At 37.9% G+C, this 115,343-nt stretch carries 113 protein-coding genes, 3 tRNA genes, 8 pseudogenes and 2 riboswitches (1 of these 126 running past the window's edge); of the genes and pseudogenes, 39 read left to right on the plus strand and 85 right to left on the minus strand.

Annotation, left to right across the window (positions count from 1 at the left end; genetic code table 11):
• Window positions 1-125: 125 nt before the first annotated feature.
• The 5 genes from J3U91_RS06070 to J3U91_RS06090 all read left to right on the plus strand — a co-directional run bounded on the left by J3U91_RS06070 (window position 126) and on the right by J3U91_RS06090 (window position 2,704).
• Window positions 126-452 (plus strand): DUF3892 domain-containing protein, encoded by a 327-nt coding sequence (locus J3U91_RS06070; protein ID WP_002823723.1) that lies wholly within the window; start codon window positions 126-128, stop codon window positions 450-452.
• Between the two features lie 266 nt (window positions 453-718).
• On the plus strand, window positions 719-1,042 hold the full coding sequence (locus tag J3U91_RS06075) for a hypothetical protein (protein ID WP_002818780.1): 324 nt from the start codon (window positions 719-721) through the stop codon (window positions 1,040-1,042).
• Between the two features lie 195 nt (window positions 1,043-1,237).
• A complete protein-coding gene (locus J3U91_RS06080; RefSeq protein ID WP_002818778.1) occupies window positions 1,238-1,411 on the plus strand; it encodes a zinc ribbon-containing protein in 174 nt (57 codons plus the stop codon).
• 738 nt (window positions 1,412-2,149) lie between these two features.
• Window positions 2,150-2,365, plus strand: a complete 216-nt coding sequence (locus tag J3U91_RS06085) for a helix-turn-helix domain-containing protein (RefSeq protein ID WP_002818776.1) — start codon at window positions 2,150-2,152, stop codon at window positions 2,363-2,365.
• Window positions 2,366-2,419: 54 nt separating this feature from the next.
• Window positions 2,420-2,704: a hypothetical protein gene (locus J3U91_RS06090; RefSeq protein ID WP_002818775.1), complete on the plus strand. Its 285-nt coding sequence runs from the start codon at window positions 2,420-2,422 to the stop codon at window positions 2,702-2,704.
• Between the two features lie 581 nt (window positions 2,705-3,285).
• On the opposite strand, the gene J3U91_RS06095 is transcribed toward J3U91_RS06090, so the two are convergent.
• Window positions 3,286-3,369 (minus strand) — tRNA-Leu (locus J3U91_RS06095).
• Window positions 3,370-3,473: 104 nt separating this feature from the next.
• Between J3U91_RS06095 and mscL the strand changes: the two genes are divergently transcribed.
• The gene (mscL, locus tag J3U91_RS06100) at window positions 3,474-3,863 is read left to right on the plus strand and encodes a large-conductance mechanosensitive channel protein MscL (RefSeq protein WP_002816455.1); all 390 of its coding nucleotides are present in this window, start codon (window positions 3,474-3,476) and stop codon (window positions 3,861-3,863) included.
• A 154-nt stretch (window positions 3,864-4,017) separates the two neighbouring features.
• The gene (locus J3U91_RS06105; protein ID WP_002826451.1) at window positions 4,018-4,677 is read left to right on the plus strand and encodes a deoxynucleoside kinase; all 660 of its coding nucleotides are present in this window, start codon (window positions 4,018-4,020) and stop codon (window positions 4,675-4,677) included.
• A 48-nt stretch (window positions 4,678-4,725) separates the two neighbouring features.
• Here J3U91_RS06105 and J3U91_RS06110 read toward each other — a convergent pair whose 3' ends face one another.
• The 12 genes from J3U91_RS06110 to metK form a co-directional block, all read right to left on the minus strand.
• Window positions 4,726-5,562 (minus strand): undecaprenyl-diphosphate phosphatase, encoded by an 837-nt coding sequence (locus J3U91_RS06110; protein WP_002818771.1) that lies wholly within the window; start codon window positions 5,560-5,562, stop codon window positions 4,726-4,728.
• Between the two features lie 10 nt (window positions 5,563-5,572).
• Window positions 5,573-6,994: a dipeptidase PepV gene (pepV, locus tag J3U91_RS06115; protein ID WP_002818768.1), complete on the minus strand. Its 1,422-nt coding sequence runs from the start codon at window positions 6,992-6,994 to the stop codon at window positions 5,573-5,575.
• Window positions 6,991-8,655, minus strand: a complete 1,665-nt coding sequence (locus J3U91_RS06120) for a putative polysaccharide biosynthesis protein (protein ID WP_002818766.1) — start codon at window positions 8,653-8,655, stop codon at window positions 6,991-6,993. Before J3U91_RS06120 ends, pepV begins: the two co-directional genes overlap by 4 nt.
• 48 nt (window positions 8,656-8,703) lie before the next feature.
• Window positions 8,704-9,624, minus strand: coding sequence for an ABC transporter ATP-binding protein (locus J3U91_RS06125; protein WP_002818764.1), 921 nt, complete (start codon window positions 9,622-9,624; stop codon window positions 8,704-8,706).
• Window positions 9,621-10,775, minus strand: coding sequence for an ABC transporter ATP-binding protein (locus J3U91_RS06130; RefSeq protein WP_002818762.1), 1,155 nt, complete (start codon window positions 10,773-10,775; stop codon window positions 9,621-9,623). The genes J3U91_RS06125 and J3U91_RS06130 overlap by 4 nt, the downstream gene beginning before the upstream one ends.
• Before the next feature lie 2 nt (window positions 10,776-10,777).
• Window positions 10,778-11,791: an ABC transporter permease gene (locus J3U91_RS06135; protein WP_002818760.1), complete on the minus strand. Its 1,014-nt coding sequence runs from the start codon at window positions 11,789-11,791 to the stop codon at window positions 10,778-10,780.
• Window positions 11,791-12,714, minus strand: a complete 924-nt coding sequence (locus J3U91_RS06140) for an ABC transporter permease (RefSeq protein WP_002816403.1) — start codon at window positions 12,712-12,714, stop codon at window positions 11,791-11,793. Before J3U91_RS06140 ends, J3U91_RS06135 begins: the two co-directional genes overlap by 1 nt.
• Before the next feature lie 74 nt (window positions 12,715-12,788).
• Window positions 12,789-14,453, minus strand: coding sequence for a peptide ABC transporter substrate-binding protein (locus tag J3U91_RS06145; protein WP_002820931.1), 1,665 nt, complete (start codon window positions 14,451-14,453; stop codon window positions 12,789-12,791).
• 97 nt (window positions 14,454-14,550) lie between these two features.
• The gene (locus J3U91_RS06150; RefSeq protein WP_002820931.1) at window positions 14,551-16,215 is read right to left on the minus strand and encodes a peptide ABC transporter substrate-binding protein; all 1,665 of its coding nucleotides are present in this window, start codon (window positions 16,213-16,215) and stop codon (window positions 14,551-14,553) included.
• Window positions 16,216-16,355: 140 nt separating this feature from the next.
• Window positions 16,356-18,023: a peptide ABC transporter substrate-binding protein gene (locus J3U91_RS06155; protein ID WP_002820578.1), complete on the minus strand. Its 1,668-nt coding sequence runs from the start codon at window positions 18,021-18,023 to the stop codon at window positions 16,356-16,358.
• A gap of 267 nt (window positions 18,024-18,290) precedes the next feature.
• On the minus strand, window positions 18,291-20,723 hold the full coding sequence (leuS, locus tag J3U91_RS06160; protein WP_002818743.1) for a leucine--tRNA ligase: 2,433 nt from the start codon (window positions 20,721-20,723) through the stop codon (window positions 18,291-18,293).
• A 225-nt stretch (window positions 20,724-20,948) separates the two neighbouring features.
• Window positions 20,949-22,115, minus strand: a complete 1,167-nt coding sequence (gene metK / locus J3U91_RS06165; protein WP_002816583.1) for a methionine adenosyltransferase — start codon at window positions 22,113-22,115, stop codon at window positions 20,949-20,951.
• A gap of 198 nt (window positions 22,116-22,313) precedes the next feature.
• Here metK and J3U91_RS06170 point away from each other — a divergent pair, with 198 nt between their 5' ends.
• The gene (locus J3U91_RS06170) at window positions 22,314-22,940 is read left to right on the plus strand and encodes a hypothetical protein (protein WP_002818742.1); all 627 of its coding nucleotides are present in this window, start codon (window positions 22,314-22,316) and stop codon (window positions 22,938-22,940) included.
• Window positions 22,941-23,059: 119 nt separating this feature from the next.
• On the opposite strand, the gene J3U91_RS06175 is transcribed toward J3U91_RS06170, so the two are convergent.
• The 3 genes from J3U91_RS06175 to J3U91_RS06185 form a co-directional block, all read right to left on the minus strand.
• Entirely contained in the window at window positions 23,060-23,881 is an 822-nt protein-coding gene (locus J3U91_RS06175; protein ID WP_002818741.1) for an HAD-IIB family hydrolase, read from the minus strand.
• Window positions 23,882-23,975: 94 nt separating this feature from the next.
• Window positions 23,976-24,929: a DMT family transporter gene (locus tag J3U91_RS06180; RefSeq protein ID WP_002818740.1), complete on the minus strand. Its 954-nt coding sequence runs from the start codon at window positions 24,927-24,929 to the stop codon at window positions 23,976-23,978.
• Window positions 24,930-25,057: 128 nt separating this feature from the next.
• A complete protein-coding gene (locus tag J3U91_RS06185) occupies window positions 25,058-25,618 on the minus strand; it encodes a GNAT family N-acetyltransferase (RefSeq protein WP_002818739.1) in 561 nt (186 codons plus the stop codon).
• A gap of 355 nt (window positions 25,619-25,973) precedes the next feature.
• Between J3U91_RS06185 and J3U91_RS06190 the strand changes: the two genes are divergently transcribed.
• From J3U91_RS06190 to J3U91_RS06215, 6 genes are all read left to right on the plus strand, one after another.
• Window positions 25,974-26,384: a hypothetical protein gene (locus tag J3U91_RS06190; RefSeq protein WP_002818735.1), complete on the plus strand. Its 411-nt coding sequence runs from the start codon at window positions 25,974-25,976 to the stop codon at window positions 26,382-26,384.
• 66 nt (window positions 26,385-26,450) lie between these two features.
• Entirely contained in the window at window positions 26,451-27,050 is a 600-nt protein-coding gene (locus J3U91_RS06195) for an ECF transporter S component (RefSeq protein ID WP_002818733.1), read from the plus strand.
• A gap of 37 nt (window positions 27,051-27,087) precedes the next feature.
• On the plus strand, window positions 27,088-27,930 hold the full coding sequence (locus J3U91_RS06200) for an energy-coupling factor transporter ATPase (RefSeq protein ID WP_002818729.1): 843 nt from the start codon (window positions 27,088-27,090) through the stop codon (window positions 27,928-27,930).
• Entirely contained in the window at window positions 27,906-28,784 is an 879-nt protein-coding gene (locus J3U91_RS06205) for an energy-coupling factor transporter ATPase (protein WP_002818728.1), read from the plus strand. Before J3U91_RS06200 ends, J3U91_RS06205 begins: the two co-directional genes overlap by 25 nt.
• A 20-nt stretch (window positions 28,785-28,804) precedes the next feature.
• Complete coding sequence (locus tag J3U91_RS06210) at window positions 28,805-29,572, plus strand: energy-coupling factor transporter transmembrane component T family protein (RefSeq protein ID WP_002818726.1); 768 nt, start codon at window positions 28,805-28,807, stop codon at window positions 29,570-29,572.
• A 146-nt stretch (window positions 29,573-29,718) separates the two neighbouring features.
• A complete protein-coding gene (locus J3U91_RS06215; protein WP_002818725.1) occupies window positions 29,719-31,014 on the plus strand; it encodes an NRAMP family divalent metal transporter in 1,296 nt (431 codons plus the stop codon).
• A gap of 63 nt (window positions 31,015-31,077) precedes the next feature.
• On the opposite strand, the gene J3U91_RS06220 is transcribed toward J3U91_RS06215, so the two are convergent.
• The 3 genes from J3U91_RS06220 to J3U91_RS06230 all read right to left on the minus strand — a co-directional run bounded on the left by J3U91_RS06220 (window position 31,078) and on the right by J3U91_RS06230 (window position 33,755).
• A complete protein-coding gene (locus J3U91_RS06220; protein WP_002818724.1) occupies window positions 31,078-31,929 on the minus strand; it encodes an aldo/keto reductase in 852 nt (283 codons plus the stop codon).
• Window positions 31,930-32,122: 193 nt separating this feature from the next.
• On the minus strand, window positions 32,123-32,797 hold the full coding sequence (locus J3U91_RS06225; RefSeq protein WP_002818723.1) for a hypothetical protein: 675 nt from the start codon (window positions 32,795-32,797) through the stop codon (window positions 32,123-32,125).
• A gap of 160 nt (window positions 32,798-32,957) precedes the next feature.
• A complete protein-coding gene (locus tag J3U91_RS06230) occupies window positions 32,958-33,755 on the minus strand; it encodes a DUF4111 domain-containing protein (protein ID WP_002818722.1) in 798 nt (265 codons plus the stop codon).
• A gap of 257 nt (window positions 33,756-34,012) precedes the next feature.
• Here J3U91_RS06230 and J3U91_RS06235 point away from each other — a divergent pair, with 257 nt between their 5' ends.
• Together J3U91_RS06235 and J3U91_RS06240 are read left to right on the plus strand one after the other, a co-directional pair.
• Window positions 34,013-34,558, plus strand: a complete 546-nt coding sequence (locus tag J3U91_RS06235; RefSeq protein WP_002818721.1) for a hypothetical protein — start codon at window positions 34,013-34,015, stop codon at window positions 34,556-34,558.
• Between the two features lie 144 nt (window positions 34,559-34,702).
• Complete coding sequence (locus J3U91_RS06240; RefSeq protein ID WP_002818719.1) at window positions 34,703-34,978, plus strand: hypothetical protein; 276 nt, start codon at window positions 34,703-34,705, stop codon at window positions 34,976-34,978.
• Between the two features lie 323 nt (window positions 34,979-35,301).
• Here J3U91_RS06240 and J3U91_RS06245 read toward each other — a convergent pair whose 3' ends face one another.
• Together J3U91_RS06245 and J3U91_RS06250 are read right to left on the minus strand one after the other, a co-directional pair.
• Entirely contained in the window at window positions 35,302-35,673 is a 372-nt protein-coding gene (locus tag J3U91_RS06245) for a hypothetical protein (protein WP_002822886.1), read from the minus strand.
• Window positions 35,674-35,728: 55 nt separating this feature from the next.
• Complete coding sequence (locus tag J3U91_RS06250; RefSeq protein ID WP_002818715.1) at window positions 35,729-36,913, minus strand: NupC/NupG family nucleoside CNT transporter; 1,185 nt, start codon at window positions 36,911-36,913, stop codon at window positions 35,729-35,731.
• Window positions 36,914-37,448: 535 nt separating this feature from the next.
• Between J3U91_RS06250 and J3U91_RS06255 the strand changes: the two genes are divergently transcribed.
• Window positions 37,449-38,636, plus strand: a complete 1,188-nt coding sequence (locus J3U91_RS06255) for an MFS transporter (RefSeq protein WP_002818714.1) — start codon at window positions 37,449-37,451, stop codon at window positions 38,634-38,636.
• Window positions 38,637-38,698: 62 nt separating this feature from the next.
• Window positions 38,699-39,016: a MazG nucleotide pyrophosphohydrolase domain-containing protein gene (locus tag J3U91_RS06260; RefSeq protein WP_002818713.1), complete on the plus strand. Its 318-nt coding sequence runs from the start codon at window positions 38,699-38,701 to the stop codon at window positions 39,014-39,016.
• Between the two features lie 114 nt (window positions 39,017-39,130).
• Here the strand turns inward: J3U91_RS06260 and J3U91_RS09945 are convergent, their stop codons facing one another.
• The 3 genes from J3U91_RS09945 to J3U91_RS06275 form a co-directional block, all read right to left on the minus strand.
• On the minus strand, window positions 39,131-39,223 hold the full coding sequence (locus tag J3U91_RS09945) for a helix-turn-helix domain-containing protein (RefSeq protein WP_228751186.1): 93 nt from the start codon (window positions 39,221-39,223) through the stop codon (window positions 39,131-39,133).
• Window positions 39,224-39,230: 7 nt separating this feature from the next.
• Window positions 39,231-39,494 (minus strand): helix-turn-helix domain-containing protein, encoded by a 264-nt coding sequence (locus J3U91_RS06270; protein ID WP_226490002.1) that lies wholly within the window; start codon window positions 39,492-39,494, stop codon window positions 39,231-39,233.
• A 273-nt stretch (window positions 39,495-39,767) separates the two neighbouring features.
• A tRNA-Cys gene (locus J3U91_RS06275) sits at window positions 39,768-39,838 on the minus strand.
• Between the two features lie 67 nt (window positions 39,839-39,905).
• Here J3U91_RS06275 and J3U91_RS06280 point away from each other — a divergent pair.
• On the plus strand, window positions 39,906-40,730 hold the full coding sequence (locus J3U91_RS06280) for an HAD-IIB family hydrolase (RefSeq protein ID WP_002816602.1): 825 nt from the start codon (window positions 39,906-39,908) through the stop codon (window positions 40,728-40,730).
• Window positions 40,731-40,871: 141 nt separating this feature from the next.
• On the opposite strand, the gene J3U91_RS06285 is transcribed toward J3U91_RS06280, so the two are convergent.
• From J3U91_RS06285 to typA, 9 genes and pseudogenes are all read right to left on the minus strand, one after another.
• On the minus strand, window positions 40,872-42,479 hold the full coding sequence (locus J3U91_RS06285) for a glycoside hydrolase family 31 protein (protein WP_002818710.1): 1,608 nt from the start codon (window positions 42,477-42,479) through the stop codon (window positions 40,872-40,874).
• A gap of 32 nt (window positions 42,480-42,511) precedes the next feature.
• On the minus strand, window positions 42,512-43,258 hold the full coding sequence (locus tag J3U91_RS06290) for an alpha-glucosidase domain-containing protein (protein WP_002818709.1): 747 nt from the start codon (window positions 43,256-43,258) through the stop codon (window positions 42,512-42,514).
• A 238-nt stretch (window positions 43,259-43,496) separates the two neighbouring features.
• Window positions 43,497-44,371: pseudogene (locus J3U91_RS06295) on the minus strand (carbohydrate ABC transporter permease).
• Window positions 44,371-45,267 (minus strand): carbohydrate ABC transporter permease, encoded by an 897-nt coding sequence (locus J3U91_RS06305; RefSeq protein WP_002818706.1) that lies wholly within the window; start codon window positions 45,265-45,267, stop codon window positions 44,371-44,373. Before J3U91_RS06305 ends, J3U91_RS06295 begins: the two are co-directional and overlap by 1 nt.
• Window positions 45,251-45,730 carry a type 2 periplasmic-binding domain-containing protein gene (locus J3U91_RS06310; protein WP_002818705.1) on the minus strand — a complete coding sequence of 160 codons (480 nt, stop codon included), beginning with the start codon at window positions 45,728-45,730 and terminating at the stop codon, window positions 45,251-45,253. Before J3U91_RS06310 ends, J3U91_RS06305 begins: the two co-directional genes overlap by 17 nt.
• Window positions 45,731-45,763: 33 nt before the next feature.
• On the minus strand, window positions 45,764-46,009 hold the full coding sequence (locus J3U91_RS06315; RefSeq protein ID WP_002818704.1) for a hypothetical protein: 246 nt from the start codon (window positions 46,007-46,009) through the stop codon (window positions 45,764-45,766).
• Window positions 46,010-46,015: 6 nt separating this feature from the next.
• Window positions 46,016-46,522 carry an ABC transporter substrate-binding protein gene (locus J3U91_RS06320; protein WP_002818703.1) on the minus strand — a complete coding sequence of 169 codons (507 nt, stop codon included), beginning with the start codon at window positions 46,520-46,522 and terminating at the stop codon, window positions 46,016-46,018.
• 771 nt (window positions 46,523-47,293) lie between these two features.
• Window positions 47,294-48,325 (minus strand): LacI family DNA-binding transcriptional regulator, encoded by a 1,032-nt coding sequence (locus tag J3U91_RS06325; RefSeq protein ID WP_002818699.1) that lies wholly within the window; start codon window positions 48,323-48,325, stop codon window positions 47,294-47,296.
• 167 nt (window positions 48,326-48,492) lie between these two features.
• Entirely contained in the window at window positions 48,493-50,328 is a 1,836-nt protein-coding gene (gene typA / locus J3U91_RS06330; RefSeq protein WP_002818698.1) for a translational GTPase TypA, read from the minus strand.
• 108 nt (window positions 50,329-50,436) lie between these two features.
• Between typA and def the strand changes: the two genes are divergently transcribed.
• Window positions 50,437-50,994 (plus strand): peptide deformylase, encoded by a 558-nt coding sequence (gene def, locus J3U91_RS06335; RefSeq protein WP_002818697.1) that lies wholly within the window; start codon window positions 50,437-50,439, stop codon window positions 50,992-50,994.
• Window positions 50,995-51,068: 74 nt separating this feature from the next.
• On the opposite strand, the gene J3U91_RS06340 is transcribed toward def, so the two are convergent.
• The 11 genes from J3U91_RS06340 to J3U91_RS06390 form a co-directional block, all read right to left on the minus strand.
• A complete protein-coding gene (locus tag J3U91_RS06340) occupies window positions 51,069-52,217 on the minus strand; it encodes a LysM peptidoglycan-binding domain-containing C40 family peptidase (protein ID WP_002818696.1) in 1,149 nt (382 codons plus the stop codon).
• Window positions 52,218-52,442: 225 nt separating this feature from the next.
• Entirely contained in the window at window positions 52,443-52,628 is a 186-nt protein-coding gene (locus J3U91_RS06345; protein ID WP_002818695.1) for a 2-hydroxymuconate tautomerase, read from the minus strand.
• Window positions 52,609-52,761: a DUF2179 domain-containing protein gene (locus tag J3U91_RS06350; RefSeq protein ID WP_018025281.1), complete on the minus strand. Its 153-nt coding sequence runs from the start codon at window positions 52,759-52,761 to the stop codon at window positions 52,609-52,611. The genes J3U91_RS06345 and J3U91_RS06350 overlap by 20 nt, the downstream gene beginning before the upstream one ends.
• Window positions 52,736-53,155 carry a YitT family protein gene (locus J3U91_RS06355; protein WP_407719241.1) on the minus strand — a complete coding sequence of 140 codons (420 nt, stop codon included), beginning with the start codon at window positions 53,153-53,155 and terminating at the stop codon, window positions 52,736-52,738. Before J3U91_RS06355 ends, J3U91_RS06350 begins: the two co-directional genes overlap by 26 nt.
• Window positions 53,046-53,531, minus strand: a complete 486-nt coding sequence (locus J3U91_RS10005) for a YitT family protein (protein ID WP_407719240.1) — start codon at window positions 53,529-53,531, stop codon at window positions 53,046-53,048. The genes J3U91_RS06355 and J3U91_RS10005 overlap by 110 nt, the downstream gene beginning before the upstream one ends.
• Window positions 53,532-53,582: 51 nt before the next feature.
• Window positions 53,583-53,969, minus strand: coding sequence for a 50S ribosomal protein L19 (rplS, locus tag J3U91_RS06365; protein ID WP_002818691.1), 387 nt, complete (start codon window positions 53,967-53,969; stop codon window positions 53,583-53,585).
• A gap of 98 nt (window positions 53,970-54,067) precedes the next feature.
• A complete protein-coding gene (gene trmD, locus J3U91_RS06370) occupies window positions 54,068-54,817 on the minus strand; it encodes a tRNA (guanosine(37)-N1)-methyltransferase TrmD (protein WP_002818687.1) in 750 nt (249 codons plus the stop codon).
• Entirely contained in the window at window positions 54,807-55,307 is a 501-nt protein-coding gene (rimM, locus tag J3U91_RS06375) for a ribosome maturation factor RimM (RefSeq protein WP_002818686.1), read from the minus strand. The genes trmD and rimM overlap by 11 nt, the downstream gene beginning before the upstream one ends.
• On the minus strand, window positions 55,304-55,807 hold the full coding sequence (locus J3U91_RS06380; protein ID WP_002818684.1) for a methylated-DNA--[protein]-cysteine S-methyltransferase: 504 nt from the start codon (window positions 55,805-55,807) through the stop codon (window positions 55,304-55,306). The genes rimM and J3U91_RS06380 overlap by 4 nt, the downstream gene beginning before the upstream one ends.
• 40 nt (window positions 55,808-55,847) lie before the next feature.
• On the minus strand, window positions 55,848-56,138 hold the full coding sequence (gene rpsP, locus J3U91_RS06385; protein ID WP_002818683.1) for a 30S ribosomal protein S16: 291 nt from the start codon (window positions 56,136-56,138) through the stop codon (window positions 55,848-55,850).
• Between the two features lie 64 nt (window positions 56,139-56,202).
• Entirely contained in the window at window positions 56,203-57,120 is a 918-nt protein-coding gene (locus J3U91_RS06390; RefSeq protein WP_002818681.1) for a DUF3114 domain-containing protein, read from the minus strand.
• 39 nt (window positions 57,121-57,159) lie between these two features.
• Between J3U91_RS06390 and J3U91_RS06395 the strand changes: the two are divergent.
• Window positions 57,160-57,348, plus strand: a pseudogene (locus tag J3U91_RS06395) (prepilin peptidase); the annotation flags it as partial.
• A gap of 63 nt (window positions 57,349-57,411) precedes the next feature.
• Here J3U91_RS06395 and J3U91_RS06400 read toward each other — a convergent pair.
• From J3U91_RS06400 to J3U91_RS06460, 13 genes are all read right to left on the minus strand, one after another.
• Window positions 57,412-57,591, minus strand: a complete 180-nt coding sequence (locus J3U91_RS06400) for a hypothetical protein (protein WP_002818680.1) — start codon at window positions 57,589-57,591, stop codon at window positions 57,412-57,414.
• A 214-nt stretch (window positions 57,592-57,805) separates the two neighbouring features.
• Complete coding sequence (locus tag J3U91_RS06405; protein ID WP_002818676.1) at window positions 57,806-58,183, minus strand: hypothetical protein; 378 nt, start codon at window positions 58,181-58,183, stop codon at window positions 57,806-57,808.
• Window positions 58,176-59,471: a Y-family DNA polymerase gene (locus tag J3U91_RS06410; RefSeq protein WP_002818675.1), complete on the minus strand. Its 1,296-nt coding sequence runs from the start codon at window positions 59,469-59,471 to the stop codon at window positions 58,176-58,178. Before J3U91_RS06410 ends, J3U91_RS06405 begins: the two co-directional genes overlap by 8 nt.
• A 77-nt stretch (window positions 59,472-59,548) precedes the next feature.
• Window positions 59,549-60,397, minus strand: coding sequence for a helix-turn-helix domain-containing protein (locus J3U91_RS06415; RefSeq protein ID WP_002818674.1), 849 nt, complete (start codon window positions 60,395-60,397; stop codon window positions 59,549-59,551).
• Window positions 60,398-60,528: 131 nt separating this feature from the next.
• On the minus strand, window positions 60,529-61,719 hold the full coding sequence (gene tuf / locus J3U91_RS06420) for an elongation factor Tu (RefSeq protein WP_002818673.1): 1,191 nt from the start codon (window positions 61,717-61,719) through the stop codon (window positions 60,529-60,531).
• 158 nt (window positions 61,720-61,877) lie between these two features.
• Complete coding sequence (locus J3U91_RS06425) at window positions 61,878-62,540, minus strand: thiamine diphosphokinase (protein WP_002818672.1); 663 nt, start codon at window positions 62,538-62,540, stop codon at window positions 61,878-61,880.
• Entirely contained in the window at window positions 62,527-63,198 is a 672-nt protein-coding gene (gene rpe, locus J3U91_RS06430; protein WP_002817337.1) for a ribulose-phosphate 3-epimerase, read from the minus strand. Before rpe ends, J3U91_RS06425 begins: the two co-directional genes overlap by 14 nt.
• Before the next feature lie 47 nt (window positions 63,199-63,245).
• Entirely contained in the window at window positions 63,246-65,090 is a 1,845-nt protein-coding gene (gene pknB / locus J3U91_RS06435) for a Stk1 family PASTA domain-containing Ser/Thr kinase (protein ID WP_002818671.1), read from the minus strand.
• Window positions 65,090-65,833, minus strand: coding sequence for a protein phosphatase 2C domain-containing protein (locus J3U91_RS06440; RefSeq protein WP_002818670.1), 744 nt, complete (start codon window positions 65,831-65,833; stop codon window positions 65,090-65,092). The genes pknB and J3U91_RS06440 overlap by 1 nt, the downstream gene beginning before the upstream one ends.
• A gap of 26 nt (window positions 65,834-65,859) precedes the next feature.
• Window positions 65,860-66,810: a methionyl-tRNA formyltransferase gene (gene fmt, locus J3U91_RS06445; protein ID WP_002818668.1), complete on the minus strand. Its 951-nt coding sequence runs from the start codon at window positions 66,808-66,810 to the stop codon at window positions 65,860-65,862.
• Window positions 66,810-69,221: a primosomal protein N' gene (gene priA / locus J3U91_RS06450; RefSeq protein WP_002818667.1), complete on the minus strand. Its 2,412-nt coding sequence runs from the start codon at window positions 69,219-69,221 to the stop codon at window positions 66,810-66,812. The genes fmt and priA overlap by 1 nt, the downstream gene beginning before the upstream one ends.
• Window positions 69,218-70,561, minus strand: coding sequence for a bifunctional metallophosphatase/5'-nucleotidase (locus tag J3U91_RS06455; protein WP_002817341.1), 1,344 nt, complete (start codon window positions 70,559-70,561; stop codon window positions 69,218-69,220). Before J3U91_RS06455 ends, priA begins: the two co-directional genes overlap by 4 nt.
• A 5-nt stretch (window positions 70,562-70,566) precedes the next feature.
• Entirely contained in the window at window positions 70,567-71,181 is a 615-nt protein-coding gene (locus tag J3U91_RS06460; protein WP_002820598.1) for a metallophosphoesterase, read from the minus strand.
• 114 nt (window positions 71,182-71,295) lie between these two features.
• Here J3U91_RS06460 and J3U91_RS06465 point away from each other — a divergent pair, with 114 nt between their 5' ends.
• From J3U91_RS06465 to J3U91_RS06480, 4 genes are all read left to right on the plus strand, one after another.
• The gene (locus tag J3U91_RS06465) at window positions 71,296-72,591 is read left to right on the plus strand and encodes an NCS2 family permease (protein WP_002818664.1); all 1,296 of its coding nucleotides are present in this window, start codon (window positions 71,296-71,298) and stop codon (window positions 72,589-72,591) included.
• Between the two features lie 130 nt (window positions 72,592-72,721).
• A complete protein-coding gene (locus J3U91_RS06470) occupies window positions 72,722-73,681 on the plus strand; it encodes a thymidylate synthase (protein ID WP_002818663.1) in 960 nt (319 codons plus the stop codon).
• Between the two features lie 34 nt (window positions 73,682-73,715).
• Window positions 73,716-73,787, plus strand: a tRNA-Gly gene (locus J3U91_RS06475).
• 26 nt (window positions 73,788-73,813) lie between these two features.
• Window positions 73,814-74,695 carry a YitT family protein gene (locus J3U91_RS06480; RefSeq protein ID WP_002818662.1) on the plus strand — a complete coding sequence of 294 codons (882 nt, stop codon included), beginning with the start codon at window positions 73,814-73,816 and terminating at the stop codon, window positions 74,693-74,695.
• On the opposite strand, the gene J3U91_RS06485 is transcribed toward J3U91_RS06480, so the two are convergent.
• From J3U91_RS06485 to lysA, 9 genes are all read right to left on the minus strand, one after another.
• Entirely contained in the window at window positions 74,678-75,226 is a 549-nt protein-coding gene (locus J3U91_RS06485) for a 5-formyltetrahydrofolate cyclo-ligase (protein ID WP_002817346.1), read from the minus strand. The two genes, J3U91_RS06480 and J3U91_RS06485, sit on opposite strands and share 18 nt — an antisense overlap.
• Before the next feature lie 13 nt (window positions 75,227-75,239).
• Window positions 75,240-76,484 (minus strand): serine hydroxymethyltransferase, encoded by a 1,245-nt coding sequence (gene glyA, locus J3U91_RS06490; RefSeq protein WP_002818655.1) that lies wholly within the window; start codon window positions 76,482-76,484, stop codon window positions 75,240-75,242.
• 104 nt (window positions 76,485-76,588) lie between these two features.
• Complete coding sequence (locus tag J3U91_RS06495) at window positions 76,589-77,761, minus strand: aminotransferase class I/II-fold pyridoxal phosphate-dependent enzyme (RefSeq protein WP_002818654.1); 1,173 nt, start codon at window positions 77,759-77,761, stop codon at window positions 76,589-76,591.
• Entirely contained in the window at window positions 77,761-78,861 is a 1,101-nt protein-coding gene (locus tag J3U91_RS06500; protein WP_002817349.1) for an aspartate-semialdehyde dehydrogenase, read from the minus strand. Before J3U91_RS06500 ends, J3U91_RS06495 begins: the two co-directional genes overlap by 1 nt.
• 5 nt (window positions 78,862-78,866) lie before the next feature.
• Window positions 78,867-79,625, minus strand: coding sequence for a 4-hydroxy-tetrahydrodipicolinate reductase (gene dapB, locus J3U91_RS06505; RefSeq protein ID WP_002818653.1), 759 nt, complete (start codon window positions 79,623-79,625; stop codon window positions 78,867-78,869).
• Entirely contained in the window at window positions 79,622-80,500 is an 879-nt protein-coding gene (gene dapA, locus J3U91_RS06510) for a 4-hydroxy-tetrahydrodipicolinate synthase (RefSeq protein ID WP_002817351.1), read from the minus strand. The genes dapB and dapA overlap by 4 nt, the downstream gene beginning before the upstream one ends.
• Window positions 80,497-81,645, minus strand: coding sequence for an N-acetyldiaminopimelate deacetylase (locus tag J3U91_RS06515; RefSeq protein ID WP_002818652.1), 1,149 nt, complete (start codon window positions 81,643-81,645; stop codon window positions 80,497-80,499). The genes dapA and J3U91_RS06515 overlap by 4 nt, the downstream gene beginning before the upstream one ends.
• On the minus strand, window positions 81,645-82,346 hold the full coding sequence (dapD, locus tag J3U91_RS06520; protein ID WP_002817353.1) for a 2,3,4,5-tetrahydropyridine-2,6-dicarboxylate N-acetyltransferase: 702 nt from the start codon (window positions 82,344-82,346) through the stop codon (window positions 81,645-81,647). Before dapD ends, J3U91_RS06515 begins: the two co-directional genes overlap by 1 nt.
• The gene (lysA, locus tag J3U91_RS06525; RefSeq protein ID WP_002818650.1) at window positions 82,339-83,622 is read right to left on the minus strand and encodes a diaminopimelate decarboxylase; all 1,284 of its coding nucleotides are present in this window, start codon (window positions 83,620-83,622) and stop codon (window positions 82,339-82,341) included. The genes dapD and lysA overlap by 8 nt, the downstream gene beginning before the upstream one ends.
• A 55-nt stretch (window positions 83,623-83,677) precedes the next feature.
• Window positions 83,678-83,849: riboswitch (Lysine riboswitch) on the minus strand.
• A 119-nt stretch (window positions 83,850-83,968) separates the two neighbouring features.
• Between lysA and rpmF the strand changes: the two genes are divergently transcribed.
• Window positions 83,969-84,151, plus strand: a complete 183-nt coding sequence (gene rpmF, locus J3U91_RS06530) for a 50S ribosomal protein L32 (protein ID WP_002817356.1) — start codon at window positions 83,969-83,971, stop codon at window positions 84,149-84,151.
• A gap of 63 nt (window positions 84,152-84,214) precedes the next feature.
• On the opposite strand, the gene J3U91_RS06535 is transcribed toward rpmF, so the two are convergent.
• The 10 genes and pseudogenes from J3U91_RS06535 to J3U91_RS06580 all read right to left on the minus strand — a co-directional run bounded on the left by J3U91_RS06535 (window position 84,215) and on the right by J3U91_RS06580 (window position 94,279).
• Window positions 84,215-85,876, minus strand: coding sequence for a formate--tetrahydrofolate ligase (locus J3U91_RS06535; protein ID WP_002817357.1), 1,662 nt, complete (start codon window positions 85,874-85,876; stop codon window positions 84,215-84,217).
• An 83-nt stretch (window positions 85,877-85,959) separates the two neighbouring features.
• The gene (locus J3U91_RS06540; RefSeq protein WP_002818648.1) at window positions 85,960-86,682 is read right to left on the minus strand and encodes a YebC/PmpR family DNA-binding transcriptional regulator; all 723 of its coding nucleotides are present in this window, start codon (window positions 86,680-86,682) and stop codon (window positions 85,960-85,962) included.
• 93 nt (window positions 86,683-86,775) lie between these two features.
• Window positions 86,776-87,588: a homoserine O-succinyltransferase gene (locus J3U91_RS06545; protein ID WP_002818647.1), complete on the minus strand. Its 813-nt coding sequence runs from the start codon at window positions 87,586-87,588 to the stop codon at window positions 86,776-86,778.
• Window position 87,589: 1 nt separating this feature from the next.
• Window positions 87,590-88,726 carry a trans-sulfuration enzyme family protein gene (locus J3U91_RS06550; RefSeq protein ID WP_002818646.1) on the minus strand — a complete coding sequence of 379 codons (1,137 nt, stop codon included), beginning with the start codon at window positions 88,724-88,726 and terminating at the stop codon, window positions 87,590-87,592.
• Window positions 88,723-89,832: pseudogene (locus J3U91_RS06555) on the minus strand (trans-sulfuration enzyme family protein). Before J3U91_RS06555 ends, J3U91_RS06550 begins: the two are co-directional and overlap by 4 nt.
• Before the next feature lie 3 nt (window positions 89,833-89,835).
• Window positions 89,836-90,959, minus strand: a pseudogene (locus tag J3U91_RS06560) (5-methyltetrahydropteroyltriglutamate--homocysteine S-methyltransferase).
• 383 nt (window positions 90,960-91,342) lie between these two features.
• Window positions 91,343-91,952, minus strand: a pseudogene (locus J3U91_RS06565) (response regulator transcription factor).
• The gene (locus J3U91_RS06570) at window positions 91,952-92,401 is read right to left on the minus strand and encodes an ABC transporter permease (RefSeq protein ID WP_002818637.1); all 450 of its coding nucleotides are present in this window, start codon (window positions 92,399-92,401) and stop codon (window positions 91,952-91,954) included. The pseudogene J3U91_RS06565 and the gene J3U91_RS06570 overlap by 1 nt, the downstream one beginning before the upstream one ends.
• A gap of 34 nt (window positions 92,402-92,435) precedes the next feature.
• Entirely contained in the window at window positions 92,436-92,621 is a 186-nt protein-coding gene (locus tag J3U91_RS06575) for a hypothetical protein (protein WP_002818635.1), read from the minus strand.
• Window positions 92,615-94,279 (minus strand): DHA2 family efflux MFS transporter permease subunit, encoded by a 1,665-nt coding sequence (locus tag J3U91_RS06580; protein ID WP_002820606.1) that lies wholly within the window; start codon window positions 94,277-94,279, stop codon window positions 92,615-92,617. Before J3U91_RS06580 ends, J3U91_RS06575 begins: the two co-directional genes overlap by 7 nt.
• A gap of 161 nt (window positions 94,280-94,440) precedes the next feature.
• Here J3U91_RS06580 and J3U91_RS06585 point away from each other — a divergent pair, with 161 nt between their 5' ends.
• Window positions 94,441-95,022 (plus strand): TetR/AcrR family transcriptional regulator, encoded by a 582-nt coding sequence (locus J3U91_RS06585; RefSeq protein ID WP_002818632.1) that lies wholly within the window; start codon window positions 94,441-94,443, stop codon window positions 95,020-95,022.
• Window positions 95,023-95,134: 112 nt separating this feature from the next.
• On the opposite strand, the gene J3U91_RS06590 is transcribed toward J3U91_RS06585, so the two are convergent.
• The 3 genes from J3U91_RS06590 to J3U91_RS06600 all read right to left on the minus strand — a co-directional run bounded on the left by J3U91_RS06590 (window position 95,135) and on the right by J3U91_RS06600 (window position 98,101).
• Complete coding sequence (locus J3U91_RS06590) at window positions 95,135-95,983, minus strand: oxidoreductase (RefSeq protein WP_002818630.1); 849 nt, start codon at window positions 95,981-95,983, stop codon at window positions 95,135-95,137.
• A gap of 236 nt (window positions 95,984-96,219) precedes the next feature.
• Window positions 96,220-97,215 (minus strand): YeiH family protein, encoded by a 996-nt coding sequence (locus J3U91_RS06595; protein WP_002818628.1) that lies wholly within the window; start codon window positions 97,213-97,215, stop codon window positions 96,220-96,222.
• 148 nt (window positions 97,216-97,363) lie between these two features.
• Complete coding sequence (locus J3U91_RS06600; protein WP_002817368.1) at window positions 97,364-98,101, minus strand: nitroreductase family protein; 738 nt, start codon at window positions 98,099-98,101, stop codon at window positions 97,364-97,366.
• Window positions 98,102-98,280: 179 nt separating this feature from the next.
• On the opposite strand from J3U91_RS06600, the gene J3U91_RS06605 reads away from it, so the two are divergent.
• Window positions 98,281-99,378 (plus strand): helix-turn-helix domain-containing protein, encoded by a 1,098-nt coding sequence (locus tag J3U91_RS06605; RefSeq protein WP_002817371.1) that lies wholly within the window; start codon window positions 98,281-98,283, stop codon window positions 99,376-99,378.
• Between the two features lie 2 nt (window positions 99,379-99,380).
• Here J3U91_RS06605 and J3U91_RS06610 read toward each other — a convergent pair whose 3' ends face one another.
• Window positions 99,381-100,277, minus strand: a complete 897-nt coding sequence (locus J3U91_RS06610) for a YczE/YyaS/YitT family protein (protein WP_071444257.1) — start codon at window positions 100,275-100,277, stop codon at window positions 99,381-99,383.
• 206 nt (window positions 100,278-100,483) lie between these two features.
• Between J3U91_RS06610 and J3U91_RS06615 the strand changes: the two are divergent.
• From J3U91_RS06615 to J3U91_RS06640, 6 genes and pseudogenes are all read left to right on the plus strand, one after another.
• Window positions 100,484-101,443: pseudogene (locus tag J3U91_RS06615) on the plus strand (ketopantoate reductase family protein).
• A gap of 88 nt (window positions 101,444-101,531) precedes the next feature.
• A riboswitch (Lysine riboswitch) is annotated at window positions 101,532-101,701 on the plus strand.
• 105 nt (window positions 101,702-101,806) lie between these two features.
• Window positions 101,807-103,414 (plus strand): ABC transporter substrate-binding protein/permease, encoded by a 1,608-nt coding sequence (locus J3U91_RS06620; RefSeq protein ID WP_226489927.1) that lies wholly within the window; start codon window positions 101,807-101,809, stop codon window positions 103,412-103,414.
• Entirely contained in the window at window positions 103,411-104,157 is a 747-nt protein-coding gene (locus tag J3U91_RS06625; RefSeq protein ID WP_002818620.1) for an amino acid ABC transporter ATP-binding protein, read from the plus strand. Before J3U91_RS06620 ends, J3U91_RS06625 begins: the two co-directional genes overlap by 4 nt.
• Window positions 104,158-104,293: 136 nt before the next feature.
• On the plus strand, window positions 104,294-104,950 hold the full coding sequence (locus tag J3U91_RS06630; protein WP_002818618.1) for an NAD(P)-dependent oxidoreductase: 657 nt from the start codon (window positions 104,294-104,296) through the stop codon (window positions 104,948-104,950).
• 350 nt (window positions 104,951-105,300) lie between these two features.
• A protein-coding gene (locus tag J3U91_RS06635) for an IS5 family transposase (RefSeq protein ID WP_094515910.1) occupies window positions 105,301-106,088 on the plus strand; the annotation gives its coding sequence in 2 pieces (ribosomal slippage) (window positions 105,301-105,568 and window positions 105,568-106,088; 789 coding nt in all).
• Between the two features lie 127 nt (window positions 106,089-106,215).
• The gene (locus tag J3U91_RS06640; RefSeq protein ID WP_002817376.1) at window positions 106,216-107,298 is read left to right on the plus strand and encodes an alcohol dehydrogenase catalytic domain-containing protein; all 1,083 of its coding nucleotides are present in this window, start codon (window positions 106,216-106,218) and stop codon (window positions 107,296-107,298) included.
• 117 nt (window positions 107,299-107,415) lie between these two features.
• On the opposite strand, the pseudogene J3U91_RS06645 reads toward J3U91_RS06640, so the two are convergent.
• A pseudogene (locus J3U91_RS06645) lies at window positions 107,416-107,709 on the minus strand (transposase); the annotation flags it as partial.
• 237 nt (window positions 107,710-107,946) lie between these two features.
• Window positions 107,947-108,734, minus strand: a protein-coding gene (locus J3U91_RS06650; protein WP_100067454.1) for an IS5 family transposase whose coding sequence is annotated in 2 segments (ribosomal slippage) — window positions 107,947-108,467 and window positions 108,467-108,734 — 789 coding nt in all. Because the reading frame shifts where the segments join, the coding sequence is not laid out codon by codon here.
• A gap of 84 nt (window positions 108,735-108,818) precedes the next feature.
• On the opposite strand from J3U91_RS06650, the gene J3U91_RS06655 reads away from it, so the two are divergent.
• Window positions 108,819-110,042 carry a hypothetical protein gene (locus J3U91_RS06655; RefSeq protein ID WP_002818595.1) on the plus strand — a complete coding sequence of 408 codons (1,224 nt, stop codon included), beginning with the start codon at window positions 108,819-108,821 and terminating at the stop codon, window positions 110,040-110,042.
• A gap of 174 nt (window positions 110,043-110,216) precedes the next feature.
• Window positions 110,217-110,950, plus strand: a pseudogene (gene pnuC / locus J3U91_RS06660) (nicotinamide riboside transporter PnuC).
• A gap of 168 nt (window positions 110,951-111,118) precedes the next feature.
• On the opposite strand, the gene J3U91_RS06665 reads toward pnuC, so the two are convergent.
• A complete protein-coding gene (locus J3U91_RS06665) occupies window positions 111,119-111,796 on the minus strand; it encodes an MgtC/SapB family protein (protein WP_002818592.1) in 678 nt (225 codons plus the stop codon).
• A 197-nt stretch (window positions 111,797-111,993) separates the two neighbouring features.
• A complete protein-coding gene (locus J3U91_RS06670) occupies window positions 111,994-112,506 on the minus strand; it encodes a 2'-5' RNA ligase family protein (RefSeq protein WP_002820279.1) in 513 nt (170 codons plus the stop codon).
• Between the two features lie 275 nt (window positions 112,507-112,781).
• Here J3U91_RS06670 and J3U91_RS06675 point away from each other — a divergent pair, with 275 nt between their 5' ends.
• From J3U91_RS06675 to J3U91_RS06685, 3 genes are read left to right on the plus strand one after another with little or no spacing between them, the layout of a single operon-like run.
• On the plus strand, window positions 112,782-113,519 hold the full coding sequence (locus tag J3U91_RS06675; protein WP_002818590.1) for an ABC transporter ATP-binding protein: 738 nt from the start codon (window positions 112,782-112,784) through the stop codon (window positions 113,517-113,519).
• Window positions 113,497-114,642 (plus strand): ABC transporter permease, encoded by a 1,146-nt coding sequence (locus tag J3U91_RS06680; RefSeq protein ID WP_002818589.1) that lies wholly within the window; start codon window positions 113,497-113,499, stop codon window positions 114,640-114,642. The genes J3U91_RS06675 and J3U91_RS06680 overlap by 23 nt, the downstream gene beginning before the upstream one ends.
• Before the next feature lies 1 nt (window position 114,643).
• Window positions 114,644-115,303 (plus strand): TetR/AcrR family transcriptional regulator, encoded by a 660-nt coding sequence (locus J3U91_RS06685; RefSeq protein ID WP_002817381.1) that lies wholly within the window; start codon window positions 114,644-114,646, stop codon window positions 115,301-115,303.
• Window positions 115,304-115,319: 16 nt separating this feature from the next.
• Here J3U91_RS06685 and J3U91_RS06690 read toward each other — a convergent pair whose 3' ends face one another.
• On the minus strand, window positions 115,320-115,343 hold the 3' end of the coding sequence (locus tag J3U91_RS06690; protein WP_002817382.1) for an ABC transporter ATP-binding protein. Its footprint extends 651 nt past the window's final position; only the last 24 of its 675 coding nucleotides appear in the window; the start codon falls outside the window, past its right edge; it ends in the stop codon at window positions 115,320-115,322.

The following is a 115,343-nucleotide window of genomic DNA, read 5'->3' on the forward strand; positions in this document are numbered from 1 at the left end:
TTTTTATATATTTTTTAATGTTTTTTGGGAAATTAATTTCCTGCCCCTTTAAGAGAATAAAATACAATAATTAATACAGTAAATATATGCATGTTTACTCCAATAAAACTTTGTAAAATTAGAGTATGGCAAAGAAGAAAGCAAAATTTAAAAGAGAAATAGTGGCAGTTAAATTGTTTGTGGATCCTAAAGGAAACAAAAGAGTTGTTGCAGTGAAACTTGCCAGTCCAAGAGTAACAAAGGATTATAGAATAAGTTATCGCGCAAGTGCCCATGATATGGACCAGGAAATAAAGAGTGATATTAGTTATTTTTATATCAATCCTTCCAACCGAAAGAAGGCAAATAAAGTTAAGGTCGTTAGCAAGAAAAATCCGAAGAAAAGTTATGTATTAACCAAAGATAGTGATTCGGAGATCGATAATCTTTTAAAACTACCACATTTCCAATAATAGAAGCAATTTTGATCGGTGATTTTGAAACGTTAATTTCCCAGTCAGGCCACGATATAAATTATTTAAACTCAATGATTCTCATATAAAAAAGAAATCGTTGTTTAGTTTTATTTTTGTGCGTTTTTGTCATAAATATTGAAAATATCAGCAACAGATTCGATAACTTAAAAATTTTTTTAAAAATATTTTCGATACTTTCAACTATTAATACTGTTTCCTTAATTGCATAACCTTTTTCTAATTTATTGATAGATAATTATTATATGAATGTTGATGAAAGCGAATATAAGATTCTAATGGCCCTCTATCGTTCCAACAACCCGATGGCAATTGACAAATCTGAAGCTTTAAATTTCTTGATCGAAGAAAGATACGTTAAAGAAGTACGAAACCACGGCGATTATGATGAAAATTATACCAATGGCTATGAGGATCAATACACTCTAACAAATCGGGGAAGAAACTTTTTATTAACACAGTTGGATCCACAAGCCTATGCCCGCAAGAAAGTTCAAAAAGCCTATTTACTCAGCTACTTTGCGATCGGAATTTCGATAATCGCATTAGTTCGTTCCCTCTTCTTCTAAAAGAGAACGATAAATTGTTATATCGTATTTGAATTATCAAACTAGATATTATTCTAGATTGTGAGTTCTCTGTTTCAGCGAATTTGGGTAGTTAAACAGTTTTTATTTCACTTCTTGGTTAAATAATGTGTAAGCGCTACCTTTTTGTACTAAAATAAAATTAAATTTATTTTTCAAGGAAAGAGACAGGGGTTAATGTTTAAGAGTGGTGATAAACCGGGTGCTGGACGTTATAAGTGTCTGACTTGCGGGGAAATAATTTATTTGTTTAAAAATTCGGATGTTCTGCCATCTTGCCCAGAATGTAAGGCTGCAAACTGGGTTAAATTCAAGCATGCTTTAAGTCAAAATTCAATTCTTCATTTGTAAATATTTATCAATATTTCTGATTGCTAATAATTACACTCACAATTTTGTTGAGCAATTTATAAATGAATTTTTTTGGTCTTTTTTAAGATTTCTCCCAATACCGATATTGGTTCGCTTTGGGAAAAAATATTATTAGACGAGGAACTCCTGCTTAATGCTTCAAGAAGGAACATAACGATTTTAAAAAGCCAAGATTAAAGCATTTCTTTCATAGTTTCCTGCAAGTAAACCCATCTGCCTATTTTTTACTAAATCAATTTGTCTCTTCGATTTAAACGGAATACAGTTGCATAAGAAAACTCGCAGTATCTTTATTCAATTTAAAGTAGGTATAATAAAGATTTTATATATACCGTGGAAAATAAAAACCGACGAAAATGACGAATATTTATGTTCATTTATTGAATTCAAGTTTTGTGTGGAATTTTTATAGTAAAACGTTTCTCTAATAAAAAACTATTTTATAAAAATACGTTCGCCGTCACGTTAATCCGTTTGGAAGAGATAGAGAATCTGGTTATTATTTTTGTTAATTTTAATAGTATTGTGTGCAAATTTTTTTATTAAAGCGCTTCCCTACTTGCTGATTATTATCGCTTTGACTTATGCTTTTATTTATTGGCGGCTATTGTTAATCGTTGCAATATTTATAGGAATTTATTTTTTTAACAAGCGCACCAAGAAAGAATAATTATAGCCAGTTAATCCTGGTGTATATAAATACTACGGAGGGGATAAATGGAAGATTCAAACAAGGCTGAATATTTTGCTAACAAATTGTGTTTAGCAATAGGCCAATCAAATCTATCAATCAGTGAAATAGCAAAAAGATCAGGATTACCTACAAACATAATCATCAATTGGCAGCAGGGAAAAGTTTTTCCAAAATTATCCAGCTTGGTTAAACTAGCCAAAGTGTTTAATAAAAACGTGAGTTGGTTTATAAACGAATAAAGTTTACGTGCAACAACCTTATTCACGTTAAAAGATGGGATACATTATAGAGAAATGAGAGTTAATTTAAAAAATCCCGTAACGAAGCAACTTAAACGGACTAAAGTAGGTTTTTCATGGACAGTATTCTTCTTTGGGTTCTTTCCAGCTTTGTTTAGAGGAGATTGGCTATGGTTTCTAATCATTATTATTGCTGATAGTGTTATCTTCGGAGTAGCTAGTATTGTATTTGCATTCATTTATAATCGTCTTTTTATAAATGAATTACTTTCTAAAGGTTATGAAGGTGCAGATCAATCATCTAAAGATATCCTTATTTCAAAAAATTTTACCATTTAAAAAAATTCAGTAGTGTAATTATGTTTTTAGTCACCCGATCGTGGCGTACATAAGTAACCAAATTATGTTAAGTTTTCATCAACGCAGAAAAGCTTGGGTCGCTGACGTTTCCTAATAAAAAAAAACACACCTAATGCAATGCTTACCAGCTTTACAAGAAAAAACTTTCAGAATTTTATCAATTCCTTTGAAAAAACAGGTCTAAGCAGACAGTAGTTAAAAGAAAAGTAGATATCCATCAGGCACATTAAGAGAAGCTCATGCCAATTATTTGATTAATAAAAGTCCAACCCAACGTTTAAATATTGTATATACAAAAGTAGCAAAAGATTCTGATCTCAAATTATTAGAAAAAAAGAAGATATAACTTAAATACTAGCTGAAACATCAAAAAAATCTAACTCTGACCAATTTTTTATCACAACTATTCTAAAATTTATGGCCCATTCGTGGCCATAACGTTGAAAAACATGTAAAAACAGGTGGAACAAATAAATGTGTGTAATGCCCACCCCCTTGTGGGAGTATGAAAAATCCCGATATATCAACTATGACGATATATCGGGAAATCTATTAAATAATGCCCCAAACAGGAGTCGAACCTGCACGAGATTGCTCTCACAGCGACCTGAACGCTGCGCGTCTGCCAATTCCGCCATTGGGGCTTAAATAAATACGACTAGTCTATTATCGCAAAAAAGTAGTCATTTTTTCAAATTTTTTGCTATCATTTTCAAGAAAGTTTTTTTATTTAGAGGAAGAAAATTAAATGTTAAATGAATTTAAGCAGTTTATTATGCGTGGAAACGCAATAGATTTAGCTGTTGGAGTTGTTATGGGGGCTGCCTTTACAAGCATTGTTAAATCTATTGTTACAAACTTGATCGGTCCAATAATTGGCATATTCGCCGGTGCAGTGGATTTATCGTCGCTTAAATTCTCGATTGGTCCAGCTGTTTTTAAATATGGGGCCGTTTTAAATCAGGTAATCAACTTTATTATCGTTGGTTTTATAATATTCTTGATTATAAAGGCTATCAATAAATTCTTTAAAAAGAATGAGAAAAAAGAAGATGCCGAAGCCGAATCAGAAGTTAAATTATTAACTGATATTAGAGCGGAACTAAAGAAATCCAATCAATCCACGAACAAAGCCTAAAGATCGTATAATTCTTATAATATTTTAAAGCGCCGTAAAGACGCTTTTTGTATACAACAAGTTTATTTTAATTGAAAATCCACAGACTTATCCACCCATTTTTGTTCGCCTAGATGCTAAATTATCTAAAGACAAACTGTGAAAGCGGGGAAATATGGTGATAATAACAGCAGGAATGATCGGTGTAGGAAAAACAACATTAACAAAATTAATTTCCGAGCACTTGGGCACAGAGCCATTTTATGAGCCGGTGGCGGATAATCCAGTTTTGCCTCTATATTATTCGAATCCCAAACAATATGGCTTCTTACTCCAAATTTATTTCCTAAATCGACGTTTTAGCATGATCAAGGCAGCTTTGGCCGACGATAACAATGTTTTAGACCGCTCAATATACGAAGATGCCCTTTTTACAGAGCAAAATCACTTAGATGGGAACATTTCCGATCAAGAAATGAATGTTTACAATGAGCTTTTAAATAATATGATGTCCGAATTAAAAGGCCTAAAGAAAAAGGCCCCTGACCTAATGATTTATGCAGATACCGATTTCGAGACAATTTTGTATCGGATAAAAAAACGAGCGCGTCCTTATGAGCAATTTGATAATAATCCGAGTCTTCGCGATTACTATCATAAAATGTGGGCTGCTTACAAACAATGGTACGAAGAATACGACAAATCTCCTAAAATAAAAATTGATTTACAACATTGGAATTTGGAGGATCCAGAAAACCAAAAAGTCGTTCTTTCGATGATTGACGATAAACTTGCTGATCTGCGTGGAAAATCTTTTAGGATGAGAATTGCCTAATCAGTTTAAGAGATAAAAAAAGAGCTTGTCGACCAAACTCTTTTTAATTTAATCAATTATGCCAATCGCACCTAAAGCAATAACTAGAACACCAAGAATGATACGGTACCAGCCAAAAGCTTTGAAATCATGGGTCTGAATGAATCTTAGCAACCATTTAATAACCACATAAGCAACTACGAAGGAAACAAACATGCCGACTAACAATATAACGATCTGTTCTCCACTGAACATTCCATGAGAGTGAAGATAACTCCCAATTTTTAGAACCGAGACACCGAGCATCGTAGGAATCGATAGAAAGAAAGAAAATTCAGCTGCGGCTTCACGACTAACGCCAATTGAGATTCCGCCAAGAATAGTTGCACCAGAACGGGAAGTCCCTGGGACGATACTTAAAACTTGAAAAAAACCAATTTTTAAAACATCAGCAAGAGTCAAATGATTAATTGTTCTAACTCTTGGCCGCCTATTCTTTTGATAATTTTCAATGAAAATAAAAGCAATTCCATAAACAATCAAAGCAATCGAAACAACCAACCAATTCATTAAATGCTTGTCCATCCAGTCGTTGAGAAGAAATCCTATGATAACCGAAGGTATAACCCCAACTACAACTTTTACCCAAGTTGCCCAAATATTAAAACGTTGTTTTTCTGTTTTGCCGCCTCCAAAGGGCCACAATCTTTTCCAATAAAGCAGGACAACGGCAATTATCGCTCCTAATTGGATAACATATTCAAAAGTTGTCGTGAAAGCTTTATTGGAAGATATTTTGACAAACTGATCGACAATAATTAAATGACCAGTCGAAGAAATCGGTAGAAATTCGGTAATTCCTTCAACGATTCCTAAAATAATTGCTTTTAAAATTCCAAAAAACATAATTTCCCCTTTAGTCTAAGTTTGCTATTTCGTAAATCGCTTGAGCATAAATCGAGGTCGCTCGTTCCAAGTCGGCAATACGGAAATTTTCATTCGCTTGATGCATTGTCGCTTCGGCATCAGGAAATAAAGCTCCATAGCCAACTCCCCTTTTCATTAAACGACCAAAGGTGCCGCCACCAATTACTTTATCATAGGCCGCTTCACCAGTCTGCTTTTGATAAATATCCAAGAGTGTCCTAATAAGAGGATCATCTGGAGCGACATAATGTGGTTCTTGTACAAGCCCTTTATTAACAAAGGGTTCTTTCATGGCTTTTGGCTTGCTCGAATTGAGCCCTTCTAAAATTTGCTTATTATTCGTACTTTTTGGAAAACGAATATTGAGATTTATAAAACTGTCTTCCTGATCGATAAAATGCATAATACCAACATTCATCGATAAGTTGCCCATAACTTTATCAGTTGAAGCAATGCCGAGTTTTTCGCCCTTTGGATCTTGATGAGCAACCGTACCTAAGTAATTCAAAAAATCCTTGGCATTCTCAGAAAAAGCAAAATCCTTCAAAAACTCAGCAAGATAAGTGCCGGCATTTTTTCCCTGTTCCGGCCATGCTCCATGAGCTTGTTTGCCCTCAAGAGTGATTGTTAATCGATCTTTTTCTAAAGATGCAGTTCCGGATAATACAGTCTTACCAGAAAGATAATTTTTGAATTCACCAATGAAGGTATCAAGATCATTACCCTGAATAATAGCGACAGCTTTGCCAGGAACCATATTGGTCCGATAGCCAGATTGAAAGTTCAATAATTTCAGGCGGCCACTATTACGACCGGCAAAATGAAGCTCATACTGTGCCAGACCCTTTTCGCCATTAATGATCGGAAAATCGGCATCCGGCGAAAATCCTAATAGCGGTTGGGGCTGATTTTTAAAATAATAATTAACTCCCGTCCAATCATTTTCTTCATCACTTCCGAGAATAAAGCGGACCCGATGTTTTAATGGCAAATTAAGATCTCTAACAATTTTGAGACCATAATAAGCAGCTAAGCCCGGTCCCTTGTCGTCAGCTGTTCCTCTACCGAATATCTTGCCGGAACGTTCAACAGCCTTAAAAGGGTCCGTTTCCCAACCATCGCCGGCCGGCATGACATCAACATGTGCAAGAATTGCCACATATTGATCATCGGCGCCTTTCGGTGCATACTCCAAGTAGCCAACAACATTTTTTAAAATTTTTAACTGAAATTTATCACGTCCAGTCATCTCGGAAAATTTATATAATCCATCGCGTGGTCCCGGTCCCAAGGGCGCATCGTCGCTGCTGTTAAGATCATCACGAACAGACTTTACAGCAACAAGTGATTTTAAATCTTTTAATAATTGTTTTTGAACCTTACTTGATTCACTTTTCCAATCAATTGTCATTTTCGTTGAACTCCCTTAAAAAATCTTGCCGGTATAAAACGTCTAAGAAGCTCATCGGCAACATTAAATCTAATCAGTAGCAATATACCAACGATTCCACCAAAGAATACTGCTACAAGAAGAACGATAATTTGTGCAAAACGCGTTAACGGAAAGACTAATTCAAGCAGTTTAACAACTATCGAAGCAGATATCAAAACAGAAATTCCAATTACAATAGTTTTGAATAAATCGGCACTAGTATCAAGAATACTGACTTGATAATTCTTTTTAATCTCATTTAACAAATAACAGCTGCTAAAAACGAAACCAATTAGAGTGCTTAGCATCGCACCAGTTGCCTGTAACATATAAATCATCGGCACCTGGAAAACCATTTTCAAAAGAATTCCATAAATCAGAGCCTTCATCGCGGTCCGAGCGTGACCGAGTCCTTGAATGATAAAAGATAAAATAGTGAAGTAACCAAAAAAAATGGCAACAATCGCACTAACTTTTAGCAGCTGAACTCCAGCAAGCAAATCCGGATCGCTGGTTCCGTAAAAGACCGTGTACATCGGCAAGGCCACAGCATAAAGGCCAAACGCACTCAAAAGCATAGCAACATAAAAAAGACGATAAATATTCTTGATCTGTTTTTTAATACTTTCCCAATTATGATTGGAATAGGCATTGGAAAGCATCGGCAAACTCGTCTCTGCAATTGCAATTGCAAACGGGACAATAATCAACACCAATTTATTTGCATTGGCATTGAAACGAGCAAATTGAATGATCAACTGTTGATCAGAAAAATCAAAAAAACGGTTCATCGAAGCAAAGTAAGTAAATTGATCAATTAATTGATAAAAAGTCACAGCAGAAGCGACAACAACAAAAGGAACTGCTTGTTTTAGAATTCCAAAAATCAGTTCCTTGGCATCGACACGTTCTTTTCTATATGAATTTCTAGCTGCATCGACAAAACGCTCGCGGTGATTTGCAAAGGCATAAAGCAGGTAAAACATTCCCAACAAAGCGCCAATAAAGGCAGCAAAAGTCGACTGGACAACCGCTCCCTGCCAATTTAAAGGGTTTGATCTCATCACAATAAAAGTCCCGGCAAGCATGTAAATGACACGGGCAACCTGTTCGAAAATCTGACTAATAGCGGACTCTTTCATCATTTGGTTACCTTGAAATAAACCCCGAAACATCGACATAAAAGGAAAAATAAACACAGACGGCGCCAAAGACCAAAGCACTGGCGTTAAAAAGCGGTGTCCGGCTGCCAGAATAGGCGCTGACAATCCTAAAATCAAGGCTGAAGCCAAACCGGTCAATAAAGCAATTTTTAAACCCTGCCAAAATAATTTCATTGAAGTCTGGGCTTCGTTAATTGCGTTATAGTGGGCAACCAAGTTACTTATCGCCGTGGGAATTCCAGCTGTCGCAATCATTAAAAACAGAGCATATATGGAATATCCCATATTAAAAAGGCCATTCGCTTCAGTCGAATATCTGCCGATAATGATTGTCCAAGGAATGATATAAAGTGCACCAAGAATTCGGGAAAAAAAGTTTCCAAAAGTAAGCCAAACTGAGCCACTAACTAACTGGTTTTCAATGCTTTCTGTTTTCTGGACATAGCTATCCTCGGATTGTTTATGAATATTCGTCAAAAGAAATACTGTTTACATTCTACTAAATTAAAGCAATAAAAAAAGCAGTTAGCCTCTTGCGAATTCTGCTGCTTCTTCATCGGTCGAAAAAACAAAATGACCGGGTGTAATTTCATGCATCTCGCGTTTTTTGCCATCAGTTTCGCTGGTAGGATCATACTCAATTGGTTTTCGGGAAAGTTCTTCTTGAGGATCCGGGATCGGAATGGCGCTTAAAAGGCTCTTAGTATAAGGGTGGATTGGATTTCCATAAACCTCGTCGGAGGTTCCGATTTCCAATATTTTGCCCCAATGCATCACTCCAATCCGGTCGGAAATGTACTTAACCATCGACAAATCATGAGCAATGAACAAATAAGTTAACTTTTCCTGTTTTTGAAGCTGCTTCATCAAATTAACGACTTGGGCCTGGATAGAAACATCCAAAGCCGAGATCGGCTCATCGGCAATAATAAATTTTGGCCGAACAGCCAGTGCTCGGGCAATACCAATACGTTGTCTTTGACCACCTGAAAACTCGTAAGGATAACGACTGGAATGATCTTTATTCAAACCAACCAATTCGAGTAAATGCTCAACTTGATTATCTCGATCTTCCTTATTTTTTGCCAAATGGTGGATATCGATTCCTTCAGCAATAATATCCTTAACTTTCATTCGACCATTAAGACTTGCTTGGGGATCCTGAAAAATCATTTGAGCATCTTTACGAAAAGATCTTAATTCTACAGATTTCATTTTCAAAACATCTTTGCCTTCGAAATGAATTTCCCCTGATTGTGGTTCATAAAGTTTCAGAATTGTACGACCAATCGTTGTTTTTCCAGAACCGGATTCACCAACTAATCCAAAAACCTCACCTTCGTAAATATCGAAGCTGACATTATCGATAGCCTTGACTTCGTTTGCATTTCCGGGATTAAAAGCCAGATTAAGATTTTTAACCTCAAGTAATTTCTTATCTGTCATATATTGTCCTTTCCAGTTACTTCAGCTCCGCTTTTTGGAACAGCAGTTTCTTTGGCCGTCTTCTTTTTTTCGGCAACACCAAACTTTGAAATTTTTGGCAGAGCACTTTTGCTCCCAAATTTCTTCCATTTGTCCCAACGCTTCAAGATTTCTTTTGGAGGAGTTATTTTAGGTGCGCGTTTATCTAAAAGCCAGGTAGCTGCATAATGCGTATCACTCAATTGGAAAAATGGTGGCTCTTCTTCATAGTCAATATCCAAAGCATAGCGATTTCTGGGAGCAAAAGGGTCGCCTTTTGGCAAATTAAGTAAATCCGGTGGCGTACCGGGGATCGAAGAAAGTTCATCCGTATCAATATCGGTAGTCGGCATTGAATTTAAAAGACCCCAAGTGTAAGGATGTTGAGGATTATAAAAAATTTCTTCCGTCGTGCCGTACTCGACAATTTGACCAGCATACATAACAGCCACTTTATCAGCCATGCCGGCGACAACACCAAGATCATGAGTAATAAAAATAATCGAAGAATCAATTTCGGATTGAATTTCTTTCATTAAATGAAGAATTTGAGCTTGAATAGTAACATCTAGAGCAGTCGTTGGCTCATCGGCAATCAAAATATCCGGATTTCCTGCCAAGGCAACAGCGATAACAGCACGTTGGCGCATACCACCGGACCATTGGTGCGGATAATCCTGAAAATGTTCTTCGGCATTTGGAATACCAACTTGTTTCATTAATTCCAATGCCTTTGCAGCAGCCTGCTCTTTTTCAATATCTTCATCATGAAGGAGAATGACTTCCATAATCTGTTTTCCGATCTTCATGGTCGGATCAAGACTCGTCATTGGATCCTGAAAAATCATCGCAACTTCGCCGCCGCGAAGTTCCTCGAATTCTTCTTCGCTGAACTTCAGTAAATCTTTTCCTTTATAGAAAATGTGGCCGGCGGAAATTGTCGCATTACTTGCATTTAAGCCCATTAAAGTATGTGTTGTAACGGATTTGCCGGAGCCTGATTCGCCAACAATTGCCAAGGTCTCGCCTTTGTTAAGTTCAAAGGAAACGTTTCTAATTGCTTTGATTGTACCGGCGTAGGTATGAAATTCTACTGATAAATTTTTAACTTGTAAAACTGGTTTTTCCGTCATGATTAGTCTCCACTATCGCCGCTTTTTGGATCAAATGCATCTCTAAGGCCATCGCCAAATAGGTAGAAAGCCAAAGAAATCAATACCAGAAAAGTACCTGGAATCAAAACCAAATATGGATAGTATTGTATCTCGTCACGTGCATCATTGATCATTGAACCTAGAGAAGAGGTTGGTGGCTGAACACCTAAACCAAGAGCAGAAAGAATAGCTTCAGAAGTGATTGCTTGTGGAATTGTCATCATTAACTGAACAATAATAGTTGAACTTATGTTAGGAATGATGTGTTTCATAGCAATTTTTAAAGGTCTTTCCCCTAAAACAGTTGCCGCCAAAACATAATCCTGCTCTTTAACCGAAAGTGTTTGTGCACGAATCTGTCGGGCCATGTTAATCCAACCGGTTAGAATCAAAGAGATTATAACCGACCAAATTCCGGCTCCAAGCAACAAAGTAAATAAAGTAACGATGACAATAAAGGGAACTGAACTTAAAATTTCAATAAAACGTTGGAGAATCAAATCGATCCAGCCACCCTTCCAGGCGGAGAAAACACCGAAACTAACACCAATAATCAAATCTCCAAGAGAAGCGACAATCGCAATTGTCAAAGAAATTCTTATTCCGACAATAACTCTTTTAGCAACTGAACGACCGGTATCATCGGTTCCTAAAATAAAATTCTTGCCAGCCGGGACATTCTGATCTGAATAAAGATCATCGCCATCATGCTTACCTTCCCAACCAGGAATTGGCAGGCCAGACTTTGGTGGCAAATCTTTATAAGTCGCTATCTCGTTTGGATTAAACTTATTTGCCTGCTGTTGACTCAAAAATGGGACCATAACAATTGTGAAAACAGATATTGCAATTAAAAACCACATTGAAACTACGGCAACTTTATTTAATTTTAAACGGCGCCATGCATCCTGCCAGAAAGTTAACGATGGTTTTTGAATTTTTTCATTATCGGAACTTGACTCGATTCCAACAACTTGAAAGGTCTTTTCAGCCATTAGTCTTTACCCCCTAAACGAATTCTTGGATCCGCTATCGCTGTGGCAATATCGCCAAGTAGAATCATAACCTGTAATAAAATCGTATACACGATTGTTGTTCCCATGATAACTGGATAGTCTTTTGAAGAAATCGAGGAGACAAATTGGTTCCCTATTCCAGGAATTGAAAAAATCGTTTCAATCAGCGCAGAACCTGTCAATAACCCGGCCGTCAAAGGTCCAAGCAAAGTCAAAACAGGAATCAAAGAATTTCGAACGGCATGTTTCATAATAACTTGGCCTTCATCAAGGCCCTTAGCGTAAGCTAATTGAATCTGATCAGAGTCCAAAGTTTCCAAAGTCTGCGACCTTGTAAAACGAGCAACAAAGGCAATGACACCCATTCCCAAAGCCAAAGTTGGCAATACACTGGACATCCAGGAATTCCAACCAGTTATCGGAAAAATCGGCATATCAATCGCAAAGAAAAGCATTAACAACATTCCCAACAAAAAGTCCGGCAAGGCAGTGAAGAAGAGAGTGATAATACTCAAACTATAATCGCGCGCCGTGTTCTTTCTCATCGCTTGGTAAGTACCGATATACATTCCTAAAGGAACACCGAGTATCAGAGCCTGAATACCTAATTCCATCGAAACAGGCAAGCGTTGGCTTATCATCAAGCTGACACTTTGACCGGTGTTAATGTATGAAGTCCCAAAATTAAAGTGAGCTGCATTGACCAAATAATTAAGAAACTGTTGCCAAATCGGTTTGCTCAAACCATATTGCTTACTCAATTGAGCAATTTGCGATGCGGAGAGTTTCGGGTTATTGAAGGGTGAACCCGGCATCCATTGCATCATCACGAATGTAAGTGCGGTAACAATAAAGACCGTAAGAACCATCATGAGTATTCTTTTTAAGATGTATTTTGCCATATTCCTTCACTTTTCTATAAGTTTCATATGTACGAGAAAACCGGAATTAACCGGATTTCCTAAAAAATATTTATTTACTTCTTTGAACGATAAGCGTTCCAGAAGTAATAAGGAGCACCAGATGAGAAGTATTGAACACCCTTAACTTTTGAATTCGAAAGTGTCGCTGCATTTACCCAGAAAACAGGATTAACACCTGCATTTTGATAAAGAACTTTTTCGGCTTTGATTTCGTCAGCAGTACGCTTGGTATCACTCAAAGCATTTTTATCGGAAGCGCTCTTAATAAGTGCATCGTATTCCTTGTTCGACCAGCTTCCATCATTGTTAGAACCACCAGTAACGAACATATTCAAGAATGTTAATGGTTCAGAATAATCAGCACTCCAAGCTGCTAGAACAACGTCGAAATTATGATTTTCCTGATCAAGCAAACGTTGTTTGAATGGAACCAACTTCTCTTTAACTGTCAAACCAGGTAATTCTGACCATGACTGTTGCAGGGTATCAAGCGTCGACTTAGTTACTGTCGAATCCGATGATCCTTCAATTGTCAAAGTCAACTTCTTCAAGCCAACTTCTTTCATGCCTTCGGCAAACAGTTTCTTCGCTTTTTTAATGTTGTAGGCATAAGCGGTTGCTTTGGCTGCGGCTTTAGCAAAGTCGCCACCAGTGGCAGTTTTAGCCAAACCGGCTGGAGTAATCCCAGTAGCCGCTGAATCAAGACCTTCGGAAACCGAATTAGCAATGGTCTTTCGATCAGTTGCCAAGTTTAAAGCCTCACGAATCTTAGCATTGGTTAGGCCTTTGACCTTGCCAGTCTGGTTGTACTCAAGATAATCTGTTTGAGATTGATTATAAATCTTAAAATTCTTAGAATTCTTATATTTCTTGATCTGCTGTGGCGTAGACAAAGTTACCTGATCAAGTTCGCCCTTGTTGTAAAGAGCCAGAGCAGCCGTTGTATCAGTCACAACTTGGAAATTAACACCTTTGTTTTTAACTGCCTTGGCATCCCAATAGTTCTTGTTTGGAACCAACTTAAATTTCTTATTGGAACCGTTCCAACCGACAAATTTATAAGGACCACTGTAAACCTGTTTGGAAGAACTTGTACCAACCTTGCTTCCCAAACTCGACTCAAACTTCTTGTCTTGTGCGAAGAAGACTGGAAAGGCCATTAAGTTCTGGAACTGAGGCATTGGGTGTTCTAGGGTGACAACCAAAGTTGTTTTGTTCTTTGCTTTGATTCCCAAAGAACTCAAGTCCTTATTCTTGCCGGAATTAATCGCATCAGCGTTTTTAATTCCGGAATAAATATAAGCATACTGACTTGCCGTCTTTGGATTAACCGTTCTTTGCCAGGCATACACGAAATCCGATGCAGTTAGTGGATCTCCGTTTGACCATTTCAAGCCCTTGCGCAAATGGAAAGTCCAAGTTAAACCATCTTTGGAATGTGACCAGCTTTTAGCGAGACCGGCTTTCGGTGCGCCGCTGGATGTCCGGGAAAGTAGTCCCTGTTGGACATTGGCTGCAACTTCAAATGCATAGCTATCAGTCATCTGTGACAAATCCTGAGTTGTCATATCAACCGGTAAATACTCATTCAAAACATTGGAAGTGGTCGACTTCTTGCCTAAAGTTGCATATCCCGCAACTCCGCCAATAACAATCACGGCCGCTAAAGCGGTAATACCGACTTTTTTGCCCGTTGACATCTTTTTCTTTCTTGCCATTAATTTTTTCTCTCCTTCGACTCTTCATTCATTTCATCATTCCCATTTCTTGCTTCGCCTCAAATTAAAGGAGCAAGTATTTCATCATCTGAATCCTTTACTTCTTTGAACGATAAGCGTTCCAGAAGTAATAAGGAGCACCAGATGAGAAGTATTGAACACCCTTAACTTTTGAATTCGAAAGTGTCGCTGCATTTACCCAGAAAACAGGATTAACACCTGCATTTTGATAAAGAACTTTTTCGGCTTTGATTTCGTCAGCAGTACGCTTGGTATCACTCAAAGCATTTTTATCGGAAGCGCTCTTAATAAGTGCATCGTATTCCTTGTTCGACCAGCTTCCATCATTGTTAGAACCACCAGTAACGAACATATTCAAGAATGTTAATGGTTCAGAATAATCAGCACTCCAAGCTGCTAGAACAACGTCGAAATTATGATTTTCCTGATCAAGCAAACGTTGTTTGAATGGAACCAACTTCTCTTTAACTGTCAAACCAGGTAATTCTGACCATGACTGTTGCAGGGTATCAAGCGTCGACTTAGTTACTGTCGAATCCGATGATCCTTCAATTGTCAAAGTCAACTTCTTCAAGCCAACTTCTTTCATGCCTTCGGCAAACAGTTTCTTCGCTTTTTTAATGTTGTAGGCATAAGCGGTTGCTTTGGCTGCGGCTTTAGCAAAGTCGCCACCAGTGGCAGTTTTAGCCAAACCGGCTGGAGTAATCCCAGTAGCCGCTGAATCAAGACCTTCGGAAACCGAATTAGCAATGGTCTTTCGATCAGTTGCCAAGTTTAAAGCCTCACGAATCTTAGCATTGGTTAGGCCTTTGACCTTGCCAGTCTGGTTGTACTCAAGATAATCTGTTTGAGATTGATTATAAATCTTAAAATTCTTAGAATTCTTATATTTCTTGATCTGCTGTGGCGTAGACAAAGTTACCTGATCAAGTTCGCCCTTGTTGTAAAGAGCCAGAGCAGCCGTTGTATCAGTCACAACTTGGAAATTAACACCTTTGTTTTTAACTGCCTTGGCATCCCAATAGTTCTTGTTTGGAACCAACTTAAATTTCTTATTGGAACCGTTCCAACCGACAAATTTATAAGGACCACTGTAAACCTGTTTGGAAGAACTTGTACCAACCTTGCTTCCCAAACTCGACTCAAACTTCTTGTCTTGTGCGAAGAAGACTGGAAAGGCCATTAAGTTCTGGAACTGAGGCATTGGGTGTTCTAGGGTGACAACCAAAGTTGTTTTGTTCTTTGCTTTGATTCCCAAAGAACTCAAGTCCTTATTCTTGCCGGAATTAATCGCATCAGCGTTTTTAATTCCGGAATAAATATAAGCATACTGACTTGCCGTCTTTGGATTAACCGTTCTTTGCCAGGCATACACGAAATCCGATGCAGTTAGTGGATCTCCGTTTGACCATTTCAAGCCCTTGCGCAAATGGAAAGTCCAAGTTAAACCATCTTTGGAATGTGACCAGCTTTTAGCGAGACCGGCTTTCGGTGCGCCGCTGGATGTCCGGGAAAGTAGTCCCTGTTGGACATTGGCTGCAACTTCAAATGCATAGCTATCAGTCATCTGTGACAAATCCTGAGTTGTCATATCAACCGGTAAATACTCATTCAAAACATTGGAAGTGGTCGACTTCTTGCCTAAAGTTGCATATCCCGCAACTCCGCCAATAACAATCACGGCCGCTAAAGCGGTAATACCGACTTTTTTGCCCGTTGACATCTTTTTCTTTCTTGCCATTAGTAAATTATCCTCCCGTCTCATTAATTAATTAAATGAGAATAAAACTGAATTATTATATGCGCTAATCTTTTCGGAAATCAAGCAAGATGTTAGTTTTTTTGACAACAATCTTCGGATTTTCCGATCAATTTCTCAATCTATTTCTTTGAAATATAGGCATGCATGTAATAACTGCCCGCGCCAGAAGAGAAATTGAGGATGCCTTTGACTTTCGGATTCGTCAGAACCGGTGAGTTAACCCAATAAACAGGATTAACAGCGGAATTCTGATAGAGAATCTTTTCTGCCCTAACTTCATCGGCAATTCTCGCCTTGCTATTCAAAGCGTCTTTGCTCTCTGCAGCATTAATTGCTTGGTCATATTCTTTACTAACCCATTTGCCGTCATTATTAGGCGAATCAGAAGTGAACAAACCGAGAAAAGTAGTAGCTTCGGCGTAATCAGCAATCCAATCAGTCAATATAACTTGAAAATTGCCATTAGCCGCATCTTGCAAACGTTGTTTAAAGGGAACAAATTTCTCTTTTACTGTTAAACCGGGTAATTGTTCCCAAGTTTGCTGAATTGTATCCAAAGTAGATTTCGAAGTAGTTGAATCCGAGGTGCCTTCAACCGTCAAAGTCATTTTCTTCAAGCCGGCTTCTTTCATGCCTTCGGCAAACAGTTTCTTCGCTTTTTTAATGTTGTAGGCATAAGCGGTTGCTTTGGCTGCGGCTTTGGCAAAGTCGCCACCAGTTGAAGTAAGTGCCAAACCGGCTGGAGTAATCCCAGTAGCCGCTGAATCAAGACCTTCGGAAACTGACTTTGCAATTCCTTTACGATCAGTTGCCAAGTTTAAAGCCTCACGAATCTTAGCATTGGTTAGGCCTTTGACCTTGCCAGTCTGGTTGTATTCCATGTATAAGGTTTCCGACGAGTTGTAAATTTTCAAATCTTTAGAACTCTTATATTTTTTGATTTGTTCAGGAGTGGTTAAAGAAACCGAATCCAATTGATCCTTTTTATACGTTGCCAGGGTAGCAGTTGGATCGGTAATAACCTGAAAATCGACACCCTTGTTTTTGACTGCCTTAGCATTCCAATAGTTCTTGTTTGGAACCAATTTGAACTTTTTGTTGGAACCATTCCAACCAACAAATTTGTAGGGACCATCGTAAACCTGTTTGGAAGAACTCGTGCCAACTTTCTTACCGAGACCCTTCTCAAATTTTTCATCTTGAGCGAAGAAAACTGGAAAAGCCATTAAATTTTCAAATTGAGGCATTGGATGCGACAATGTCACCACAAGAGTGTTTTCCCCTTTTGCTTTGATTCCCAAAGAACTTAAGTCCTTATCCTTGCCGGAATTAATTGCGTCGGCATTTTTAATTCCAGAGTAGATGTAAGCGTACTGACTTGCGGTCTTTGGGTTAACTGTTCTTTGCCAGGCATAAACAAAATCAGAAGCCGTTAGTTTATCGCCATTCGACCACTTCAATCCTTTACGCAAATGAAAAGTCCAAGTCAATCCATCTTTGGAATGTGACCAACTTTTAGCAAGACCAGCTTTTGGCGAACCATTGCTCTTTCGAGAAAGCAATCCTTCCTGAGAATTGGCTGCAACCAAAAATGCATAACTGTCCGTCATCTGTGACAAATCCTGAGTCGTCATATCTTCCCCAAGATATTCATTCAACACATTTGTATTAGATGAACTGTTCTTGAGCAGCGCACTAGATCCAAAAATGCCACCGACAACTATCACAAGCGCTAAAGCCGCGATAGCAACTTTTTTGCTAGTAGACATTTTTTTCTTTCTTGCCATTAATAAAACTCCTTCTCCTTCCTTTTCACCAAATAATTAAATGAAAATAAAATTGCGTTATTATATGCTCTATTTGACTTTAAAATCAAGCTATATGTTAGCTTTATTGACAAGAATATTCGGATTTTAGACTTAAAAATGAAATAAAAAAGCCGGTATAATCGGCTTTTTTGTAGTTCTAAGCACTTTTATTACAATTTTAAATAAAAAATATAATCATTTTAAAAAATAAAAAAATAACAATTTTATTTGTAATATTTTAAAAAATTATTTGACAACTATATTAATAATTTTCCCAGGAATTGCAATGATTTTAACAATGTTTTTATCGGCAACTTGTTTTTTAACATCTGGATTATCTGTTGCCATTTTTGCCAACTCATCACGAGAGATATCAACAGGTGTATTGATCTTTGCCCTAACTTTCCCATTGATCTGAACAGCCATTTCAATCTGTTTTTCAATAATTTGACTTTCATCGTAAGTTGGCCAGGTAGCATAAGCAATTGTTTCCTGGTGACCCATTCGCTGCCAAAGTTCTTCGGTTATATGCGGAGCAACCGGATTAAGCAGTTGCAAAAAGGCATTCATATATTTTTTTGGTAGTTTTTCAGCCTTAAAAGTTTCATTGATGAAAACCATCATCTGCGAAATAGCTGTATTAAAGCGCATTGCTGCATAATCCTCGGTTACCTTTTTAACAGTTTGATTGAAAATTTTGTCAAGCTTATGATCGTTCTCGCTAACAATTATCGGATTAATACCATCACCGTCACTGGTGAAGATTCGCCATACACGGTCCAAATAACGCCTTATACCAGCTAAACTTTCGGTACTCCAAGGTTTTGACTGGGTTAGAGGTCCCATAAACATTTCATAAACACGCAAAGCATCAGCACCATAAGAGTCGACTATTTCATCTGGATTAACGACATTGCCCTTTGATTTAGACATTTTTTCATGGTTGGTTCCGAGAATCATCCCCTGATTAACAAGCTTTTGAAAAGGCTCTTTAGTCGGTACAATACCTAGATCATATAAGAATTTATGCCAAAAACGAGCATAAAGCAGATGCAAAACGGCGTGTTCCGCTCCGCCAACATATAGATCGACATTCATCCAATACTTTAATTTTTCTGGATCGGCGAGAACTTTATCATTATGTGGATCGATATATCTTAAGAAATACCAGGAAGAACCGGCCCACTGGGGCATTGTATTTGTCTCACGACGACCCTTTACTCCATCTTGGCGAGTAACTTCCAGCCAGCTCTTAGCATTAGCCAGCGGTGATTCGCCGGTACCGGATGGTTTCATTTGATCTTGGTTTAAATGTGGCAGCCGTAAGGGCAGCTCGCTTTCCGGAACCAGTGTTTGCTTGCCATCTTCCCAATGGATAACAGGAATTGGTTCGCCCCAGTAACGTTGACGGGAAAATATCCAGTCGCGAAGTTTGTAATTAACCTGTTTATGGCCGGCATCGTGTTCTTCTAGCCAATCAATAATCTTTTCAATCGCTTGTTTTTTATCCAAGACATCCAAAAAAGCGGAATTTATATGAGTACCGTCGCCAGTAAAGGCTTCTTTGGAAATGTCGCCACCCTTGATCACCTGCCTAATCGGTAAATCAAATTTTTTAGCAAATTCATAATCACGCGTATCATGAGCTGGAACAGCCATTATCGCCCCGGTCCCATAACTTGATAGGACATAATCAGCAATCCAAATCGGTATTTTTTCCCCATTAACCGGATTAATTCCATAGGCGCCGGTAAAGGCGCCGGTTTTTTCCCGATTAAGATCAGTTCGCTCCAAATCGGATTTGGAAGCAATTTTAGCTTTATAAGCGTCAACATCCGCCCTGCATTCGCTAGTTGTAATCTTGTCAACTAAATCGTGTTCAGGCGCCAAAACCATATAAGAGGCTCCAAATAAGGTATCTGGGCGAGTAGTATAGACCTCTACTTGATAATCACTTTTTCCATCAACTTTAAAAAATACCGCTGCACCGGTTGATTTTCCTATCCAATTCCGCTGCTGCTCTTTAATTGCTTCCGGCCAATCAAGATCATCCAAATCGGAAAGCAGACGCTCGGCATATTTAGTAATTCTTAAAACCCACTGTTTCATCGGAACACGATATACCGGATAACTGCCACGTTCGGTTTTGCCGTCAATAACTTCTTCATTGGCGACAACTATTCCACCACCAGGGAAATCAGGCGCCCAATTGACCATAATTTCATCTTCGTAAGCAAGGCCTTTTTTATAAAGTTGTTCGAAAATCCACTGAGTCCATTTGTAATATTCTGGATCGGTCGTATTTATTTCCCGGTCCCAGTCATAAGAAAAACCAAGTGATTTAACCTGCTTTTTAAAATGCTTAATATTTTCATTTGTAAAATCAGCCGGATTGTGGCCGGTTTTAATCGCGTATTGTTCGGCAGGAAGGCCAAAGGCATCCCAACCCATAGGCTGTAAAACATTGAAACCACGCATCCGGTTAAAACGAGCCATAATATCGGTGGCTGTGTAGGATTCAGGATGGCCAACATGTAGACCTTGTCCCGATGGGTAGGGAAACATATTCATGACGTAATATTTTGGTTTTCCGGAAGTTTCCGGAGCCGTTTTGAATGTTTTGTGTTCATCCCAATAGGTTTGCCATCTTTTTTCAATTGCTTTGTGATCGTAACTCATAAAATCTCCCATTTTATTTCTAAGTTGATGGACAAAAAAATCCGCCTGTAAAAACAACAGGACGGATTTCCGCGGTACCACCTGAATTCGCTAAAGCGCACTCAATATAGATTAATTAATTAAAATTATCAGCCGAGTTCGAATCAAGATTTTGCAAACTCGCATCAAACGTTTGCTTTCTGTAAAAACCTTATATCTACTACTACTAATTGTGTTTATTATAACTTAATTTGCCAAAAGAGCTTTAATTTTTTCAACTTGATCGAGCTTCTCCCAAGGAAGATCCAAATCGGACCTGCCAAAATGACCAAAAGCAGCTGTTTGCAAGTAAATAGGACGCCGTAAATCAAGCTGATTAATAATTGATAAAGGCCGAAAATCAAAAACCTGATCGACAATAGAATAAATTTTATCAATTGATACTTTCTCTGTTCCGAAAGTATCTAAATCAATCGAAACCGGCCGAGCGACACCGATTGCATAGCCTACCTGAATTTCCAGTTTATCGGCTAAACCGGCTGCCACCAGGTTCTTAGCAACGTAACGCGCGTAATAGGCACCTGAGCGGTCGACCTTTGTAGCATCTTTACCGGAAAAAGCTCCGCCGCCATGATGGGCAGCACCACCGTATGTATCAACAATTATTTTTCTGCCGGTTAAACCAGAATCGGCTTGTGGACCGCCCAAGGACCATAATCCAGACGGATTAATGAAAAATTTTGTATTTTCATCGACCAATTCTGTCGGCAATACAGGAGCAATAATATCTTCGCTGATGCGGGCCCGCAAATCTTCCAATTCGATTCCTTCGATGTGCTGTGCAGAAAGAACAACTGCCGAAATACGTTTTGGACGATTATCGTCCCCATATTCAACAGAAACCTCTCCTTTTCCATCGGGACGCAAGTAGCTGTTCGAGTCACCCGCCTCACGGACGGTTTTAAGCTGTTTCATCAACTTGTGAGAAAGCTGCAGCGCCAAGGGAATATAGTCGCTGGTCTCGTTATTTGCATAACCATAGATAATTCCCTGATCACCAGCTCCGATTTGATCAGGGTCGTCTTCTGCTTGGTCGACAGCACTTGAAATCTCTGCTGACTGCTCGACAATTTTATTAGAAACATTTACAGAATCATAGGTAAAACCCAATTTTGGTTCAATGTAACCGATTTTTTTAATTGTATCAGTGGCAACATCCCTAACGTTGACATAAGCTTTCGTTGATAATTCACCAAAGATAGAAACATCTCCGGTCGAGACGGTAACTTCAATCGCACTTCTCGCTAGAGGGTCCTGTTTTAGAACCTCATCTAAAATGGCGTCCGCAATCTGATCAGCAATTTTGTCTGGATGACCAATCGCGACCGACTCACTCGTAAAAAACTTTTTCATAAATCAAAATTCACTTTCTAACAAAAACAGGCCGATAGGAGTCTGTTTAGGCTTAGACCCATCGCTTACCACTGGGGCACCTTGCAAAAAAGCAGGTTGCCGGTAGCTCATCGGGTGGTATCCCTCACTACGCTCTGAATAGGTTTTAACTGCAATTGTTAATTAAATTGTAGCGAATCTATTTTATAATTGCAGAATATGAATGATATTCCTGTAAAAAAGACAAGCGATCGATCTTTTTTGATAGTTTCAATTTCCCTAACAACCGCTATTTTCAACTTCATTTGGTGGCTTTATTTAAATATCAATGGCAATCTAGAAAATTTATTTAGTCAAGGACAACAAAGCGAATTAAGTTTGTTATATACAATAAGCCTATCAGTAAGCATTTTTATCGGATTAAACAAAATTATTTCAACTCATTGGCAATTAATTCCAATTTCCGTCGCTTTAGCTGTCGCCTACTACATTGGCAACCAGCAAAATTGGAAGATCATGCTTTTGTTGTTATTATTTCCGGTTTTTTTAATTCTACTGCCCTTGAAAAAATTACATTTAATATCTATTTACGGCCTGCTGGATATTAGTTTTATGGCTGGTTTTGTTCTGCCATCAGTACTTCTCTACCTACAAAAAGGTCGGCTGACAAAGGATTTTCTGAACAGCCTGCTTTTGTTGACCTTGACATTCACTTTTTTTCTGGCCGGAATTTTTATTTCATCAAAAATCCAAAAATTCTTGATCGGTTTGGTCAGTGGCACTGCCTTAATAGTCATTTGCTCTATAAACGACCACAATCTTTGGTTTTTGGGAACATTATTCTAATCGTATTAACCTGGTTATTTTTAAATAAATTGACTCTTCGCCAAAAATATCGATTACCTTTTTTCTCGTTGATAATGTTGTTCTCAATTTGCCTGGCAATGTTTCAAATAAATGCTTAACTAATTTTCCTTTAATAAACTATCAATCACGTCCAAAACACCATCATGGTTATTATCAAGTCTGGTTTTTAATTTTATTTTTGTTTGCATTGAAATATCCGAATTGATCATCAAATAACTTTTCGGATATTTTTTTAACATTTCCAAATCGTTCTCATTATCACCAAATGTAACAATTTGTTGGTCGGTTGCCATCCAACGCTTTTGAAGAAACTTTAAGCCGGTTGCTTTATTGGCATCAGCCGCCAAGACGTCGACATTGCCAAAACCAGAACCAGTAGAATGGACTTCGTCTCCAAAAACCCGCCGCAAACGGTCGACCTGCTTGGCGACATCGACATTTTTCCAAAGAAAAGTAACTTCAAGAATTTTTTCTTTGCTTTCCATTAATTTATCAATCTGTTCGATGTCGTGATACCATTCAGAAATTTCTTTTATTAATTCTGGCGTTGCATGATTAGAAACATAAGATTTCTTCAGTCCGGTCAAGATAACGAAATTATTATCGGAGTCAGGATTCTCAGCATTCCAATCAATCACTTTTTGAATCTGTTGATCGGAAAGAAAAGCCGCATGCACCAATTTATCATAATCATAGGAAGCGGCGCCATTTGAAGCAACATAGCTAATTTTTAGGCCTTTTTTTAAAACAGGCGCAAAAATCTTTTTCAAATGTGAAATTTTATTTCCGGAAGCAGCTACGAATTTTATATTGCGATGGTTCATTTCTGCTAACTGCTCGGAAAAACGATCGACATTATAGCTTTTGTCGTCACGTAGAAAAGTGCCATCCATATCACTTGCAATTACTTTTAGATCCATGTCAGCCCTCCAGAAAATTACCTCGAACAATTTTAACATACGTCTAAATAAAGACTTAAGACGAATAGAAAACGATTAACTCCCACACAAGAAATTAAAATAGTTTAATTAAGACAATTCCGATAACCATTAAAATAATTCCAAGAACCTGAAGAGGAACGATCGGATTCCGTTTAGCAGCAAACCAACCAAACTGATCAACCAGCATACTGCCGGTAATCTGGCCAAGCAGGACAATAACGACCGTAAAACCAGTGCCGATCAATGGAACCAAGTATGCGTTTCCGAGAACAAAAAGTGCACCAATTAAACCACCAATCCAGATCCACCAAGGGAATTTCCGATTAAAAGCCGGTGCAAAATGATAACCATGTTCAACAACCGCGACAATTATCCAAAGAGCAATCGATCCAATCAAAAAAGAAACAAAAGCAGCTTTAACCGCTGAATTCAAGACAGTTCCCAAATGACCATTAATAGCCGTTTGCGATGCACTGAACATCCCGGTAACAATGCCGCCTATTCTCCAAAACCATTGAGAATTTCGGTTGGAATTCTGCAAAAGAGAATTATCAGAAATTATTTCTTTACGGGCGGAAAATAACTTTTGAGCAGAGATAGCCAAAAAAACGCCAAGTAAAACCAAAAGAGCTCCTAAAATACGGATTATATTGAGAGCGTGGGTTGGTGAATAGAACCAACCAAAATTATCAATCAACATGCTCATAATAATTTGACCGACAATTGGCATAATAACAGTCTGAACCCCACCAAGGTGCGGAAAAAGAAGGATATTTCCAGTCAGATAAATAACGCCAAGTAAACCGCCAACCCAAATCCACCAAGGCTGATTTTTAATCAGATCAACACCAATTTCCAGCGAATGAGTAATTAATAAGGCAACAAGTGCCAAGAAAATAGTCCCAATCGTAAATGAAGTCATCGATGAAAGCAACGGTGAAGAAAAAGCGTTACGCAAACGGGAATTAATCGCCGTTTGCATTGGCAGGCCGATCCCAATAGACAAACCAATAATAACTGCAAACAATTTATGTACTCCTAATCTTTAATGCTTACTTTTCAAAAGGGAAAGCTTCTGTCATTCTAGCATTGATTAAAAAGACGGTGCATATCTTAACGAGAAAATATTAAAATAACCCGATGCCATAAAAGAATTTACGTCAATTGAAACTGCATGTGATGATATTTGTGTTCGGAAATCATAAGATCGCTGATTATCCTAAAACCAAAAGACCGATAAAGTTTTAGAGCCCTGGTATTTCTAAAATCGACATTTAATCCCAAAAGCAGTTCCCCTTCTTGAATCGCCGTTTTTCGTGCCGCTTTTAAAAGTTCTGTTCCGATTCCCAAACCGCGAAAATCTTCAACAACGGAAATAGAATCGATATACCATTCATTATCAAAACTTTCTCGGTCGGGGAAAACTATTCTATTTTGTTTATACTTCTTAGCAAGAATTTTTTGTAAAGTATGATCAAAAGTAAACTCGTCTTTTCCCGGATAACCAAAAAGAACTCCAACGACTTTTTGATTATCGCGAGCAACCAGAGCTTTTGAAAAATGATAGCGGGTGTGGCGATCCTCTTGGGAGGCCAAATAATAAGCCTCAAGCAGTTGGAATTCATCTAATAACTTAATTTCCATATCATGAAATATCCGTCCCTCCAAATTAAGTATTTTTAGCTGGTCAGTTTGATTAGCTTTTTCAATTAGCAAAGATTATTTCCTCTTTTTAGACAATTATTGGAAATTGTCAAATTATTTTTTACTTATTTTTAAATATAATATTAACAAAGGCCCCGAAACAGATGATTTGGTCAAAATAAAAACGCCTTTGGGGTGGCGTTTTTTGGGATTAATTATTATGAAGAGAGTTTTTAATTTATTTGGAAGGAATATTTTATTATTGGAGAGTTGTTCGTCGGGATTTGTTTTTAACAACTTGTCCTTTGGAACAGTTTTAATTATTCAATTGACAGATTAAAAGAAAATAAAGAGAGATAAAACGAAGATAAAGTTAATTTATGTATAAAAAGAAAAAGAAAGAGGATTTTTTAGGATAATAAAAGATATGTATGATGGAAAACCTTTTTTGCAATTGTTTTTGCTTATCAAGAAAGGATTAATCGCAACAATTGCAATGATAATTACGATGGTCTTGATGCTTGACGACATTGAAAACTACCCCATTTCGAAAATGGATGGAAATATGTTGATGATATCGATATACGGATCGATTACGGTTGCTTTACTGAATGTTTTTCAAGCAATTTGTTTATTTGTTTATTTAAATAATACTTTTCGATCGATTTACGTGATAAGCAGTTACATAAGTAACACTATATTGGTAATTATTTGTACAAGTCGCGTTAATGATTATTCATTTATGTATCTGGGCATTTTTTCCGGCCTGTTGGGAATATTTTTACTAACTTATCAAATATGGTGTGGACGCCGCTATCATCTTGTCAATCATCCTTAAAATTTTGGCCAAAAATACTGAACCACATTCGTACGATAAGATACTTTTTAAAAAGAGAGTTTAATTATGATACATAAAACAAAGGCATTTCGAATATCAATCCTGGCACTCTTTATTGCATTTATCATTATTCAGAATTTTGTGCCCCTACTCGGCTACATACCGGTCGGTCCCTTAAGCTTAACGACTATTCAGATTACAGTTATCATAGCTGCAGTCGTCTTCGGACCGGTCGATGGAGGAATAGTCGGCGCGGTCTGGGGAATTCTTTCCTGCATCAAAGCTTTTACCGCACCATCCAGTCCAGTTGAACCTTTGATCTTTACAAACCCTTTAATAGCAATTATTCCGAGAATTATAGTCGGAATAATTGCCGGCTATTTGTTTATCGTTTTAAATAAATTAAAATTAAAAAAAACGATTGCCATGTTTCTCTCGGGATTGATTGGAGCACTCACGAATACCATATTAGTTCTTGGACTAATTTACATTTTTTACCGTACTCCTGCAGTTGCACACGCCTACGGTGTTTCGGACCCAAAATATTTAGGCGGCCTTTTATTGTTGGTCATTGCTACAAACGGTATCCCAGAAGCGATTTTATCTTCGATTATTACACCGATTATTTCTCTTCCTTTGGAACGCTACCTCAATAAAGACGAATAAACAAATTTCAAAAAATTTAATCTTAGTGGAGGATTTTTTGTCAAATAAAGCTCTTGAAATAAAAAACTTATCTTTTAAATACCGCCATAATTCAAAGGAAACGTTAAAAAAGATTAATTTGTCCGTTGAAAAAGGAAAATGGCTCTCGATTCTTAGCCGTAACGGAAGTGGCAAAACGACTTTAATTAAATTAGCTGCAGGTCTCTTGGAGAATAGTTCCAAAGGTTCAATTAAAATATTCGATCAAGAAGTAAACCAAGAAAACTTCGCTTCGATCAAAGAACATATTGGAATGGTTTTCCAAAATCCGGACAATCAATTTGTCGGTCCGACAGTTCAAGACGATGTGGCTTTTGGCCTAGAAAATAAATCCATTGAACGAAATGAAATGATTGAAAGAGTCGATTCGGCATTAAAAGACGTTGAAATGATTGAATTCGCTAATCGCGAACCGAATAGCTTATCAGGAGGACAAAAACAACGCGTTGCTCTTGCAAGTGTACTTGCATTGCAACCGGACATCATTATTTTGGATGAAGCAACAAGTATGCTCGACCCAAAAGGCCGAAAAAGTCTACTAAAATTGGTTCAAAAATTACGTTCTCAATACAAAATTACCGTGATAGCAATCACTCACGACATTCAAGAAATCGAACAGTCGGATCAAGTCATAATAATAGACGGCGGCAAAAAGAAATTGGAGGGAAAACCTGCGAAAATTCTGATCGAAGATGAAAAACTCGAGTCTTTTGGACTTGAAGTCCCTTTTACAAAGAGGGTCAGAAAAAGACTTTTCGAATTAGGAATAATTTTGCCAAACGATTATGAATCAAAGGAAATGGTAGCCAATAAAATATGGAAATATTATTCAAAAATGTAGATTATATTTACCAGCCGAACTCACCTTTTCAATTCAAGGCACTGACAGATGTCAATTTAAAAATCGAGAGTGGCTCTTTTACGGCTATAATCGGAAAAACCGGTAGCGGAAAATCAACTTTGATACGACATTTAAATGGTTTATTAAAACCAAGTTCCGGCGAAGTAAAAATTGGCAACCTTACAATCACTTCGTCAATCAAAGAAAGTCAGTTAAGTGATCTGAGAAGAAAAGTCGGAATGCTTTTTCAATTTCCCGAGCAACAATTATTCGCTGATACAGTTGAACACGATATTGAGTTTGGACCAATAAATTTTGGAACAACTAAAGAAAAAGCAAAAAAAATTGCTAGAGAAAGCTTGAAAAAAGTTGGCTTAAATGACGAATTCTTAAATCGTTCACCTCTAGAATTATCCGGCGGGCAGATGCGCAGAGTCGCTTTAGCTGGCGTCTTGGCAGTTAAACCGGATATCTTAGTACTTGATGAACCGACTGCCGGCTTGGATTTCATCGGAAAAAAAGAAATAACGAAACTAATCAAAAAACTTCAATTAGAAGAGCACACAACGATTATTTTAGTTAGCAATTCAATGGAGGACGTTGCCGATTACGCAGAAGAGGTCATTCTTCTAAGCAAAGGAAAAGTAATCAAACAGGCTTCTCCAAACAAAATTTTCTCGAATAAAGAAATAACCAGTGCTTTAGGAATTGAGACTCCGCAAACAACGGTTCTTGCGGAATTTTTACTTGAGAGAGGTGTAGATTTCAAAGGTTCTTTGCCGATTAATGAAAAGAGTTTCAATAATTTCCTTAAAAAAATTTTTGAGGAAAAGAAAAAAACGAGAATTTTATAAATATGATATTTGGAAGATATGTGTCCGGCGACTCATTTATACATAAACTCGATCCAAGAGATAAACTGATTTCTGCGACTTTAATAATAATTATTAGTTTTTTGGCAAACGAACCTTTGTCCGCTTTGATTCTCGGATTGATATGCTTGCTGATTTTATTGGTATCTAAAATTAAACTACTCTTTTTCTTTCGCGGAATAAGATTTTTTTTAATCATGATTGCTTTCACGGCAATACTTCAATTGCTGTTTGCAAATAATGGCGAAGAGCTCTTTTCAGTTGGTCCAATTAGAATCACTTCCTTTGGAGCCAAAATCGCTTCATTGACTTTTTTTCGCTTTTCGCTGGCAATTATAATTGCAACACTTTTCACTCTCACAACTTCAATGATTCAAATTTCCGATGCAGTCGGATATTTAATTCGACCATTAAAAATATTTAAATTACCGGTTGACGACATCGTGCTGACTCTTTCAATAGCATTGAGATTTATTCCAACAATGCTTCAGGAAATTTCAACTATCAGTGATGCCCAAAAAGCACGTGGATCCTCGCTAAACAGCAGATCGATCGCTAAAAAAATCAAAGCAATTGTCCCAATTTTGATGCCGCTTTTTATCGCATCGGTTAGACGTGCAGAGGATTTGGCAACCGCCATGATCATGCGTGGATACAGCGATGGAAAAAATAGGACAAAATTTAGAATAATGAAATGGAAGAATAGAGATACCTTGATTATCCTGTTTCTCTTGTTTCTGTTAATTTTCTTCGGAATAACAAAAAAATAAGCCAATGGTTTGTTACAAGGAGATTGTGATTTATATATGTAATTATGGATATTTAATCAATGTTAAGATTATAGATCTTGTTTTTTTAAATCGACACTATAATTGTTTTCTACAGACTTTCGTAAAGGACAAGAAAAACAAAAATAATGGATTTAAAAAGCAAGCCTTTAACAAAAACAAGAATCAATCTCGGCGCAAAAACAAAGGGTGGAAAAAGAGAACTTAAAAAGGGTGGTTTCTTAAAAGTCTGGGGTCCCGGCTTAATTGTTATGCTAGCCGACACAGACGCCGGCTGTTTAATAACAGCAGCCCAATCGGGAGCACAATGGGGCTATACAATGGTGCTGCCCCAATTGCTTTTAATTCCAATTTTGTATATGGCCCAAGAAATGACGGTCCGCCTTGGAATCGTTACAGGAAAAGGTCATGGGGAACTGATTCGGGAAAATTTTGGTTTTGGTTGGGCTTGTTTATCAGCTGGTACTCTAGCGCTTTCGGTAGTCGGTGCCCTTTTAACCGAATTCGTCGGTGTGGCAGGCGTTGGTGAATTATTTGGTATATCGAAATGGATTACGATCCCGATAGCGACAATAATTCTTGTTGGAATCGCTTTTAGCGGAAGTTACAGAAGAGTTGAAAAAGTCGGTATCATCGTTGGCTTGGCAGAACTGGCCTTTGTTGTTGCAATGGTAATGGTTCATCCCCAGATGAACGAACTTTTGTCAGGTTTGACTTCAATTCCATTAGGAGAACCATCTTACATATATTTAGTTGCGGCAAATGTGGGCGAAGTGATCATACCCTGGATGATCTTTTATCAGCAGGGAGCAGTTGTTGATAAAGGTTTGAGCAAAAAGACAATAAAAAAGGAGCGCCATGATACAGCTGTCGGAACTTTAATCACTCAAGGAATCATGATTGTCGTCGTAGTCACTTTTGCGGCGACTATCGGTCGGCTGGGTAAGCATCCCTCACTTAACACAGTTGGAGAAATTGTTCATGCCCTGGTACCCTTCATCGGTTCCTGGCAGGCTAAAACTTTAATCGGTGCAAGTATGCTAGGCGGATCTTTGGTCGCAGCTCTCGTGGTCGCTTTAGCAGGTACTTGGGGAATAACCGAGGTTCTTGGATGGAAACACAGCCTTAACGAACATTTGAATAAGAAAAATTTTGGCTTCTATGCAATTTATGCTCTCGCTCACATAATCGGAGCAGTTTTGGTCCTAGCAAATGTCGGTCTTGTTTCTTTAGCAATAACTGTCGAAGTGATGAACGCTCTTTTATTACCAATTGTCCTTGGTCTTTTATTGGCATTAGAAGCAAAGGCACTTCCAGACAAATATCGTATGCACGGCTTTTACAAGTGGCTCGTTACGATTCTTTGCCTTTTAGTAATGATTTTTGGCTTATATATGATTGGCCCAGCAACCAATCTTTGGTAATAAAAACCCGGCATAAAAATGCTGGGTTTATTTTACTAGGATGTGTAAAAGTAAAAACGAATACTAATCAAACTCTTCGTAAGTATTAGGATCTTGTCCATCAACACGGCCATCAGAACGGTTCAAAGCATTGATTTGCTCTATTTCGGATGAGGTTAGAGAAAAATCAAAAATATCAATATTGCTGCGTTGATGAATTAGACTACTAGCTTTCGGCAAGGGTATAATTCCCCGCTGGGTATGCCAACGAAGAATAATTTGGCCAGTATTTTTACCGTATTTATCAGCCAAATTTTTAATAATATCTTCTTTAAGAGCTGCACTGCCCCTTCCAAGTGGGCTCCAAGCTTCGCTGACAATGCCGCGTGATTTATTAGCAGCAAGCATATCTTCCTGAACCCAATAAGGATGAACTTCAATTTGATTGACAGCCGGAGTAACGCCGCTTTCATTGATAATACGGTCTAGATGTTCAGGAAGAAAATTAGAAACACCAATCGAACGGATCAAACCGAGTTTCTGGGCATCAACCAAAGCCTTCCAAGCTTCGACATAATGGTCCCGTTTCGGCAAGGGCCAATGAATTAGGTAAAGATCCAGATAATCTATTCCCATCCGAAAAATAGATTCCTGAATCATCATCAGAGCATCTTGATAATGATGATATTTTCCAGGTAGCTTAGAAGTAACTATAAATTCGGAACGAGGAATACCCGAACGACGAATGGCCTCGCCAACAGCTCCTTCGCTATCATAATTGGTCGATGTATCAATCAAACGATAGCCGTCTTCAATAGCAGACAAAATTTGATCGACCCCTTGGCCGCCTCTGACTAAATAAGTCCCCAAACCGATTGCCGGCAATGAATGGCCATCATTTAAAACAATATTTGGAACGGAACGCGATAATACCATATAAACTTTCTCCTCTCTTTTACAACTTTATAAACTAATTTTAATTCTTTGAATAAATTAATAAATGAAATAAAAAAATATTTTTATTAAAAAGAATTTAAAATTAAGTTTAAATTTGTAATTTACTTACTATTAATAATAAACGCGTTTAATTTTAACACCAAAAAATAAAATAAGAAAATTACATAAAAAATCAATGAAGCTTTTGGTATTCTTCATTGATATTCGTCTTTAAATAATCAACCCTTTCAGTCCACTCGGAAAAACTTCTGTTCGGCTTAGTAGAGAGCTTATATAGTTCGCTCGCCTGATCAACAATTTTTTTTGTCGAAGCATATTTATTAGTGATATATGAAATGCGGCTAAACTTTTCATGCAATTTTTTTAAAAGAAACAATTTGTGCTGTGCATCAACCAAGTTGGCCTGAGCCAAAGTAATGTTTCTGATCTGTGATTTCATCGCACTGTTGACCAAGCTGCTTATCTGATTATTATCGCTGTTTCCATTAGGAAAATTCTGCCAACTTTGATAGATTGCCCTGCTTGCTTTTCCTGATCCCTGCGTTGATTCGTACGCACTTTCAACGGCCATTTTTTGATATGTTACAGCCAAAGATTTAGCTGTTGATACTTTTTCCTTTCGATCCTTTTTTTTCTCAATTAAGCGTTCTTTATGTAGCTCGTTTTTAAATCCAATCGTACTGAATGTCAAAGCAACGGCGGAAAATAAAAAAAGGATCGACGAAAAAAGCAATGTTATATAAATAACTTTGCTCTTTTTTTTAAGCATTAGCATTGTCGTACTGACTGCTAAAACTATCAAAAAAAATAACGATAAAACAAGTGTTAAAACAAATACTTTTTCCATTTTTTGCTTAAACGATATTAAAAATAAAGTTTAAAAAACCAAATCCTTCTATATTTTTCAGCCAATTGCAAATCCCTTCCAGAATTGGAATGACTAAGTTCATTATAAGGTTTAAAGTGAATCAATTCAGATATTTACTAAGTGATTATTAAAAAGATCACTATTGATTGTTATCAATCCTTTTCAACATGTAAACAGCAAATTCCTCAAGTTCTGCCTGTCCATATTTCCGACCGACAAAAATCGGATTTTGGCTACGGTACTCGCTAAGGGATCGTTGGATAAGCCTAGAAAATCTTTTTGGAATCTTTTCTAAAGCCCATAATCCTCCGGACAGTTTCGAGGTTATCAAATGGTCTTTTTTATACGCCAAGGCCCGACAAAGATTGAGAATTACATACATCGGTTGACTGATTATTTCAGTTCTGGCCGAATCGACATCGTAAAGTATGCTCTGCCAATATATTTCGCTTGGAACCCGGCTAAACACATTTTTAATTTTACTGCCGCTTAAGACTTGGCCAAAATTATTAATGACCATAATATGAGCGGCCAAATCGGGATCTTTTCCTCGCATTCGCTTAATATAACTTTTGCCGTCCCTCAAATACTCGTCATAATGCATTTTAGAAAAATGGAAATCAAATGCCAATGGCTGTTTAAAATTTAATGTGTCCCTTAAAAGCAATACATGAAATTCAAGCCCTTTTTCTGGTGATAAAGGCCATAAATAATCAAGAGTGTATTCCATTAATCGTTTTTCGCTATCAAAGGATAAGGCTTCTTTAACAACAATTATATAATCAAGATCACTGATTCTTTCGTTGTAACAGCCAAAAACGTAAGAACCGTGCAAATAAATCCCAATTAAATTTCCTGCCAGGATCTTTTCATAACCGACCTTCAGCAAAGATAATAGTTCGTCAGTTCTTGCCATTAAAAAAATAATATCAAACATTTTGAATCATAAATATAAACTGATCAAATAGAAAAAAATCTACTATCTTCCTTTTGGAATATACTTTGAATTACTAGCAAAAGTTAGAAGATTATTTTTATGAAAAATAAGCAAATTATTGGCGGAATAAAGTTAAATTTAACGAAAATTAGTTAAAAGGAAGCGTTTTCTAGCAATTAAAAACGATTTCTTTATTTTTTTAGAGATAAATCAAAGAGTCTTCCATTTATAATTATTTCAGGGAGAGTCGATAAAACATGTCTTTACTGGGGTTTTCTGCTTTAACTATTGCGATTTTTTCTTTTCTGTTCTATTTAAGTTGCGTATTACTGAAAAAGAACAAAAAATACAAGTTAATTGCTTTGACTATTATTCCAATAAGCATCCTGCTAGTAATAATTTCAGGATTAGTTGGAAATGGACAAAGCAAATTTGCAGGAGTAAATTTTAACAAAGAAAAAATAGTAACAATAAACGAAATTATCAAAAGAGAGAGAATTTTATCAGATGATATCGTTAATTCAGATGATGGTAACGAAAAGTATCAGAACAAAATTAATCTTGATGAAAAAGCTTTAAATTCATCCTGTAGAGAAATGTCAGGTCGAAATTTATGTGGTGAACAAGCAAATGATTTTTTATCGGTTCAAGGACTAAGGACCAGGTACGAAAAAATTTGTATGATGAGGTACTTCATAAGTGACGAAATCAATAAATCAATAGCTTTTTCAATGAAAAATATTTCAAGAAGACAAGCTGAAGAGATAAGTGCGACAATGACTCATGGAGTTTTCGGATACTAAATGTTATCTTTGGACAATTGAATAAGATTCTGTAATATCAATAATGATGGCAATTTAACAATTATTGAAGTAAAGTAGCCTTGTATTCAGATTCTAATAAGATTGATTTAAAATTAAGAAAATAAGATTTTGAGGATCGCAATAATGGAAAAGACTGATTTTAACAAATTCATGGAAGAAGTTAGCAAATTGAACGATGATCAAGACAAGATTTTTTTGGCTTCAGATTTGAGAAAACTTGAAAGTTCCGGTGAAAGTGAAGAAACACTGATAAAAAATCTGAAACATGCAATTGACGAAAACTTAATTGCAGTTGTTGAAAAACAAAAAAACTGGCATCCGGAAGATTATCTCGAAAAATATGACATCAAGATCACAAAATCCGGTCAAAATTTTATTAATTCAATTAGCAGTAATTAAAAAGCTTTAATAAGATGAATCTTTTAAGTGACTTGCTAGGCGCTATAGAAGACTTCTCTTTTGAAAACACCGGCAAAAACAGCAATAGTTCTTCTTTTTCTGCTTAATAAACATTATATGTAAAGATATTAAAAAACTCCGTTTGCTTGTAAAACGGAGTTTTTATTTAGTCTGAAATAAAAAACAATTTTATGCACTAGTGAGTATCGAATATTCAGTTTACCTTAAAAAGCAGTAATAACTGATTATCAGTCGAGGTAAAAGTGAGGAACCGATCACGATCCGTCCGGGCTTCCAATCCAAAACAAGTTTCGAAAAAAACATTATTTTTTCGCTGTAATCGTGGAGCTGAGATACATATCCGATTTAAATTTTCGTGCAGCTTTTGAAATAAGAATATTAATAATAAAACCAATCAAACTCATGCCAACAACAATCCAAACATTAATACCGGAAATTTTTGTCGCGGCAAGCGCGATATTGCTGATAAAACCTATGGCATAAACAATGTTCACGAAATCCATAAATGAAACTGCAAATCTTTTAGAGGTTAATAAACGAATCAATGCCCAAGAATACAAGAAGACGACAAATAATGATGTTCTAAAAACAATTCCAAAATTCGGATGATCTTTGTGAAAAAGGAAAATAAACGAGTTACTGGAAATAAAAAGTATCACCGTCAAAAAAATCATTGAAATCAGTTTTTTTCTGCTATTTATAACGTCAACTCCTTTTCATTGAAAATATTTAGAAATAAAAACCAACGATCGTTCCAGTCAAAATAGATGCCAATGTCGCACCAGCCAATAATCTAATCGAAAACTTAGCCACGTAGCTGCCCTGTTTAGCACTAATCGATTTAATCGACCCGGTAATAATACCAATTGTCCCAAAATTTGCAAATGAAACCAAGTAGGCCGAAATAATCGCATTCGCTTTCGTACTTAAGGTCCCCGCAATTCCATGCAAAGTTCCCATGGCTACAAATTCATTAGTAATTAGTTTGGTAGCCATCAAACTGCCGACTTTTAATATATCGCTTGTAGGTACGCCCATTAAAAAAGCGATTGGCGCGAAAATATATCCGATTAAACTAGTGAAACTAATATTAATTACGGCCAAAAAACTATTGTTTAAAAAAGTGACCAATGCGACAAAACCAATCAACATTGCAGCGACGGTAATTGCAAGTTGGAAACCATCAACGATATAATTTCCCAAGACTTGGAAGAAAGGTTCGGCGTTACCTTTGGAAATTTCAACTAATTTATCCTCTTTTTCAGGAATATAAGGATTAACGATAGAGGAAATAATCAAGGCAGACAAAATATTCAAAAAGACAGCTACCACAACGAATTTCCCAGGAACCAGCTTCATATAAGAGGCAAGCATAGCCGCTGAAACCGCGCTCATTGCCGAGGCAGAGATTGTATAGAGACGCTGTTCCGTCAACTTAGGAATTTGATCTTTAACGGTTAAGAAAACTTCGGGCTGGCCTAAAACAGAGGTGGAAACGGCAAAATAGCTTTCCAGTTCTCCCATCCCGGAAATTTTGTTTAATCCCCAACCAGCCCATTTAATAATAAATGGTAAAACTTTAATATAATTCAAAATTCCAACTAGAGCGGAAATAAAAACAATCGGCATCAAAACACTCAAGAAGAAAACCGAACTACCGGCTTTGATCACAAAACCGCCAAAAACGAAATCAACACCCCCGGCAGCTTGTTTCATTAACCAATTAAAGAACAAGGAGATCTGCTTTAAAGTATTGACTCCTCCTGATGTGTGCAAACAAATAAACGAAATTATTATTTGAAGCATAAATAGCCTTCCAATTGTACCGAAACGGATGTGCTTTCGGTCACTGCTGATTAGCCATCCAATTACAAATACCAATAAAATTCCTGTTACCAGAAAAACAAAATTCATATTTCACTCCCTACTGTTCAATTATTCCCCAAATTCATCAAGAAATAAAAGAATTATTCTCAGATCTAATTTAATCAAATACATGTTGTCTGCAAAAAATATAAGGGCAACAGAAAAACGCTGCGACGATTAGTAAAACTTTTTCTGGACTTTAATACTAATATGCCGCTGGTTTCCGAGCATATATTTTTTTATTAATAAAATTTTGCTTCTTCACAGTACAACGTTCTGAAAGCGCTGTCAATTTTAACGTAATATAACTTCCTTTATTTTGGCTTTGTTTTTTTGTAAATTAAAACGAAGAAAACTTTACCGATAAATTTAGTCGATTAAAGTTATCAAAACAGCAAGATCAGGCTCTTTTTAAGTTTCGTTTGATTCTCTGTTAAGGAAAATGCTATAATTCCTGTAGTAATTTTCTGATAGCGAATCAAAGATTCGTCATGTAACTAGAGAAGATCTCATCTAGGCAAGAAAGACTTGTTTGGATGGGATCTTTTTCTGTTTAAGGAAAAATTCGGAAAGGAATTTCATTGTGAAAAAAAGACAACCATTTTTCAATTTTTCTTGGGAAATCTTTCTGATTGCCGGTAATCTGCGTTTGACAATAATAGTAATCCCGCCAATCAGCAGCTATATTATGCAAAGTTTTGATCTGGATCAGACCAAAATTGGTCTTTTGACCAGTATTCCTTTGATTTGCTTTGGTCTATTATCAGTTCTTGCACCACTAGTCATTCGGAAATTAGGCAGCTATAGAACCATGATCACAGCCTTGGGAATACTCATTATTGCAAATTTTTTTCGTGTCCTCTCAGCGCCTTGGTTGTTTGTCGGCAGTTTCTTCACCGGGGCGGCAATCACGATATTGAACATTTTGACTCCAACCGTTATTGTCGAACGAGCCCCGAAGCACGCCAATGTTTTAAATGGGCTCTATACCGCGACACTCAACTTATGGGCGGCGGGAATTGGGTATTTAGTCGCACCTTTGGCCAAACAAATCGGTTGGCAAGCAGTTGTTCAATTGACATCAATATTACCGATTATTACATTGGCCGGCTGGTTTTTAATAAAAAACAAAACTAGCAATAATGATTTAGAAAAAAATACCGTTTCCAATCAACAAAAAATCAAATTGATTGAGATCATAAATCACCCAAAGATTTGGCTTTTAGCTATTTTTATGGGCCTGCAGTCATTTATATATTACGGTCTGATTGCCTGGCTGCCAAGTATTCTGAATCATTTAAAGCTGTCCCTTTTGGCAACAGGGAGTCTCTTCGCTCTTTTTCAATTCATCGGAATTCCAATATCGTATATAATTCCGCGAATCAGTGCTGGAAAAAACGCCTTTAAATGGGTTTTAGGAGGATTATTCGTCGGTTATGTCAGCGGATTGAGCTTATTAAATTTAAAAAGCCCCACTTTACCTGTGATCACAATTGCCATTATTGCTTTAGGCCTGACAACCGCGGCCATCTTTTCCCTGGCTTTGGGTTTAATAACAACTCTTTCGGATTCGGCCAGGGAGATAAGCGTTATCGGAGGTGTTGTTCAATCGCTTGGTTATTTATTAGCCTGCATCAGTCCGACCTTATTAGGGAAACTTAATAGCAGTTTCGGAAATTGGAATTTGCCGATCACTTTGTTATTAAGTTTGTCGATAATTACAATTCTAGTGGGTTGGCTTTTTTTAAGAGAAAACACATTTACAAATTAAAAAGGATAATGGAAATAGCTTTAAGGACTAATAACACTATCCGTTTTCCAAGGGGACAAAAAATGAATTTAACAGAACATGAAAAATGGTTGATAAATTTTTATAAACAAAGGAATTGGTATCAATATTCACCTTTTATTCGACTGAACTATTTAAGCGAAGAAACAGGCGAACTTTCCAGAGCGATTCGTGCCATTGAAATTGGTCGTGATCATCCAGGAGATAAGCAATTATCAAGTATTAAAAAAAGAGATAATCTGCAAGAAGAATTAGCCGATATTTTAGACCAACTATTAATATTTTGCAGTAAATACAATATAGATCCTAATTGCCTGCTTTCTGCTAGCGAAAACAAACTAAAGAAAAGATTTCCCGAATAATTATTACTCGTTTGTGACAGATATCGTTGATCGTAATTCTTGTTGATCGAATCCGGTGAATCAATTTGTCCCACCACTTTTATTTCCTGCTTTTTGTGGTCCTGCTCTATCTTTTTAGTTATTTAACTTTCTTTCAAATTCTTTTTTCCATTGATATATTTTAGACAAACTGATACCGAGATAATTGGCAATCGTTGTGTAGGACATTCCTTTTTCAACTAGACGGAAAGCTTTTTTCTTTCTTCTTATAAATACTAAGAAATTTAACTGATTTTTTCGGTCCGATTTCAAGATTGGATGTTTTGTTGTCGGGTATTTGTTCCCACAACTTACGAACTTTCTTTGCTAAATCTCCATAACCATGTTCAATCGAAAACCTCATTGACTCCTCTATCTGATTGTGTCCTGTTTTCGTATTAAAACCATCGCGTTCCTGTAAATCGATTAATTGACCGGCTAATTCAGCTAAATTTTTCATATCAAATTTTCTTCTTTCTTTAACATGACTAATTTGACTTGATTGTTGTTGATTAACAATCATAAATTTCTGTCACACAAACAATGAAGATTTTAGTAAGTGAGTATTAAACGAAAATTAGTAAATTCTTTTTTTGTTTTTTAATTCATATGAATAATTTATAAAAATTTGTCACCATATTTTAAGATCCAAAGAACAAAATGTTGGAATTTTATAGGATAATAAAAAAACGCCATAGCCAATGGTTCAGAGAAATCACTGATGACGCGGTTCAGGTGGTAACGGGAATCGAACCCGTGATAACGGTTTTGCAGACCATCGCCTTACCGCTTGGCTATACCACCAAAAAAGTCACCTATAAAATCATAGCAAAAAGAAAGAGAAAAAGATGAAAGACTTTATAATTTAACTATGAACCCAATAAAATTATTTGCCAGCGACATCGACGGAACATTCGTTAATGATAAGAAAACATTTAATCAAAAACTTTTTCAGGCGACTCTGGACGAAATGAATTTCAATCATCAATTCTTTGTAGCTGCTTCTGGAAGATCATACAATGGCATTGCTCAAGTTTTTAAAAATTATATGCATAAATACAATATAAGCTTTGTTTCACAAAATGGTGCTTCGGTGTATGTCGATGGCAAAAATATTTTTCGTTCTTCAATTGACCCGGAACTTCTGGAAAAAGTGTTTTATATTCTTCCCGAACTAAGTATCAAACCCGACCGAATCATTTTCGAGGGGGATTTAAGTACTTATGCCCCCGATTATCAACAAAAATCAAAACTAAATAAAATGAATACTTATAATCCCAAGTTGGAAATAATTCATAATTTTTCAGAAATAAAAGAACCAATTGAGAAAATTGCTCTTTTTTGGAAAGGCATCGACCAAAAACTGATGGCCGAAGAATTGATTTCTAAAACAAAAATCAAAGGAGTTCGTGCCACTTCGTCCGGATATGGTGCAATAGACATTATTAATCGAGGCATTTCAAAAGCTATTGGTCTTCAAAAGCTTGGAGCTTATTTAGGTCTTCATCATGATCAAATGGCCGCTTTTGGTGATGGCGAAAATGATCTGGAAATGCTTTATTATGTGGCACATCCCTTTGTTATGCCCAACGCACCTGACTTTATAAAAAGAGAATTTTCCGGCGAACAAATTGCCTTATCGGATAACAATCATGATGGAGTTCTAAAAACGATTGACAAATTAATTACCAAATAATCAGTCACAACTAATTTAATCCATTTTTGTGAATACCAGACTATTTCAAACGATCATTTTTTAAAAGTAAATAATCATAAATTAAAAACACCTGGAATTGCTGAGAAAATCCAGGTGTTTTAATATTATTGAAAAATTTCATTAAAATTTGAGATCGATTTTCTTCGCCGTGTTTGAAACAGTGAAAGAAAATTGGTCATCATCATTCTCAATTTTTCCTGTTTGACCATCAACTAAAAATTCCAAAGGCTTAATACCGTTAATAATGAATTTAAAACTCTGATACTTTTCACCATAAGCCTCTCTCGTTTTTGAAATATTAATTTCAATAAGATTGCCGCTTCTCTTCAAAATAAAATCGTAAAGATTATAGCTTCCGGAACGATAGTCAAAACTTTCACCATCATCTTGATAATGTTCGTAACAGCTCTCCCCTTTTCCTGTAAAAGGATAGATGTCCAAGGTTAATTGACTAATTTTCTTTTCTCCAACATAATTTTGGGCCGGATACATGGGAATGATTCCGCCCTCTTTAACATAAATAGGACAAACATCCAACGGCGCATTTTTAACGATATATTGGCCACCATCAAAAACAGCTTTAGTCCAATAGTCGATCCAACGATTTCCTTTTGGCAAATAAACCATTCTCGCTGTCTTGCCCTGCTCAACTACCGGTGCGACTAAAATATTTGATCCACTCATGAACTCATCGTTAATTCCGTAAACATTTTCATCATTTTGGTAATCCAGTAACAAGGGACGAATCATTGGCAGACCGGTTGTTTCTTCATCGTGCATAATATCGTAAAAATACGGCAGTAAGCGATAACGCAATTTTATATATTTACGATTGATAGATTCTGTTTTTTCATCAAAGGCCCAAGGTTCCTGATCACGCATTGAAGCACTTGAGTGATTTCGGAAAAGAGCTGTAAAAGCGCCTACTTGAACCCAGCGGGACAAAAGTTCCGGCGTACAATCAAAACCAAAACCACCAACATCGGTCCCACAAAAAGCGAATCCACTTATGCCAAGATTCATTAGCATAGGCAAAGACATTCGTAAATGTTCCCATAGGCTCTGATTATCACCGGTCCAAACAGTTGCATATTTTTGCGTACCAGCATAACTTGCCCTCGTGATAACAAATGGGCGCTTATTAGTAGCCGTTTTAATACCCTCATAGGTCGCCTTTGACATGTAATGACCATAGACATTATGAATTTCTCGATGATCCGTCAAACGACCATCGTTGTTGAATTGAACATCGTCAGGCAAAGGTCCATCGAAACTCGCGGGTTCGTTCATATCATTCCAGACTCCGGCAACCCCATGATTGACTAAAATCTTCTGATTTTCAGCCCACCAATGACGAACTGCTTGATTGGAAAAATCCGGATAAAGAGCTTTCCCCGGCCAGACACGATTAACATAAGGAATACCATCTCTATCAGTCGCAAAATAATTATTTTTTAGCCCTTGATCATAAATTGAATAACCTTTATCTTTTTTAACACCCGGATCGATAATCGTGACGATTTTATATCCTTGTCCCTTTAAACGGTCCAACATTTTTTCATGATTGGGAAATTTCTGTTGATCCCAAGTAAAAACCCGATATCCGTCCATATAATCGATATCCAAATAAAGAACATCGCAGGGAATATCTTTTTTTCTAAAATTGTTGGCAATCTCCTGCAGCCTTTTCTCTGGCGCATAAGACCACCTGGACTGTTGGTAGCCCAATGTCCATAATTGTGGGAGCGGTGTAGTACCGGTTAGAAGAGTATACCCGAAAATAACTTCTTTAGCAGATGGACCATAAATAAAGTAATAATCAAGATTTCCATCAACGGCGCTAAAAGAATAATAGTTTCTGTTTTCTTTGCCAAAATCAAAAACCGTTTCATAACTGTTGTCGAAAAATATGCCATAAGCGGTTTTTTCTCAAGTGCCACAAAGAATGGAATCGATTTGTACATTGTTTCAAAACTCTCAACGTGCGGATTCGGATTATCGGTATTCCACATTTTATAGTGGTAGCCCAATTTATTTAAATGGCCAGTCCGATCGCCCAAACCATAAAAATAGCTGCCCGGATTCAACTGTTTCAAAATCTTGATTTTTTGCGATTTACGTTCCTCTTCTAATTGATGGCCTTCTTCAGCCGCGATATTGCCGTCATCATCGTTGCCGCGTCGAACAAACGGTTTATCCTCGCCTCGATAATCGCTGCAGATTCGTTTACCGTTCAAATCAAATATATCAACCATAAAATTATCGGTAATTGATACTTTTAGTTTTTCCGTATAAACAAGGACTTGTCCATCGATAAAATCGACCGTAATTTTTCCGGGCATTCTTTTTAAATTTTCAACAGCCTTTGAAGCGCGGCGTTCAGTAGACAGTGGCGAGAAAAAATTGATGATCGAAGGGGTAATAATATCAACCGATGCTCGACCATTTTCGAATTCAATTGAAACGTCATTACTCTTTTTTTCGTAAAACTTTATTTTTCCAAACATAAACCCCTGTAATCCTTTCAATTGAAATTTTTGATTCAAATTTTATTAGAATAGTTTTTTAAGCTGTTTTGATTTTTTGTGTTTGCCGATCCAGAAGTCGAAACAGAAAACAAGAATATCAAAACGAAAGTACCTCAAGGGCCCAAAGAGATAGAATAAGCGACTTTTTTTAAAAATATCCAGTCGTTGAATCTGAACGAAAAGAATATTCAATGTAACCTTTGGCCAATGTGAGTACTTATCCCTTAACAGATCCGGTCAAAACGCCGGAAATAATGTAGCGCTGGAAAAATACATACATTATCAGAACCGGGGCCAAAACCAGCACATACGAAGCAAAGGCCAGGTTATAGTTGGTTGAGAACTGACCTTGAAAGACATATTGTGCCAGCTGCAGCGTCTGCTGTTTGGGATCGCTTAACAACACCAAAGGCATCAAGAAATCATTCCATGTCCACATAAAGGACAAAATCGCTACGGTCGCATGCATCGGTGCCATCAAAGGAAAGATCACTTTAAAGAAGACTTGGTAGGGTTTGGCGCCATCCATTACAGCTGCCTCTTCCAAGGCCACCGGGATCTGCTTAACAAAGCCTGAATAAAGAAAAATATTCAAAGGCATGCCGAAAATGATATATAAAAAGGTCATGCCGAAATCATTGTCCATATGGAAAGCCGAGACTTCACGCACCAAGGGCAGCATAATGACGTTGAAAGGAATAAACATTGCCGAAATGAAGTAGTAATAAAGTAGATTGAAAAAACGGCTTTGTTTGCGATAACGCGTGATAGCATAGGCCGCAGCCGAATTGGTAATAATCGTAAAAATAATATTCCAAGCTGTAATGAAAAGCGTATTTCTAAACATCAATGGAAAATCTGTCATCTGCCAAGCACTCGTGAAGTGCTCCACTGGAATTGTTTCGGCCAAGCCAAAACATTCGTCATATCCGAAGGGCTTTTCAAGGCGATCATCATCGTCATATATAATGCGCCAAGAATGGCAAAAACAGCAATCGTAGCTAAAACAGCCGTAACAGTGTAGTTAGGATGTTTAATTGCCTTTATTTTAGCCGGTTTAAGTAAATTGTTTTTATCATGCATAATCGACATCAGTTTTCAATCCTGTCCTCTCTTTTATTTAACACATTCAATTGGAACAGGAAAACACCTGCAACAATCAAGAACAAAACGACGGCATTGGCTGATTGAATGGCAAACTGTGACCCCTGAAAACCTTGCGTGTAAATCAACACTGAAATTGACGTCGTACTGTTGCCGGGGCCGCCACTGGTCATGGCCATGATCTGATCGAATACCATCAAATAGCCTTTAACAGACAGCACAAGATTAATCGTGAAAAAGGGTGCAATCAAAGGAAAAGTAATCCGCCAGAATTTCTTCCAGGCTCCTGCGCCATCTAAAGACGCCGCTTCGTAAAGTTCCGGACTGACGGATTGCAAACCCGACATATAAATCAATGTATTAAAAGCCAGTCCCTGCCAGATCGTGACGATCAAAATCCCAATCCAGGCATGACTCGTACCCAAGATGTTTGTGGTCAAAAATGACCAATGCAATGCTTTACCCAAGTCCGGCAACAGATTGCCAAAAATAAAGTTAAAGATGAAACCAACGATCAAAGTACCCAACATGTAAGGAAGAAAATAAACAGCCTTTAAAGTATTTTGAAATTTGATCTTGCTGGTCAGGCCCAAAGCAATCAATAAAGCAATTACATTGACAAAGATTGTCGCAAAAACAGCGAATTTAAAGGTAAAACCATAAGCACTGCCGATATCGGCATTCGAAAACATATATCCATAATTGCGCAAACCGACAAAATGCCAGTTTCCAAAACCTTTCCAATCCGTAAAACTATAAAAGACGCCTCTGAGAAAAGGTATCGTATGAAAAATGAAAAAGAGAATTGCCATCGGCACTGTCATTAAATAAAAAGTCAAACTTATTTTTTTCGACCCTGTTTCATAGTTATTTCTCCCCGACATTAGCAGCGTTAAAAGCTGTGTCAGCCCTTCTTAAAGAAATCCTGATGTTCTTCTGCTCGTTCATATGATTAGCAGCGTTTAAACCCGCCTGAGTTAACATCTGCGTTAAATCCAAAGCTGATGGATAATAGTGGTCCGGATAGTTGATTACGTTGCCCCGATTAATTTGATCAGCTATACCGGCAACGAACCGGCTTTTTTGTTTTACGCCCTTGATCGCAGAAAAAGAAAATTGCTCTTTGTTATAGATTGCCGCATTCTTCTTGTCCATTAGAAAAGCAACTAGCTTATTGTCGGCGGAAAAGTGCTTGGAAACCTTCGAAATGGCAAAAGCAACATCGATACCCGAAGTCACTTTATTGGCCTTCGCATTGTTCGAGACAGGAAGCATAAACATGTCTGCGTCGATTTTCTTATTCAAAGAAATAAAAGCCGGTATTTCATAATTGCCATTGATAATCATGGCCACCTTTCCTTTAGCAAAATCAATATTGGCCTAATCATAAGAAGTTCCCATATAATCACTTTGCGAATACTGGGCAATCTGCAGCCATTTTTTCATCGCAGTTTGATGTGTGGCAGCAAAAGTTGTCTTATTTTCCAGACGTTTTTTTATCCAACTCGAAGGAATCGTATTGGAAACAATTGGATTCCAAGTCGCCATCGTCGTCCATGTATCCTTGTAGGCCGATTCAAAGGGCGTAATTCCCTTGGCTTTTAGAATCTTGGCATCGGCGATCAATTCATTCTAAGTCGTCGGAACCGTTTTGATACCGGCTTTTTTAAACAGGGCCTTATTATAGATAACTCCAGCCGCATTGGTCGCATAAGGTACCGCATATAGGGATTTTTTGGAATAAAGACTTGTGATCATCTTCCGGTAGGCTGGCAAAGTTGTTTTGGCATATGATTGACCGGCTAAATTTCTCAAACCTTCCGAACTGACCAGCGAAACCAAATTATTGTCGCCACCGACAGCAATCACATCCGGCAAACTGTTCTTGGCCAAATCGGTTCGCAGTACAGTTGCGGCGCTGGATGGAGAAGAAAGCTGAACTTCAATTGACGGGTATTTCTTCTCAAAAGCTTTGATCAATTCTTTATAAGTGGCGGCGTTTTCAGTCTTTGTCGAAAAGAGCTGGATCACGGTCTTGCCATTCAGATTCGGACCACTCGTCAGAAACATCGAAACGGTAACTGCGATCAGAATCAGGAAAGCCAAAACGCCAGTAACCAATTTAATCGTTTTATTCATTTGATACCTCTTTAGTCATGTCTAAAATACGGTGCGCCACTGGCAAATAATTCTCTTAAACTACTGATATCAACTGATACGATATCTGCTAAATAATCAGAGTGAACAAGCGTAAAAAACTTTTTCAGCCGTGTGCTTTTCCGAATCCCGACATAAAATTATTCTTATTTCAGATATTCAATAGTATCTTTAAATATTTCATCTAGGCCTTGTTTTTATAAACAGTTCCTAATGAAATTAATAATTCCCAATACCAATTTCCCGTTTTATCCTCCTCACCCCCTCGTTGACGGAAATAAGTGTCACGTAACACCTAAGTAACAAAATATATCCTAACATAAAAGTAAAGCGCTTACAATAACGAAAATATATAACCTGGCTAACTTTGAACCGGCAATTTTATATTAAAATTCAGTCACATAAAGAATTTATGACCCTAAATCCGTTTCCCACAATCTCTTGAGTTTATAATTTTTAAAAACGTTGGCGTTACGCCTGAGTTGCTATATACAGATATAAAAGCAGCTAATGAAATTTATTTTAAAAAATCGCTTTGCAATGCTCCGATTCAAAAAAGAATTAAATTATCGTATTTAAATCCTAAAAACAAATATAGTTAAATGAATCCGAAAGAATGAATAAAGTTAATTGTCCCACCACAATTGCTTTTATGATTAGACATCGAAAAACAATAAATTAAAAAAGTGCTGATATTAATCGACAGCACTGAAAATGAATAAAAAACGAACACAATAAAGAAATCCATGTTAATTACACTCGAGCAGTACTGTCCTGCACAATTAATTCAGCATCTAACAAAAGATTGATTTTTTTAATTGCTTGTTTGCTTTGAATTCTCTCTGTCAAAAAATCTACCGCTAAAACGGCTTTTTTTTGAACATTCTGACCGATCGTAGTCAATTTTGGTCGACACTGCTCAGAGAAAATATTGTGATCAAATCCCGTAATTGAAATATCCTCCGGAACTTTAAATCCGTTATCAAGAAAAACATTTATAGCATCTACGGCTAAAAAGTCTGAAGTAAAAACAAGCGCCGTATAATCTTTTAGCTTTGTTTCAGAAAATTTTTTTAGAAAAATGTGACGCTGATTAGTTCGATAATCGAGACCAAAAAAACCGGGATTTTCAAGATTAATATCAGCCTCCGATAAAGCCTTTTTAAAACCAGCAAAACGTTGCTGATCAACACCAAGTAGTTGATTGCCGTCAGCAAAAAAACCGATTCTTCTATGACCAAGGCCAATCAAATAATTTGTGATCTGATAACCACCCTTAAAATCCTGTAAACCAACATTAATAAAATCGTCAGTCATCGATTCCTTATCAACATAAGTATCGATAAAAGCTACCGGTCTCTTCTGCTGTTTAATAAAGTTCTTAGCATCATCAGGATGTGAACCAAGGACAATCAACCCTTCAATATCCCAAGCAGTGGCCAATCGTAAACTTTCTGTCACGCTTCCAGAAGTATAAAGCATCATAAAATAGCTTTTTTTACGAATTTCTTCCTCAAGAAATCCAACAATTTGATTATAAAAAGGATCCGAAACAACATTCATTTCAGACCGTCGTTCATAATTCAAAATGACAGCGATAATTTTTGACCCATGGCGTCCTAAGAGCCGTCCTCCCATATTAGAAACATATTTGCTTTCTTCCAGGGCTCTACTTATTTTTTTATAGTTATCAGGCGATACTTTCCCTTTGCGGCCATGAATCACGTTAGAGACTGTTGTTGGGCTTAAATTAACTTTGTCGGCTATTTCTTTTATCGTGACCATTGTGATTATATAGCTCCTAAATTTTTATTTTGATATGTGCAAGTCAACTTAAGATATCATCATTCTAAAAGAAAAATATTACAAATTAGATATCAAAAAGAAGATAAATAAAAACCTTGAAAGTTATATCACATTCCAAGGTTTTAAAAAATATTAAAAATAAAAAATTAATTATTTCGATGACGAGCTACTTTTTCACGTTCATTGGTCTTCAGAATTATCTTGCGAAGACGGGTATTTTCAGGGGTAACCTCGACTAATTCGTCATCATTCAAGAACTCGATCGACTCTTCAAGAGTCAAATGAGTTGGCGTCTTGATAATAGCCGTTTGGTCTTTATTTGAAGAACGGACGTTACTTTGCGCTTTCATACGGGTAATGTTAACTGAGATATCATTTTCACGGGAATTTTCACCAACAATCATACCCTCGTAAACCTCGGTGCCGGGATCAACAAAAATAGTACCGCGATCCTCAACCTGCATGATTGCATAAGTCGTAACCGTTCCCTGACCAATTGCAACCAAAGTACCATTACGACGACCCGGGTTCCATCCGGTAATAACCGGGCGATAATCCAAGAATGTATGGTTATAGATACCATATCCACGAGTAGAACTCAAAAACTCGCTAGAATAACCAATCAGGCCGCGTGAAGGGGCAACAAAGTGTAAACGCGTCTGACCGTTACCCTGTGGTTCCATATTCAATAACTCTCCTTTGCGTTCCGACAAAGATTGAATAATTGAACCAGTATATTCTTCAGGCGTATCGATTTGTACATCTTCAAACGGTTCGCAACGCGTTCCGTCGATCTCACGATAAATAACCTTTGGACGACCAGCCTGCAACTCAAATCCTTCTCGGCGCAATGTATCGATCAAAATTGAAAGGTGTAGTTCTCCACGACCGGAAACAGTCCAGACACCAGGTGTTTTCGTATCTTCTACTCGTAGTGAAACGTCTGTATGAAGCTCCTGCTTCAACCGATCTTCCAATTGACGGGCGGTTACGAATTTTCCTTCCCGACCGGCAAAGGGCGAATCATTGGTTCTAAAAATCATCTGCAAAGTTGGTGGATCGATTCTCAGCGGAGGCAGAGCGTCAGGGTGGCTGGAAGCAGCAACTGTTTCACCGACATTAATTTCTTCCATTCCGGAAACAGCAATCAAATCTCCTGCTTCGGCCTGATTTATATCAATTCGTTTCAAGCCCAAAAAACCCATTAATTTCGTCACACGAAAATCTTTATGTGAACCATCAAGTTTTAGAACAGTAACATTATCGCCGACTTTGATTGTTCCGCGAACAACACGGCCAATTCCGATACGACCAACAAAGTCATTGTAATCAAGCATAGCAACTTGGAACTGCATTGGTTCGTCAGAATTATCGATTGGAGCCGGGATTGTTTTAAAGACCGTATCAAAAATAGGCTTCATTGTATGTTCTTGTTTGCTTATATCAGCCGAGTAGCTGCTTGTCCCATTCATTGCGGATGCATAGATAACTGGGAAATCAAGCATCTCATCGTCAGCACCCAATTCAATAAACAAATCCAAAACCTCATCGACCACTTCTTGTGGACGAGCACCGGGACGATCAACTTTATTAATGATTACAATTGGAGTCAAATGTTGTTCAAAAGCTTTTTTTAAAACAAAGCGTGTTTGTGGCATCGTTCCTTCAAAAGCATCAACGACAAGCAAAACACCGTCAACCATCGTCATGATACGTTCAACTTCACCGCCAAAATCGGCATGGCCCGGTGTATCGACGATGTTAATCTGTTTATTGCCAACTCTGATTGCTGTCGTTTTTGAAAGAATGGTAATTCCACGTTCTTTTTCAATTGGATTCGTATCCATTGCTCGATCAGCAATTTGCGTATGTGAATCAAAAGTATCTGATTGTTTCAGCATTTCGTTAACCAAAGTAGTCTTACCATGATCAACATGGGCGATAATCGCAATATTTCTAATATCTTCTCTCGTTTTTGCCATTCATAATTCCTTTACAAACAAAAAGCTGCTTATGCAGCCACTGATAGTTTATAATACACGAAAAATAGCCGCTTGGCTAGCCTGGTATACAATAAAATTATGATACTAATGGAAGATATTACACGTGATGGTAATCCGGTTTTGCGTGCGAAAGCCAAACCAGTTACTTTTCCGCTTGATTTAGAAATAAAAAAACTTGGTCATCGGATGCTTGAATTTCTTGAGGTTTCTCAGGATAAAGAAAAAAACGAAACCTATCATTTACGTCCGGGTGTCGGCCTCGCTGGTCCGCAAGTTAATAAGTCTTTGCAGATGACAGCTTTGCTAATCCCTTCTTTGAATCCTGAAGAAGATTCGAAACCGTATTTCCGCGGAATCGTTTATAATCCAAAAATTACCCGTGAATCAATGAAAAGAGCAGCACTGGAAACCGGAGAGGGATGTTTGTCAAAAGACGAAGATACCCCCGGAATCGTCCTCAGAGCCGATAAGATTACTGTCGACTACGATGATGAAAACGGCGAGCACCATTCGATTCGATTAAAAGATTATCCAGCGATTGTTTTTCAACATGAAATCGATCACTTAAAGGGAATTATGTACTACGATCACATCAATGAATTAGATCCTTGGGCAGTTTCTGAAGATGTTGTCTTAATTAAGTAATTTATTATTATATTGGCAAATTAAAAACGAGTTCCATTTGGAAACTCGTTTTTTAATGTGGCTAAAATATTAAATTACTTAATAACCGTTCCTGCAAAACTTGGCATGAAGTATGAAGAAATCGTTTCAACTTCAACATTCATACCTGGTTCCGGTGCAGCTACATATTGATTATTTCCGATATAGATAGCAACGTGATATGTCGCCCCCGCGCTGCCCCAGAACAGGAGGTCTCCAGGCTTTGCCTGGGATACAGAATGCTTTGAAACATAACTTTCTTGAGAAACTGTGTAATGAGGGAGAGTAATCCCTGCAGCATGTTGGTATACATACGAGACTAATCCGGAACAATCAAACCCGGCAGTTGTACTGCCACCCCAAACATAAGGAATATTTTCTTTGGACAATTGAATCGCTAAGTTAACAACAGCCTGAGCAGTCGAAGTAGAAGTAGAAGTCGTACTGGTCTGACTGACTTGAGAAGCAGTAGTGGTTGTGACGTTGGTTTTGCTCAAAGAAGACGTGGAGGCAGCTTTAGCAGCGGCTGAATAACTGGAAGCGACCGAAGCAGACGAACTTACAGCAGAAGCGACCGAAGAAACCACAGCAGAAGAGCTGACGACCGATGCGCTGGAAGGAGCGGAACTAACAGCAGCAGAAGCGGCCGAAGAAACAGCAGCAGAGCTGGAAACGACCGAAGCAGACGAACTTGCAACATCATTCACAGAATCGCTAGCGGCCGAAGAAGTTGTGCTCGTTGGAATTTGAATTATTTGTCCAATCTGAATTAGACTTTTGCCGCCATTATTAGCAACTAATTGATTAACATCAGCACCTGTTTTTTGAGCAATCGACCAAAGAGAGTCACCTGCTTGAACAGTGTAGTTGCCGCTTGCAACAGAAGTAGAACTTGAGGCTTGACTAGCTGAAGATGAAGCCGCGCTGCTTTCAGCAGTTTTTTGCGCCGGTGTGGTCGTTGCATCGTCATCAGGAAGTACCAATGTGTCCCCTGTAATAATCAAATTCGGATCGGAAATTTTGTTTTCCGATGCTAAAGCGTTAACAGAAGTGTTGTTATCATTGGCCAAGCTCCACAACGTATCACCGCTTTTAACCGTATACGATTTAGCTTGGGCTGTTACCGCAGCCGTTCCGGTGACGCCCAATGCAGAAATCGCCGTAATCAATGCTTTTGATTTTAAAGAAGATTTTTTCATTTCCACCTCGTACGCCTATTAATTTTAGACGCTTTGAGGGCGTTTTGGGTTGCAGCGAGATTACATTTTTTTCTCGCCTCTCTCAAACATACGTTTGAATTTTTTTAAAAAAATTTCAATTTTTACGAACACACGGTTGAAAAAAATTGAGTTGCATATTACAAATTTACATTTTGTTTAAAAAAACACTACTTTATTAAAAAATAGTGCTTTGTATATATTACAAAAAGATTACATATCCGACTTAAGCACACCGCCCAAAGCGTAATGATTCGCTTCAAATTCGCGAACTACTATATGAACCGCTTCAGGTTTAGCCTTGGTATCTTTAACCATTACAGCGGTAATGTCCTTTACAATTTGTTTAATTTGTTCATGAGAACGTCCTTTTAGCATATCAATTTGAATTTCCGGCATCGATTTTTACCTTTCCTTTTTTAATATCAGCTTGGCGATCGGGATCAAGCCATAGTCCACTAACTGAAACAGTACTCAATATATCAATAAAAGCATGTGGATCATTTTCACGAGCAATATCTTTCCATTTCATAAAGTTCAACACGATTAATCACCATGAATAAAGTAGAAGACTCATGATGAGAAAAAGCTCCCGTCGAAGGAAGAATTGTGATTCCACGAACCAATTCGTCCTGTAATGCTTTAGTTAAAAGGTCGGCTTTCTCCGTCACAATCAAGGTGGTTAATTTTCGTTGACCGGTATAAATTGCATCTATAACCTGGCCTGTAGCAAAAATTCCGATTAAAGTATATAAAGCATTCGGCCAGCCAATAAAAATACCGGCAATCAAAACAATTGAAGCATTAATTGTATTACTAATAACACCGACAGATCGTCCGGTCTTTTTTTGGACAATCATTGCGATAATATCCATTCCGCCAGTAGAGAGACCGAAACGCATCGACAAACCAGTCGCCAAACCCATTAACACACCCGAAAAAAGCGAAGCAAGCAAAACACTTTTGGCGATATTGATAACGGGAAAATAGACAATAAACAAAGACGTTAGAACAGAATTGGCCGTGCTTAAAATCGTGAAACGCAAACCGACCATTTTCCACCCAAAAACCAATTACAACGCTTGTCAGCAGTATAAAAATACCGGTATTTATTTGAAAACCAAATAAATGTTTACTCGCTATTGAAAGCAACTGCGAGATTCCGTTAAAACCACCGGTAAAAATATGATTTGGATTCAAAAACATATTCATAGCAATTACTTCTAATAAAGCCGTAAAAATTAGAATAAATAATTGGACCACTAATTGTGGAAAGGAATTTTGAATTTTTTTAATTGTCATTATTTATTTTCCGAGAAAAAAACAGACCGTTGAATCAGTCCGTTTCTAAAATCACTTTGTTTGAGTTTTCTTATTAGTCGCCTTGGTATTAAGACTTTCCTTGATACGAGCAGCCTTACCACGAAGTGCACGCAAGTAATACAATTTAGCGCGACGTACATGACCATGACGAGTAACTTCGATTTTATCAACACGTGGAGAATTTAATGGAAAGGTACGTTCAACGCCAACACCGGAAGAAACTTTTCTAACGGTATAACTAGCTGATATTCCAAATCCCTTGCGTTTAACAACTACGCCTTCAAATAATTGGACACGTTCGCGTTCACCCTCAACGATTCGAGCATAAACTCTGACATTATCTCCCGGACGAAAATCGGGAATGTCTGAGCGTAATTGTGATTGCGTCAATTTTTCTAGTACTTGATTCTGTTTCATTTTATACTCCCAACGAAAACATTGATATTCAATACCTTGGTACAACAGCGCAATGTCAGTAATTGGCAAAAAATAGCCAAAAAATATTGTATCAGTTTTCACTGATCAGAATCAAGTGATTCTTCATATTTTATGTCATCGAGAAAATCAAGTTCTTCTTTATTGAAACTTCTTTTCTCTAATAAGTCCGGACGTCGCAAGAAGGTTTTCCGCAAAGACTCCTTTAAACGCCATTTACGAATCTTTTCATGATCTCCGTTAGTTAAAACCTCCGGAACCTGTATTCCGCGAAAATTTGCCGGGCGAGTATATTGAGGCTCTTCTAATAAACCGTTTTGAAAACTATCGTCTGCTGCCGATTCGGAATTTCCCAAAACATTATCCAAAAAACGAACGGTTGCATCAATAATCACCATACTTGCTAATTCCCCGCCGGTTAAAACATAATCACCCAGGCTAATCTCTTCATCGACCAAATTGCGGATTCGATTATCATAGCCTTCATAGTGTCCGGAAATAAAAGTTAAATGATTATATGTGGACAATTTTTTTGCCACATGATGGTCAAATTTCCGACCAGCCGGATCGACGAGAATCACATGACCCTTATCGCCATTATTCTCTTTTTTAACTTCCTCCATCGCATCAAAAATCGGTTGAGGCATTAAGAGCATTCCGGCTCCTCCGCCATAAACGACGTCATCAACGTGTCTTTGCTTATTGGTCGTAAATTCGCGAAAATCGGTTACTTTAAAATCAATTAAGCCTTTTTCAATCGCTTTGCCGATCATTGATTGGCGTAAAGGATCAAACATGTCCGGAAAAATACTTAAAACATCAATCTTCATCAAGCCCCTCCAACAATTCAATTGTGACAGTCGAGGTTTGAAGATCGACTTTTTTGACCACTTGATCAATATAAGGGATCAAAATCTCTTTGCCATTGCTTTTCTTGATCGTCCAAACGTCATTTGCACCGGTATGAAAAGAATCAGCTATTTCGCCAATCGAATTTCCTTTTTCATCAATCACTTTTAAACCAATAATTTGAGAAACAAGAAACTCTCCTTCGGATAATCGGGGCTCTTTTCGCTCATTGATAAAAATATCTTCTCCCTTATATTTCTCAACCAAATTTATATTTTCATGATCTGAAAATTTTACCAACCAGAATTGTTTAAAAGGACGGCTGGATTGAACGACTAACTTTTCCCCGGCAATCAGCAGTTCGGAATTTTTAGCAAAACGTTGTTCGGGGAAATCAGTATTGAAATCAATTTTTAACTCACCCGCTATTCCGTGAGTATTGATGACCCTGCCGATTCGTAATTCTTTCATAATTGTTTCTCCAGTTGAAGCAAAGCAGCTTTAATGTTCGAACCATCACGATATTTACCAATTTTCCCGGATTTAGTAATTATTCGATGACAAGGAACAACCACTTCAAATGGATTTTTGCCAACAGCTGTTGCAACAGCTCGAACCGCCTTTTGATTACCAATTCGCCTTGCAAATTCGCTATAACTAACAGGTTTATCAATCTCCAGCAATTTTTTTAAAATGAGTATCTGAAAATTCGAGAATTGCCAGAAATTCCAGTCAATAGAAATTTTTGGACTGCTACTTCTCCCAGAAAAATAATCCAAAAAAGCAGAACTGATTTTAGGATTCTCTCTATTGACTAATTTTGAAATTCCGGACCACTTGGAAAAATCAGCAATCGGATCATCTTGAAAAGTAGTAAAAATTAAACCTTTATCAGAAGAAAAAAATGAGAATTTCCAGTCGAGAAAATTAATCGAGCTGTAGTTTATTTGTTGACGATAATTTACTTTCATCTATCAAATAATACAAAAAAACCGTCAGAAACGACGGAAATTATTTTTTGCTTTCCTTTTTAGCGGCAAGTTTCGCTTCGTGAAGTTTTTTCATCAAGCCAGCATCTGAAAGAAAATTACGAACAGTATTTGTTGGTTGAGCGCCCTTCATTAACCAATTAAAGATCTGGTCATCATTCAACTCGATTTCAGCCGGTTTTGTAATTGGATTATAGTAACCAACTTCTTCAATAAAACGGCCATCGCGACGAGCACGTGAATCAGCGACAACAATACGATAAAATGGACGCTTCTTAGTACCCATCAGATGTAAACGAATTTTAACTGACATATATTTCTCCTAAAAAATATTACTGTCATAATATATACTTTATAAAAATACTTGTCAAGTATTTTTACTTGACAGAGCTTTTATTAACCATTCTCTCAAATTTTAATGCCGCCCTTTTGCTTTGATATTCGATACTGTGATGAAAAAAAGGACTTCTTTTAAATTCTTTTAAAGTGGGCGCTCGATAATTCTTTAATAATTCTGATCGGAAAAGCGGGTCATAATATTTAATTGGTTCGATATCAAGATTGAAATGACGACTATTTTCGTGATTACAAGATCTGCCCAAACTAATTTTGGAATCATTATAATCAGCAAAATTGTAAGAAGCACCGTTAATTGGACCGTTATTGCCAGATCCAAGTATATACAGAAAATTTCCTTGGGAATCTAAAACAAATTCAATATGAAAATCAATCACTATTTTTAAATTAGGTCTGAATATTCGAAAATTTCTCCGATTGGCCAGATCTTTCAAAGAAATTTTTTCATGCAAACGAGCACTTTCAATCGCCCAATAAAAATCTTTTTTATTTTCAGCCAATAAATTTAAGTTAAATTTTTTCGTCTCCGGAAAAGAGCTTAGATAAGCTGCCAGTTTCTGAGAATCGTTCAATCTAAGTTCTTTAAGCCTGAACGATCGCCTAACATAAAAAACCATTTGCTCATCAATTAGATATCTGAATTGATGCGTTCTTTTGGCTAAATCGATTTCACTTTCAGATAAGTTTTCATCAACAAGACCCTTAGGAAAAGCCGTTTGAACCAGATGAGCAAAGTCGCGCCAAAAGAAATTTTTTGGTGACAAATCAGAGGAAAAAATATCTGTAATCTTTAAATTGCGAATATCTTCCCCGGTCTTAAAATCAGCAATATGAAAAAGCCACTTTAAAATTTTTTCAGCTGATTTTTGATCGGAAATTTTCATAGAAGACCAAGCTTTAAAGAATTCCTCATCGCCGATTTTAAAATTACTTTCCATATTATTCATAACTAATTATAAAAATACGTATAAAAAAATGTGGAATTTATTTGTTTTATTTTGGGAAGTTGTTCAGCATCTTTTATTATTTGTCTAGCCTACCGAATTAATCGTCGAAAGCAGCTTGGAGGTCTATCCTGCTGTGATTATTGTGGCAGACGACTCCCATTGATTGCTCTAGTCCCGATTATTGGTTGGCTGCTATCAATGGGCAAATGTCGCTATTGCAAAAATTCAATTTCGGTTTATTACCCCTTAATAGAGTTTTTATTTGCTATCTGTTTTATGAACTCAAAAGATAATTACCATTTCGTAATTATTTATTGTTTGCTTTTGTTTCTTAGTTGTGAAGACATCTACGATCATACCAGTCATACTGTACCCAATTATATTTTTTGAATTCATCGTAAATTTTCCAAGCGAAAAAGTAATCGGTTTGTTCATATTAACAAGCTTATTGCTGTTTTTCATATACTATAGAAAAGCATTAGGAAATGGTGATTTGCCGGTAATTTTGCTCATATATATAGCTCTACCGGTTTTTCAATTCAGCGTATCGATACTAATTACCAGTTGTCTAACAATTCTGATATTTTTACTTCGTAAAAAACATAGTCTTGCTTTTATTCCCTTTTTGGCAATTGGATTTTTTCTTTCAACGTTATTTGTATGATGCAATTTAATCCTAAACCAACTCGCAACGCCAAATATCATCAAGGGAGAAAAAATTATTTGCAACAATAATTCCATCTCGATCATAGCCTTCAACAAAACCAACAATTGTTTTTGCAATTCCGTGTTCTTGATTTTCATCGGCTAGTTGAATTTCAACTTCTCGTTCATTTGAAAAGGCTCTAAAAAGTACTTCTGAAATCTTGTGAAAATTCATTTGTTCTTTTAAATATCGAGATTGTTTTTCCGCCCGATATTTAGCCGATTTTTCAATAACCCTGGTATGATCAGATAAATAAAAACCTCCCCATTTCAACATGCCGCGATCTTGAAAACAACGGATAAAACGATCACGAATTTTCGGATCGTAATTCGGATATTTGCTATTCATAGCTATTTCCTCCATTATGTCCACCAACCAAGCCAGCTCTTTCAATGGCGGTACCACCAGGTAAAATCGATGAAGCTTTGACTAGCTTTGAAAAACCAAACTTTAAACGTAAAGAATCGGTAATCCGATCCAATTTTCGCTCTTCAATTTGTTGTTCGGAAGTTCTGAACAAGTCAAATTGTTGACTATTGTCCGGAATTAAATTACCAAAGTAAACAGAAATATTACGAATCTTGTCACCTTTCCAATTAGCATGAAAAATATCAACCACAATCTGATTTAAAATTTTGCTTTCATTAGTTGGTGTAATTTTATTTTGTTTAGAAAATCCGCCATTTGTATACTCATTGCCAACCCAAACATGAACCAGACCGGTCTGAAAATGGTGTTTCCTAATACGAGCAGCAACCTGATCGGAAATTTCCCTTAAAACAACCTCGATTTCATCGGCTTTAGTATAATTCCTCGGCAAAACCTGTGAGTTTCCATAAGATTTTTCTTTTGGATATGCTTTCTGACTAATAACTGCCCGATCGATTCCCCAAGACAAAAGATATAGTTGCCCGCCGATAACTCCAAATTTTTTTTCTAATTTATAAGGATCATAGTGGGCCAAATCATCCAAAGAGTTTATTCCAATTTTTTGCAATTTTTTGGCAGTTTTATTACCGATGCTCCAAACGGAATTTAAATTTTTGATTGGCCATAATCGTTCTTTAATCGATGCATAATTTATTTCTCCAAGACGGCTATCGTTATTCTTTGCATATACATCCATTGCAATCTTAGCCTGAGTTAGGTTTTCTCCAATTCCAATCGTTGTATAAATGCCCGTCTCATCCAAAACTTCTTTTTGAATTTGTTTGGCAATTTGTTTCTTGCTATTGCCAAACAATTTCCATGTACTAGTCATATCCAAAAAGCTTTCATCGATTGAATAAATATGCAAATTTTTTTCATCGACATATCTTCGATAAATGTTATTGATTTTCGTATTGATGTAAATATAAAGATTCATGTGTGGCGATGTCATTATTAATTTATCGGCATTTTTTGGCATGTCGCGCAAACGACTGACATTTGATTTGAGGCCATAAGACTTTTTCGCTAATGGGCTAGTCGCTAAAATCAAACCACCACCGCCAACATTTGGTCCCGTCGAAATTACTATCAAAGCAACATGCAAAGGATCGTAACCCAAAGAGCGAGCCTCGACACTGGCATAAAAAGATTTGCTGTCAATAGCAAAAATCACTCGATGATCTTCATTGTCAAAATAATTAGGCATCTACATATAAAATAATACGAACATGTGTTCGTATGTCAAGCAAAATAAAAAAACTAAAAAAATAATAAAATGTCTGATTAATTGGACTTGCTTTTATTGAGCATTCGACCTAGTTGAGGGCTCTTACCAAACTCATATAGTTGTTCGGCCGTTAAAATCAATTTTTCTTTTTGTTCATTTAAACCACTCTCGTCAGCAATTTTCGATTTAAGCAACAGCAATTCACCAAGGTGCCAAGTGGATTTTTCTTCAGATAATATTTTTAAGGCCTTGTCAATATAAGAAGCGGCACGCTTAAAATTTTCAAGCAGCAAAAAATGCTCCGCAAGGGCTTGATAAATTCTAATATAGCTAATCATCGAAGGAACTGTCTCTTTCTCGTAAGGATAATCATTTAAAATCTTGATTACTCTTTTAAAACAATTTTCCGCCTTTGAATAATCTTCCTTAAGTTGCCAAATTTGCGCTTTAATCGTATTGGCCAGAGCGTCAAAAAACCACAATTTTTCTTTTTCGGAAAAACCAAGCAATTCATAACAAGCAAAATCGGCATCTTCAATTCGACCATCATGAAAAGCCGAGGATGCCGATAAATAATAAAATTTCTGTTTTTCTACCGAAGATACCAAAGCTGTTTTTTTAATCTTTTCTAATCCCGACCAAACCTGTCGATAATTCTCGTTATCTAACTTGATTTTCAATTCATCAAGTTTACTTAAACAAAAAGGACTATTAGGAAAAACATCCTCAAGGGATAAAGACAAACGCTGCATTATTTCCGCCAAAACTTCTAATTTAGGTATCACGCCGTGTTCTAAAGAACAAACAACTGTTTGAGAAGTTAGGTTCGATGCAAGCTCCACCTGAGTCATTTTTAGTTCTTTTCTTCTGTTTCTAAACAAATTGCCATCAATGGTTAATTTCAAAATACGCTACCTCAGAGTAATAATTTTAATTATCTTAACAAGATAAAAAGATAAAGTCAATCGTTTGTCATTTTTCGGCCTAAAAATAAAAAAATCGCCCATGCCGTAAAGCAAGACGATTTTAATTAGAATTAGTCATCAATTTCAGAGACAGTTCCGGCACCAACAGTGTGGCCACCTTCACGGATAGTGAATTTCAAACCTTTTTCGATAGCGACTGGTTTCATCAATTCAACAGTAAATGTGACGTGATCACCAGGCATAACCATTTCAACACCTTCAGGCAATTCTACGACACCGGTAACATCAGTCGTGTGGAAATAGAATTGAGGACGATAGTTAGTGAAGAATGGAGTATGACGTCCACCTTCTTCCTTAGTAAGGATATAAACTTCACCCTTAAACTTTTTATGGGTCTGAATTGAACCTGGCTTTGCCAAAACTTGTCCACGTTCAACACCATCGCGATCAATTCCACGAAGCAGAGCTCCGATATTATCTCCGGCTTCACCAAGATCCAAAGTCTTCCGGAACATTTCAACACCGGTAACAACAGTGTTTTTAACTTCATCCTTCAAACCAACAATTTCAACTGGATCGTTAATCTTGACAGTTCCACGATCGATACGTCCAGACGCAACAGTACCACGTCCAGTGATAGTGAAGACATCTTCGACAGGCATCAAGAATGGCTTATCAACATCACGAACTGGAGTTGGGATGTATTCATCGATAACATCCATTAAGTGCAAGATAACTTTTTCCTGTTCCGGATCGCCTTGAAGAGCCTTCAAAGCAGAACCGCGAATAATAGGAATATCATCTCCAGGAAAATCATATTCAGACAAAAGTTCACGAACTTCCATCTCAACAAGATCGATTAATTCTGGATCATCAACAAGGTCAGTCTTATTTAAGAAGACAACAATATAGTTAACACCAACTTGACGGGCAAGCAAAATATGTTCACGAGTCTGTGGCATAGGACCATCAGTAGCAGCAACAACAAGGATGGCTCCATCCATTTGTGCGGCTCCAGTGATCATATTTTTAACATAGTCGGCGTGACCTGGTGCATCGATGTGTGCATAGTGACGCTTATCAGTTTCATATTCAACGTGGGCAGTATTGATGGTGATTCCACGTTCACGCTCTTCAGGAGCGGCATCAATTGAGGCATAATCTTGAGCTTGCGCAAGGCCCTTTTCAGACAATACCTTAGTGATAGCAGCCGTTAAAGTGGTTTTACCATGATCAACATGACCGATAGTACCAATATTAACGTGCGGCTTAGTTCTTTCGTAATGTTCCTTTTCAGCCAATTTGGTTTCCTCCATTTTAATAGTTCATCAAAAAATAATGATGTAGGCTTAAAATTTTAAGCTTATACTTTATGGCAATTGCACTAAAAGTAAAAAGCCTTAACTATTATACAAAAGTAAGCCTGAAAAACAAAATATATCAAGTCTTTAGCTTTCTTTTAACTATAAATAGCCATAACATTTCCTGCATCAAAATGAATTTCGATGTTTTGATTATCTAAAAATTCATTCGAAGCAAAAACTCGATCGATTTTCGAAGAGAAATTTGACAAATCATATTTTGCTCCATGAATTGAAAAATTTACAATATTATTTAAAACAACAAAACCGAGATATTTCTTTTTATACTTGTTTTCTAAAAGATAATCTCCGGGGTTAAAAAAACTAACAACATTTTCCAAATCGAAAATTTCAACCTTATCCAATATATTTTTATATTCAGGCAAAAATAAATTCAAAAAATTGTTAAATTCGTGGTCAAGACGAGAACCTGTTGCGCCAAAAATATTAATCGAATCGTATTTTCGATAATCCAGTTTTTCTTCAATCCAACGCAAAGCTAGTTCGGTATCCGTGAAATCTTTTTCCGGTTTGGCCTGAGAAAAATGTTTCGGATCAACTTTGTCTTTTACAAAAAAAAGTTCCTCTCTCGTCAAAGAATCAAAATCCCCAATTGCCGTGATATCTTTAACACCATGCTTTAATAAATAAAAAGCACCGGCATCGACACCAATCCACTCATTTTCATCTGTGAGAAAATCAGCAAAATTTTTTGGAAAATTATTCTCTGGTCCGCCGGCAAGAATATTAATCGACTTCAAAGTTGGTAACCTCGAGCAGTTTTTTAACTTTAGCAGCTGGATCGACTTTATCATATACATAAGATCCGGCAACTGCAACAGTTGCACCTGCTTCGTAAGCTTTTACCAGTGTTTGATTATTAACTCCACCATCAATTTCAATATCGAAATCAAGTCCATGCTCTTTTTTATATTCATGAAGTTCGGAAATTTTAGAAATTTCTTCAGGCAAAAACTTTTGGCCGCCGAATCCGGGATTAACAGTCATGACCAAAACCTGATCAACCATATATAAAATTGGTAAAATAGCCGAAACCGGCGTTCCTGGATTAATAACTACTTCTGGATGAACTCCGGCATTTTTAATCATTTGCAAAGCGCGATGAATATGTGCTGTAGCCTCAACGTGAACGCCAATAATATCGGCACCAGCCGAAACAAACGAATCAATTAACTTTTCCGGATGATTAACCATTAAATGGACATCCAAGACCAGCTTGCTGCCGCTCGCTTTAATTTGTTTGACCCACTGTGGGCCATAAGAAATGCTAGGGACAAAATCGCCATCCATTATATCGATATGTAAATATTTAGCCCCGGCCCCCTCAACCAATTTAATCTGTTCGCCTAAATTTAAATAATCCGCCGCCAGAATGGACGGTGCCACAATTACACTCATATTTATCTCCTTATTACAAATATATAATAAAACACCTCTCAGAAATACTATTTTTGAGGAGAAGAACTGCTAGAAATACTGCTGCTACTGCTGCTACTGCTATTACTGCTGCTACTGCTGCTTCCATTTGACGAAGAGCTCATGCTGGAACTTGACGACGGTACAGCCGAAGAAGAACTGCTTGAAGAATTATCGACTCTTTGAGCCACCAGGATATGAACAACAGTCGAAGAAGAAATCTCCGTCCCGCCATTTGGATTCTGACTAATAACATAGCCGGTATCGGTGTCGGACGATTGACTATAGGCAATTTTTAAAGTAATACCATTTTGATCAGCCCAAGACTGTGCTTCGGACAAACTGTCGAATGTTGGCACGGTTATTTTTTGGGCACCTTTGGAAACCGTAAATTTAACAGTTGTTTCGTAAGGATCGACTTTCTTATCGGCGTCAACCGATTGTTTGATTATCTGTCCACTGGAAACAGAATTAGAATATTTTTCGACCTTCTTGACTTTATAACCCTGGTTCCTCAAAACGCTGGCGACATCGCTGTAATTAGAACCAACATAATCGCCAAAAGTTAGTTTTTTAGCCCCATTGGAAACAATTAAATCAATTTTGGTATTTTTAGCAACGTGCGATCCAATTTTAGGATCGGATTTAATAACTCGACCCTTCTTGACTTTTCGAGAAGTCGTTTCGCTAATACTGCCAACCTCAAGATCATTTTCACGAATTAATTTTTCGGCGACACTGAGTTTGTAATTTGCCGTATCGGGGACCTGAACTCTACCAGGCCAAAACATTGCCACCAAAATAACCCCAAAACCAATCGCCAAAAGACCAGCTAAAATCCAAGGCCAAATCTTATGCTTTCTTTTTTTCTTCTTGCCAGGGACAACTTTTTTTGAGTCTGAAGTCGAATCTGGATTGTCCTTCAAGGGAGTATAAACCGGGTCAAGACGTTGAATGCCGCTGGCGACCTGTGATTTAAGATCGTCGATTGGAATCGTCCTTGTCTCAGCCTGATCGTCGGTAAAAGGCGGAAGTTTTGCTTCATTAGCCCGACGGGGAGAAAGACTGGTTCTCAAATCGTTAGCCATATCCTCAGCCGTCAGATAACGATTATCAGGATTCTTAGCAGTTGCACGTAAAATAACATTCTCAAGAGCCTGGGGAATATTTGGATCAATATCTTTAGCAGAAGGCATCTGTTCGGAAGAATGTTTCATAGCGATCGAGACCACGGTCTCGCCTTTATAAGGAACTTGGCCAGTCAACATTTCAAATAAAATCACACCCAAAGCGTATATATCGGATTTGTTGGTCGCCATGCCACCACGCGTTTGTTCGGGACTCAAATAATGAACCGATCCCAGGACGGCGTTTGTCTGGGTCATCCCAAATTCGCTTCGAGCGATTGCAATCCCGAAATCAACGATTTTAATTGATCCGTCCTTGCCGACAAGAATGTTTTGTGGCTTTAAGTCACGATGGACAATCCCGTGGTTATGCGCCATTGACACGGCAGACAAGACCTGTTCCATAATATTGACGACTTGTGCGTATGGAACCGGATAATACTGAGAGATGTATTTCTTTAAATCCATCCCATCGACGTATTCCATCGTTAAATACTGCACGCCATCAAAAGAACCAGCATCGAGAACTTTAACAATATTTGGATGAAGCAGCTGAGCAGCGGCCTGAGCTTCTCTTTGAAAACGACGAACAAAATCTGGATTATTTTGGAGATCCAATCGAAGAACCTTGATAGCAACCTGCTGGTTGTTCTTTGTATCGACAGCTAAATAAACATTAGCCATCCCCCCTTCACCGAGTGGCCGAATGATTCGATATCTGTTTGCAAATGTTGATCCAGGATTCATCAATTATCCTCCAAAAATTGCGACATCAACAGAACCGTGACGTTATCGAAACCGCTTTGTTCGTTAGCCATATTGATCATCCGAGCCACCATTTCGCTGAGAGATTTGTGCTTTGACTTAATAACATGCAAAATATCCGATTCTTTAACCTGCTTAGTCAAGCCATCCGTTGCAAGCATGATAATATCGTTGTTTTTTACCTTGTCGACAGCAAAAGACATTTCGGTTTGCGCATTCAAACCAAAATAACGCGTAATGCTTTGATGGTGAGGAACATTATTGACATTTTCCTTTGAAATTTGTCCATTTTGAATTAATTCATTACCAAAGGAATGATCGAATGAAAGTTGTTTTAGAATTTTACCATCAAAGATATAAGCTCTCGAGTCGCCTAAATTGCCAATCAAAACGTCATTATTAATGGCAACCGTTAAAACCATCGTGGTTGCCATTTGGGACAAATCATCAAAACGTTTCCCAGCCATTAAAATTCGGCTATTCTCTTCACGGGCCTTCTTAGAAATCCAGGTCTTCGCTTCTTCGATTGAAGAAATATCAGTCTGGCGCCAGCCAAAACCAAAATTATTGACAACCATCTCTGCGGCGATATCACCACCTTTTTCACTGGTAACCCCATCAGCGACAATGGCCAATTTATACTGACTTTTATTCGTGAAAATCCCGACAAAGTCCTGGTTTTCTTTTTTTCTAGTTCCAATATCACTTAAATAGGCGATTTGCATAAGATATCCGTAACACTAACGTAATATTATATCCTATTTGCCATGTTACCGACATGAAGCTTTTGCCCGGCGCCATTCAAAAAGGAAGAAACATCCATTATTTTTTTACCAATCGGTTGAATTTTCTGCAAAAAAACCGTTCGGCCGTCAGCTGCCGTGATTGCAAGATCGTGTTTGGATTTAATTGCAATCGAACCAACTTCACCTTGACAGGGTCCGATTTTTGCTTTAAAAACCTTAATTTTCTCATCGGCAATTTGGAGGCTGGCTCCCGGTTTCGGTGATAGGCCGCGAATTAAATCAACAATTTTTTCAGCTTTCTGATGATAAAAATCCAGCTCAGTCAACTTATAATCGATTTTTGGTGCCAAAGTGATTTTTTCTTCGTCCTGCTGAATTGGAGAAATATCGCCGCTAACCATTTTTGGCATCGTTTTTAAGAGCAGATCACGACCGACAACCGCCAGCTTTTCAAACAAAGAACCGGCATTATCGTTTTCTTTAATCGGCATTTTTTTAACACTGATAATATCGCCAGCATCCATTTCCTTTACCATATACATAATTGAAACGCCGGTCTCTTTGTCACCGTTAATCAAGGCCCAATTAATCGGCGCAGCCCCGCGATATTTTGGCAGCAGACTGGCATGAACATTAATCGAGGCAATTTTAGCGGATTTCAATAATTTAGAGGGGACAAATTGGCCGAAAGCCGCTGTCACCAAAAAATCGGCCTGCATAGAAATCAGTCGATCCATTTCTTCTGATCGGGAAAGTTTTTCCGGTTGAAAAATCGGGATTCGATACTCTAAAGCCAATTGTTTGATTTTTGTAGGCTGCAAAAGTTTTTTTCGGCCAACCGGACGATCCGGCTGGCTGACAACGGCGATTACTTCAAAATCATCATCGGCAATCAATCCCTGCAAAACAGCTCTACTGAAATCAGAAGTCCCAAAAAATATCACTGAATTAGTCATTAAATAAATGATACCGGATCACGATCAATACTCAAGTAAATATCTTTTGGCAATTTTTCTCCAAACACAGTTTGAAGCTCACTTAAAGTGGATTCGATATTAGGATCTTTTTTGTATTTCAAAATTATTTGAAAATAATAGCGATTACGTAACTTGGCAATAGCTTTTGGCGTGGGCCCGAGAACAATTGTTTCTTTAGCCAATTTCGGTTTAATAAATTCCGCAACTTCATCGATCGCCCGACTGGCCGGAAATTGATCAGGTCCGTCAATTCCAACTTGAATCGTGTAATAATATGGTGAATAGTCGGCAATATGGCGAATCGACATTTCTGTTTTATAGAATCCTTCGTAATTTTGGTCGGCAGCTAATTTAATCGCGTAATTATCTGGGTTAAAAGTCTGAATGATTACCTCCCCGGTTTTTCCGGCTCTTCCCGATCGGCCGGCTACCTGTGTTAGTAATTGAAAAGTTTTTTCTCCAGACCGAAAATCCGGTAAATTCAAGCCGATGTCAGCGTTAATCACACCAACTAGGGTCACATCGGGAAAATCCAAACCTTTGGCAACCATTTGCGTACCGAGCAGAACGTCGTAATTTCCTTTCCCAAAATCTCTAAGAATTTTTTCAAGGCTGCCCTTTCTCTTCGTAGTGTCCTGATCCAAACGAGCAACCCGAATTCCATTGACTAAACTATTTAGTTTAGTTTCGATTTTTTCCGTCCCGGTGCCAACGTAACGAATCTGTGGGCTTCCGCAAACCGGGCATTTTTTAGGAATCGCTTCCTCGTAACCGCAATAATGGCATTTCAAAGAGTGGCTGTCCATATGTAAAGTCAAAGATAGATTGCAATTCGGGCAGCGAGGAACATAGCCACAATTACGGCACATGACGAAAGAAGAAAATCCTCGACGATTTAATAAGAGAATCGTTTGTTCGTGGTTTTCTTTACGTTCTTCGATCTTTTTAAGCAAAGTGGGGCTAAAGTCGTTATCAGCATGCTCTTTTTGCCATACTTCGCGCATATCAACGATTGAAACATCCGGAAGTTTCGCCCCGCTAACTGCTCGGTGATTCATCGTTAATAACTTAAAAATCCCTTTTTGAGCTCTTGCACGTGATTCCAAACTCGGAGTGGCAGAGCCCAGTAAAGTGACCGCTTGATGATATTTTGCCCGCCACAAAGCAATATCGCGAGCATGATAGCGGGGATTGCCTTCCTGCTTATAATTCGTTTCGTGTTCTTCATCCATAATGATTAAACCGATATTGGTTAGCGGCGAAAAAACCGCCGAACGCGTACCAATTACAATCTTGATTTTTCCATCGCGAATTTCTTCCCACTGATCCAAACGTTCGCCATCGGATAATCCGGAATGAAGCAAAGCGACCGAATCAAGAAAACGGGATTTTACCAGGCGAATCATTTGGGGGGTTAAAGCGATTTCCGGAACAAGGAGCAAGGCCGTTTTCCCTTGGGCAATTGTCTTTTCGATTAGTTGAAGATAAACCTCTGTCTTTCCAGACCCGGTAATTCCTTCAAGAAGAAAAGTTTTGTTTTCGTTTTTAGTGATTGCGCTTTCGACTGAATTAAAAACTTTCTTCTGATCGGAATTCAGCTCGACTGCATTAGTCTTTGTAACGGCAATTTTTTTTACCGGGTTCCTCGTCATCCTAACTTCGCTTTTTTTAAGCCAGGATTTTTTTTCAGCTGTCAAAATAGTCGATTTGGAAATATCCAAAATTTCGGCTAACTCCTTTACCTGAAAAAAACCATCCCGATGACCGGACAAAAAAATTAAAAGCTTTTTCTGTGAATCACTCAGAGATTTTTTATTTAGATTTGTTGCAATATCATTATCGTTCAAATTATTGGAAAGGACTTTGACTTTTTTGCCTTTATTCTTTTTCTGAATCGTAGTCGTTTGAACAATTTTTCCTTGTCTAATCAAGCTATTGATCACTTTAATTTGTTCGGAAGTATAATTTTTCGGCAAAAATTCAATTTCCTGATTATTGAGAAAAATATTTTCTTTTATTTTTTCCGGAACTTGATCAACGATTTTCAAGCCCTTCAAATATTTTGGTTTAAAAGCATTCGGCAAAATCGTTTGAATTACTTGAACGCGATAAGAAAAAACATAGTTTGACAGCCATTCGGATAATTTCAACATTTCAGAATTAAGAACCGGTTTTTCGTCAATAATCGATTCAATTTTTTTTAACTGAAAATCACTCCGTTCGCTTTGACCAACTGCAACAACATATCCCATTAAATTCCGTTTGCCAAAAGGAACCCGGACACGATGGCCGAGCAAGTTAAAATCAAGCAAATCATCCGGAATTAAATAAGTAAAGGGCTGATTGGTTTGACGGGTTGGTAAATCTACAATTACAGAAGCAGTTCTCAAACGGCCTCCTGATGGCTGTATTTTTCACGATAATAGCCAGCCGTTAATTCTCGCAAGATATTTTTAAAATCAAAAGAAACGTCGGCTGACTGTAAAGAATGGAACCAAGGCAAAAAATAATAATGGTCCAAACTGGCAATTTCATAATGTTGCTTTGGATCAACTTGTTTTTCATGAAGACCATAAAATTTTATTTCGCCAAATTTATCCCCGCGGAATCCGGAACCATTAATATGTTGATTTAAAAGATGATCGTGCTGCAAATTTATTTCATCAAATAACTTCAATAAATCAGAACCAAGGATATCGATTTTCATTGGATGAATTGTATGCGGCAGATCCTTTAAAAGCTGAAAAGCGTTTAATTGGCCAGCCGGCAGCTCATCTAAAAACATACCGCTGGATATCATGGCAATTTTTGTTTGAAATTTCTCCATCAAAGCATCGGCACAATCATCTATTTGTTGCAAAGTCGAACGATCTGTCGGCAAATTGCTAATAATTTGGTTTTCGAGAATGTTTCGACCGGATTCACGCCAATTTTCCAAAAAGGCAGAAGCAGACTCGACTTCCGGAAGATTGTCAAATTTAATCGTATGAGCCCTTTCGCTTACGACTTGATGCTTTTCATCAATTTCCAGATCAACTTCGCCAACGTTTTCACCATATTTACCAGCGGCGGCCAACAAAGTATTTTCGACCATCTGACCTTTGGGCAGTAAATGATGCGTGTGAGCGCCTAAAATTACCGATATTTCTTTAAAACGCCGCGCCAAGGATTGATCTGTCGGCAAACCCAAATGTGACAACAAAATTCTAATATCGGATTGTGCAATAACCCGGTCGGATAATTTTTCGAGTGTTTCAACCGGTTGTGCCGGCAACCAGTCGAGCAATGGATAAGTAAGATCGTAAGCGGCCGTCAGGCCAAAAGCCGAAATTCGAGTTCCTTTCGGAGTTACAAAAACTCGATATTCTTCTGCCCATTTAGGCAAACCATGATCATTTTCAAAAATATTTGCTAGTAAAACAGCAAACCTGCGTTCCGAATAAATGTCTTCCATTCGATCACGCGGGAGGCCAAGACCTTCATTATTGCCAATTGTGACTCCGTCAAAAGTACAGTCGTTTAGAAGTTCAACATTCGCTTTGCCCCAAGTAGCTTGAGTATTAGCATCGTAGCGATCAATAAAATCTCCAACATCGAAAGTTAAAACAAAATGACCAGCAGCTTGTAATTGCGCTCGACGGGTTTTAATCCAATTGGCGATCCTCGGCCAATGTTCGACATGGCTGTGAAGATCATTAGTATGCAAGATTGTTACAAATTCATGCGTCATATGTATTAAGCTCTTTTAGCAAAGTCGTTTTTCTTAGCATTAACTAGATATTCAATCTGCTTCATTGATAAAGGCGCTCCAAAATCCGGCTGTCGGTCAGTTGGAAAATAATCAAAATCTGCAGAATCGATCCCAACATTGATATTTTCTTTAATATCTACCGAATTGTGATGAATGTGGCCATGTAAATTAATGCTATTAGGCGTGATACCGAAAATCAGAGGGTAATGAGTCAAAAAATATTGGCGATGATCATACTTGAAATATGCACCAACATAGTGAAAACTGAATTTAAGTTGTTGATTTTCAATTCGATAATTATTGGCTGCCAGATACTTAAAAAAATCCTGGCTGTCATGATTCCCTTTAACAAAAATAATGTTTCCATGCAGTTGCTTTAATATTTTCAGCATCTCTTCCTTACTGCCATGCTTATAAAAAATACCTATATCCCCACAATGATATACGGTATCGATTGGCGAAACAACCTTATTCCAAGCATCAATGATTGCCTGATTCATATCCTCGACTTGAAAAAAATTTTGTCGAGCCGGAGCAAAATTAGGATGGTTCATTAAACCTGCATCAAAAAAATGTGTATCCGATGTGACAAACTTCATACATTAATCTTATCAATCTGCAAGTAAATTTCTATTTTATTATCTGTTGATAATGTGAAAAAAATAATTTAAATGTTCGTGTTTTAGTGGTTAATAATCCCTTCTGGAGGGAAAATGGATCAATATTTCGAACTAAAAAAGAATAATACGACGATTGGTCGGGAATTTGTTGCCGGACTGACCACTTTCGTCTCGATGGCCTATATTCTTTTCGTTAACCCAAGCGTGCTTGGCGTTGCTGGAATGAATAAAGGTGCTGTCTTTGTCGCAACGGGGTTAATTACGGCAATTTCAACTATCTTTATGGGAATAGTAGCTAAGTACCCGTTTGCGATTGCACCCGGGCTGGGAATCAATGCTTTCTTCGCCTATACGGTTGTTGTTGGCATGAAGGTTCCTTGGCAAACTGCTCTGGCGGCTGTTTTCATTGCTGGAGTTTTGTTCTTCATCTTAACAATCTTTAAAATTCGTGAAATCGTTATTAACTCAATTCCACATGACTTAAAGGCTGCAATTGCTGCTGGAATCGGTTTATTCATTGCTTTTATCGGTTTCCAGGACGGCGGAATTGTTGCTTCGTCAAAAGACACAATGGTTACCTTGGGAAACTTTGGGACACCAACAACTTTGCTAACAATTTTTGGAGTTCTTTTGACTTTTATTTTATACGCTAGGCGCGTTCCAGCTGCTATTTTCTTAGGTATGGTTGGTACGACAGTTGTCGGTATCCTAACCGGATTAATCGCTTTGCCCAAGGCGGTCGTTTCTGCAGCCCCGTCTTTGGCGCCGACTTTTGGAAAAGCCTTGTCGCACCTTGGAGATATCAATACTTTTCAATTATGGATCGCAGTATTTACTTTTCTACTGGTTACTTTCTTTGATACAGCCGGAACCTTGGTTGGTTTGGCTAAAAACGCCGGATTTCTGAATAAAAAGGGCGAACTGCCTCGAGTCGGGGAAGCCTTGATGTCGGACTCAGTTGGAATGTTAATCGCGCCAATCTTGGGGACCTCGCCAACTTCTGCTTATATCGAATCTTCTGCCGGAATTGCTGTCGGTGGAAGAACCGGTCTAACTGCAATTTTCGTTGGAATTTTATTTCTTTTTTCATTGATTTTCAGTCCGTTGTTGGTGGTTGTCACTGACCAGGTCACTGCTCCAGCTTTAATTTTAGTTGGTGTATTGATGGCTTCGAATTTGGCAGACATCGACTGGAAGGATTTTCCAGTTGCTGCCTCTGCTTTATTGATTGCGATCGGCATGCCGTTAACTTACAGTATTTCAGATGGCATTTCACTTGGTTTTATCACCTATCCATTGTTGATGATCTTAACCGGTCGGGCCAAGGAGGTCACGCCGGTCATGTATGGCCTAGGAATTGTCTTTGTCGGTTTTCTAATTTTAGTTTAATTTAAAGGAATATCTTAAAAAAGTTCGTCTTTGACGAGTTTTTTTATATATTTTGAATTTATAAATCTATTTTATTTCTAATTTCCGAACACGCTTGCGTGGAAACAAAAATATCATTAACATATTATTCATGAGCCGAAATGAAGAACAATACCTAAACCTTGCCCGACGTATTTTGGAAACCGGGGCCTCGAAAATGGATCGGACCAAGACTGGAACACACTCGATTTTTGGTGCGCAAATGCGTTTTGATCTCTCTGAGGGGTTTCCTTTGCTGACCAGTAAAAAAGTCGCATTTGGACGAATTAAATCGGAATTATTGTGGTTCTTGCGCGGTGACAATAATATTCGTTTTCTCCTGCAACACCACAATCATATTTGGGACGAATGGCCCTTTAAAAAATGGGTCGAAAGCAATGAGTATAAAGGCCCCGATATGACTGATTTTGGTTTGCGCACGCAAAAAGATCCAATTTTCGCCGAACAGTATAAAGAGCAAAAGAAAATCTTTGTTGATCGAATTTTAAACGATGACGAATTCAGCAAAAAATTCGGAACAATCGGGGATGTTTACGGAAAGCTTTGGCGTCATTGGCCGGATGCCAACGACGATGGCAGCGTAGACCAAATAACCCGTTTAATCAATGAAATTAAAGTTAATCCCAACTCCCGTCGTTTAATTTTAACAGCTTGGGATCCCGAAACAACGCCGTTTGCCACTCTGCCTTCATGTCATGTTATGAGTCAATTTTATGTAGTAGACGGAAAAATTAGCCTACAAATGTACCAAAGATCGGCCGATTATTTTTTGGGAGTACCCTTTAACATCGCCAGTTACTCGCTTCTGCTTTCAATGGTTGCCGCACAAACCGGATTAGAAGTCGGTGAATTTATTCATACGATTGGTGATGCCCATATTTACAACAACCACGTTGACCAAATTAAAGAGCAGTTGTCAAAACCAACACATAAACTTCCGACTCTGAAGCTTAATCCAGACGTGAAGTCAATTTTCGATTATGAAATGAGCGATATTAAACTTGAGAATTATATTCACGAAGATGTAATTAAAGCTCCGATCGCTGTTTGATATAATGATTTGCGGAAACTTTTTTCCGCTGTATGCGAACATAGTTCAGTGGTAGAACGCCACCTTCCCAAGGTGGAGGTCACGGGTCCGATCCCCGCTGTTCGCTTAAGCCTCATGTCATATACTTAGGACATGACTTCTTTTTTCAAGCAGATTAAACCATTAAATTTTGTTGCTTATACGATCGGCTGCGCTTTTTATGCGTTTGCTTTAATTTACGTTAATATTCCCAATAAATTGGCTGAGGGCGGTGTAACCGGAATTACGTTGATTTTTCGCGCTTTGTTTTCGATTAATCCAGCGATCACAAATATTATTTTTAACGTACCTATCTTAATAATCGGCTTTTTAAAATTAGGAAAAAGACAAATTCTATCGACTTTTTATTGTATTATCCTATTATCTTTTTGGCTATGGCTTTTTCAAAAATTCCCGATTTTAATAAATCTTGATCATGACAAGCTGATATCAGCTTTGTTAGCCGGCCTGTTGATTGGAATTGGACTTGGATTGGTCTTTCGTTTTGGGTCAACTACCGGTGGATCGGATATTATTGCCAGAATCATCGAACAAAAATTTGGTGTTACGATGGGAAAATCTTTGTTTGCAATTGATGCAATCGTCTTGGCGATGTCCCTGATTTACCTAAATTTTGCAGAAATGATGTATACATTGATTATGTCTTTTGTTTCCGCCAATGTGATTAATTTTATTCAGGATGGCGGTTACTCCGCCCGTGAATTCATGATTTTTTCCAGTCAACCAGCTGAAATCGCCGACAAAATCATGAAAGATCTCGAAAGAGGCTCAACATATATAAATATCGAAGGCGCTTATAAAAGAACTCCCGGTAAAGCAGTATATGTTGTTGTCGACCCATCGGAAGTCCGTCAGGTCAGAGAAATTATCGAAGAAATAGATCCTAAAGCTTTTGTTTCCATTAGAATAGTTTCCGAACAGTTGGGCGAAGGCTTTACTTACTTAAGAAAAAAACGCTCAATCTTTGGGCGTTAGAATTTTTTTTATGCGAATGTCTAATTTATCATTTGGTATATTTTCCAATAACTGATCTTTCAAGACCAAAGAAACCGTTCGGCCGGAATAATCAGCCAAGTAACGATCATAAAAACCAGCACCAAAGCCTAATCTTTTGCCAGACTTCGTAAAAGCCAATCCAGGAACAATCATCAGTTCAATTTCTTCTTTAGGGATCTCAACAGAAGTTTCAGGTTCCAAAGTATGAAATTTCCCCGGAGCAAGTTTACTTGTTTCGTCAAATTCAACAAAAATCATTTTTTTATCGATAATCTTCGGAACAAGAACCCTTTTGTCTAATTCCCACGCCTGTTTAACGATTGGCTTTGTATTTAATTCCAAAGGCAAACTAAGAGTTACAGCGATCGTTTCCGAATTTAGCCAATCATTGCTTTCAAAAAGAGCCTGATAGAGAAGAATCGATTGATCTTTCTTATCATCTGGGTCATAACTGTCTAAACGCTTTTTTTGCTGTCGACGTAATTTTTGTTTTTCTTCGATAATATTCATAGTTTAAAAATATTCAGAAGGGATTGGAATCAAAAGGAAATTTATCCATCAAATCAAAAACATCCCGCTTAATCTTTGTTAATTCATTTTTGTCATCATGAGCGTGAATAGCCCGCATAATCAAGTGTTCGATTTGCAGCATTTCGTTTTCTTTTAAGCCCTTGGTAGTCATGGCTGGAGTACCAATTCGAACACCGGAAGTGACAAAGGGCGAACGTTTCTCGTTCGGAAGGGCCTCGCGATTAAGAGTAATAGAAACAGAATCCAACAAATCTTGAACTTGTCGGCCATTTAAACCAGTCTTGGTTAAATCGAGAGTGAACATATGATTGTCAGTACCACCGGAAACAACACGCACATCCGGCTCTTTGGAAAAAGCATCGGCCATTGTTTTCGCGTTCTTGATGATCTGAGCAGAATAAGTCTTGAAATCAGGCTGCAAATCTTCATAAAAGGCCGCTGCCTTGGCCGCAACCACGTGATCCAAAGGGCCACCTTGTGATCCCGGGAAAACGGCCGAATTAATCCTCTTAGCATATTTTTCGTCAGCCAAAATCATACCGCCGCGAGGTCCTCGAAGAGTTTTATGGGTAGTTGTTGTAATGATATCAGCCAATCCAACCGGGCTTGGATGCAATCCAGCCGCAATTAAACCAGCAATATGAGCAATATCAACCATCAAATAAGCATTGACTTCATCAGCTATATCACGAAAAGCCTGAAAATCGATCGTTCGGGAATAAGCCGAAGCGCCGGCAATAATTAAATTAGGCTTAAATTCTTTTGCCTGTTTTAAAATCGCATCATAATCAAGTAATTCAGTCTCTGAATCAACTTTATAAGACTGAGCTTCGTACATTTTGCCTGAAAAACTAACACTGGCTCCATGAGTTAAATGGCCCCCGGAATCCAAGTTCATTCCAAGGATTTTATCGCCAGGATGCAGAAAAGCCATATATGCTTCAAAATTCGCGCTGGAACCGGAATGCGGCTGAACATTAGCATAACTAACACCAAACAGTTCCTTTGCTCGTTCAATCGCTAAATTTTCGGCAATATCGATATATTCATTACCGCCATAATAGCGTTTCCCCGGATAACCTTCAGAATATTTATTCGTCAAAACACTGCCCTGTGCTTGGCGGACAGCTTTTGAGACAAAATTCTCGGAAGCAACCAATTCAATGTTATGCCGCTGCCGTTCTTCCTCGCCCGAAACAGCTTTTGCCAATTGAGGATCCAAAAAATTTTTTGTCATCACTACTCCTTAAAATCCTTTTCAGTTTAGCATTTGAGAGATTAAATAGAATTTAATTGGTCAAGAAAACTGACAGAAAAATGTAATTAAAAAACAGCAAATAATTATGCCAAATAATTTTGTAAACGTCTCAAAGCTTCATGGAGAGTCTCTTCAGAAGCAGCGTAACTCAAACGCAGATATCCTTCTCCTCCAGGGCCAAAGCAAGAGCCGGGAATTAATCCGACGAGAGCTTTATGGGCAAGTTCCCTGGCAAAAGCAAAATCATCCTGGTTTTGATCGGCAGGAATTTTCAAAAAAAGGTAAAAAGCACCATCCGGGGCTGCTACATCAAAACCGATTTTTTTGAATTCCGGAATCAAATAATTACGCCGTTTCATATATTCCTGACGCATTTTTTCAGTCAGAGCATCCCCTTGATTCAGGGCAGCCACTGCACCGGCCATAGCTGGATTTGAAACGGCCGTGATTGCAAATTGATGAATTTTAACAATTTGAGAGATTAAATCCCTTGGCGCTGCAACAAAACCAATTCTGTCTCCTGTCATCGCATGGGATTTGGATACACCATTTAAAACAATCGTCTGTTCCGGAAGCAATGAAGCAATCGAAACATGTTTTCCGACATAATTAAGCGTTGAATAAATCTCGTCGGAAACAACTAATAAATTAGTCTTGGCAATTACAGTGGCAAGCTCTTTTAGCTGTTCAACAGAATAATCGACACCAGTCGGATTGTTTGGGTAGGTCAAAACGATTGCATTTGCCCGTGGATGCTGCTCGATTGCATTCTGCAGTTTAGAGGGAGTTAAAACAAAATTCGTATCATTGGTCGGAATATAAACCATTTTCGTATGGTTAACATGAGCAAGCTGTTCATAAAGAGGATAGGCCGGCGAAGGTGCCAAAAGTTCATCACCTTCTTCTAAAATCGTTGATAAACTTGAAAAAATCGCTTCGGTCGATCCAACTGTCGACAAAATTTCGGTCCTCGGATCGTAATTTAAATCGTAATTACGCTTTAAAAAATCAGCTGCCGCTTTTAAAAATTCAATTGATCCACGCGCAGTTGAATAATGCGATTCATTATCTTCAATCGATTTAATCATCGCCTTCTTAACTAATTCCGGAGCATTGAAGTCGGGCTCACCCAATGTTAAACGAAGTAGTCCGTCAATTTTGCGGAATTCCATATCAACAGCACGAATTTTATTGGTCGTAATGTTTCTAACATCCGATCGAACACTATTAATGACGCCCTCTTTTAATTCTGGCATTAGTTCTCCTTATACATTTCGTATGATTTTTCCGGATCCGCAACACGTACAAGATCTTTTTTAACAAGTTCTTCGGCAATCTGCACGGCATTCCAAGCTGCCCCTTTTAAAAGATTGTCGGAAACAACCCACATCCAGTAGCTGCCATCATTTTCTAAGTCCGGACGAATCCGGCCAACGAATGTTTCTCGTTTGCCCGCCGCATTGATCGGCTGCGGATAAAGTTGTTGTGAAGGGTCATCCTGCAAAACCAAACCAGCACCATCGGCAACCGCATTTTGAATTGCTTCAGCAGAAGCTTCATTAGCCTTTTCAACTTGAAAGTAGACTGTCTCGCCATGGCCAACCGGAACAGGGACACGAACAGTTGTAGCTGTAACTTTAATTTTAGACGAATTCATGTCATCAAAAAAAATTTTTTTCGTTTCGTGAATCATCTTCCATTCTTCGTGAGTATAAGCGTCGTCTTCAAAAACATCGATTTGTGGTAAAAGATTAAATGCAAGTGGATAATGCTTTTCAGCCCCCTTAACAGGCAAAATTTTTGCCTGCATTTTTTGATCTTTTAAATACTCGGAACTTTCCCTTTCCAATTCATTCCAAGCAGATTGACCAGCTCCGGAAGCTGCCTGATAAGTCGAAACGATTACCTGTTTTAGACCGAAAGCATCAAAAATGGGTTTCAAGGCAACAACCATTTGAATCGTGGAACAATTTGGATTGGAAATTATCCCATGATGATTCTTTAAAACCCCGGAATTAACTTCAGGAACAACTAATGGAACGTTTTTGTCCATTCGAAAATATGAAGTGTTGTCAACTGCAACTGCGCCACGCCGAACTGCTTCCGGTAAAAAGCGTTTGGAAACCGATCCTCCGGCTGAAGATAAGACCAGATCAATACCGTCAAAAGATTCCGGTTTAGTTTCTTCAATCGTGTATTCTTTTCCTCTGAAAGTACTTTTTTTACCTGCCGAACGATTGGAAGCCAACAGTTTCAGTGACTTGACCGGAATTGTCGATTGTTCCAATTGTTCGCGCATTCTTGTACCGACTGCGCCACTCGCACCTAGAATTGCTACATTGTATTCTTTGACCATTTAACTTATTTCAACCCCATTATTTTATCTAATCCTACAACTAAACCTTGCTGTTGGTTAGCTTTTTTGATTGCTAATTCAACGCCAGGCATAAAAGACTTACGGTCCAAACTATTCTGTGATATCGATAAAGTTTCATATTCATTAACGAAATCCACTGATTGATAGGCGACATAGTCTTTTTTTCGCTTGGAAGTAATTAGAACCTTTTCAATAATATTTTTATCGCCGTCAGCTGACGTTGAAACAGTTTTCGTGCTGGCCCCATTATCTGCCAAAATTCCGGCGGTTATTCTGGCTGTTCCACTGGGAGCATCAAGCTTATCCGGATGATGAATTTCTTCGATCGAAACATTTGGCATAAATCTCGCCGCAATACCGGAAAAATACATCATTAAAACCGCCGAAATACTAAAATTAGGAGCAATAATGCCGCTAACGGAATTCTTATCGGCAAGCGACTTTAACTTTGTAATTTGATCGTTTTTTAGACCACTAGTACCAATAATCAGTGAAGTATTATGTTCAATCGCCCAGACAGCATTTTCAAAGACCGAATCCGGCTTCGTTACATCGATCCAAAGATCATAATGTTGATTTATTTCACTTAATTGCCGGAAAATTTTCGCCCTGCCGGAATAATTTTCCGGAAAATGTTCATGAACCAAAATTGCGTCTAAAGACCAATCCTTATGTTCGGCAATTAGCTTCTGGATCTCTCGACCCATTTTTCCAAAAGCACCAGCCAGTAAAATTGATTTCATAGCTTTAACACCTGCATAATTCCATCAGTCTGTGCCTTGTCCAAAGGAAGAATCGGCAAGCGGGGAATTCCAACATCAATTCCCGAACGCTTAAAAACAGCTTTTACCGGGGCCGGCGAAGGATAACTGAAAAGTGCCTTAACTCTCGGATTAATGAAACGGAAATCTCCGGCTGCTTTTTTAAAATCTCCATTATCAATTGCGGAAAACATATCAGCAAATTCCTTGGCATAAAAATGTGAAGCAACCGAAATTGTCCCTGCGCCGCCAAGAGCATAATTTAAAAATGATTGCCCGTCTTCTCCGGTATAAACGAGAAAATCTTTTGGAGCGTGCTCGATTAATTCAGACATATCATAATCGGAATTGCACTGTTTAACAGCGATAATATTTGGATGATCGGCCAACTTTAAAAGCGATTCGACCGTTAAAGCAGATATACTTCGACCGGGAATATTATAAATAACAATTGGAAGCGGGCTCTCGTCAGCAATAGTTGAAAAATGAGCAATCATGCCGGCCTGGTCAGGCTTATTATAATAAGGCGTGACGATCAACGCTGCATCGATTCCGTTAATCCGGCCCGCCTCTTTTGTAAATTCGATAGTTTCCTTTGTATTATTGGAACCAGTGCCGACAATCACTTTCGCTCTTCCAGACACAAAATCAACTGTTCTTTTAAATAACTCAATTTTCTCATCGTGGCTCAAAGTCGGTGCTTCACCGGTAGTACCAGAGATAACGAAGCCTTTTACTCCATCTGAAATTTGCGAATCAATCAGACGACGATAAACCTGAAAATCAATCCGATTGTTTTTATCAAACGGCGTGATAATTGCTGTCAATAAATTTGTATTTTCTAGTAAATTTGTCATTTTTGCATCCTCGCTATCAAAAAGCCCTTTATGGCCTCAACGCCCTTTGTGATTGCTGATTCATCCGGATTTAAATGGTCAGAATGCAAACTGTGCTTAGGGTCGTTAACACCCAACCAACACATTGTTCCCTCAAATTGATTCGAAAGAAAACCAAAATCTTCAGCAATCATCGCCGGTTGGACAATTTTGAAATCAACTCCATCGGCATTTTTCATATAATCGATAAAAAAGTTTGTCGTTCGTTCATCATTAACGACCGGCATATAACCGCCCTGACGAAAATTAATCTTCAATTCCTGGCCAAAGGCGCCAGCAATGCCCTCGGCAATCATGCGTATATGTTTTGTCATAATTTCCATGCCAGATTGGGTAAAGCTGCGGATTGTCCCCTCAATGTCTGCCTTTCCGGCAATAATATTCATCGCTTTTCCAGCATTAAATTTACCAATCGTGACGACACCACCTTCAATAGGATCGACATTCCGAGAGACCACCGTCTGAACATTCGTAACAAAATTCGCTGCTGCAACAATTGAATCCTTAGCATTTTGTGGATAAGCGGCATGGCCGGACTTGCCGATAAAACTGATACGCAGTTCATTTGAACCGGCAAAGAGCGTCCCTTTGCGACTGGCGATCTGGCCAGCCGGCAGCTGTGGGTTAACATGCAGAGCATAAAATTCGTCAGGAAGATATTCACCCTGAAAACCACCGGCGTCATAGAAACGCTTGCCACCGAATTCGTTTTCCTCGGCCGGCTGGAAAAATACTAATAAATTATCTTTTGGCTGATGCTCGGCGAAATAAGAGAGAATACCAAGCGCGACTGTCATATGAATATCGTGGCCACAGGCATGCATAACATGATCGTTTTTACTGGCAAAATCCAAACCAGTCTCTTCTTGAATCGGCAAAGCATCCATATCAGTCCGCAAAGCAATTGTCCTCTTTGGATCTGATCCAGCGATCCGAACTAAAAGCGCCGTTGGTATTTCTGAAATCGTTTCAATTGTCAAATTTTCTTGCGGAAATTTTGCAATCTGTTCCAGCAAAAACTGATGCGTTTTTACTTCCTGCATACCGATTTCCGGATTAGCATGAAGATGCCGGCGAATTTTGATTAACTGCTCGTCACTAAGCATCAAAGGCTCCTTAAGGCATCAATGAGGGCTGTTTTATTTTCTGTCTTTTCATCGATTTGTTTAATAACTTTAGCAGGAACGCCAGCCACAACCGTATGAGCAGGCACATCGTTAATGACAACCGCTCCGGCACCGACAACCGCACCATCGCCAATTTGAACTCCCTCGATAATAACCGCATTGGCTCCGATTAAAACATTGTCACCAACACGGACAGGCTGCGCAGAGGCTGGTTCGACAACGCCAGCCAAAACTGCTCCGGCGCCAATATGAGAATGTTTGCCAACAATTGCCCGGCCACCCAAAACAGCACCCATATCAATCATTGTCGCCTCTCCTATTTCGGCCCCGATATTGATCACAGCTCCCATCATGATGACAGCATTATCTGCTATTTTTACCTGATCGCGGATAATTGCCCCCGGTTCTATTCGCGCATTGATATCTTTAATATTGAGCAAAGGAACCGCCGAATTACGGGCATTGTTTTCAATTAAATAATCTTTTTTGTTAAGACCGGACAATAGCGGCTTAATATCACTCCAATCGCCGTAAAGGATTCCAAAATCGGAATTGGAAAAATTTTGGATACTAGTAGGAATTCGGCCATTCAAATGACCTTTATAAGTAACTTTAACTGCTGTTTGTTTTTTTGAGTTAGCAATAAAATCGATTATTTTTTGTGCGTCTAATTCAGTCATTTTCTACCTCGTAATTTAAATCAAGATGGGTTATATCTTCATAAGTCTCTCGTTTAACAACTAATTTCGCCTTGCCTTTTTCCGCAAAAACAACCGCCGGGCGTGGATTTCTATTATAATTGGAGGCCATCGAATAGCCATAAGCTCCGGTTGCCAAAACAGCCAGTAAATCTCCGGGATAAGTTTTGGGCAATTCCTGCTTTTGAATTAGGACATCTCCTGACTCACAATATTTTCCGGCTATTCGGACAACCTGTTCACTAGGGAGATCGACTTGGTCGACCAGAACAGCTTTGTATTCTGCTTGATAAAGCGCTGGACGAATATTGTCCCCCATTCCGCCATCAACCGACAGATAGGAACGAATACCAGGAATATCTTTGCGACCACCAATTGTATAAAGTGAATAACCGGCCGGGCCGACAATAGAGCGCCCGGGTTCGACCCAAATTTCTGGTAATTTAGCATGATATTTTCGACTGGAAGCTTTAGCCGTTTGACAGATCAAATGAATAAATTCAGCATTTGGAATCGGGTCGTCCGCGTCAGTATATTTGATGCCGAAACCACCGCCCACATCAATTATTTCTGCTTGAAAATGCCATTTGCTTGCGGTTTTAATCAACAAATCAACTAGTTTTGAATAACCACTGCTTTCAAAAATTTGTGAACCAATATGAGCATGCAAGCCCAATAAATTGAGATATTCGGAAGCCTGAATTTTATCAAAAGCTTTTTTCGCCTGACCAGAAGCCAAATCAAAGCCAAATTTGCTGTCCTGCTGTCCAGTTGAGATAAATTTATGTGTATGGGCAGAAATTCCCGGGCTTATCCGCATCAGAACATTTTGAGATATTTTTCTTTCGCTAAGAATTTCATTCAACAAATCCAGTTCATGAAAATTATCAACAATAATTGTGCCGATTTTATAGTCGATCGCCATCATCAATTCATCGGCGGATTTATTATTGCCATTAAAAGAAACATTCTTCATCGGAAAGCCGGCTTTGGCGATCGTTGCTATTTCACCTCCAGAAACCGCATCGCAATGAATTATCTCATGCTTTAAGACGTCGTAAATTGCGACTGTCGAGAAAGCTTTGCTGGCATAACTAATTTGGTAGTTAAGCTTTTCAGCATCAAAAGCTTCTTTCATGTCGCTGATAATTGAACGAATTTGGCCAACATCGTAAACATAGACCGGCGTTCCAAATTGTTGGGCGATTTGGTCTGCTGAAACACCGCCAATATATAGTTGATTATTTTTTATTTGCATAATAAAAACCTCCGTTTGCTAAACAAAACAAACGGAGGCTTACGCTTACTCGTTTGTCCGTCCTAGCACTCCACATCTCTGTGACAATCCGTGATTTATTAAACCACGACTCAATCGATAAGTATCTGCTCATACAATCGATTTCGGCAAAATCCCCTTTCATTTATTAGATCCTAGCAGGGACTATCTAATAAACTAATGATGTCATTTGCACCTCTATTACGGATGATAGATTAAGTGTATCATAAGAATAAAACTTGTTAAATGACAGTTTATTTAAGCTTTCGCTTGACTTTCAAGGGTATTTTTGGGAAACTTATATAGTTATTAAATAAAGGAGCACTTCATGGCTGTTATATCAAATAAAAATTCAAAGTCACATAAGCGCAACCGCCGCGGACATATCGCTTTGGAAGTTCCAAATATCGTTCTTGATAAGACGACTGGTGAATACACGGTAGCACATCATGTTTCACCAAAAGGACTTTACAAGGGTCGTCAAGTTGTTGCGGCGCCAAAGCAAAAGTGATTATAAAAAAACGATCTTAATTGATCGTTTTTTTACTCTTAAATTAGTTGCAGCCTACAAATATTAACTTAACCCACTAATCTTGCCGTTCTCATCTACATCAATTTTTTCGGCAGCTGGATTTTTTCCTAAACCAGGCATCATCAAAACTTTGCCTGCCATCGCAACAATAAAACCAGCGCCGATTTTCGGAATAAAGCGGCGAATATGGATCGTGAAGCCAGTCGGTGCGCCATGAATCTTGCTATCATCGGTCAGGCTGTTGGGCGTTTTGGCGATCACAACAGGTAACTTGCCCCAGCCGTTTTCTTTGACTTCGGCTAAGTCTTTTTTAGCACGATCAGATAATTCGAAATCCTTGCCGCCATATATCTTTTCGACAATTGTTTGAATTTTATTTTCAATGGAATCATCGGCCTGATAAAGTGGCATAAAGAATCGTTGATTGTCGGTCGCTTCAATAACCTTTTTGGCTAAATCCAAAGACCCTTCAAACCCATCAACAAAACTAGTGACAATCTCAAATTGTAGTTTCTTTTCACCTTCAACGAAATTCTTGATCAGCTGAATTTCTTCCATATCGTCATCAAGGAATTTGTTCAAAGCAACAACAACCGGTTTGCCGTAATGTGTCATCGCTTCTAAATGCCTATTCAAATTATCCAATCCGTTTCTAACAGCATCGACATTCTTATCCGACAAATGATCGAGCGCCACCCCACCATGAAACTTCAGAGCCTTAACGGTGGCAACAATTACGACAGCATCAGGTTCTTTACCCAAAACAGGAACTTTAACATCCATGAACTTTTCCCCGCCAAGGTCTGAACCAAAACCTGCTTCCGTCACGGCAAAATCAGCCAGCTTGAGAGCAGCATCCGTTGCAACAACTGAATTAGTTCCTTGGGCAATGTTCGCAAAAGGTCCGCCATGAATAATAAAAGGAGAATGTTCTAGCGATTGAACCAGATTCGGGTTAATCGCATCCTTTAGGATCGCAGTTAACGCGCCAGCCACTTTTAGATCTGCAACTGTAACCGGCTTTCCCTGGACATCCAAGGCTACTACGATTCGGCTCAAACGTTTTTTCAAATCAAAAAGATTCTTTGAAAGAGTCAAAACAGCCATAATTTCAGAACTGGCAGTAATATCAAAGCCGGAATTTCGTTCCGGACCATTAACTCGACCTTTTCCAAGGGTAATTTGGCGAAGAGCGCGATCATTCATATCGAGTACCCGGCGCCAATAAATATTTTCAGGATCGATTTTTAATTCATTCCCCTGATGTAAATGATTATCGATCACAGCTGCAAGCAGATTATGAGCTGCCGAGACAGCATGTATATCGCCGGTAAAATGCAAATTAATATCTTCCATTGGAATAACCTGGGCATAACCGCCGCCGGTCGCACCGCCTTTGAGACCAAAAACCGGCCCCATCGAAGGTTCCCGAAGAGCACCAATCGCAGATTTTCCCAAACGATTAATCGCATCGACCAGACCGATTGTGACAGTTGTTTTTCCTTCGCCGGCGGGAGTTGGATTAATTGACGTGACAAGAACCAATTTACCCTGCCGGGGCATATTTGCAATGCTGTACGCATCAATTTTTGCCTTATCATGCCCATAAGGTATCAGTTGAGAATCCGATAAACCAATCTGCTTGCCAATTTCTGTAATCGGAAGCGCTTTGATACTATGATCAATTTCAATATCTGATTTCATGTGTACAATTTTAGCAAATTGTTAAAAGATAACAAAGAATAACAAAAAAGTATCTGCAATTGGTATACAGATACTTTAAATTATTAATCAGCAGTGGTATAGACAGCTAAAACATCATCGTTATCTTCCAGCTCGTCGATTAATTTCTCAAATTTTTCCTGATCAGCTTCAGGGACTTCAACCGGGTTTTGAGGAATCATTGTAATTTCCGACTCAGCTAAGTCATATCCTTTATCAGTCAAAGCACCCTCAACCGCAGCGAAGTCTGCCGGTTGACTAAAAATCTCAAATGCGTCGTCGGAAGTCTGCACATCTTCAGCTCCAGCTTCAATTGCATCCTCCATTACTTGATCCTCAGTAATATCCGGGTGTGATTGACGGTCAATCACAAAATGGCCCCGGCGATCGAATTGAAAACTAACCGATCCGCTTGTTCCCAATGAACCACCATGATGATTAAAAGAATTTCTTACATTGGAAACAGTCCGATTAATATTATCGGTCGACGTTTCGACTAAAACAGCTATGCCACCAGGAGCGTAACCTTCATAAGTTGCTTCTTCGAACTTAACATCGCCGGCACCCGTTGCTTTATCCAAAGCACGTTGAACGTTATCCTTTGGCATGTTGGCGGCTTTGGCCTTGTCCATAACCAAACGAAGACTGGCATTAGCAGATGGATCAGCACCGCCAGCCTTAGCTGCAACATACAAATCGTGACTTATTTTTTGGAAAATTTTTCCACGCTTAGCATCCTGAGCATTCTTGCGGCCTTGGATGTTGTGCCATTTACTATGACCTGACATTTTATACTCCTTCAAATAATAAAAATACTGTTCAATTTTACGATTTTTCACTGAAATAGGCAAGTTTGTCAGTATTTGTATTATGCAACTATTTTAAAATTGTCTCAATTTGCAGTTTTCCGCAAGATCAAGCCAAGTCGAATATAAAAGCGTAGAATTTCTTGACCAGGTTTTTTGAGGAATTTTGTTTTTATCGAAATAATTACGTGGTTCATCGATCGACAGACCTCTTTTTAAATCACGAGTATATTCATTAGCCAGTGTTTCTCGATCGTATTCCGGATGACCGGTAATTATAAAAGTTCGATTTGTTCGATCAAAAGAAATTAACGAACCGTCTTTGTCATTAGTAATTACCTGCCAGCTCTTAGCAAGACCGTTAATTTTAAAATAGCGGGATTGGGGAACTTGAATCGTCTTGGTGCCTTTTAGAAGACTATATACAGGCGTTTCGTAAATACCAGAAACCTTTTTTCTTTCGAGACTGTAATCCAGATGATATTCTATTCTTGAAAGAGCCATCGCCGACCAGCACTCGAAAGTCGAAAAAGCGACATGTTTTTTGCGCCATTTCAGAATTTCCAAAAATTCCGGAAAATAATCTATTTGAGAAAAATCGATAAATTCCAATGGAGCACCGGTCACCAATAAAGCATCGTAATAATTGTCTTTAATATCGGCAAAAGTTTTATAAACTTGTCTAACCGCCAGGGAGTCATGTTTTATCTTATGAGTAGCCGGGACAATAAAAGTCAGATTGAGTTTTCTTTTGGTTGAATTAAACAAATCAAAAAAATTCTTTTCGACGTGTCGCCGATCAGGCATTAAATTCAAAATCAAAATTTCTTTTGCCTCTGAAGCGATATGATCTGTTTTTAAAAAACCGCTACGAACACCAACCATCATTTTAATCCTCCAATGCTTGATTAAAATCATCAATTAAATCGTCGGCATTTTCCAGGCCGACTGAAATTCTCAAAAGACCTGGTGTGATACCATCGGCAGCCAGATCATCGGCCGATAATTCAGCATGACTCATTTTCGGCGGATAACTGACAATTGTTTCCACTCCACCTAAACTGACCGAAAATACAGGAATCTTGATTTTTTCAACAAATTTCCTGGCAGCCTCCTTTGAGCCTAAATCAACCGATAAGACTGCACCACCGGATTTTGCCTGCGATTTGTGGATTTCGTATCCAGGATTACTCGGCAAACCTGGATAAAAGACTTTTTTCCCTGATTTCTCAAACCATTCGGCAATTGCCTGGGCGCTGGCTGCTTCTCTTTGAATTCGAACTCCTAAAGTTTTAATCGATCGTAAAAGCAGCCACGCATCTGTAACTCCCAATGTCGCTCCAATCGCATTTTGAACAAAGTAAACCTGATCACCCAACTCTTTAGTTTTCGTTACAACCCCCCCAGCTGTTAAGTCGGAATGACCAGCCAAAAACTTGGTTGCTGAATGAACAACGATATCTGCTCCCAGTTCCAAAGGTTTTTGCAAAAATGGCGACATAAAAGTATTATCAGCAATCACGATCAAATGATTTTGATGAGCAAGCCGACTAATTTTTTTAATATCCGAAACTGCCAAAGTCGGATTACTTGGTGTTTCGATATAAACGGCCTTGGTTTCTTTTTTGATTGAGTTTTCAATCGCTGACAAATCCGAAAAATCAACAAAACTATGGTTTATTCCAAAACGCGGCAGAATATCGTTCAACAAGCGGTAGGTTCCGCCATAAACTTCTTTACTGACCAACAAATGGTCTCCTTGTCCAAAAGTCAATAAAACTGAACTGATGGCGGCCATCCCGGTTGAAAAAAGAAATCCGCGTTCACCGTTTTCTAATTCAGCAATGGCATATTCGGCAACTTTTCTTGTTGGATTACCGGAACGTGCATAATCGGATTCGCCAAACTGATCAAAATTCGATTGATGAAAAGTACTGGAAAACTGAATCGGCGTATTGACCGCTCCGCTTAATGGACCAATTTTAGTAGTTGATTTAATTAATTTTGTCCAATCGGATTCTGTCATTTGGCTCCTTTGATCACTTGTTTTAAATCGTCTAATAAGTCATCTTTGTCTTCTAAGCCAACACTTACGCGAACAAGATTATCGGTAATTCCCAATTCGTTGCGACGCTGCTGGCTCATGTCGTGATGAGTTTGAATGCTTGGGATCGTTATCAAACTCTCCGCACCTCCCAGACTTTCAGCAAAAGAAAACAATTTAAGACCCTGTAAGAATTTATCGGTATCATAGCCATCGCTTAAATAGAAACTAATCATTCCGCCAAGCCCGGGATAAAGAATTTTATCAACTCCATTGATTTTCGTTAATACTTTTGCAATATATTGAGCTGAGCTGCTGTGCCTTTAAACCCGTAAAGACAGTGTTTTCAACGATCTTAACAAAAGCCAACAGGAAAAAGGATCGAGAACCTGTCCTCTCGTGATTAAATTTTCTTGAAGACTTTTCGACAGTTCTGAACGAGAACTAACAACGACTCCAGCCAAAATATCATTGTGGCCGCCAAGATACTTGGTTGCAGAGTGAACAACCAAATCAGCCCCTAATTTAATCGGATTTTGAAGAATTGGACTGAGAAAAGTGTTATCAACAGCGACCAGTATCTTTGAATCTATTTTATGAACAAAATCAGCAACTTTTTTAATATCAATAATCTTCATCGTCGGATTGCTGGGTGTTTCAAGCCATATCAAACGAGTTTTAGGGCTGATTTTCTGCTTTAAATAACTAAAATCAGTACCGTCCCAAAGAGAATAATCAATGCCGTTTTTTTCGACCAAATCATCAAAATATCTAAAAGATCCACCGTATAAATCATCGGAAGTGATGAAGTTGTCGCCTTTTTTCAAAAAAGTCGAAAACAGCAAATCGATAGCTGCCATTCCCGATGAAACAGCAAAAGCATTATCGCCGTATTCGATTTCCGCCAACTGTTTTTCCAAAATTTGCCATGTCGGTGTTTGCAAACGGGCATAATCAAAACCAGTCGATTCGCCTAAACCAGGATGGCGAAAAGCAGTTGAAAAGTAGATCGGTGCGACTACGGCTCCGGTTTTTTGATCGTCGCTGCCGTTTCCGCCTTGAGCCAAAATTGTATCGATATGTGCCAACTTCTATCCCCAAACTTCCTCGATGATTGATTTAACCAGTGCCAATTTTTTCCATTCATCGGCTTCGGTCAACTTATTTCCTTCTTCAGTTGATGCAAAACCACATTGGGTCGAAAGCCATAAACGATCAAGCGGCAAGTACTTCTCGGCTTGATGGATACGGTTGATAATCAACTGGCGATCTTCTAAGATCGGTGATTTGCTTGTAATTAATCCAAGTACAACGTTCTTATCTCCAGAAACCTTCGCCAGCGGTTCAAAGCCCCCAGCCCGTTCAGAATCGTATTCCAAAAAATAGGTTGAAACATTTTCTTTGCCAAACAACTTATCGGCCACCGAATCATAGCCACCCTGCGCTGCCCAATCCGAGTGGTAGTTGCCACGGCAAATATGAGTATTAACTGTCAAATCGGATGGTAAATCGGCAATAGCTCCATTATTCAAATCCAAATAAATATCTTTTAACTTTTCTGGATCGAAACCAGCACCGACCATTGTCTGCCAGAACTTTTTATCAACAAGCATCCCCCAAGTACAGTCATCGATTTGAAGCAAACGAGCACTGGCTTGGTAGAAAGCCAAAATCGCCTGATGATAAACCTTGATAATGTCGGAAAACAATTCTTCATCGGTACCGTAAAAATCACGAATAGTTTTTGAATTGGACCCACGAACCAACTCCGCATAAAATTGTGCCGGAGCAGGAATTGTGACTTTAGCCTGCGCGCCATTCTCTTCAGCAGTTTCTTTTAAAAACTTAAAGTCATTGATAAACGGATGTTTAGTGGCATCAAATGAAAGTTTTCCATTTAAAATCGCTGTATCGTCGCGCGTTTCCTCGTGTGCAAACAGGTATCCTTCTCCGTAATGGACGTGCTTAACTCCACCAAAGCCCCAGAAAAAATCTAAATGCCAATAACTGCGCCGCAGTTCCCCATCAGTAACATAATCAAGACCTGCTTGTGCCTCTTTTTGAACCAGTTTCTTTATTTCACTGTCCTCGACAGCGTGCAAATCACATACGATATTTCGCCATCAGCAAATTTTTTCTTAGCAACCTTAATTGCTTGAGGCCTTAAAAAAGAACCAACATGTTGAAAACCAATTTTATTTTTTACTAAAGTCATTTTTCCCCCTCCAAATAAAAAATCCCGCAACCAGAATAGACTGATTGCGGGACGATAATTCGTGTTGCCACTCGCTTTTTACAAAAAAGTCACCTTTAATGTACTTAACGACTACGTCATATTGGAAAATGATCCTCAGATTATAGTCTGACGCGATAACGGGCGCACCCGGAAAATGCTTGCGGTAAACCACTCACACCCTCGTTGCTCAAAGACCATTTTCATCCGTATTTCGCTGCCAACTCCCATCAACGCTGGCTTTCTTAGAACTATTAACGGATTACTTATCTTCTCAATGCAATAGTTATTGGTAACTATGCTACATGAATGAGAAAAAATGTCAATGGAATATTTAAAAAAGATTGTCTTTGCATTCGGTAGGACTAAATCCAATCGTACTTTTTTGCAATCTGGATTGCAGTAATTCGATTAACTGCATGCAACTTATCTAAAATTGTCGACATATAATTTCTAACAGTACCTTCACTTGAAAATAATTAACCAGCGACCTTTTTTGTAGTAAGCCCTTTTTCAACTAATCTTAAAATATCTTTTTCTTGTTTACTCAAGGGATTTTTTTTAAAATTAATCAAACTAGTTACCAGTTCCGGCGCATAAATAGAATGTCCGGCAATAATTTTATACAAATCTGATATCAATTCGTCACTTGGACTATCCCTTTAACAAATAACCGCTGACTTTTGCATTGACCGCCCGTTGAAAGTAGTCGGCTTTGGCAAAAGTCGTCAAAATAACAATCTTACTTATTGATTTTTTATCCCGAAAAAGTTCCTCGGCAACATCAAGTCCGGACATTTTCGGCATTTAGATATCCAAAATTGCAATATCCGGCTGCAAATTACGAATTTTCGTCAAGGCTGTTCGGCCATCTTCGGCGCTGTCAATCACCTCAATATCATCTTCAAGATTCAAAATACCGGTTAGAGCCGTTTTCAGCATAGTTTGATTTTCTGCTATAAATACCCGCATTATTAATCTCCCTGGTCGAATAATTCAATTGTTGCAACGGTTCCGTTCCGACCACTCTTAATTTTAAATTTTCCACCTACAGCAGCTAATCTTTCTTTGATACCAGTTAGCCCGTGAACCGTTGAACGCGCTTTCCCTTTATCGAAACCGATGCCTTTGCAATTAATAATAAAAAACCAAATAAACAAATTAACTATACAAATAATTTTTATATTTTCACCATCAGACAACCTTTGTCCACCAATGTTAAGCACATAAACCGGAGAAAAGTGGCCAATCCAGCGCAGAAAGATCGGCATTTGGTCAAGCGGCCACCACAGTCCGCTCACAATAATCAAGGGAAAAGCTAATAAATTTGAAAAAACTTCTCGATTATTTTCATTAGAAATCATCGAAATCATCAGACCGACTAAAGCGATCGGCAGGCTGGCAAACAAAAGCCAAAACAACATGAAAATAAATTCCCGTAAACTAAACAGAACGTGATTAATCATTTATCTGTTTATAATCAGTAAAAAAAGCAATTGGAGAGAACAATAAAACCAACAAAGCAGCTAAAAGATAAGTATGGCTGAAGGCTTGAGCAAGCTGCTTATTTTTTTCATGCTTAATCTTTTTCAAAGCCGTCAATAAAGTATCTTTTTGAGCTAATTGTTTAACAGCAATTAGCAACTTTTTTGTCCTTGCTCAACCCTTTGATTTCCTTCGCTCAATTGTTTGGAAGCTGATGCTATTTTCGCCATGGCATCATTTTCTTTACCAAGGACAGCCAAAGTGGTTGCTATTTTTTGATTATTTTTTACAATCATTTGATTTGCTGAATTTAGCTTGCTTTCAGCTTGATATGCCCGATAAAGATCAGTCCCTCTTTTAGGTTGGGGCAAATCTTTTTTTGATTTAGCAGCACTTTTAAGAGCGCGCTTCAAATTCGCCTCTTTGTTTTTGCTTGTTAACTTCGTCGAGCCACTAATTGCAAATACTTTATTAAATTGCTGCCGTGCCGTAGTTTTAACGCGCGGTGACAATTTTTCTTGATTAATAATCCCAGTTGCGTTTTGGTGGATATTCTGTTTAGCAGTATTAACGTTGTTATTGAGTACTGTTACCAAAATAGCAATTCCTAAGCATGTTCCAATCTGACGAGCAGCATTAACAATACCTGATCCAATACCACTTTTATTTTTAGGAAGATGTTTAACAAAGGCTACCAAAGAAACTGAAGAAAAGCCAAAACCAATTCCATTGATGATTAAAAAAACAACCATCACATCTTTTGGAGTATTTGTTTTAATAAAAGATAAGAGTAATAAGCTGATAGCCATTGTTAATATACCGATAAAAGTGACAGGCACAGCCCCAACCTGATCAAATAATTTAGTCCCTAACGGCATCGCTACCATAATCGTCAAGGAAACCGGAACAATGATCAATGCTGCGTGCAGAGCTGTATAGTTCAAAACATCCTGTAAAAAGTAATTCAGTATAAGAGTTGAACTAACCAACGCAAAGCCAGTTAAAAAATAAACAAAACTAGAAGCTGTCAAAGTTTTTTCACGAAATAATTTTAATTCCAATAATGGATTTTTGACCCTGGTTTCCACAAAAATAAACAGAATAATAGCTAATAAGCCAACAACAAGTGATCCTAAGATAATTCCGGAATTCCATCCGTACTGGCGACCCTCCAGCAAACCGAAAGTCAGACCGCCTAAACTCAGTGTTAAAAGTAACGTTCCGGGTAAATCGATTTTACCAGCCAAAGTTTCGTCATAAGACTCTTTTATCCAAACTGCAGCAATGAAGAATGAAACGATTGTTAAGGGCACATTAATCCCAAAAACCCAGCGCCAAGAAGCGTATTCAAGAATTATTCCACCGATTGGCGGACCCCCGGCTGCCGCTAAAGCGGTCACTGCCCCCACAACACTAGCAACTTTGGACATTTTTTCTTTGCCGAAAATTTCAATTCCCATTGGCAAAACGATTGGTGTAATAATGGCACCGCCTAAACCTTGAAAAAAACGAAAAACAATCAATTCCGTCAACGAATTAGCCAGCATGCAGGCAGCTGAAAAACCGCCAAATAATGCTAATCCCAAAAGCATAATTTTTTTGCGTCCATAACGGTCAGCAATTTTAGATCCCGTAATCATAAAGACTGCTAAAGCCAAGGTGTAAATGGTTGCCACCCAGCTAGCATCGGTAAGACTCGCATTGAAATACGTCATAATTTTAGGCAAAGCAATGTTAACAATCGTACTATCCAATGTTCCCATAAACATGGCAATAGTTAATCCAATAAAACTGATGCCTTTAACAAAACGCGACATTTAATAATCCCCTCTTTCCGGTAACAAATGTTTCTTTTGTATACATTTGTTACCCTTTGATGCGTTTTCTAGTATAATCAAAGCTAATCGCAAAGACAATCATTTCTTGACAAGTGATACAGATTGCCATGATATGTAACTGATCTTCAGGGAGAAACGGAATGAATGGTAAGCAACGAATGGTTGAACAATCTAAACAATGGTTAAGCGAAGCACTAATTGAATTGATGAAGACAAAAGATTACCAGGATATTTCAATTACTGAAATTGCTCAAAAGGCAGAACTTTCTCGCAAAACCTTCTATCATTCTTTTAAAAATAAAGAGGCGGTTATTAATTACTTGTGCGACCAATTATTTGATCAATATTTTCAAAAGCTAGTGAAACAGGAACCACAAATCGGTGAAGCAATGCTTAATACAACTTTTGATATATTTTTGAATTTTTGGTGGCAGCAAAGATCGATTATTCGTTTATTGATTCAACAGGGTCTCTTCGATCATATGAATGAAATTTGGCAAAAAAAAGCAGTTCCTCGTTACAACCAATTTGCTGCTCCTTGGCATGTTAAAGGAACTCCCAAACAAGTTGCTTATGTAATGGCTTTTCAGTTGGGAGGTTTCACTAATATCCTAAGATTGTGGCTGGGACAAGATAGCCCTGAAGCACCAGAAAAAATTAAAGATCTCATGCTTTTGGCTGCTCGTCAGTTGGCCGACAGTCTTAATCCACAAAAAAATTAAATTAGTCTGGAGAACAAATATAAATTAACAGATAATTTTGTTCCGAAAAAAATCAGCCAAATAAAAAACGCTCAATATCTATTGAGCGTAAATTTAAAGTTTAACTTAAATACTATTTCCAATAATCCTCATCCCCATAATTTAAATGAGTACTATCGGCTTCGTTATTTTTAAATTCGGTCAAAGTTTCCTGATAAAGTGCCGTCCCGCGCTGATAAGCATTTATTCCGGTTAAGAAATGGAATGGTGGTTCTGTCATATTGGCCAATTTAAAAATGGCTTTGGCAGCTAATTCCGGAGATCCATCCTGTTTTCCAGATATTGATTCGGTATTATTAGCATTTGCATGAGCCGTTTTTTGATAATCGTCAATTGTTTCAATAGCTGCTTTATGTGAAGAGCCAGCCCATTTGGTTCTGTAAGGACCGGGTTCAATATTTGTAACATAGATCTCCAAAGGAGCGACTTCTTTGGCCAAGGCAGAAGACAAGCCTTCTAAGGCAAATTTGCTTGCATTATAAAAACCAAAAGCCGGGGAGCTGACTAGTCCACCAACCGAAGTTATATTGATAATCCGACCAGAACGTTGTTTACGGAAAAATGGTAAAACCGTACGTGTCACATCGGCAGCTCCCCAAAAATTTGTATCCATCATTTCCCTAACGGTTGATTCATCTGATTCTTCTACGGAACCAAAATATCCCCAGCCGGCATTGTTAACTAGAATATCAATCTTTCCAAAATGCTTGATTGCTTCATTGACTGCTCTAACAACATCATCATGATTAGTCACATCCAAACTGGTTGTATAAACATTTTTATATTCTTTTTGCCAGTGAACAATCTGATCAAGATGCCGGGCCGTTGCAACAATCTTTTGTTTTTGTGCGATTAATTCATTAACCAATGCCTGACCGAAGCCAGAACTGGTCCCAGTAACAAACCATATTTTTTCCGACATAAACTGCCTCTTTTCTAAAGTATGCACCTAAATTATATTCGAGATTTATGAAGATAATTATTACAATTTGAGTGTTACGACTATTTCAAAAGAACAAAAAATAATTTGGCAGTCGATATTTTACTAATTATATGTAAGAAACACAATTATTATCGCTTCTATGAACAATTAGGAATTGGAAATTCCTTTATTTGCTTTAATGGAAACTTAATCATTGCCTGTCCGATTCTTTTATTTTATCCAAATAGAACGTTGATCATCAGAACTGCAAACAAAATTTGGAAACAAACTGTAACCAATCCGTAAATCATAAACTTTTGTCCGGAATTTTTAACCGTTTGCCATTTAAGGTTCAAACCGATTCCGGCTAAATTAACAATCCCAAAGAAATTAGCAATTGATTTAGCCCCCGTGTTAACAGTATTTGATAGATTAAAAAAAGAATTAATAAATACAAAAATTATAAAAACGATCACAAACCAAGGAACTGCAACTTTCTTACTGTCGGTCTTAATTTCATCGGCCCTTGTTCGATCAGCAAAACGGGCAAAAACAAAAACAACTACAGACAAAAGAATAACTCTCAGCATTTTGAACAAAGTCGCATAGGTAACAACTGCCTGATTTACTAAAGAAGCGGTTCCGACCACCTGGCCAACTGATTGAACAGTTCCTCCGATTAAAGCACCGATCAACAAGTTATTACCATGAAAAATATTTGGACCAATTACAGGCAAAAGAAATAGTAATACGACACCACTTAAAGAGACAGTTGCAACCGCTGTTCGGCGTTGATCATCGCTTGCCCTGATTGCCGGAGCAACAGCAGCGATCGCGCTTGAACCACAAACAGCGTTTCCACTAGCCATCAGCATCGCAGATTCGGATGGTACCTTAATAAAACGTCTTCCAACCCAAAGGACGAAAAGAATCGTAGCCATCATTTGAAAAAGGATGAAGATTACTCCTTGAATTTTAAGAGACGAGATGGTTCGTAAAGTTACCGTGAGTCCCATTAAAGCAATCCCGATTTCAATCGGGAACTTTTCGGCCCATTTAATTCCGGGCATCCATTTTTCATCCTTGAAAACCGTGTTTCCAATCAGAATCCCCAATAACATCGCAATCGCTTCACCGCCAAGACTTGGCAGATAATCAGCCGCTATTTTTGCCAGAAAGGACACTATAGTTGTTAAAAGAATTCCTTTAATCATATTTTTTTTAATTTTCATCAAAACCCCAATGATACTATTTAATCACGGAATAATAATTTGTTAAATAAATGTTTTTAATATTTACTATTAAGAATATAAATAAAAAAATAAAAAATAAAAATCATCACTCATAAAACAAAAGTGATGATTTTTAAAAAAGATCTAATTATTTTAGATTGAAACCTTTTCTCTTGGCATATTCGGTCAAAGCAGTCGTATCCTTAGCCTTCGTTAAAGCTTTTTTGTTATGTTCCGTCCAATTCTCATCGATATTTCTGCTCTCGTAATAACTACGCATCGTTTTGTTATAATCAGCAATCCCTTGATCGATTACATTCGTATCATAAGAATCTTTTTGCCAAAAAGTTGACAAAGGCAGTTTTGGTTTAACTCCCGGGTGTCCGTCAGGAACTCCCAAGGCCAATGTGAAAACAACTTTAGTCATTTCTGGTAAATCCAAATAGTTTTCATAAATTTGAAAGGCTCTAACCGGTCCGGCCATTGTAACACCACCGTAGCCTAAAGATTCGGCTGCTATGATAGCCGCATAGGCCGAAACGCCGGCAGACAAAGCTGCCCCTTCGGCTATGTTATAGGCACTTAAATTAGTTTGGGCTATTTCGCGTTCTTTTCCTTCAAAACCAACCAGCAATTTATGATAATCGGCAAGAATCACAAAAAAACGATCCGAACTGGCGACATAGGGCATATTAACCAAATCGGCGGCCTGATCTTTGACTGATTGATCCGTAATTTCAACATAGGTCACTGGCTGATAATTATTAATACTCGGCACTGACTGCGCTGCCGACATAATCTGTTCCATATCGGATTCCGGAATATGTTCACCGGTAAATTTACGAATCGAAGCACGGTTGTGAATCACTTTTAAAAGGTCATTCATTAATTCCTCCTTACTTACTCAATATAAGTATTTTAAACTTTAAAAGATGCTAAAGCTTTAAAATAAAAAATACAGAATAAAATTTATAAAATTAAAAGAGGTTATCTATCTTCGAACATGTTTCGAACATGTTTAATATTGGCCATCCTCCGATAGAATGAAACCTATGAGGTTCGATAATGAAAGTAAAAGACTTGGAGCTTTTCTCAGAAATAATTAATCAAAAGATTTACATATGGAAAAACAATCATTTATATCTGGTCAATAAAAATAATATCAATGGAAATCGTGCTTTAATAATAAAGTTACTCGCTTTTGCGAAAACGAATACTTTCACCCTAATCAAACACGAATCAGAACATGCTTTGATAGTTCCCTGCCCAAAAAATATTCTGATTTACATCGAAATAAAGCACAATTCAAAAATAAAAGCTTTCAATCTCAGTTCAGTTGAAAGCCTGCTCTCTGTCCGCCAAACCGGTGAATTCGTTTACAAATTATATACCGGTCAGGATTGTCCGTATTCTTTTATAACCTTCAAAAATACTGAACAAAATTCATCAATAGGCAGGCAAACAAGCCAAAAGACGGTCATTTCGCCAGAATTACTTTTTAAAAACGAATCATTGATCCTGGATTCGATTTCAAAACTTGATCGAAAGTCCGTCAAAGAAGCTCTTAGAGGACTCACTCACGTTCAAATTATTGGCGAAATCTTTGCAAACAATAACTTAATCCGTGGCGAAAAAGATACATTAATCAGTTTTATCGCATCACTAACGCAAACAGTCGTTATGTCCGGGCTACCAGCCAAAGAAGCTTATGAATTGGAAGATTCTCTAATCCAGGCGATCGAGCTCAGGCCGACGCTGCCGTTATTCACAGAGGTAATCCAAGAAATCGTTTGGATTTTCTATAATCAGCTCCTGGACCATCGAAAAAAAGCTGTTTCCTCAATCTCGGAAAGAACCAGCAACTATATTCAGAATCATATTCGTGAAAAAATAACTTTAAGTGGGATTTCTTCTGCTTTAAATACTCCAAAACAAACTTTAAACAAAGCTTTCGAAGCAAAATATTCGATCACAATCAACCAATACATTCGTAACAAAAAAATTTGCAAAGCAAAAGAGCTTTTGCGGGCAAATATATTAAATCTAGAGGATATTTCTAAATTTTTATCATTCAGCAGCAAAAGCTACTTTGTGCAAACTTTTAGACAAATAACCGGCTTCACGCCAAAAAATTTCCAAAGAAAGAACAATAATACAATTTAAAATTATCGTTCATTGCTCTTGCCTCTTTTGAGCTCCTCTTTTTTCAACATGCTCAATTGTTTCTCGGCATTTGACAAAAGATTCCTACTATTTTCAATCGTATGGTGAGCGTCTTTCTTTTTAGTTTCGATTTCTGCATTCGAGTATTTGGAAAGCTGCTGCTGCATTTGAATTGTTTGATCATAACCGCGAGCAACAAGGCGATAAGTGAACTGAGCAATATTGATGAAACCATGAGAAACTATTTTGCCCGAAGGCTGCCGAGCAAATTCCGAAATTGCATGATTAATCGGAAAACTAATTTTCTGATTCCAAAAAACAATTAGAGGACCAGTGAAAAATGCAATAATGATCGATGCCAAGCCAACCGAGCCACCAACAAAGAAGCCAACAATTATAAAAGAAATATCTTGAGTTACACGACAGACTTTATATTTCAAATGAGTAATTTTAGTAGCAATCGGTGCAATTGCGTCATAAGGAGCAACACCCATATCGGTCGACATATATAAAGAACTGCCAAGCGTGAAGAGGATCAAACCAATAATCAAATAACCAAGACTCATCCAGGTGCTGCTTTCTTTTCCCCAGAGATTGATAAACAGTTTTGTAAATATATCAATCAAAAATCCGACGCCAACCATATTTAAAACTGTTCCAATTCCAATTTTTCCCTTATCGAGCCAAAAGACAAAAATCAAAATAACGAAATTAATCGTTAGCTGATAAGTGCCTAAAGAAATTCCCAGATGATTTGCAATACCCAAATTTACCGATGTAAATGGGTCAAGACCAAAACCACTAATACGACAGAAGCTTGCGCCAGCGGAAAGAATTGCAATACCGATAAAAGAAAGAACAACTTTTAAGAAGATTTCAAGATAATTTGTTTTTTTCATATTTAATAAACGTTTATAAAACATTTCTAATAAAGTATTTATTTTACAAGAAAAATGTTAAATAACCAAATTTTAAGATTTAAGCAACTTATTTATGAAAAATTTTGGAATTTATATTATTAAAAAATATTCTCAAGAATTTCCTTGTTAATAATATTCCATAGTTGTATACTATGTGAAATTTATATTAAAGGAGATTAATAATTATGAAATACGCAGTTGTCGGTGCAGGAGCGATGGGCCTTCGCTATGGTATCTTGTTACAATACAATGCCGGAGTCGAAGTTGATTATATTGAACCGACAGAAGCCAGCCTTGAAAAAATTCACGCTCAAGGCGATCAAGTTTGGAAGAGTCGTGATCACAAAAACCGCCATTTAGTCAAAACTAGAGTTTATTCACCTGAGGAATACCAAGGAAATCCCGATGTTTGGATTTTCTTTATGAAACAAATGCAACTTCAGAATGCACTCGAGCGCTTAGCTCCGAAAATTAAAACACATCAAACGGCACTTGCGGCAATGAATGGAATGGGGCATATCGAAAAACTACAGCAATATTTTTCCGATGATCGGATCATTGGCGGAACCGCAATGATCGCAACTGTTCTAAACGATTATGGAGATGTTGATTTCATGGGTGCTGAGGGTGCCGGAACATCGGTATACGCCAATTTAACCGAAAAGGATTCAGAAACGATTCAAAAAATTAAAAAAGATTTTCAGGCTGCAAATTTGAATCCAAAAATAACAGAAAATTTTATGGGAACCTTGTTAACGAAGGTCTTCTTCAATTCGGTTGAAAATTCAATCGTAACAATGTTTCAATTGCGCATGGGAGAACTGCTTTCTTATGATAATTTCCTGGAAGGTATTGCTCGTCCATTAATCGACGAAGCTTATGATGCTGCCGAGGCAGCCGGTTACAAATTACTTGAATCGCGGGACGAAATGGTAGCACAAGTTGAATAAGTTTCAAAAATTGCCAATCCATTGCACTACCCTTCCATGTATCAGGATTTTTCAAATGGACGGAAAACCGAGGTCGACTATATCAACGGTTGGATCGCTGATTTAGCTGATCGAGAAGGAACCGAAGCCAAAAATCAACGAATTGTTCAAAATATGGTGCATTTGGCAGAAGCAATGCGTCAGTTTAAAAAATAATTTTTATAGGTATTCAACTTTCGAAATTCAGTTTGAATTTGACTTGTTAACGAATGAATAATATACTTTTTTCGAAATCTAATAACCGCAATAAAATAGAGGCGCGATCATCACAAAAACTGCTGAGTGTGTATTCACGATGAAGCAGTCCTAAGGGTTATCGCCGAAACGAGATTATAAATGCATATAATCTTTGTTGGGACATGTGGAAAAACCGCATGGACTGTCTCGGTCAATCCGGGGAGTGCTATTAATTGGGAATTTTATCTTCTTTACTTAAATTGCCTTTTTACCTCTATTAATCTCTGTTAACGATTAATGGAGGTTTTTTATTTGGTTGGATTGAATTTGGAGGAGAGAAAGATGCATTTAAGAAAATATCTATTGATGCTTTCAATAAGTATTTTGGCTGGCATATTGCTTATTTTTTCGGTGTTTCCAACCGAGAAAGCAGCGGCCGCAAAAAAAGACGATAAAGTCTTTTTAGTCGGGATGGAGGCAAACTACCCACCGTTTAATTGGACTCAACAAAATAAAAAGCATGGTGCTGTCCCAATCCAAGGGTCAAACCTTTATGCAAATGGCTACGATGTTCAAATAGCCAAAAAAATTGCCAAAAAACTAGGAAAAAGAGTTGTGGTTGTCAAAACCGAGTGGGACGGACTTTTGCCGGCTTTAACTTCTAAAAAAATTGATGCAATCATTGCCGGGATGACCCCTACGCCTGAAAGAGAAAAAACAATTGATTTCACCAAACCCTACTACAATTCCAAACAGATTATCGTTGTCAATAAAAACAGCAAATACGCTAAAGCTAAAACTTTAAGTGACTTCAAGGGTGCTAAACTAACGGCTCAACTGAGCACTGTCCAATATAGTTTGATCAAGCAGATCAAAGGTGTCATCAAAGAACCGGCAATGAAGGATTTTGCCTCAATGCGCGTTGCCTTGGAATCGAAGACAATCGACGGGTATGTCGCCGAACTTCCCGAAGGTTTGAGCATGGCCGTTGCCGATCCAAACGCAACTTATGTTGAGTTATCAGGAAAAAAAGGTTTTAAACTCAATTCAACTGAATCTCAAGAAGCAATTGGCTTAAGAAAAAATGATCCAAACGAAACTAAGATTAATCAAATTTTGAGTGGTATTTCACTTAAGACTCGAACTAAATTAATGCATGATGCCGTTTTGAATCAACCGCAGGCAACAACCCAAGGAAATTGGTTTATTAATATTTGGAAACAATACGGAAACATGTTGCTTCGTGGTATTGGAATGACACTACTACTATCAATCGTCGGAACGGTTGTCGGCTTTATTATCGGCCTATTAATCGGGATTGTTAGAACGATTCCCAAAGCCAAAAAAAGACCGAGACGGTATCTGATTAACTTTGTTAATTGGCTTTTATCGGTTTATATTGAAATTTTCCGAGGAACGCCAATGATTGTCAAAGCCGCAGTCTTTTATTATGGAGCCGCTCAGGCCTTTAATATTAATTTGGATAGAACGACTTCCGCTTTGATTATCGTTTCAATCAATACCGGTGCCTATCTGGCCGAAATTATCCGTGGTGGAATAATTTCTATTGATCAAGGGCAGTTCGAAGCAGCCAGTGCTTTGGGAATGACCCATTTCCAACAAATGGAGAAAATTGTTTTGCCACAGGCAGTTCGCAATAGTATTCCCGCGGTAACAAATGAATTCATCGTCAATATCAAAGACACTTCTGTGCTCAGTATAATTTCCGTTTCCGAATTATTTTTCACCGGATCGACAATTGCCGGGCAAAATTTCCAATTCTTCCACACTTATCTCACAATTTCACTGATCTATTTAGTATTGACTTTCACAATTACACGAATCTTCCGCATGATTGAAAAACATCTTGACGGACCGAAAAACTATGATTTAATGACCAACGAATTTCAAGTTGACACACCAAAAATAGGAAGTGAAAAAGAAGAATGAAAAAAGATTATATCCTAAAAATTAATCATTTAAAAAAATCTTTTGGTCAACACGAGGTCTTAAAAGATATAGATCTAGACATCGAAAATGGCGAAGTTTTAACAATTATCGGTTCCTCAGGATCCGGTAAATCAACGTTACTGCGCTGTTTGAATCTTTTAGAAGAGCCAACTAGTGGGCAAATAATTTATCAGCAACAGAATATTCTCGATCCTAACTTCGACCGAATTCAGTATCGAGCTAAGGTTGGGATGGTTTTTCAACAATTCAATTTATTCAATAATCTAAATGTTTTAGATAATTGCATTGTTGCTCAGACAACGGTTTTAAAAAAAGACAGGGATTCGGCAAAAAAAGCGGCCTTAAAACAACTTGAGCGTGTTGGAATGGCCCCATATGTTAAAGCAAAACCAGCACAATTATCTGGCGGTCAAAAACAAAGAGTCGCAATTGCCCGTTCTTTGGCAATGTCGCCCGACTTAATTCTTTTCGATGAACCAACTAGTGCGTTGGATCCGGAAATGGTTGATGGAATACTTGATATCATGAAGGATCTGGCTCATACAGGATTAACAATGATTCTTGTAACGCATGAAATGGGTTTCGCGCGAGATGTATCGGACCATGTCGTTTTCATGGATAACGGAGTGATTGCCGAAAAAGGGACCGCCGAAAAGATTTTTGGTGAACCGGAAAATCCAAGAACCCAAGAGTTTTTAAAACGATACCTTAATCGAATTTAAAACTTGATTTATTATTAACAGTTCCTTTTAGGAACTGTTTTTAATTAAAAACAGAGCAAAAAAGATGAAAAATAAAGCGACTATACTAATGTAAGTAAGAATAAATTTTAAATTAAAAGAAAGTGAGATCAATACGATGAAAATTTTAATCATCGGCGCAACTGGAATGGCCGGTTCGGAAATTGTCCAAGCCGCAAGTAACCGAGGACATAAAGTAATTGCCCTCGCTCGTTCGGAAGACAGATTGAAAGAATTAAGAAAAATGAATCCAGGAATCAAACTATTGGTTAAGGATGTCTTCCAGTTGAGCAAAGAAGAATTATCATCGGTCGACGTAATCGTAAACGCCTTTTCTGTTCGTCCAGAAAAAGCCTACCTGCATGTTGATCTGGCAGCAAAATTAATTTCCTTCTTTAGAGAAACAGAAACTCCAAGACTAGTATTTATCCTAGGTGCCGGCAGTCTTCACACCGGAACTGACCATCATTTGCTAGTTAAAGATATGGAAAAAGATCCAAAAAACAAATCTTTTATCGCTGTCCCCCAAAATCAATTGAAAGAATTTAATTTCTTAAAAGAGGTCGACAACGTCAATTGGGTTGGCATTTCCCCGGCTGCTTCATTCCATGCTGGCAAAGCCAAATCTGTTTTAAAAGGAAAAGAAGATTTATTGTTTAACGAAAATGGAAAATCAGAAACATCTTCTGGGACAATGGTGCAAGCAGTTTTGGATGAAATTGAAAAACCAGTGCACAGACAAGTGCGTTTTACGGTTGCAGATGGAATTAACTAAATAAAGATCATTATTTTAATCTCGGAATTATACGCCATTTTTTAAAGCGGTCAAAATTCAGTTAATTATTTGTGGGATCGGAATATGTACTCTTAAAAAGATTTTCCATCTTCATTGTTCATCCATCTTTTAGAAAGACCATTTTAATTGATATTTTCTTTCTCTTTTCTATAGAAATATCCTGACATTTTTCTTTAAAAGTTCGATGATTAATCAGAAAGAGTTTTTTACTTTTTAAGACTCTTAATTTTATTTCTATGGAGAGATTTAATGGACACAGTCTATTTAAGAACCTGTCTAGTATCTGCTGAATCTGGTAGAATTGTGGAAAACCGACTGAGGAGTTTGTCATGCCAGATTATCCAAGCAATATTTCTCGAGCGCAATTTGCGTTAATACAACCTGATTTAGAAAACTTCCGCAAGCATACAAGACCGCGTCGTTATGATCTTTATGACGTATTCAATGCCATCCTTTACTCGCTTACTACAGGGTGTCAATGGCGTGAATTACCGCACGATTTCCCGGAATGGCACACTGTCTACCGCTATTACGATATGTGGCGAGATAAACCAGACCCGACAGCTGATTCGCTATTAGAAAGGCTTTTAAAAAAACTGTTGCTTCCTATCGCTTTGCACAGGGCCGATCGGCCCGAACGTCGTTTGTGATTGTTGATGCTCAAAGTGTTAAAACCACTGATTTAACGAAAAATAGTGGCTACGATGGCGGCAAAAAGATTTCAGGGATTAAGCGTCATATGGCGGTTGATATTAATGGTTTACCACAAGCCATTCTCGTGACACGAGCTAATGTATCAGATCGTTCAGGTGCATTGGCTATGTTTAGTTTGGCTAGCCAAAATTTAGAGCTGGTTCAGCATGTCATGGTTGATGGTGGCTACACTGGCAATGACTTTGCGGATCAGGTGAAGCTCATTTTGAATGCTAAGACGACGGTAGCTAAACGCAACGAGTTGCATATGTTCACGGTGTTACCGCAACGATGGATCGTTGAACGTTCATGGAGTTGGCTAGACAAATGTCGGCGACTTTGGAAAAACTGTGAACGTGCCCTTAACAGCAGTCTTCAAATGGTTGTATTGGCCTTCCTGAAGATAGTTCTTAAAAGATACTAGACAGGTTCTTACCCATATAATCAGTTACCAAGTTTTTGTTAAGTCAAGATGGTAACTTCATTACTGAAATCTATTCACTATTTTAGATGTGATTGTGCTATATTAAACATGAGGGAAGCGAAGCACTATGACTATGGTGAAAGCAGCTGTTATTTACGGTCCTAAGGATATCCGCTTTGAAAAAAGAAATATTCCTGATCCGGCACCAGATGAAGTTCAAATTGAGGTTGCATTTAATGGTATTTGTGGTAGTGATATTCATGAATATTTAGAGGGTATGGATTTGGCGACAATGCCTCATCCGCTAACCCATATGCAGGCTCCGCTAATTCCTGGTCATGAATTCTCTGGGACGATTTCTAAAATTGGAAAACAAGTATCTAAATTAAGAATTGGAGATAAAGTTGCAGTCGAGCCAATGATTGCTTGTGGAAAATGTCCGGAATGTCTTTCTGGTCATTATAATTGGTGTGAGCATGCTATAGGTAGTGATCAATCAGCAGGATTCTTAGGATTTTCGGCTAACGGTGGTTTAGCTGAAAAGTGCAATGTAAAAAGTACCTTTGCACATCTCTTGCCAACTAACTTTCCGCTTGATTTAGGGGCTTTAGTTGAGCCAGTTTCAGTTGCTGCACAAGCAGTTATGGCAAGCCGAGTGTCTCCTGGAGATGATGTCTTAATTCAGGGTGCTGGTCCAATTGGATTGTTCACGGCCTTAATAGCACAAATTTCTGGTGCCCATCACGTCATAATAAATGACATGTCAGAGGAACGTTTGGATTTAGCAAATGAATTAGGGGTTCAATACCCAATACGTGCTGATAGCCAAAAGTCATTAGCTCACGCTATCAGCACTATCACGGAAAATCAGGGAGTAGATGTTGCATTTGATTGTGCCGGTGTACAACCCACACTTACTGGTGCCATTCAGGCTCTTAAAAACGGTGGCAAGGTTACCGTGATTGCATTATTTCAACATCCACCAGTTGTAGATGTTAGAGCTCTTCTTAAAAAGGGTGGTAGTTTATTAACATCTTATGGATATGCCAATATCTTCGATCGAGTAATTAAGATTATAGATACCTATCGGTCACTATTCAAACGTGTCATTACAAAAAAGATTGAATTAAATGAATTAGTTTCAGAAGGAATTGAATCCTTAGAAAAGGATAAAAAACAAGCAAAGATTTTAGTTCGTTTGCATTCTTAGTTAACATCAGTTTTCTCAACCCAAGTGCCCTACAATTATGGCTCTACGTCAACTGGTGTTGAAGAATAAATTTATCATTTGAGGCGGTTCTCCATTTGGGGAGCCGTCTTTGTCATGTTATGCCGTGATTTGGTAGATTCGTTTGAAGAAGTTCAGCTGATTCTTGAAGCCAAAACAGGATCGTTTGAGTGACTTGATGAGGTGGTTAACCCCTTCGATCGGACCGTTGGAATAAGGGCTGGTGACAGCGACTTCGTGTCGCTTAAGCGTCGCGATCGTCATGTCCATTGCCGTACCGTTTAGCTCGTAAGTAGCTAACAGGATTGCCAGTTCCGCGGGATGTTTCCTCACCATCAAGGCATCATGAGGCGCTAAGTAGGTCTCGTAGGTTTGCTTGAACTTGGGCAGAGTTTAACACTAACGTGTAGTGATCTTTGATTTACTCCACATTAATTATGCCAGTTGCGACAAGGGTTAGCGCCATTTACTACACCTGAGCAAGATTATTCACATTCTGGTCATAAACAACCGGTTTTTAGTGTTGCAATGGGCGTAACTCAATGGTGATGTAGCTCTATCAATGCGTGTGCACCGCTTAAGATTCGTCGGCTGATTATTACACCCGTAGCTGCCTTATTAAGAACCTGTCTAGTATCTTTTAAGAACTATCTTCAGGAAGGCCAATACAACCATTTGAAGACTGCTGTTAAGGGCACGTTCACAGTTTTTCCAAAGTCGCCGACATTTGTCTAGCCAACTCCATGAACGTTCAACGATCCATCGTTGCGGTAACACCGTGAACATATGCAACTCGTTGCGTTTAGCTACCGTCGTCTTAGCATTCAAAATGAGCTTCACCTGATCCGCAAAGTCATTGCCAGTGTAGCCACCATCAACCATGACATGCTGAACCAGCTCTAAATTTTGGCTAGCCAAACTAAACATAGCCAATGCACCTGAACGATCTGATACATTAGCTCGTGTCACGAGAATGGCTTGTGGTAAACCATTAATATCAACCACCATATGACGCTTAATCCCTGAAATCTTTTTGCCGCCATCGTAGCCACTATTTTTCGTTAAATCAGTGGTTTTAACACTTTGAGCATCAACAATCACAAACGACGTTCGGGCCGATCGGCCCTGTGCAAAGCGATAGGAAGCAACAGTTTTTTTAAAAGCCTTTCTAATAGCGAATCAGCTGTCGGGTCTGGTTTATCTCGCCACATATCGTAATAGCGGTAGACAGTGTGCCATTCCGGGAAATCGTGCGGTAATTCACGCCATTGACACCCTGTAGTAAGCGAGTAAAGGATGGCATTGAATACGTCATAAAGATCATAACGACGCGGTCTTGTATGCTTGCGGAAGTTTTCTAAATCAGGTTGTATTAACGCAAATTGCGCTCGAGAAATATTGCTTGGATAATCTGGCATGACAAACTCCTCAGTCGGTTTTCCACAATTCTACCAGATTCAGCAGATACTAGACAGGTTCTAAGAGATCTGATCGATCAATACATGCAAAAAAAGGAATTGCTCTATCAAACTTGGTTCACTCACAGCGAAGAACGTTTAAAGGCTTTCAATCAGGTTCGGAAAGGAACTAAAAAAATTATCGAAACAATCCGCGATGCTTCTTTCCCGCGTGATCTTCACGGTTCCGCGCTTGAAACAGTCATGGACGTAATTGCAAGCCAGGAAGAGATTTTTAAAGGCGCTAAGCATGCCTTTATGTGGAAACCGAAAATGAGAATCCCCGACATCTATGAAAACCGGGAAAATCAGTTGGCATTCGCCGAGATGTTCGATCAAATACTTCACACAAATAACGATCTTAAAATGCTGATGGCAGTTAATGAATTAGATAAACATAAAATCAAAGGGCTTGGGCCTGCTGTCGCTAATATTCTTTATTTTCTCGAACCAACAATTTTTTGTCCATTCAATACGAAAATTGTCGAGGGCTATAACTATTTAACGCATTCAAAGATTCGTTTGGGCAAATGGGTCGATTACTTTAAATTACGGGATGGGGTTATTGAATTAAATCAGGCTAGTGGACTTTTCTCAAAGGATCTTGGAGCCGTTTCGGCCTTTTTGTTTGATATTGGAAAATTGAATTATGTTGTCCGGGAAAACTCGGAAGTTTATATCAAAACAGAAAATAAAACACAGAAAAAAATTGAAGAAAAATTGGAAAATGATGAATTAAAAAATTTGCACTATAAAATTCAATATATTTTAGCCGATATCGGTAACAATATCGGCTATCGTTCTTGGATCGCTTCAAATGATCATAATCGACATTATCAAGGAAATCGTCTTGGGGATGTTTCTTTAGCAAGACTTCCGGAAACTATTAATCGATTACCAATTCATATTCGTGAAACGGTCTCTTTAATTGATGTAATCTGGTTTTCAAAAAACGATCTGCCGATTGCTTCTTTCGAAGTCGAGAAATCAACATCGATCATGTCCGGCATGAATCGAATGGATGACTTCTATCAAGTTAATCAAAACGATATGATGCTCTATATTGTGGCACCGGACCATCGCGAAAATGAAGTTTTAGCACAATTCAATCGTCCTCATTACATGCGCAACCATGATTTGCATGATCATATTCGTTATATTCTTTTTAAAGATTTAATTGAAAACTATCTTTCTATTAAACGATTTGGTAAGGATTTTTCAATTTTGGCAGCTATTTCGCATTTTTCAGATGGAAATCCTGTCAAATGATCAATATTCAAAGATAACCCTTTGATCGTCTTCCAGTAAAATAACCAAGAAAATAGTTGTAAATTGGATCTTTACATGATACCTTTTGAATGAAATAAAGCTTTTCGACAAACTTCGCTAGCTGATTGAATCCTTTGGAAGCTTATTTCTAATCTATTTTAATGGAGTTTTATCATGGGATCGGAATCAACAGGAATTTTTCATTGGATTTACGTTCAATTATTCGCTAATTGGAAGAAGTTTGAAGTAATTTATATTTCAATTTTGATTTTGTTGCAATTTGCAGTCTACGCAATTGTTCCAGATTCTTTAATCGGCATGGTTTCCGGCGTTGCCGGAGTTCTCTGCCTGATTTACGGAATGAAGGGGCGGAAAATAAATTTCATTTTTGGCTTAATCCAATGCCTGGCAATGGCTTATGTCGCTTGGATCAGCCATGCTTATGGATCATTCGCAATGGATATCGTTTATGTCATTTCACAACCAATCGGATGGTTAATGTGGGGACACGACGAAGCAACTCATTCCTTTTCCAAAACAATTCGAAATTGGATCTTTTTAGGCGCCTTCATTGCCTGGGCAATTGGTTGGTGGATTCTTTCAATCATACATGGACAATTACCATACTTGGACAGCATTAACTTTGTTGTAAGCATTATCGCTCAAACGCTTTATATATTGAAGTAAAAAAAAACTGGTCGCTATGGATTATTGTCAATTCAGCCAATATAATTTATTGGGCAGCTTTGGCCTATCAAACGATTGCCGGTTACACGAATATCGGTAATTTAGGAGCCAATCTTTCACAAATCGCTTTACAGGCTGCCCTGCTCTTTAACAGTATCTATGCCATCAAAGTTTGGGGAAGCGGCGAGGCCGACAATGAAGGAGGAACCAAGAATGCCTAACTTGTCATCATTAAAAAAACGGCTCCCATCATCAAGTGATGAGAACCGCTCTCGGATTATCTGAGATCCGATTTGCTCATATAGGAGAAATCTCTTTAGCAGACTCAAGCCGCTGTTTACGATCTCTATTAATCCTTATCTATATTATAACAATATAAAAAAGCGCTTTCAATACTCAATTGACTTGACATGTGGATTATCTTTAAAAAGATCCATTAATCGTGCAGGATCATACCCTTGTGGTAATTTGACAAACAATTCTACATGGATACTATCATTGCCATTTTTATCGGCACTAAGATTTATAATCTCGATATTGTTGGAGGCAAATTTTTTCTGTATAAAAGCAATCGAATCAGCTATTTTGTCAAATTCAATATCAATTTGCTCAGATTCAGGCAACGGCATCCACTTAAAATTATGACGAAGAATAATTTGAACCAGTAAAACAATTACTGTAGCTGAAACGCCGATAAAATATAATTTAGCACCAATGGCCATACCAACTCCGGCTGTTGTCCAAACACCTGCTGCCGTCGTTAAACCATTGATTGCCTGTTTTCTAACAAAAATCATTCCAGCGCCAAGAAAACCGATTCCACTAACAATTTGTGCCGCAATTCGTGACGGATCAAGTACATACCCTTTCAGTTGGACAACATCGACAAAACCGTATTTGGAAACAATCATAATCAGGGCCGCTCCAAGAGCAACGATCATGTGGGTTCGAACTCCAGCCTCTTTTAATCGGCTTTTTCTTTCATAACCAATTGCAAAACCACAAGCCCCTGCAACAATTAATCTGAGCAATAATTCAATCTGTGTAATTAAATATGTATCGTTCATAGATTGTTCCTTCTAGCTAATTATGGCATAGACAAAAATTAAAAAACCTATGGCTTGAAAGCTTTTTTATTTTCCTGCTAACTCGAAGTTAATATTTTGCCTAGATACCATGTTTGTTTCAAAAAAGCTTATACAGAAGCCCCCAAGTTTCTACATAATATAATATAAAAAAGTTCATTAGAATAAGAACACAAAAATTATCTTAAAAATGCTTGATAAAATTCCTCAGAATCATTATTTGGAAGAATATATTCAATCGATATCGATTTAATTTCGCTTTCAAAAAGAAAACTTTTTTTATTCAATTGACGAGCCAGTCCTTCAGCTTGAAGTGCCCTCAGCTGTTGCCCAACCGTCAAATGAGGAACATAAGGAATATCTTTCCGCAAAAAAATGGATAATTCCGAGTTCCTATATAACGAATCATGAATAATTTCTATTTCCTTTCGACCCTGCCCGACTTCAAGCCAAATATAACCGCCACGGAAATCGCCATCCAGATGATTTAGTTCAATTTTGAAACAGTCGACTTTTTTCAAACTCTCTTGAGTAAGCGTAATTAAACGATCATCGGAAATTGGACTGTCAAAAGGAAAAACCAAGGATATATGCGGCCTGATATTCTTATAGAGAGGATCAATTCGTTTCCTAATCAGATCTATCTCCAAATTATTTGCAAATTGTGGAAAAATGAGTATCGATCTTAACATTTTATTCAAAAAAATTATTTCAAATTAGTTCATTTAAAAATTATCATGTCTTTATTCTTGAATATAAGATCATATCGAGAAAATTGTTCACACAAAATTTTTTCTTAATGGAAATTCAACTTTTTCTATCGAAAGCTTTTTTATGTAAACACAGATTGAAAACTCTGACCTCAATATAGTTGATTTGTTGATCTACAGATTGGAGTTCAATTGAAAAGTTGTATAATTAATTTAGTGAGTGACCGCTCACTTACTCAACCGATTACGAGGAAATTATGACTAACGTAATAACGCTGGAAAAAGTTTCAAAAAGTTTTGGACAAAATCATGTTTTAAAAAATATAAGTCTTCAAATAAAAAATGGCCAATTAATTGGCTTGATCGGTCCATCAGGCACCGGAAAGACGACTATGATTGCTGCTATTTTAGGCATGATTAAATTGGATAGCGGAAAAATAACCGTACTCGACAAAAGCATGCCAAACCGAGAAGTCTTAGGAAAAATCGGCTATATGGCGCAAAGCGATGCTCTTTACACATCCCTCAGTGGCAGAGAAAATTTAAGGTTTTTTGCCGGTTTAATGAAACAACCCGGTGAAATTTTAAGAGATCAGATCAAGCGGGTTAGTGAAATTGTCGACCTACAAGATTCTTTAGATATAAGAGTTTCAAATTACTCGGGAGGCATGAAACGTCGTCTATCATTGGCAATTGCTTTATTAGCGAACTCGCCAATAATTCTATTGGACGAACCAACCGTTGGAATCGATCCGGAACTAAGAGTTCAGGTCTGGGCAGAATTAAGAAAACTTCATAAATCAGGAAAAACTATTATTGTTACCACCCACGTAATGGATGAAGTCGAACATGTTGATCGGGTATTAATGCTGCGAAACGGCCAAATAATTGCCGACGATCTGCCACAAAAATTAGAGTCTGATTATAAAGTTAATTCAATAGAAAAAGTATTCATAAAAACAGGAGAAAAAAATGCGCACTCTAGTGATCTTTGAAAGAATCCTAAAAGAACTTAGTCGCGACAAAAGGACTCTAGCACTTGTATTTTTGGCGCCTTTGCTGGTTCTGGGACTTCTTTATTTAATCTTGCAATCAAATACCAATTTAAGTGCTCGATTGGGAACTGAAAATGTCAGCCCAAATTTAATGAAACAATTGAAAAAAAACAGTAAAATCAACTTGGTTGCTATCAATAATAAAAGGAGTATTTCAAGAAATTTGAAGAAGTATCATCTTGCGGCTCTTTTAAAACAAAAAAACCAGAAATTGACAGTCACCTATCAAAATGCAGATACCTCTTTAACAGCCGTTGTTAAAGAGAATCTGGTTAAAAGTATTACAAAAGATCAAATTAAATCAATTAAATCGAAAATTAATCAATCGCAACAAGAATTGAATTCCGTCATCAAATCATTGCCGACTACCGAGCAAAAAGCAATCGAAAGTAAATTAGGAAGCAAAAAAAATGGAAATTCTCTATCGCTATCAGAAAAGTATATTTATGGAAACGCCAATAGCAGTCTTTTTACCGCAATTGCGCCTGTTTTAGTTGGATTTTTAGTTTTCTTCTTTGTCTTCTTAATTTCCGGCGTTTCGCTACTACAGGAAAGAACTACGGGAACACTTGGCAGGTTATTAACCAGTCCGGTTAAAAGGCAGGAAATAATTGCCGGCTATGTTGGAGCATATGGATTACTAGCAATTCTGCAAACTATCGTGGTAGTTATTTATGCAATTTACGTTCTTGGCATAAATAGTCGTGGATCAATCTGGTTGGTAATGCTAATCAATCTATTACTCGCATTAGTCGCTTTGTCAATGGGACTATTGGTTTCAACGCTTGCCTCATCCGAATTTCAGATGATTCAATTTATACCGATTTTAATCGTACCGCAGGTTTTCTTTTCCGGAATGTTTAATCTTAGTGATATGAATAGCTTTTGGCGAATCTTCGCCCATATCTTTCCAATGTATTATGGCGGCGATGCTTTGATCGACGTAATTAAAAAAGGAGCCGGAATAGAAAATATCGGAATCGACTTATTAATCTTGGCTGCCTTTGCAGTCATTTTAATTTCTATTAACATTATTGGTTTAAGACGTTATAGGAGAGTCTAAATTGACGAAAGAAAATAGCTTACTGTCCTTATTTGAGAGCGCTATAAAAGAAAAAGTTGTTCTAACCAAAAAACAACGAGCCGTGTTAAACGCCAGCTTGATTTTATTTTCCGAAAAAGGTTACGAAAAAACTTCAACATCCGACATTGCAAAAAGAGCTGGTGTAGCAGAAGGCACTGTTTATAAGCAATTTAAAACGAAAAAAAATCTGCTCATTAACGGTATCGCACCAATATTAAAAATAGTCTTTGAAGATGCAATTAATGAATTTTCGGAAAATAGTTTAAAAGATAAGGAAATGACTCTGCATGAATATTTAACCGATATCGTGCAAGACCGTAGTAATTTCGTTGAAAAAAATCTGCCGGCAATCAAAGTTATCTTAAATCAGATGTTAACAAATCCTGAATTCGCAAAGATTGTAATCACAAAGTTTAAAAAAAGTTTAGAAGCTTATGTTAACCCGATTTTGAATAACTTGCGACAAAATAATCAATTAATCGAGCTGCCTAATTATCAAATATTCAGATTTATTTTTAGTTCAGTTGCCGGGACGGTCATAGGCTATCATGTCAACGATAAAAGTTCTCTGGGAGAGGAAATCAACGCAACAATTCTTCTACTGGAAAAAGCCTTATCAAAAGCAAATCAAGATAATTAATTTGCTTCGACAATCACTATTCTTTCAGTTTCATTCTGCC

Origin of the sequence: Oenococcus oeni, from assembly GCF_020510245.1 — a bacterium.
GTDB lineage: Bacteria > Bacillota > Bacilli > Lactobacillales > Lactobacillaceae > Oenococcus > Oenococcus oeni.

Bases quoted from the DNA above. Each gene is read 5' to 3' on its own strand.
- J3U91_RS06070 (WP_002823723.1), top strand. From the start codon at position 126: ATGGCAAAGAAGAAAGCAAAATTTAAAAGAGAAATAGTGGCAGTTAAA.
- J3U91_RS06075 (WP_002818780.1), top strand. From the start codon at position 719: ATGAATGTTGATGAAAGCGAATATAAGATTCTAATGGCCCTCTATCGT.
- J3U91_RS06080 (WP_002818778.1), top strand. From the start codon at position 1,238: ATGTTTAAGAGTGGTGATAAACCGGGTGCTGGACGTTATAAGTGTCTG.
- J3U91_RS06085 (WP_002818776.1), top strand. From the start codon at position 2,150: ATGGAAGATTCAAACAAGGCTGAATATTTTGCTAACAAATTGTGTTTA.
- J3U91_RS06090 (WP_002818775.1), top strand. From the start codon at position 2,420: ATGAGAGTTAATTTAAAAAATCCCGTAACGAAGCAACTTAAACGGACT.
- mscL (WP_002816455.1), top strand. From the start codon at position 3,474: ATGTTAAATGAATTTAAGCAGTTTATTATGCGTGGAAACGCAATAGAT.
- J3U91_RS06105 (WP_002826451.1), top strand. From the start codon at position 4,018: ATGGTGATAATAACAGCAGGAATGATCGGTGTAGGAAAAACAACATTA.
- J3U91_RS06110 (WP_002818771.1), bottom strand. From the start codon at position 5,562: ATGTTTTTTGGAATTTTAAAAGCAATTATTTTAGGAATCGTTGAAGGA.
- pepV (WP_002818768.1), bottom strand. From the start codon at position 6,994: ATGACAATTGATTGGAAAAGTGAATCAAGTAAGGTTCAAAAACAATTA.
- J3U91_RS06125 (WP_002818764.1), bottom strand. From the start codon at position 9,624: ATGACAGATAAGAAATTACTTGAGGTTAAAAATCTTAATCTGGCTTTT.
- J3U91_RS06130 (WP_002818762.1), bottom strand. From the start codon at position 10,775: ATGACGGAAAAACCAGTTTTACAAGTTAAAAATTTATCAGTAGAATTT.
- J3U91_RS06135 (WP_002818760.1), bottom strand. From the start codon at position 11,791: ATGGCTGAAAAGACCTTTCAAGTTGTTGGAATCGAGTCAAGTTCCGAT.
- J3U91_RS06140 (WP_002816403.1), bottom strand. From the start codon at position 12,714: ATGGCAAAATACATCTTAAAAAGAATACTCATGATGGTTCTTACGGTC.
- J3U91_RS06145 (WP_002820931.1), bottom strand. From the start codon at position 14,453: ATGGCAAGAAAGAAAAAGATGTCAACGGGCAAAAAAGTCGGTATTACC.
- J3U91_RS06150 (WP_002820931.1), bottom strand. From the start codon at position 16,215: ATGGCAAGAAAGAAAAAGATGTCAACGGGCAAAAAAGTCGGTATTACC.
- J3U91_RS06155 (WP_002820578.1), bottom strand. From the start codon at position 18,023: ATGGCAAGAAAGAAAAAAATGTCTACTAGCAAAAAAGTTGCTATCGCG.
- leuS (WP_002818743.1), bottom strand. From the start codon at position 20,723: ATGAGTTACGATCACAAAGCAATTGAAAAAAGATGGCAAACCTATTGG.
- metK (WP_002816583.1), bottom strand. From the start codon at position 22,115: ATGAAAAAGTTTTTTACGAGTGAGTCGGTCGCGATTGGTCATCCAGAC.
- J3U91_RS06170 (WP_002818742.1), top strand. From the start codon at position 22,314: ATGAATGATATTCCTGTAAAAAAGACAAGCGATCGATCTTTTTTGATA.
- J3U91_RS06175 (WP_002818741.1), bottom strand. From the start codon at position 23,881: ATGGATCTAAAAGTAATTGCAAGTGATATGGATGGCACTTTTCTACGT.
- J3U91_RS06190 (WP_002818735.1), top strand. From the start codon at position 25,974: ATGTATGATGGAAAACCTTTTTTGCAATTGTTTTTGCTTATCAAGAAA.
- J3U91_RS06195 (WP_002818733.1), top strand. From the start codon at position 26,451: ATGATACATAAAACAAAGGCATTTCGAATATCAATCCTGGCACTCTTT.
- J3U91_RS06205 (WP_002818728.1), top strand. From the start codon at position 27,906: ATGGAAATATTATTCAAAAATGTAGATTATATTTACCAGCCGAACTCA.
- J3U91_RS06215 (WP_002818725.1), top strand. From the start codon at position 29,719: ATGGATTTAAAAAGCAAGCCTTTAACAAAAACAAGAATCAATCTCGGC.
- J3U91_RS06220 (WP_002818724.1), bottom strand. From the start codon at position 31,929: ATGGTATTATCGCGTTCCGTTCCAAATATTGTTTTAAATGATGGCCAT.
- J3U91_RS06225 (WP_002818723.1), bottom strand. From the start codon at position 32,797: ATGGAAAAAGTATTTGTTTTAACACTTGTTTTATCGTTATTTTTTTTG.
- J3U91_RS06230 (WP_002818722.1), bottom strand. From the start codon at position 33,755: ATGTTTGATATTATTTTTTTAATGGCAAGAACTGACGAACTATTATCT.
- J3U91_RS06235 (WP_002818721.1), top strand. From the start codon at position 34,013: ATGTCTTTACTGGGGTTTTCTGCTTTAACTATTGCGATTTTTTCTTTT.
- J3U91_RS06240 (WP_002818719.1), top strand. From the start codon at position 34,703: ATGGAAAAGACTGATTTTAACAAATTCATGGAAGAAGTTAGCAAATTG.
- J3U91_RS06245 (WP_002822886.1), bottom strand. From the start codon at position 35,673: ATGATTTTTTTGACGGTGATACTTTTTATTTCCAGTAACTCGTTTATT.
- J3U91_RS06250 (WP_002818715.1), bottom strand. From the start codon at position 36,913: ATGAATTTTGTTTTTCTGGTAACAGGAATTTTATTGGTATTTGTAATT.
- J3U91_RS06260 (WP_002818713.1), top strand. From the start codon at position 38,699: ATGAATTTAACAGAACATGAAAAATGGTTGATAAATTTTTATAAACAA.
- J3U91_RS09945 (WP_228751186.1), bottom strand. From the start codon at position 39,223: ATGTCCTACACAACGATTGCCAATTATCTCGGTATCAGTTTGTCTAAA.
- J3U91_RS06270 (WP_226490002.1), bottom strand. From the start codon at position 39,494: ATGAAAAATTTAGCTGAATTAGCCGGTCAATTAATCGATTTACAGGAA.
- J3U91_RS06280 (WP_002816602.1), top strand. From the start codon at position 39,906: ATGAACCCAATAAAATTATTTGCCAGCGACATCGACGGAACATTCGTT.
- J3U91_RS06290 (WP_002818709.1), bottom strand. From the start codon at position 43,258: ATGTTTGGAAAAATAAAGTTTTACGAAAAAAAGAGTAATGACGTTTCA.
- J3U91_RS06305 (WP_002818706.1), bottom strand. From the start codon at position 45,267: ATGTCGGGGAGAAATAACTATGAAACAGGGTCGAAAAAAATAAGTTTG.
- J3U91_RS06310 (WP_002818705.1), bottom strand. From the start codon at position 45,730: ATGATTATCAATGGCAATTATGAAATACCGGCTTTTATTTCTTTGAAT.
- J3U91_RS06320 (WP_002818703.1), bottom strand. From the start codon at position 46,522: ATGAATAAAACGATTAAATTGGTTACTGGCGTTTTGGCTTTCCTGATT.
- J3U91_RS06325 (WP_002818699.1), bottom strand. From the start codon at position 48,325: ATGGTCACGATAAAAGAAATAGCCGACAAAGTTAATTTAAGCCCAACA.
- typA (WP_002818698.1), bottom strand. From the start codon at position 50,328: ATGGCAAAAACGAGAGAAGATATTAGAAATATTGCGATTATCGCCCAT.
- def (WP_002818697.1), top strand. From the start codon at position 50,437: ATGGAAGATATTACACGTGATGGTAATCCGGTTTTGCGTGCGAAAGCC.
- J3U91_RS06345 (WP_002818695.1), bottom strand. From the start codon at position 52,628: ATGCCGGAAATTCAAATTGATATGCTAAAAGGACGTTCTCATGAACAA.
- J3U91_RS06350 (WP_018025281.1), bottom strand. From the start codon at position 52,761: ATGAAATGGAAAGATATTGCTCGTGAAAATGATCCACATGCTTTTATT.
- J3U91_RS06355 (WP_407719241.1), bottom strand. From the start codon at position 53,155: ATGGGTTTGGCGACTGGTTTGTCGATGCGTTTCGGTCTCTCTACTGGC.
- J3U91_RS10005 (WP_407719240.1), bottom strand. From the start codon at position 53,531: ATGACAATTAAAAAAATTCAAAATTCCTTTCCACAATTAGTGGTCCAA.
- rplS (WP_002818691.1), bottom strand. From the start codon at position 53,969: ATGAAACAGAATCAAGTACTAGAAAAATTGACGCAATCACAATTACGC.
- trmD (WP_002818687.1), bottom strand. From the start codon at position 54,817: ATGAAGATTGATGTTTTAAGTATTTTTCCGGACATGTTTGATCCTTTA.
- rimM (WP_002818686.1), bottom strand. From the start codon at position 55,307: ATGAAAGAATTACGAATCGGCAGGGTCATCAATACTCACGGAATAGCG.
- J3U91_RS06380 (WP_002818684.1), bottom strand. From the start codon at position 55,807: ATGAAAGTAAATTATCGTCAACAAATAAACTACAGCTCGATTAATTTT.
- rpsP (WP_002818683.1), bottom strand. From the start codon at position 56,138: ATGTCAGTTAAAATTCGTTTACATCTGATGGGTACTAAGAAGCGTCCA.
- J3U91_RS06390 (WP_002818681.1), bottom strand. From the start codon at position 57,120: ATGGAAAGTAATTTTAAAATCGGCGATGAGGAATTCTTTAAAGCTTGG.
- J3U91_RS06400 (WP_002818680.1), bottom strand. From the start codon at position 57,591: ATGAAAAACAGCAATAAGCTTGTTAATATGAACAAACCGATTACTTTT.
- J3U91_RS06405 (WP_002818676.1), bottom strand. From the start codon at position 58,183: ATGAATAGCAAATATCCGAATTACGATCCGAAAATTCGTGATCGTTTT.
- J3U91_RS06410 (WP_002818675.1), bottom strand. From the start codon at position 59,471: ATGCCTAATTATTTTGACAATGAAGATCATCGAGTGATTTTTGCTATT.
- rpe (WP_002817337.1), bottom strand. From the start codon at position 63,198: ATGAGTGTAATTGTGGCACCGTCCATTCTGGCGGCGGATTATTTAAAT.
- pknB (WP_002818671.1), bottom strand. From the start codon at position 65,090: ATGAATCCTGGATCAACATTTGCAAACAGATATCGAATCATTCGGCCA.
- J3U91_RS06440 (WP_002818670.1), bottom strand. From the start codon at position 65,833: ATGCAAATCGCCTATTTAAGTGATATTGGAACTAGAAAAAAAGAAAAC.
- fmt (WP_002818668.1), bottom strand. From the start codon at position 66,810: ATGACTAATTCAGTGATATTTTTTGGGACTTCTGATTTCAGTAGAGCT.
- J3U91_RS06455 (WP_002817341.1), bottom strand. From the start codon at position 70,561: ATGACGCATGAATTTGTAACAATCTTGCATACTAATGATCTTCACAGC.
- J3U91_RS06460 (WP_002820598.1), bottom strand. From the start codon at position 71,181: ATGAAGTTTGTCACATCGGATACACATTTTTTTGATGCAGGTTTAATG.
- J3U91_RS06465 (WP_002818664.1), top strand. From the start codon at position 71,296: ATGGATCAATATTTCGAACTAAAAAAGAATAATACGACGATTGGTCGG.
- J3U91_RS06470 (WP_002818663.1), top strand. From the start codon at position 72,722: ATGAGCCGAAATGAAGAACAATACCTAAACCTTGCCCGACGTATTTTG.
- J3U91_RS06480 (WP_002818662.1), top strand. From the start codon at position 73,814: ATGACTTCTTTTTTCAAGCAGATTAAACCATTAAATTTTGTTGCTTAT.
- J3U91_RS06485 (WP_002817346.1), bottom strand. From the start codon at position 75,226: ATGAATATTATCGAAGAAAAACAAAAATTACGTCGACAGCAAAAAAAG.
- glyA (WP_002818655.1), bottom strand. From the start codon at position 76,484: ATGACAAAAAATTTTTTGGATCCTCAATTGGCAAAAGCTGTTTCGGGC.
- J3U91_RS06495 (WP_002818654.1), bottom strand. From the start codon at position 77,761: ATGCCAGAATTAAAAGAGGGCGTCATTAATAGTGTTCGATCGGATGTT.
- J3U91_RS06500 (WP_002817349.1), bottom strand. From the start codon at position 78,861: ATGGTCAAAGAATACAATGTAGCAATTCTAGGTGCGAGTGGCGCAGTC.
- dapB (WP_002818653.1), bottom strand. From the start codon at position 79,625: ATGAAATCAATTTTACTGGCTGGTGCTTTTGGAAAAATGGGTCGAGAG.
- dapA (WP_002817351.1), bottom strand. From the start codon at position 80,500: ATGACAAATTTACTAGAAAATACAAATTTATTGACAGCAATTATCACG.
- J3U91_RS06515 (WP_002818652.1), bottom strand. From the start codon at position 81,645: ATGCTTAGTGACGAGCAGTTAATCAAAATTCGCCGGCATCTTCATGCT.
- dapD (WP_002817353.1), bottom strand. From the start codon at position 82,346: ATGACTGAATTAGACGCACAAAAAATAATCGATTTTATTGCTAACTCA.
- lysA (WP_002818650.1), bottom strand. From the start codon at position 83,622: ATGCAAATAAAAAATAATCAACTATATATTGGCGGTGTTTCAGCAGAC.
- rpmF (WP_002817356.1), top strand. From the start codon at position 83,969: ATGGCTGTTATATCAAATAAAAATTCAAAGTCACATAAGCGCAACCGC.
- J3U91_RS06535 (WP_002817357.1), bottom strand. From the start codon at position 85,876: ATGAAATCAGATATTGAAATTGATCATAGTATCAAAGCGCTTCCGATT.
- J3U91_RS06540 (WP_002818648.1), bottom strand. From the start codon at position 86,682: ATGTCAGGTCATAGTAAATGGCACAACATCCAAGGCCGCAAGAATGCT.
- J3U91_RS06545 (WP_002818647.1), bottom strand. From the start codon at position 87,588: ATGATGGTTGGTGTTCGTAGCGGTTTTTTAAAAACAGATCATATCGCT.
- J3U91_RS06550 (WP_002818646.1), bottom strand. From the start codon at position 88,726: ATGACAGAATCCGATTGGACAAAATTAATTAAATCAACTACTAAAATT.
- J3U91_RS06570 (WP_002818637.1), bottom strand. From the start codon at position 92,401: ATGTTGTTTTGGCTTTTGTTTGCCAGCCTGCCGATCGCTTTAGTCGGT.
- J3U91_RS06580 (WP_002820606.1), bottom strand. From the start codon at position 94,279: ATGTCGCGTTTTGTTAAAGGCATCAGTTTTATTGGATTAACTATTGCC.
- J3U91_RS06585 (WP_002818632.1), top strand. From the start codon at position 94,441: ATGAATGGTAAGCAACGAATGGTTGAACAATCTAAACAATGGTTAAGC.
- J3U91_RS06590 (WP_002818630.1), bottom strand. From the start codon at position 95,983: ATGTCGGAAAAAATATGGTTTGTTACTGGGACCAGTTCTGGCTTCGGT.
- J3U91_RS06595 (WP_002818628.1), bottom strand. From the start codon at position 97,215: ATGAAAATTAAAAAAAATATGATTAAAGGAATTCTTTTAACAACTATA.
- J3U91_RS06600 (WP_002817368.1), bottom strand. From the start codon at position 98,101: ATGAATGACCTTTTAAAAGTGATTCACAACCGTGCTTCGATTCGTAAA.
- J3U91_RS06605 (WP_002817371.1), top strand. From the start codon at position 98,281: ATGAAAGTAAAAGACTTGGAGCTTTTCTCAGAAATAATTAATCAAAAG.
- J3U91_RS06610 (WP_071444257.1), bottom strand. From the start codon at position 100,277: ATGAAAAAAACAAATTATCTTGAAATCTTCTTAAAAGTTGTTCTTTCT.
- J3U91_RS06620 (WP_226489927.1), top strand. From the start codon at position 101,807: ATGCATTTAAGAAAATATCTATTGATGCTTTCAATAAGTATTTTGGCT.
- J3U91_RS06625 (WP_002818620.1), top strand. From the start codon at position 103,411: ATGAAAAAAGATTATATCCTAAAAATTAATCATTTAAAAAAATCTTTT.
- J3U91_RS06630 (WP_002818618.1), top strand. From the start codon at position 104,294: ATGAAAATTTTAATCATCGGCGCAACTGGAATGGCCGGTTCGGAAATT.
- J3U91_RS06640 (WP_002817376.1), top strand. From the start codon at position 106,216: ATGACTATGGTGAAAGCAGCTGTTATTTACGGTCCTAAGGATATCCGC.
- J3U91_RS06655 (WP_002818595.1), top strand. From the start codon at position 108,819: ATGCAAAAAAAGGAATTGCTCTATCAAACTTGGTTCACTCACAGCGAA.
- J3U91_RS06665 (WP_002818592.1), bottom strand. From the start codon at position 111,796: ATGAACGATACATATTTAATTACACAGATTGAATTATTGCTCAGATTA.
- J3U91_RS06670 (WP_002820279.1), bottom strand. From the start codon at position 112,506: ATGTTAAGATCGATACTCATTTTTCCACAATTTGCAAATAATTTGGAG.
- J3U91_RS06675 (WP_002818590.1), top strand. From the start codon at position 112,782: ATGACTAACGTAATAACGCTGGAAAAAGTTTCAAAAAGTTTTGGACAA.
- J3U91_RS06680 (WP_002818589.1), top strand. From the start codon at position 113,497: ATGCGCACTCTAGTGATCTTTGAAAGAATCCTAAAAGAACTTAGTCGC.